A 115,343-nucleotide genomic window follows, 5' to 3' on the forward strand; every position below is an offset into this window, starting at 1 on the left:
GACCAGTGTGCGTAACCGTATTTTATCGTTTTTAGATTTAGCCCACTGCAGCTACCGACTTCAGGGCAATAAAGTGCTGCTTCAAAACGCTGAACTGACCTTTGCAACAGACCATCTGACCATCAACCGGCAGGGGAAACCTGAACGGATGATGCCTTATCAAAAACTGAACCTGGATAAGATGCTGTTTTTGCTGACGGCCCAGGCGGAGCGGCGTCCCTGATCTCATGGTTTACACACCAGTGCAGCAACAACTGCGCTGCGTCTTCAGGGTGTTGCTGCAATAAGAAGTGACTGCAGTGAAAACGGCACAGCTGCAATTGCGGTAACAACGCCTGTAACGACACAGCACAATGCGGGAACACCAGTTTATCCTGTTGTGCCTGCAGGTAAAGTACCGGCATCGCCAGAGCAAGGGCTGATTCTGGCCGCTGCAGTGCCAGCACCTGCTCCACCCTGTGAACAAAACTGGCCTGAGGCAGCTGACTCAGGGCCTGCTCCAGTTCCGATCTAAGCCCAGGGCTGTCATGACCCCAGAGTAGATAACGCAGCAAGATATTGCGTCTGGCCGCACTGAATTCCAGCCTGCGTAACCACTGCCACAGCATGGGTGCCCACGGCATTGGGTTTTCAATAAAGGTGCAACACAGCACCAGCCCCAACACCTGTCCGGCACGGCGCCGGGCCAGTTCAACGGCCAAAGGGCCACCAAAAGATTCGCCAAGCAGTAAAAAAGGTGATGCAGGCAATTGCGGTTCCAGAACATCCGCCAGCTGTGAATAACTCAGTAAGTCAGTCGGGTAACTGAAACAGTGCACTTGCCAATGAGACGGCAAGGCTGCACAAAACTTGCGGTACAGCAAACCTGAACCATCGAGCCCCGGCAGAATCACGAGTCGCATAAACACCTCCTTTCCTCAGCAAGATTACTGCCAACACATGACAACCTTTTGACAATATAATGCTGCGGTCAGCAGTACTACTGAACCATGCCAACTTGTTATACTCAGAGGAACACCGGATGCCTCTGATCCGGCCCAACAAAGGAAAGTTGTATTTTGTGGTCCAAGTTCGTCTTTGTCTTACTTATCGGCTACAGCACTCTGCTGCCGGCTCATCCCCAACTCCAGCTTCAAGGCGTGTCAGGCCCCTTGGCGGAAAATATCCAGTTGTACCTGGACCGCTTGCCCGACGCCAGCAATCTGGGCTCCCGTCGCTTTCAGAACCAATTGATCCGGGATGTGAAAACAGCAGCCCGGGCCATGGGGTATTACCGGGTCGATGTCAGCACTGAACTGAACGAGAGCGGCAAAAAGCCACGTTTACTGATTAAGGTGGAACCCGGCGATGCAGCCCGCTTTAAGGAAGTGCAGGTCACACTGCTTGGCGAAGCCAAAAACGATGCCGATTTTGCCGCCTTAATTAAGCAACATGCCCCTAAAGTGAATCACAGGGTGCATCATGGCCGTTACGAAAACCTGAAAAAGCAGTTAACCTCGCTGGCCATCCGCAAAGGCTATTTTCAGGCGAAACTGACACAACAGGAGCTGGCCGTGGCCCCCGCGCTGGGCCAGGGCTTTTTGCGGCTGACCTTCAATTCAGGCCGGCGCTTCAGTTTTGGTGAAGTAACCTTTAGTGGCAGCCAGATCCGCCATGAACGTCTGCAATCATTAATGCCTTTTCAGGCTGGCGATCCCTATCTGGCCAGCCATTTAGGTGAACTGCAGCAGAAACTCGCAGAAAGTGGCTGGTTTGCCAGCATTGAAGTAGAAGTGGATGACCCCCAGGATCCAGACCAGCCGCTGCAGGTCCGGGTCACCTTAAGCCCGCAGATCCGTAACACAGTGGAGACTGGTGTCGGCTACTCCACCGACCTGGGCCCCCGGCTTAAACTGAACTGGAACAAACCCTGGCTGAATGACAAAGGCCACAGCCTGAGCAGCAAAATGTCATTATCAGGCCCTGAACAAAGCCTGGAAGCTGGCTATAAATTACCTCAGCAAAATGTCAGCGACGATTTTTATCTGGTCAATGCAGGTATCAAAACAACCAATCTGGAAGACACCAACAGTGCTGAATACAATATGGCGCTGGAACGTCATTGGTTATTGGGCAATGGCTGGTACAGGGTGGCGTCGGTGCGCTGGCTGTATGAAGACTATACCCAGGGCACGGACTCGGGCAGCGCCAACCTGATCATGCCAGGTCTTGGCTTTAACCGCGCAGGCGACAGCGGCGGTAGCATGCCGGAACAGGCGTACCGTTATCTGGTTAACGCCGAAGTGTCGGATCCAGCCTGGGGGTCGGACGAACGTTTTGTCCGGCTGCGGGCCCGCACTGGCTGGATTGGCTCTTTTTCGGTCGACCAGCGCTGGCTGATCAAATTGGATGCTGGTGCCGTACTGATGAAGTCGGTGTTGGCGTTGCCCCCCTCGCTGCGTTTTTTTGCCGGTGGTGATAACAGCATCCGGGGTTACTCCTTTGAAAGTATTTCTCCGGTTGCCGAGGACGGCACCTTAACAGGCGCCCGTTACCTGGCAACAGCCGCGTTGGAGTATCAGCACCGGCTGTCCGGCAACTGGTGGCTTGCCAGTTTCTTTGATGCTGGCAGCGCCTGGAACGACAAGCGTGACCTTTACCGTGGCGCCGGTTTTGGTGTGCGTTGGGCCTCGCCGGTTGGCCCGGTCCGGCTGGATTTTGCCTGGGGACTGGATTTGCCAACGGGCCGTGAATTTCAACTGCATTTTGCGCTAGGGCCAGAGTTATGAGCCGTCTCTCTTTGAAAAAAGCCTTATTACTGCTGGTGTTAGTACTGCTGCTTTGCTTGCTGAGCCTGTCCTACAGCACTGTGCTGTTGCGCTTTATGGTCTCTGTCGTGCTGCCTGACGATCAGAGTATTCAAATTGGTGAACTGCAGGGGTCTCTGGCTGAAGGGATCCAACTTCAGAGGGTGCAGGTACAACGGCCTGAAGCCCAGGTCCTGATTGACCACCTGAACAGCAGGATCGACTGGCGTTGTTTGGGGCATTTTGAGCTTTGTGTGTCCGAATTGCGCATTGACGGGCTGTCCGTGATCCTGCCTGAGCGCAGCAGCACCGCAGAACAGGCGGACTCCCCGCCCCCTCTGCAGCTGCCTGCCGTGCGACTGGATGCGCTGAGCCTGAATGGATTTGTGCTGCGCCAGGGTGAGATGGAAATCCGGCTGCACCAGTTGCAAAGTGCTGTCACATTGCGCGGTGCTAAGATTCGGGTGCAGCCGACTCAACTGCAGCAGTTGCAGATAAAACTGCCCAAAAGCGCCCCCCAATCCCACACCAGCACAGCTCCCTGGTGGCAATATCAGCCACTCCAGCTGAGCCCCCTGCCACTGCCACTTCAGCTTGAGCTTGGTCTGCTCGATCTGGATCGGCTGCAGCTGAGCGGCGACACCGAACTTGAACTGAAGGCGTTGAAGCTGCAACTGGATGCAGGATCAGCAGCACTCAGGCTGCATCAGTTGTCTTTTCAGTACCAGCAGTGGCAACTGCAAGGCGAGATGCAGCTGCAAAACAGCGCCCCTTTTGCATTGCAGGGTCAGTTCAGTCTGCAAAGCCCTGAACAACAGCTTCAAGGCCAGGTGACAGGCTCGTTGCAACAACTGGAACTCCAGGCCAGCGCCAGCGGCGTGCAACAGGCCGAGCTGACCGCCAGGCTTGGGTTGTTGCAGAGTGAACTGCCACTGTCAGTCCAGTTGCAGGCCAGGGCCTTGCAATGGCCATTACGGGGCCAAGCCGACTGGCAGCTGCGCGACTCCCGCCTCAGTGCCGAAGGCACTTTGGCCAAATTCGCACTGGAGCTGCACAGCCAGGGCCACAGCCTTCAAACAGGTCAAAGCAAGTTATCATTGCAGGCCGCTTTCCAGGCCCCCCTGTTGAGCTGGTCTTCGTTGCAATTCAGCTCCGAGCAAGGGGCGGTGCAAAGCGAGGGGCAGCTCAATCTGCAGGAGCAGAGTCTGAGCACGTCACTTGCTGCGCAAGACATCCGGCTGGAGCCCTGGTGGCCCGATTACCCGGGCAGCCTGAATACCAGACTGCAGTTGCAAGGGTCCTATCAGGCCAAAGGCTGGCAATTGGAACTGACTCAGTTGGAGGCATCCGGTCGGATCCGCCAACAGCCTTTGCAGTTACAGGGCGCTCTGAGCCTGGCTGGTACAACAGACTCCATTGACAAGTTCAACACCCCGGGCCTGGAACTGCGCCATGGTGGCAATACATTGACGGCATCCGGCCAGCTGACCGACCAATGGCAGGTTCTGCTGCACCTGAACGCGCCGGATTTGGCCCAAAGCCTGGCTGGCAGCAAAGGCCAGCTGACGGGTTCAGTCACAGTGACAGGACCACAGCAGCACCCGGCTTTGCAACTCGACCTGACTGGCGAACAATTACGTTACCAGCGAGATTACCGGCTGGACCAGCTGCGGCTGACCGGTTCACTGGACAGTCAGGACTGGCAACACCAGCTCGAACTTCAGTCAGGCTCAGGGCGTCTATTCGGGGAGAAACTCAATTCTGCCCAGCTCCTGCTGCAAGGCAACCAAAAACAAAGTGGGGCGATACTGCAACTGGACACTGACGCGGTGCAGGCCCAGCTGCAGTTGCAGGCCAAAGCCCAAAAACCTGATATGTGGCAAGTGCAACTGAATCAGGCACAACTGATCACCCCGGTTGGCCCCTGGACTCTGGTCGACTCAGCCACAGCGGAGCTGGACCTGTCGGCTGAACAACTGCGGTTCTCCGGCCAATGCTGGCAGTCCAGCCCGGCCGAACTCTGCCTGCAGCCAAGTCCCTGGTTATCCAGAGCCCAGGGAGCCCTGCAACTGCAGCTGCAGAAGTTTGAACTGGCGCAGTTACAGAGCTGGTTAACCGACGAACAACAACTCAGCGGGACCTCGGCCTTGACTGCAGGTGCAGAGTGGAAACCAGGCCAGCCATTGCAGGCCAGCCTTGAGCTGACAGGCAGTGACGGGCGCTGGCAACAACGTCAGGTCAGCCCCATCACCTTAGCCTGGCAAGGCTGGAAGCTTCAGGCCAGCCTCCGACACAACAAGCTTAGCGGCACCGCAGACATTCGTTTTACCGACCAGGCTTATGTAACAGCCCGGCTGCAACTGCCCGATATCACAGAACAGGACAAAAGGCTGGATGCCGGGTTCAGCCTGCATCAAGTGGATTTAAGCACGCTCAAAAGCCTGCTGCCGGATCAGACTGAGTTTGCGGCTTTGCTCAATGGTGAAGTCCAGCTTTCTGGTGTGGCCAGCCACCCCAGACTCGCCGGCCAGATCCGCCTGACGGATATCCGCATGCATGGGGTGCATGCCCCAATGGATATCGATCAGGCACAGCTGCAGTTAGACCTGCGTCAACATAACGCTCAGTTGTCCGGCCAGTTGCAGAGTGGGTCGGGCCAGGCACAACTGTCCGGTTACGCTGATTGGTTTGATTTCACCAACTACCAGGCCCGGCTGGCACTGACAGGCCAGCAGTTACCGCTCAACCTGCCACAAGGCCAGGTCACGGTCAGTCCGGAGTTGACAGTGCTGGCACAAAACAGCAGCCTGGCGCTGCAAGGTACAGTGCAGGTACCGCAAGCCCACCTGGCGATTGACGATTTACCTGCCTCTGCAGTGCAGGTCTCAGACGATGAGCTGATCCTGAATAAGGATCTGGAAATCCGCCGTGCGGCTGAACAGTCCAGCCTGACACTGAGCAGCGAGATCCGGCTGGTATTAGGGGAGCATGTCAAGTTGCAGGCTTTTGGTTTAAAGAGCAGGCTCAAAGGTCAGTTGCTGTTTTCTCAACGTGGCGCCAACCAGGCACTGAAAGGAGAAGTGAATCTGCTGGACGGCACTTTCCGCTCTTATGGCCAGGATTTGCAGATCCGCAAAGGCAAACTGATGTTTAATGGCCCCGTTGATCAACCTTACCTGACCATTGAAGCCATCCGCAATCCGGACAATACCGAAGACAACGTGATAGCCGGCATTCGGGTCACGGGCCCGGCGGATGCCGCCAGTGCCACTATCTTTTCACAGCCAGGTAAACCTCAGGCCAATGCGTTGGCTTATCTGCTGACCGGCCGCGATTTAAATACTGACTCGGCCGGTGGCAACCCCTTAACCACCAGTCTGATTGGCATAGGCATTGCCAACAGCGACGGCCTGGTCAGTTCAGTCGGTGAAGCCCTGGGTTTTGAGCAAGTGACGCTCGATACCAAAGGCGCAGGAGACAATTCCCAGGTTACGGTCAGCGGTTATTTGTCGCCCAAGCTGCAACTAAAGTACGGGGTCGGCATTTTTAACTCCCTGGGCGAATTTACTTTGCGCTACGAGCTGATGAAAAGCCTGTACCTCGAAGCGGTGCGAGGTTTGGACAATGCCGTCGACCTGCTTTATAAATTTGAATTTGATTAAGGGCTGAGCTTCTGGCAACACCAGCAATTGTTTAAATTTTAACCCCATGTTACATTGAAATCTGGTTGACTTTTAAACAAAAGCTGGTAAGGGCATGAGCAAAGAAAGAGGCCTCAGCAGTGACGAGTCCGATTATTTCGCCGAAATTTTCAGTCACGACGAAAAAATAGAAGTGTCGGGGCCACGTGATATCAGTCACATGCTGTCTGTCACGTCGGAAGTGCCGCAACTGATCAGCACCCTGCTGGGCAAAGCCAGCTTTACCTTGCTGGCAGAAGTGGGCCCCTACAAGCTCTGGTTTCCGCTGGATATCAGCCTGAATGAGGCTGGCGAACCCTTGCCTGTTCTCGGTATTCCGGAAGTGGAAGATCATTCAGGACAACAGCGCAGCTGGCGGTTGATGCACCCGAAAGATTTACAACTTAATAATGGCAGTCTGGCCGGTAAGGTCCGCATTCAGTCCGTTTCAAGTACAGGACTGGCATTAGAGTGCGACAGGCAAAGTACCGCCAGTCTGCTGATGCAGCAAAAACAATTGCATCTGAGTTTACCTGACGGGCAAGACATCCATCTCAACATTGAGTTTGTGCGACAGGAACACCACCTGCTGGCCACCCGGATCCATGCCAACAAAACCAACAGGGAACGCTTAAGGCAATACCTGTTTCAGAACCATCGCCAGTACTACCAGGAGCTGTATCGCAGCACCGAAACTCTGGATCAATAGATAAAAAAATGCCCGGCTGTTCAGCCGGGCGAGGAACGTGGTCTTTGGATGGGCAAAGACTTTGTTGGCAGCAGCACCAGAACCTTGCAGCTGCCCAGGGTCACAACATGTAATACGCTGACGGACTGCATCAGCTGTTGAGTTAGCCAACCGGATGGGTCAAATCCGTTTGGAGAAGTAGTGCAGACCTCCCACCAACCCATCAAATGATAACCGTTCGCATTACGAGAATCATCATATCAGTTTTTTGCACTGGCGCAACACACAAATGAGAATTTTTCTCATTTATTTTTTAACCACAAGCTTCGTATCCCTGCAGCAGCGTCTTCAGACCGCTTTGAGTAATAAATGCTGATAACGCCCCAAGGAAGCATAAGGTTCCTGACGGTTAAACATGAGCTCCACTTGCAATAACTGCTCATATTCGGTCTCTTGTTCGGAGCGATCACGCAAATAGTCGTGAAAACAACGCACGCCTGTTTTCTGTTCAATGATAAAACCCGCCTGCTGACACCACAAAGCGACCAACTCCGGCTGCAGCGGGTTTTGCGGACTGAGCCTGACTTTCTTTTTAAAGGTCAGGTCCCGCAGCACATAGTTAAAATTGCCGTAAATGATATTGCTCAGCCGTTTGGCATCCTTGTTATAGAACATCAAAGAAACCAAACCGCCCGGAGCCACCAACTGACGCAATTGCGCTATGGCTTCGGCCGGTTGCTCCAGCCATTCCAGCACTGCATGGCACAACACCACAGGAAAAGCCGGCCAGCCCTGAGCCGTCAGCTGCTGCAGCGGTAACTGGTGGCATTCGATCTGCAGTTGCTGTGCATCGGCGCGTTGCTGTGCCAGTTGCAACATCTCAGCAGACAAATCCGTCAGGGTCAGCTGATGACCACGGCTGGCCAGCTCCAGCGCAAGCTGGCCCTGCCCGGCTCCCACATCCAGAATGCGGCAGGGCCGGGATAACTCAGGCCGTTCCAACAAATCCCGCAACAACACCGCCTGACGTAATTTACCTTTGCTGGTGTCGTAGATATTTTTGGCAAATTTGCCAGCAATACCATCAAAACTCTGATCCTGCATTTTTTTCGCCACAGACACCTCAGGCCGGATTATCAATATCGACAAAATGACAACGAACCCCGGTCTGAGCTTCGATAAATGCGGCCAAAGCGGCAATACCATAACGTTCAGTGGCATGATGGCCGGCCGCCATAAAATCAATGCCAAGCTCACGGGAGCTGTGAATCGTCTGCTCTGACACTTCGCCGCTGACAAAGAGCTCAGCCCCCGCCTGATAAGCCGCATCAATATAGGACTGACCTCCGCCAGTGCACCAGGCCAGCGTCCGTACTGGCTTGTTCAGCACCGAATTATGCAACACGGCGCGGCCTAACTCCTGTTCCAGACGACGGGCAATGACCTCGGCCGGCACGGCTTGCTCCAACTGCCCCTGCATCAACACCCCCACAGGGCTGACGCCGGGCACCGCCGAAAACTGACGTAGCCCGAGCTTTTGTGCCAGTTGCGCGTTATTGCCCAAAACAGGATGCACATCCAGTGGCAAATGGTATGCCAGCAGGTTGATGTCATGACGCAGCAGCGTTTGCAGACGGCGCTTTTTAATACCGGTAATTTGTGGCTCTTCGTTTTTCCAGAAGTAGCCATGGTGCACCAGCACAGCATCGGCACCCAGTTCGACCGCTTTATCCAGCAAGGCCTGAGACGCAGTCACCCCTGCGACAATGCAGCGGATCTCCGCTTTGCCTTCGACCTGCAACCCATTGGGGCAATAGTCACGGATTTGACTGCTTTGCAGTTGCTGTTCTATCAGGGCCAGCAGTGCTGAGCGCTCAATAAGACTCATGATGAAATCTCCTGTTTAAGCGCAGCCAGAGCGGTTTTGGCTTCAATCCACTGCGCCATGTATTGGGTGCTGCGCTGATGATGCAAATTCAGCATAGCCCCGGTAAAGTTGTTCAGCCTGTGTGCCGGTAAGTGCTGCAGCAACTGTGTCAGACGTTGCCAGAACAGCTCCGCCTGCCCTGCCCCAAAACGGTGTTGCACCAGCGCATACCCTTGTAGCTGTTTGTGCTGCCACAACTCCTTCTGCTGGTACAAAGCCACCACAGCGCTGATCAGGCTGTCCTCGTCTTCAGCCACAGCACCAGGCCAGTCAGCGCTGTCAGCAATACCTTCAGCGCCCACCCTGGTGGTGACACTGGGGGTTCCAGTGCGCATGGCTTCCACCAATTTGCCTTTGAGCCCGGCCCCAAAGGGCAATGGTGCCAGCAACAGCCGGGCTTGTTGCAACACCAGCTGCGCATCCTGTGCCCAGCCTTTGATAAAAAAGCCTTGTTTTGGTGCATGCAACTGCGTGGCTTTGGGTGGTGGGTAAGCCCCATAAATATGCAGCTCTACTCCGGGTAAACGCTGACGCAGCGCAGGCCAGAGTTTTTTCAGCCACAACACAGCCTGCCAATTGGGTTCATGACGGAAATTACCGATAAACACCAGATTGCGCCGCTCGTCAAAAGCCGGCGCAGCGGCTGGCGGCTGATCAAACCAAAATGGGCAATAGTGCAGCAGGCTCTGTGGCACCGCAAACTGCTGCTGTAGCAGCTGCAGTTCAACCTCTGAAATAATCAGGCTCAGATCCGAACGGTAGATAGCCGCCACTTCACGCTGGGCGGTTTCACCGGACAAATCCGCTTGAGTAACAGGCCGCTGCGCTTTATAGGCCTGCTGCCTGGCCTGCCGTAAAAAATGCAGGTCTTCGGTATCAAGCAGCCGCAGTGCGTCCGGGCAGACGTTGGCCACCCGCCAACCAAACTGTTCTTCCAGCATAAAACGGTCAAACATTACCACCTGGGGCTGCCAGCACTGCAGTTGGTGATCAAAACTGCTGTCATTGAGCTGGACCTGTTGCTCTTCAATCCCCAGTTCAGGCAAGTTGACCCGATGCAGCCCCTGCTCTGCCGGGCTGGCAAAAATGACCCGCCAGCCTTTTTGCCGGAACAGCTTCAGCAACGCCAGCATACGCCATCCAGCCGCCGATGAATTTGGCTCAGGCCAGACATAACCCAACACCAGAAGAGTATCCATCTGTCACCACTGTAAAAAAGCCGACAGTTTACCTTGTCCTGGCCAAAAGCACGACAGCCGTCTGCGATGAAAAGCTCTGGCTGGCATGACCAGTCCGGTGTTAGGATCCGGTACGCTTTTTTTAAGGACGTCCGATGCAAGTCTCCAGTTACAGCAAAGTGGAAGAAATCAGCCACAGTGTCAGTCATGGCCTGGGCTTTGCCGCCAGTGTGGCGGGTTTGGTCCTGTTACTGCAGGCAAGCGGCAGCGACGGCTGGCGTCTGGCCAGCGCCCTGGTCTTTGGTTTGAGTTTGTGCCTGCTGTATGCCAGCTCGACCTGTTACCACGCCTGTCAGGCGGCTGCATGGAAACGCCGGCTGCGCAAGCTGGACCACTGCGCCATTTTTATTCTGATTGCTGGTACCTATACCCCTTTTACCCTGATCAGCCTGCGCGAATACGGTGGCTGGTGGCTGTTTGGGGTGGTCTGGACTTTAGCGCTGCTTGGTGTGGTCCTGAAGCTGTTTACCACAGGCAAACTGCAAAAGTTGTCTGTGGCTATGTATCTACTGATGGGCTGGCTGATCCTGGTCAAGCTGGACACCATGCTGGCCCAGGTCAGCAGTGACGGTTTATGGTGGCTGCTGGCGGGGGGGTTGTGTTATTCGCTGGGCGTGGCTTTTTATGTCCGCAAATCGATGTTTATGCACCATCTGATCTGGCATTTGTTTGTGCTGGCAGGCAGCGCCTGTCACTTTTTGGCCATTTACCTCTATGTCATTTAACCCGATCAGTCCGTTGAGTCCGCCAACCGCAACTCAAACCAAAAGGTACTGCCCTGGCCGGTCTGGCTGTAAAAGCCAATTTGCCCCTGGTGCGCTTCAATAATACTTTTGCAAATGGTCAGGCCAAGCCCTGTCCCCTCCGTTTTTCGGCTGCTGGAACTGTCCGCCTGCGAGAACTTTTCAAAGACCCGGCTGCGAAATTCATCGCTGATGCCACAGCCCTGATCCTGCACCTCCAAACGGGCTTTTTGATCTTTGGTAAAAAGCGTCAACTGAACGGACTGGCCTGATTCTGAAAACTTAATGGCATTGGACAACAGGTTATCCAGCACCTGGCGTAACCGGCCTGCATCCGCAAGCACCACGCAGGGTTGCAGCTTCATATGCACTGCCACCTGATACTCTTGTGCATAAGGATTGAAGGCATGCACAGCCTCTGTCACCAGCTGTGCCAAATCCAGCTGGATCGGGTGCAACTGAAAGTGGCCTGATTCAAACTTCTGGACATCAAGCAAATCATTGATCAGGGTAGACAACCGCTCCGCATTCCCGAGGGCTGTCTGCAGCAGTTGCTGATAATGCTCTGACGTGGGTGCAACAGCGCCAGAGGCCACCAGACCTACAGCCCCCCGAATGGAGGTCAGTGGAGTGCGCAGTTCATGGCTGACGGTCGAGATAAACTCATCCTTGAGTCGGTTCAGTCGGGTCAGTTCATGGTTATTTTCCGCCAGTCTGGCCAGGCTCTGCTCCAGTTGACGTGACCGCAATGATAAAGTCACGGAACTATCCTCTAACTCTTTGGTGCGCTGCGTCACCATAGTTTCCAGTGCCATCTGCGTATGAGCGCGATCCTGCACAGACTGCTGTAATAATTTGTTGATTTGACGGATATGTCGCAGCCGGTAGCCATGTGCTGCGACCACCAGCAACAGCAACAGCAACGCCGCCATGGCCATCACTTCAGTGCGTTGCCACCAATGTGGCAATACCCGGATCCTCAGTTGCCTGGGCTCCGGATGGAAGAAGCCGTGCTGATTCGACCCATTGAAAACAAACCGGTAGTGACCGGCGGGCAACTGGTGATAGAGCACCCGGGTTCGCCCCTGGCTGTATTGCCATTCCGAATCAATACCTTCCAGCAGATACCTGAATTGATTGCGTTGTGGCTCATGAAAATCGAGGCTGGCCAGGCTCAGTTCCACGTCCTGACCTGGCTCCAGCTGAAGTTCAGGCCAGTCGTGCTGCAGAATAGCTGGTTTTAACGGGGTAGAACCAATACGCACCGCACTGACCCGTACCTGAGGCGGCTGTCGATTCAGCCAGAGTGCTGCCGGCCTTACCAGAACCAGGCCGCCAGCCGTGCCCAGATACAACTCCCCCTCGGCAGAGGCTGACCAGACGTTAAACAACATCTCATCATTAAGCAGGCCGTCCGACTGACCGAATCCCACCCAAAGGGGTTGCTGATAAGGTTTGAATTTCAGGCCTTTGGCCGTCATCAGCCAGATATTTTGCTGCGCGTCGGTATAAGCCCCCAATAAAGGCAGCCTGGGCCCGTCTCTCTGTATGGTCAGTTCAGTGATCTGCCGCTGTTTGAGGTCCACCTGCAGCAGCCGCTCTGAACTACAGAGCAGGACGGTCTGATCAGGGCCCCTGGCGATACACTGGATATCGGCTCTTTGCTGCTCAGTACTCTGCAACAGAGTTGCCAGGTTATGCAGCTGCCCGGTTTTCAGGTCCAGCACAAAGGTGCCTGAGTAGCGGGTGCCAATCCAGAGCTGTTGCTCTATCAGTGCCATACTCTGCACCGCATCCCCCAGTCGTTGTTGCAGCTCGTTTTCCAGATAATACTGCCACTGCCCGTCAGGCTTTAGTTGTAACACCCCCCGCTGCCACAACCCCAGCCACAGACTGCCGTCCTGCGAACTCAGTACATCCCGGACATTCAGCAAGCCTGAAGCCTGCAAAGCTGTGCTGCCTTGCCAGGGGAGTAGTTGAGCGGTGGATTCGTTATAACGCCAGAGTCCAACGTCCGTCCCCACCCACAGCTGCCCGGCCTGATCGCGCCGGATGGCATTCACCCGGCTTTGCACCGAAAAAGCCTGCACCAGCGTCGGTTGCCGGCTGATACGATACACAGCATCCGAAGTCCCCAGCCACACCACCTTGTCCTCCGCCAACACAGAGGTTGGCGTCAGTTGAGCGACCTTGGACAGTTGTGGACCCCAACTGTCCAAACTGCGAAAAGCAGAACCGCTGTAACGGCCGTAAAACAGCCCTTTTTCCCGGCTGCCCGCCCATAACAGCCCCGTCTTATCAATCATCAGACTGCGGACATTGACGCCGGGCAACAACAGGTCCGACTGGTCAAAGCCGATCAGACGGGCGCGTTTTGGATCGAAACGGTAAATGCCATCAAAGGTGGCCAGCAGCAATTGACCGTCCGGCTCAGCTAACACTGCATTGATCAATGGGAATTGATCTGGCAGCGGCATGTCAGCAGCCTGCATCGACAGGGTGTTCAGTGCCACCAGGCGGTTTCTGGCCACCACCCACAGAATGCCATCCTGCAGATGCAGAGCCCGCACTTCAACCTGATTGAGCTGTGGCACCATCACAGCAGCACTCAGCCCCGCCGTGTCACTGTACCAATGCAAGCCCTGACTGGTGGCAATCCAGATACGGCCATCCAGGCTCTGACGGACAGCCCATACCCGCTGCGATACCAGACTTTGCGGCTGGTCCGGGCGGCCTATCGAATGCAGGCTGCCATCTGGATCCAGCCGCTGCAAACCGTCTCTGCAGCCAATCCACAGACGTTTGGATGCATCCAGAAACAGGGATTGAATAAAATTACTGTGAAGCGCCAACGCGGAGTCTGCCGCCGTAGAATAATGCGACAACACGCCAGTGGAAACATCCAGCCGACTGAGCCCCATGCCCCAGGTGCCAAGCCAAAGCTGACCATCAGCAAGCAACATAGCGTCAATATCAGGCACAGTGCTGGTTTTCCCCTCTTGTGTCGCATGCAACTCAAAAGTTTCAAAACTGTAGCCGTCATAACGTAACAGACCTGTATTGGTCGAACCCAGCCAAATGTACCCTGCATCATCCTGCAAAATTTGGTAAATGCTGGCATTGGGCAAACCGTCATCCACTCGCAGACGAGTCATTGCACTGACGTTTAACGCCGGGCCCAGCATCAGTGCCGTGACCCAACATAGAACCCGCAGTACCCTACTGCTTAAAGAGGCTATCATCCGCACCTCAGTTCCTATAAGTGACAAGTGGAACTCGTAAAGAAACAATACCATAGCAGCACAGATTTCCCAGTCTTGGGGGATAAATTGCAAACTGTGGCTTTATCTGCCTGTTGCAATCCCCTAGAATCGGCCCCATAGAACAGGCAGACAAATGAATTGCGGAGTAAAGCATGTCAGAGATTAAACACAGCCGTTTATTAATTTTGGGTTCTGGCCCTGCGGGCTACACAGCGGCCGTGTACGCCGCCCGCGCCAATCTGCAACCTGTGCTGCTGACCGGTATGCAGGCGGGTGGACAACTGACCACCACCACCGAAGTGGAGAACTGGCCTGGCGACCCACATGGTTTAACGGGTCCTGCCCTGATGGAGCGGATGAAAGCTCACGCAGAAACCTTTAACACCGAAATTGTTTTCGACCACATTCATACGGTCAATCTGCTGCAACGCCCTTTCCTGTTGACCGGTGACAATGGTCAGTACAGCTGTGATGCGCTGATCATCGCCACAGGCGCTTCAGCCAAATACCTGGGGCTGCCTTCTGAGCAGGCCTATAGTGGTCGCGGGGTGTCTGCCTGTGCCACCTGCGATGGTTTTTTCTACCGGAATCAAAAAGTGGCCGTCATTGGTGGTGGTAATACCGCCGTCGAGGAAGCCTTGTATCTGTCCAATATTGCCGCCGAAGTGCATCTGGTGCACCGCCGTGACAGCTTTAAAGCAGAGAAAATTCTGATTGACCGTCTGATGGCCAAAGTGGAATCCGGCACTATCAAGTTGCACCTGCACCGTGAACTGGAAGAAGTGTTAGGTGATGAGATGGGCGTGACCGGTATGCGGTTAAAATCCACCAATGGTCAGCCAACTGACGAGGTGGCTGTCGCAGGCGTATTTATTGCCATTGGTCACAAGCCCAATACCGACATTTTTGCTGGCCAGTTGGAGATGAACAATGGTTACCTGACAGTGCAAAGCGGCACTGAAGGCAATGCCACCCAAACCAGCATCGCAGGTGTGTTTGCTGCAGGTGATGTCGCTGACCATATTTACCGGCAGGCTATTACGTCGGCTGGCAGTGGTTGTATGGCGGCACTGGATGCAGAACGTTACCTGGACGCATTAAGCAAATAAGGATGCGGCGGACGTGGTGATTTATCTTCCTGAATTGTCCGCCGACCCCAGTCAATTTCCATCGCCTGAGCAGGCCATGACTGAACCGGACGGCCTGCTTGCCATGGGTGGCGATTTATCTGTTACCCGCTTACAACAGGCTTATCGACAAGGTATATTTCCCTGGTTCAGTGAAGGCGACCCCTTGTTATGGTGGAGCCCTTCGTGCCGTGCCACCTTTGAACCCGGCAGCCTGAGCCCCAACCGGACCTTACGCAAGCAGTTGGGTAAACATCGTTACCGTATCCTGCTCAACCAACATTTTACCAAAGTGATCCAAGGCTGCAGCGACCCCAGACCAACCCAGCAGGGCACCTGGATTTTACCTGAAATGCAACAGGCCTATCTGGCTATGCACCAGGCCGGTCTGGCACATTGTGTCGAAGTCTGGCGTGATGACGAGCTGGTGGGGGGCTGCTATGGTGTACAGACAGGGTTGCTGTTTTGTGGTGAATCCATGTTTAACCGTGAAGCCAATGCCGCCAAAATTGCTGTCTGCGCGCTGCAGTACCAACTGCAACGTTATGGTGGCGGCTGGATAGACTGCCAGTTAATGAATCCGTTTTTACAGCAGCTGGGCGCCACTTCGATCAGCAGGACTGCGTATTTGCAGCGTTTGTCTGAACTCGGTCAGCTGCAATTGCAACCGGGCTGCTGGGCAAGCACAGAATTGCCGGAGCTGTGGTGGCATGAGTGATTTAAAGCTGGGGGTCAGCTATCCGCAGCGCTGCCACTACCTTGAAGGGCAAGAAGAGCGTTTGCTGTTTACCCTGCCCGACCAGCCGATCAGCATGGCACTGTATCAGCAACTGATCGGCTACAACTTCCGCCGTAGCGGCGATCAGCTGTACACCACCTATTGCGACAACTGCCGGGCCTGTCAGTCCGTGCGGCTGGATCTGCAGGAGTTCAGTCCCAGCCGCTCGCAGCGCCGCTTATGGCAACGTGCCAAAGCAGCAGGCTGGAGTTACCGCTTAAGTGCAGTCGCCGATGAAGAGCGCTATTACCCGTTGTATCAGCGGTATATTGAATCGAAACACCGTGACGGCAGCATGTATCCGCCCAGCCCGGAGCAAATGCGCTACCTGTGGCAAAGCCAGTGGCAGCAGGTCATGTTTCTGGAGCAATACCAGCACCAAACCCTGGTGGGAGTGACAGTGGTGGATATGTTGAGTGAGCAGTGTTCTGCGGTCTATAGCTTTTACTGTTGGCCACATAAACTCAGCCTGGGTCAACTGGCCATTCTGGCGCTGGCCGATCACAGCCTGTCGCATGGCATCCGTTATCTCTATTTGGGCTATTACGTCGCCGACTGTGCAAAAATGAATTACAAAGACAAGTTTCGCCCGCAACAACGTTTTATTGCCGGAAAATGGCACCACTTTGGCTAAATCTGTCTCTGTTGCTTTACTTATGCGGTGGTTTTCGGCAAAATCTGCGGCAGTTTTTTGACCTGACGAATTTTAAATAAGAGGCTGGCGCGCTTAGATGGCGAAAGAAGACGTAATTGAAATGCAAGGGACCATTCTGGATACCCTGCCAAACACTATGTTCAAAGTAGAGCTGGAAAACGGTCACGTGGTGATCGCCCATATTTCCGGCAAAATGCGCAAGAACTATATTCGTATTCTGACCGGTGACAAAGTCACTGTGGAACTGACCCCGTACGATCTGACCAAAGGCCGTATCGTTTTCCGTCAGCGCTAACAGCGTATAACGAAAAAAACCGGCTTTTAAGCCGGTTTTTTTCGTGCCATTTCCTGGCTGTCAGGCTTTTGCCTCCAGCAAATGACTCTCGACCAGGTAGTCAAACTCCAGGTTGTCACCTTTCAGGTCAACCCGGACATCGCCCCCCTGCGACAAACGGCCAAACAAAATTTCATTGGCCAGCGGCTTTTTCAGTTGCTCCTGAATCACCCGGGCCATTGGCCTTGCCCCCATCGCCTGATCATAGCCTTTGTCAGCCAACCATTGGCGGGCGGCCCCGCTAAGCTCCAGCGACACCTGTTTTTTATCCAGTTGCACCTGCAACTCGCAGATAAATTTATCGACAATTTGCAGAATAATGTCTTTGGATAAATGCTGGAACCAGATAATGCCGTCCAAGCGGTTACGGAACTCCGGGCTAAAGGTACGGTTAATTTCAGCTAAAGCATCATGGCTGTGATCCTGCTGTTTAAAACCTATGGTTTTGCGCACAGTTTCCTGTACACCGGCATTGGTGGTCATCACCAGCACCACATTGCGGAAATCCACTTTACGGCCGCTGTTATTGGTTAAGGTGCCATGGTCCATCACCTGCAACAAAATGTTGTAAATATCGCTGTGAGCTTTTTCAATTTCATCCAGCAACACCACGGAGTATGGGTGTTTGGATACCGCATCGGTCAGCAAACCGCCCTGGTCAAAACCTACATAGCCAGGCGGCGCGCCAATCAGGCGACTGACTGCGTGGCGCTCCATATACTCGGACATATCAAACCGCAGTAGTTCCACCCCCATGATTTTCGCCAGTTGTTTGGTCACTTCCGTTTTGCCAACACCGGTAGGCCCGGCGAACAGGAAGTTGCCTATAGGTTTCTCCTCGCTACCAAGGCCTGAGCGGGACAGACGAATCGCCGCCGTCAGCACATCGATGGGGGCATCCTGTCCAAACACCACCAGTTTCAGGTTACGGTCCAGGTTCGCCAATACATCCCGGTCAGAGGCTGACACCGACTTTTCAGGAATACGCGCCATTTTGGCAATAATGTGCTCAATTTCAGGCACATTAATCACTTTTTTGCGTTTGGACTCTGGTAACAAACGTTGACTGGCGCCAGCTTCATCAATCACATCAATGGCTTTATCGGGTAAATGCCGTTCATTGATGTATTTAGCCGACAACTCAGCCGCCGCCCGCAGTGCTTTTTGGGTGTAACGCACGTTATGGTGGGCTTCGTAACGCTCTTTTAAGCCCAGTAAAATTTTGGTGGTGTCTTCGACGCTGGGTTCCGCCACATCAATTTTCTGAAAACGCCGCACCAAAGCAGTGTCTTTCTCAAAAATGTTCTTAAATTCCTGGTAAGTGGTTGAGCCAATGCAACGTAAACGGCCGCTGGAAAGCAAAGGTTTAATCAGGTTCGACGCATCCATCACGCCGCCGGAAGCAGCTCCGGCACCAATTACTGTATGAATTTCATCAATAAACAGCACTGCATCTTTTTCCCGCTCAATTTCTTTGAGCAAGGATTTCAGGCGTTTTTCAAAGTCACCGCGGTATTTGGTGCCAGCCAGTAAAGCCCCCATATCCAGCGAATAAATGGTGGCATTGGCAATCACCTCTGGCACCTGTTGATTCACAATACGGTATGCCAGGCCTTCGGCAATAGCCGTTTTACCAACTCCGGCTTCGCCCACCAGTAAGGGGTTATTCTTTTTGCGACGGCACAACACCTGAATGGCCCGTTCCAGTTCCATATCACGCCCCACCAGCGGGTCAATCTGACCATTTTTCGCCTGAATATTTAAGTTGGCTGTGAAGTTTTCCAGGTAACTGCGTTCATCCATCCCGGCATCACTGCTGTCTTCCTGCTGCTCATCCTGCTGTTCAATTTTTTCGGCTTTAATCACACCGTGCGAGATGTAATTGACTATATCCAGCCGGCTAATGTCCGTTTTCTTCAGCAGGTAAACCGCCTGTGATTCCTGCTCACTGAAAATGGCCACCAGCACATTGGCACCATTCACTTCCGACTTGCCAGAGGATTGCACATGGAAAACCGCGCGTTGCAACACGCGCTGAAAGCCAAGAGTGGGTTGAGTGTCCCTGTCCAAATCACCTTCAGGTAACACAGGAGTCGTGGAATCAATAAAATGCGCCAAATCCTGGCGCAGCCTGTCGATATTGGCACCACAGGAGCGCAACGCTTCACCGGCCGCAGGATTATCCAGCAGAGCCAACAGCAAGTGCTCTACCGTCATAAATTCATGACGACGCTCGCGGGCAAACCGAAACGCCAGATTTAAAGTTAACTCAAGATCTTTATTTAACATACATCACCCCCAAATCCACCTGAGTTACGACCGCTTTAAGGCGTCAGGCCCGCTCCATTGTGCATAACAATGGATGCTCATGCTCTTTTGCATAATCTGACACTTGCTGCACTTTGGTTTCTGCAACCTCCGCAGTAAAAACACCACATACCGCCAGCCCTTCGTAATGCACTTTCAGCATAATTTCACTGGCTTTTTCATACTGCATATTAAAAAAACGTGTCAGTACGTCGATGACAAAGTCCATCGGCGTGTAGTCATCATTATGCAGTATGACTTTGTACATCGAGGGTGGTTGCAGCTGCTGCCGCGTTTTTTCCACCACTCCGTAGTCTGTAACGTTGTTTTCTTTAGAACCACTCATAAAACTATAGCTATGCCTGTATCAAGCTTCCAAGGGAAGATGCAGAAATACTGCATGGTTGTTAATGGCGACAAATGCCTGCTTTCTCAAGCATAAACACCGTCAAAAGCGACGCAAGCCTTTCTTTGGCTTTTGGCAAAAAACTTGACTAGATGAACAAATTATCTACAGTATTTGATGGAGTCCAGCGCGGCTCCTTCGCACGCACCGCCAAGAATACAGAATTGAGCTAACTTAGAGAAGGAAGTAGTATGGCTACCGGTAAAGTGAAGTGGTTTAATAATGCCAAAGGATTTGGGTTTATTCGTGAAGATGGCCGTGATGAGGACATCTTTGCTCATTATTCGACCATAAACATGGATGGCTACCGTACGCTGAAAGCTGGTCAGGATGTCGTTTTTGATCTGTCGGAAGGACCTAAAGGTCTGCATGCAGTCAATATTGTACTGCCCGAACAAAAATCCTGATGCACCAGCCTGAGGCCATGCAGCCAAACTAAAAAGCCGGGTTTCCCCGGCTTTTTACTGTCTGTGACTACCGCTTAGAGCGCAGCCAGCGCTTGGTTAAAGGTCTGGCTTGGACGCATCGCAGCGGATGCTTTGGTGTCATCCGGTTTGTAATACCCGCCAATATCCACCGCTTTACCCTGCACTGAATTCAGTTCAGTGACGATAGTGGCTTCATTGTCAGTCAACGCTGCGGCCAGCGGCGCAAATTTGGCGGCCAAAGCGCTGTCCTTGTTTTGTGCTGCCAACGCCTGAGCCCAATACTGTGCCAGGAAGAAATGGCTGCCGCGGTTATCCAGTTGACCCAGTTTACGGGTTGGTGACTTGTCATTGTCGAGGAATTTGGCGGTGGCCTGATCCAGCGTATCGGCCAGCACCTGAGCTTTGGCATTTCCAGTCACCTGGCTTAAATGTTCCAGTGAAGCCGCCAGCGCCAGGAATTCGCCCAAAGAATCCCAACGCAGGTGGTTTTCTTCCACAAACTGCTCGACGTGTTTAGGTGCAGAGCCGCCAGCGCCAGTTTCAAACAAACCGCCGCCGTTCATCAGAGGCACAATGGACAACATCTTGGCGCTGGTACCCAGCTCCAGGATTGGGAACAAGTCGGTCAGGTAATCACGCAACACGTTGCCAGTGACTGAAATAGTGTCCAGACCTGCTTTCATCCGCACCAGGCTGTGACGGGTGGCGTCTTCCGGTGACAGGATCTGAATATCCAGACCATTGGTGTCGTGTTGTTTTAAGTACTGCTCCACTTTGGCAATCAGCTGGGCATCATGGGCACGGTTTTTATCCAACCAGAACACCGCAGGAGTGCCACTCAGACGTGAGCGGTTCACCGCTAATTTCACCCAATCCTGGATTGGGGCATCTTTCACCTGACACATACGCCAGATATCGCCCTGTTCCACTGCATGTTCCAGCAGTACCGCGCCTTTTTGATCAATCACACGGACGGTGCCGTCTGCAGGGATCAGGAAGGTTTTGTCGTGTGAGCCGTATTCTTCCGCTTTTTGCGCCATCAGGCCCACGTTTGGCACTGAGCCCATGGTGCGTGGGTCGAAAGCACCGTGCTCTTTACAGAAGTTGATGGTTTCCTGGTAGACACCGGCGTAGCAGCGGTCCGGGATCACAAACTTGGTGTCCTGCAACTTACCAGCCGTATTCCACATCTGGCCTGAAGTACGGATAGCCGCTGGCATCGAGGCGTCGATGATCACATCGCTTGGTACGTGCAGGTTGGTAATGCCTTTGTCGCTGTTGACCATGGCCAAAGCGGGCGCTGTGGCATACACCGCCTGAATGTCGGCTTCAATTTCAGCTTTTTTATCGGCAGGTAAGGCCGCAATTTTGCTGTAGACATCCCCCAGACCGTTGTTGGCGTCAATGCCCAGCTCTGCAAAGGTTGAGGCATGTTTGGCGAACACATCAGCAAAAAAAGTGGTCACCACATGACCGAACAAAATAGGGTCCGACACTTTCATCATGGTGGCTTTTAAGTGCACAGAGAACAACACGCCTTTGACTTTGGCATCAGCCACTTGTTCGGCTAAAAAAGTCCGTAATGCGTTTTTGCTCATCGTTGCCGCATCAATAATTTCACCGGCTTGCAGGCTGACTTTTTCTTTCAGCACAGTCACCTCGCCAGACGCTGTGGTCAGCTCGATGCGTGCTGCACCGGCTTCTGCCACTGTGACAGACTTTTCGCTGCCATAAAAATCGCCATGGCTCATATGGGACACATGAGATTTGGAGTCTTTGCTCCAGGCGCCCATCGAATGAGGGTTTTTACGGGCATAGGCTTTGACTGAAGCGGGCGCTCGGCGGTCAGAGTTGCCTTCACGCAGCACCGGGTTCACCGCACTGCCTTTCACCCGGTCATAACGGGCACGGGCGTCTTTTTCTGCGTCAGTTTTGGCTTCTTCCGGGTAATCCGGTAAGTCGAAGCCCTTGGCTTGTAATTCTTTAATCGCCGCTTTTAATTGCGGAATGGACGCACTGATATTGGGCAGCTTGATAATATTGGCCTCTGGCTGGGTTGCCAGAATACCTAATTCAGTTAATGCGTCATTCTGACGCTGCGCATCGGTTAAACGCTCAGGGAACTGTGCCAGAATACGACCAGCCAGCGAAATATCCTGAGTTTCAATGGCAATGTCAGCCGCTTTGGCAAAAGCCTGAACTATTGGCAACAGGGAATAAGTCGCAAGCGCCGGTGCTTCGTCCGTAATGGTATAAATGATTTTTGAAGTGGTCATAGTGCTTCCTGGTGTTACAGCGATATTTTTGTAGCAAGAACCCTGAGATCTGTGCTGTTTTAAACGCGTTAAAGACGTGCGGTGACCGAGTATAACAGCGCAACCCCAGTGCGCCTAGTCGTGCCAGCCCAGCTTCGACTGAAGTCGAAGCTCCTGATGCTGTTAGGTAAGTCCAGCACAGAAAAAAACCAAGTGCTGACCGTTATTTTTTCACTTTGGAGAGCCCATGGACAGATCCGCATTGCATTTAACAGTGGCCGCTGTGCTGTATTACCAAGGCCGTTTTTTGCTGGTGGAAGAACGCGACAAGCGCACAGGTCAGCGGGTGTTGAACCAACCTGCGGGCCATGTAGAACCTGGCGAAGACGTCATTACAGCGGTTACACGCGAGCTCTATGAAGAGACGGGACTTCAGCTGGCCCCCTGTGCCTGGCTGGGTCTTTCTCAGCTAGACGCGGCCAACGGACACCATTATGTTCGTATCAACTTTGTGTTTATGCCCACTGCACTGCCAGCCCACTACCAGCCGCTGGACAACGACATTCTGGCGCTGCACTGGCTTTGCCTGGAGCAACTGAAGGCCTCTGCACTGCCGCTTCGCAGCCCCCTGGTGCTGCATGCCGCCGAACAATTTCAACAACAAAGCTGGTTGCCGCTGTCGGTAATTCAGCTGCCGGTGGCGGTATTATAGGGCTGTGGTTAGCCAGATTTGATGTTATAATCCGCGCCCGTTTTATCCCGGTGCAGAAAAGAGAGCCATGTCGGAAAACAGCAGTAAAAAAGTCATTGTCGGTATGTCAGGAGGCGTGGATTCGTCCGTCTCGGCTTATTTGTTGTTACAACAAGGCTATCAGGTCGAAGGCCTGTTTATGAAAAACTGGGAAGAAGATGACGACTCTGAGTACTGCGCTGCGGCCGAAGACTTAAAAGACGCCCAGGCCGTCTGTGACAAACTGGGTATCAAGCTGCATAAAGTGAATTTTGCCGCTGAATACTGGGACAATGTGTTTGAGTATTTCCTGGCGGAATACAAAGCCGGCCGCACACCAAACCCGGACATTATGTGCAACAAGGAAATCAAGTTTAAGGCATTTCTGGAGTTTGCCGCCGAAGCTTTGGGGGCCGACTATATAGCCACAGGGCACTATGTACAACGCCGGGAGCTGGACGGTCACTGGCAGTTATTGCGAGGTCTGGACAGCAACAAAGACCAGAGTTATTTCCTGTACACCATTGGCGAAGAGCATGTGGCGCAGACGTTGTTCCCGGTCGGTCACCTGGAAAAGCCTGAGGTGCGTGCTATTGCCGAACAGCAGGGCCTGATCACCCACGACAAAAAAGACAGCACCGGCATTTGTTTTATCGGTGAGCGTAAATTCAAGGATTTTCTGCAGCGCTATCTGCCGGCCCAGCCGGGCGATATTTACACCGTCGATGGTCAGAAGATTGGCCGCCATGAAGGCCTGATGTACCACACCTTGGGCCAGCGCAAAGGCTTGCTGATCGGTGGTCAGAAAGATGGCAGCGACGAGCCCTGGTACGTGGTGGCGAAAGATTTGATCAATAACAGGCTGATTGTCGCGCAGGGCCATGACCACCCTGCACTGCAGTCCAAAGGCTTAGTCGCCAATCAGCTGCACTGGGTGGACCGGACTGGTCCGGCGGCGCCTCTGCGCTGTACCGTCAAAACCCGCTACCGCCAGACCGACATTTCCTGCAGCCTGACCCCTATGCCGGACGGCACTGTGGTGGTGGTGTTTGACGAACCGCAAAAGGCCGTCACACCAGGTCAGTCCGCCGTATTTTATGCCGATGAGATTTGTCTTGGCGGCGGTATTATTCATTCAGCTATTCAATAAACTATGCAGCAGACTATTCAAAATCAAACATTGGCGCTGGCAGGTATTTGTCAGGCCCTGCGCTTACTGCAAAAAGTCACCCGCACCGCGGAGCTTTCCAGCAGCGATTTACATCACTGCCTCAATACAGTGGCCAACCTGAACCCGCAGGATGCGTTGGATGTCTATGGCGGCAGCACGGCGCATCTGAAAGAGGGTTATCAGGCGCTGGTCTCACAGCTTGGCGACAACAGCAAAAAAGATGTGGAGCTGACCCGTTATGTGGTGTCAGTGATCGCATTGGAACGCAAGTTAAACAAAACACCGGCCAATCTGGAACAACTGGGTAAAAAGCTCAGCCGGCTGGAGCAGCAGCTGCAGCATTTCTCTATTACCGATGAGTCGGTGATTGGTTCGCTGGCGGACACTTACGTGGAATGCATCAGCTCGCTGGGCACCCGCATTCAGGTCGCAGGCCAGCCTGAGCTGTTAAAACAGAATCTGGTGCAGCACAAAGTGCGCGCTTTATTGCTGGCAGCTATCCGCTCTGCGGTGTTATGGCGTCAGGCAGGCGGCAGCCGGTTACATTTTATTTTTAAACGCAAAGCCATTTTGGCCGAAGCCAAAGCAGTCTTACAACAACTCTCGACGATGCACTGATAGGAGCCCCCATGGAATTAACTGCACTGACCGCCATCTCCCCGGTTGATGGCCGCTACGGCGCCAAAGCTGCTGAATTACGCGAGTATTTCTCTGAATTCGGCCTGATTAAATTCCGCGTGCTGGTAGAAGTGCGTTGGCTGCAAAAGCTGGCGGCCACAGCAGCTATTGCCGAAGTGCCGGCCTTGTCAGAAAACGCCAATGCAGTGCTGAACCAGATTGTCGACAATTTTTCGCTGGCGGATGCTCAACGTGTGAAAGACATCGAGCGTACCACCAACCACGATGTGAAGGCTGTGGAATACCTGCTGAAAGAAAAAGTGGCGGATCATCCGGAACTGGCAGCAGTCAGCGAGTTTATCCACTTCGCCTGTACCTCAGAAGACATCAACAACCTGTCACACGGCCTGATGCTGACCGAAGCACGCGACAAAGTCTTACTGCCACTTTGCGATCAGTTACTGAACGAAATCAAACAATTAGCCTTGAAGTATAAAGCCATTCCTATGATGGCCCGTACCCACGGCCAGCCAGCGTCGCCCACCACTCTGGGCAAAGAGATGGCCAACGTCTATATGCGCCTGAAGCGTCAGCGCGACCAGATTGCTGGCGTTGAAGTGCTGGGTAAAATCAATGGCGCTGTAGGTAACTACAACGCTCATTTATCCGCCTACCCTGACCTGAACTGGCATCAGCTGTCTGAACAGTTTGTGACCAGCCTGGGCTTAAGCTGGAACCCGTTCACCACTCAGATTGAACCACACGATTACATTGCCGAACTGTTTGACGCCATTGCCCGTTTTAACACCATTTTGCTGGACTTCGACCGTGACGTTTGGGGTTATATTGCGCTGGGCCACTTTAAGCAGCGCACCATTGCCGGCGAAATCGGCTCGTCGACCATGCCTCACAAAGTCAACCCCATTGACTTTGAAAACTCAGAAGGCAACCTGGGCCTGGCCAACGCAATTTTCCAGCATCTGGCCGCCAAACTGCCGGTCTCCCGCTGGCAACGTGACCTGACCGACTCCACAGTGCTGCGCAACCTGGGTGTCGGTTTTGCCTACACTGTGATTGCTTACCATGCCAGCTTAAAAGGCATCAGCAAACTGGAAGTCAACGAAGCCAACCTGCTGTCGGAACTGGATGGCAACTGGGAATTACTGGCCGAACCTATCCAGACCGTGATGCGTAAATACGGCATTGAAAAACCGTACGAGAAACTGAAAGAGCTGACACGCGGTAAGCGGGTGTCTCCTGCCGATCTGGCCGTCTTTATCGACAAACTGGAGATGCCCGATACGGTCAAAGCTGAGCTGAAACAACTGCGGCCAGACAACTACATCGGTGCCGCCATCGCACTGGTCGACAGCCTGAACTGACAGGCACAGCAGCAACCACCACAGGGCGATTGATTCGCCCTGTGTTACTTTGGACAGAACCTATGTTTGAACTGAACCTCAATGACATTACGCCAGCCCGGTTTCTGGCCGAGTACTGGCAAAAAAAGCCGTTACTGATTAAAGGTGGCTTTAAAAATTTTCAGGATCCGATCAGTCCGGATGAACTGGCCGGTCTGGCTGGTGAAGAGGAAATTGAATCCCGTATTGTCAGCCAGCAGAATGGCGTATGGGATTTGGAAACCGGTCCTTTTGAAGAGTTTGACCAGTTTGGCGATCGCGGCTGGACCTTGCTGGTGCAGGCGGTGGACCACTGGCACCCGGATTGTGCCGCATTGATCGAACCTTTTCGTTTTATTCCCAACTGGCGCATTGACGATTTGATGGTCAGCTTCTCCACCGAAGATGGCGGTGTAGGCCCACATTTGGATCAATACGATGTGTTTATTATTCAGGGCTTAGGTCGCCGTCACTGGCGGGTGGGTATGCCAGACGCGTCTTTGCAACAGCACTGCCCTCACCCCCGCTTGCTGCAGGTGACCCCCTTTAAAGACTGCATTGATGTGATCACCGAACCTGGTGACATTCTGTATATTCCACCAGGCTGCCCACATGACGGTATTTCACTGGAGCCTTCACTGAACTACTCGGTCGGTTTTCGTGCGCCGGCGCAAAAAGATCTTATTACGGGTCTTGCCGATCACTTGATTGACCATGAGCTAACCGGTGAACGTTTTACCGATGCTGGCCGCACGCTGCCGGACTCCATCGGTGCTATCAGCGAGCAGGATTTGGCTCAGGTTCAACAGATGCTGCGTGCGATGATTGATGATAAAGACTTCACCAGCCAGTGGTTTGGTACTTATATCAGTCATGCCAAACACGAGCTGGATAGCACCGAACCCGACCCGCATTATCAGCTTGATGAAATTGCAGAATACCTGGATGAAGGTTCAGTACTGGCCAAACTGGGCGGTTTACGGACCTTGTATTACCAGAGCCGCAGTGACAGTGATATTCAGCTGTTTATTAATGGGGAGCGTTACCTGCTGCCCGCCGCAGAAAAAGCCACAGTGCTGAAGCTGACCGAACAAATCAGCCTGTCTGTTGAGGATGGCAAGTTTTTTGCGAAGGACGAAGGCCGGTTGGCGTTGCTGACCAGTCTGATTAACAAAGGTTATTGGTACTTTACTGAATAGCTTTCAACACACAAAAAAAGAGGCCTTTGGCCTCTTTTTTCAGTGTAAATTTAGCTTTACCCGGCAACCTTGTTCCACAGGTCTTCACGCTCAAACAGCTCGTACAGGGCTTCCGCCCTGTGCACCAGCAAGTTGGCAAAATCGACTTTGGTTTTATCCAGACCACCAGCATCCATGATTTGTTGCGCTTTCAACTGCCAGTGCAGGGAAAAAGCCCGCACTGCTTCACGCGCGTCTTTGGCGGCCGACAAGGCCATATGGTCGGTTGGCAAATCACCGCTGATCACCCAGTATTGCTTGCGGTCCTGCGCGGTCATTTTCCAGACCGCCATTAATGGTGGCAAGTAACGGGATTCAGAGACAGCCACTGTGTCGGGCAAAATGCCTTTTTCGGCAAGGTGCTGATTGGCTTTTTGAAATTGTTGGCGCACCCAGGCGCTGTTTTGCTCATCACGCTGAGCGTCAGACTGATTTGACATGATTTACTTCCTATACTCAAGTGCCGTTACTCTATGCGAGCCGAATCCAGCAATCAAGCCCTGTGACAGATTGTCGACAATCACCTGGTCTTACCAGATTTTGTTTTCGCGAAAACATGGCGTTGCCGCGGCTGAAATGGTACATTCCGCCGCGCAAAACCGGACGCTGTAACGACAGAAAAGCGGCGCCAGACAACCAACGGAGATCCCCACGTGGCAGTATTTAACCATCCTGAATTCGATAACCATGAACAAGTGGTGTTCTGTAGTGATGAAAGCACTGGCTTAAAGGCCATCATCGCCATTCACAACACAGCCTTAGGCCCGGCAACAGGTGGCTGCCGTATGTGGGACTATGCGGCTGACGAAGAAGCGCTGGTCGATGTATTGCGTTTATCCCGCGGCATGACCTACAAAAACGCAATGGCCGGTTTAGCCCTGGGTGGCGGCAAGTCAGTCATTATCGGTGATGCGAAAAAGATCAAATCCGAAGCGCTGTTCCGTAAATTCGGCCAGTTTGTGCACTCGGTCAGTGGCCGCTATATCAGCGCTGAAGATGTGAACATCACCACGGCTGACATTATGATGATCAGCAAAGAAACCCCTTATGTAGCCGGTAAAGAAGGCGCCAGCGGTAACCCGTCACCTTTTACTGCGCTGGGCACTTACAAAGGCATTAAAGCGGCCGTCAAACACAAGCTGGGCCTGGACTCTGTTGAAGGTCTGACAGTCGCGGTTCAGGGTCTGGGCAGTGTGGGTTTCTATTTATGTGAATACCTGCACACTGAAGGTGCCAAACTGATTGTCACTGACATCAACCCGGACTCCGTCGCCCGTGCTGTCGCCCAGTTTGGCGCCACCGCTGTGGGTCTGGATGAAATCTACAGCCAGCAGGCCGATATTTATGCCCCTTGCGCCTTAGGTGCCACCATCAACGACCAGACTATTCCTCAGCTGAAGTGCAAAATTATTGCAGGTTGCGCCAATAACCAGCTGAAAGAAAGCCGTCATGGTGACATCCTACGTCAGATGGGCATTCTGTATGCGCCAGATTACGTGATTAACGCCGGTGGCATTATCAACGTGTCACTGGAAATCCGCCCTGAAGGCTACAACGCTGACGAGTCCACCGCCAAGGTTAACCAGATTTACCATACGCTGCTGAATCTGTTTGAACGCGCTGAGCGCGAACAAAAGCCAACCAACGAAGTGGCTGACTTAATTGCCCAGGAAATTATCCGAAGCGCCCGCGGTTAATTCTGTGTCACGCTGGGGTCAGAGTCTGACTCTGACCCCAAGTTCACCGGCACCGCCTGATACCAGTCGGTCCAGTCTTTAGTCAACTGATACACCAGCATGCTGACGCCTTCAGCGGTCAGTTTGGACCAAAGATCAAAGTTGGATAAATTCACAGTCAGCAGGCAATTCAGCCCGCAGTTCACTGGCCGGAAGGTACTGCTGGAAGCGGCAAACACCTGCGCCTTCAACCCCTGCTCTTTCGCCAGCGCCGCCACCCGCAACGCATGGTAGTCGCTGCTAATCATCAGGTAATGCTGCGCCGAATCCAGCCGCTGCGCCAAGGTGGCCATTTCGTTGTAAGTGGTAGGCCCGGCGTCAAAACAGCTGGCCCTGGCATAAGTACTCTGCTGCTGCAGTAATTTCAGGTAAGGGCCACAGTGCAAAGTCGTCATATAGACATTGGCCGGGCGCTGTTGAGTGTTCAGCATCTGGGCCAGCTGCAAAATGCGGTTGCGGGCGCAGTCTGGCAGGCTGTGTTCATTGCCACCACAGCCCAGCAGTACGTAATCGCCGCTGAATCCTGCGGGCAGACTGCTTTGGATCTGGCTTTGATACCAGTCGCGCAGCTGGTTGGCCACCAGCGTATTCCCTGACAGATAAAACCAGAAAAACAGCAGCCAGAGGCCTTTACGCCGGTAACAGACACAAGCCAGCAGTAAGCCCCCTAAAAACAGGTTATGCGGATACAAAAAAGGTTCCAGTATGTCCTTCACGACAGATCTCCCGAATTGTGCAGCCGCCATCATACCTGCTCAGGCGCCATTCAGCTAAGTTTGTTATTTTGCTGAAAAATTTTTATCGTGCGGCCTGCCCGGCCCGATTCGGCCCCGGCAGCGCTGTGCTAAGATGACGCTAACTTTTCGGTTATATAGCAAGTCAACGGAGAACGCTATGTTTCAAACGGTATCAGTGATTGGTTTGGGTTATATCGGCTTACCTACAGCCGCTATGCTGGCCTCACGCAAATTGCGCGTTATAGGTATTGATGTGAACCAACACGCTGTCGATACCATCAATCAGGGCAAAATCCATATTGTGGAACCTGAACTGGATATGCTGGTGCACGCGGCCGTCACCGGCGGCTATTTGTCAGCGCAGACCACCCCTGTGCCAGCCGACGCTTTTATGATTGCCGTCCCTACCCCATTTTTTGATGATCTGTCACCGGATTTAACCTACGTTGAAGCGGCGGTGAAATCCATAGCTCCGGTGCTGCAAAAAGGCAATTTAGTGGTATTGGAGTCAACCAGCCCTGTGGGTACTACGGAGAAAATCTGCCAGTGGATCCGTGAAGCCCGGCCTGATTTAACAGTACCGACAGATTCGGCACAGCCCGATATTCATGTGGCCTATTGCCCGGAGCGGGTGTTGCCAGGCCGGGTGGTCTATGAGCTGATCGCCAATGACCGTATTGTCGGTGGTTTAACGCCGGCTTGTTCAGAAAAAGCCAAAGCCCTGTACCAGACCTTTGTCACCGGTGAGTGCCTGGTCAGCGACGCCCGTACCGCCGAGATGTCCAAGCTGACCGAAAACGCCTTCCGCGACGTGAATATTGCCTTTGCCAATGAGCTGTCGTTGATTTGTGACAAGCTGGAGATCAACGTCTGGGAACTGATCAAAATGGCCAACCGCCATCCACGGGTCAACATTCTGACCCCAGGCGCTGGTGTGGGCGGCCACTGCATTGCGGTCGATCCCTGGTTTATCGTGCACTCAGCGCCAGAGCAGGCCAAACTCATCCGTACTGCGCGTGAAGTGAACGACTTTAAACCAGAGTGGGTGCTGCAAAAGATTCTGTCAACTGTGGCCAACCACAGCCTGCACAAGCCGTCAATCGCCTGCTTTGGTCTGGCCTTTAAACCGGATATCGACGATTTACGTGAAAGCCCGGCTTTGCATATCGTCAACGATCTGGCGACCCAATACCAAGGCAAGATTTATGCGGTGGAGCCCAATGTGGAGCACAGCAACAAATTGGCCGCCAATGTGGAGCTGGTGTCGGTCGAACAGGGCTTAAAAGCCGATATCATTGTGATCCTGGTGAATCACAAAGGCTTTGGTGATCTGGATTTCAGTAAAAATACGCTGATTAACGTGGTGGGTCCGCTGCGCAGCGCGCATTGATGTACCAAAGCGAATTGCCAGACGGGCGGGTTAAACACCGCCCGTTTTTTTTCGGCGTATTTCAAACCAGCAGGCAAGCGCCAGCATCAGCGTTACTGTCATATTCCCCGCTAAGAATAACCAGGACGTGATTGCCACTGTAAGCGCGCTGTTAAACCACAAATAGCCTGATGATGTCAGCACAACGGCCAGAGTCACCAGGGATGCTTTGCGTTTATTGGCCCCCAGCGACGTCAGCAAGACTTCAAAATAGGTTTTTACCAGAGTCAGCCACAAAGTCGTCAGCACCAAATGCAGCATCAGCACCGCATCCGCCGACAGGACTTCGTGAAAACACAGCTCATACAACCACTCGGCCAATGGCCACATCACAACATAAGGCACAGAGAGCACCGGCAGGCTCAGCAACAGCATTTTGCGGAAAAACTGCAGTTTGGCGCCGAGCTCCGTTAGCCGGCTTAAACGGGATAAAAACACCTGAGAAAAAATCACCGGCAGCAAAGTGACAGGCATAAACAAAATAAATAACTTACGGAACTGCCCAAGCTCCAGCAGGCTGCTGAACAGTGCCAAAAAAATAAAGGGGATATTGGTCATCACAATGGCGAACAAATCAGCCCAGGCAAAAGGCAACCGCTCGACAAAGGAATGCCAGCCCAACTGACGGCCAAATGCCTGTCGATAAGCTTGCCAGTGCTGACACAGCTCAGGCCAGACGACAGCCAACCCCATCCACACAGGCACCAGGCCACAGATCAAAATAGCCCACAGCACCTCCTCCACCGAGTTCAGCACATCCAGCATCAGCAGCAGCAAGACCACACCAAGGCAAAGCGCACTGATAAAGTTGGTTTTCACCTCAACAAAAAACTGCTGACGACCTTTGAGGTAAGAAAACAACGCCTGAGCCAAGGCCCACAGCAGGCCTATCCCCAGACTCAAGGCATAGAGCTCAAACGCCACTTCACTCTGACCACTGGCCACCCACAAGGCAGCGCCGCCCAGCAACAGCAAGAAAACACCGGCCGACAATAACAGTGAGTTAAACAATAAGGCGGGCTCCTGCCGCTGGGCACTGTGGTGGATCAGGTAAAAACTAACCCCAAAAGCGATGGCCGGGAAAAACAGATTGGCCAGCATATAGACATAACTGAACAAACCAAAATCGGCGTCCAGCATATACCGCGCCAACAACAGGTTTAGCAGCCAGCGTGAACCAAAGTTCAGGCCATGGGCCAGGCTGTTATTAAAGAGTTTGCGGATAAAGTCATGACGCAGCATCGGCAGCCTCATCAGCAGGTAGCAACAACCAGGCGTTGGCTAAAGCCCATACAGGCCAGAGCATGCCAGAGCTCAACACATGACCGGCCACCACAGCAATGCCCAACAACAGGCTGTTCAGCAACAGCACTGAGGCACTCAGCACCGATGGCCTGTTCAGATGGCAACTCAGACTGTGCAGCCAAAAACCGCAAAAGACCCAGCAGGTCCAGAGCAACCCCGGCACCCCATAAAAAATAAATAAATCAAACAGATCCGATTCGGCCCAAAACTTCCAGCTGTGGCTGCTGACTCCGGCCATGCCAATGCCAAAGAGGCGGTGCCATTCGCTGTAATAGTCGGTGCTGATTTGCCAGATCGCCAGTGCATACTGATCACGTGAGGACAACAGCACGCCCGCCAGGCCCTGGTTCTGGTACACATACTGCAGTTTTTGCCACAGCCCCAACTGCTGCAACAGGTCTGGCAGCTTCAGACCCGCCAGCACCACACAGAGCAGTATTAAAGCAACCAACAGCCCTTTCCACTTTGAACTCAGGCTGGCCCAGCAACCCCAGAGCGGCACCGCCAGTATCAGCAAAACCACACCGGCCAGGCCGGTTTTGGTCAGCAGCAGACTGGCACAGCCAATCCATGCCGCAGCCAGCAGCAAAAAACCGGCTTTGTGCCGTTGCCAGCACAACGGCAGGCTTAAGGCCGCCAGCGCCAACAGCACCACAGACACCTCATTGGCGGCATTAAAAAAGCCCTTTGAGCCTAAATCCAACTGGGGCAAATGCGGTTGAGGTAAATAAGAACTGTAGCCAAAACCGACAGCGCCCAATGCAAAATTCAGCAGCACAGTGGCCAGGTTCAGCCCCAGCATCCAGGCCGCTCCCTGTCTGAATAGCCCCGGTTCCGCGCGGCACAAGGCGGCGAAATAGGCAAAACAGAGCACTGGGGAGAGCAGCTTCAGAACCAGGCTGATGTCGTCGGCCGGGCTCAGGCCATAACGCAACTGGCTGTACAAAGGGCCCAGCATCAGCACAGTACCGGCCAGCATCAATGCACACAGCAGATGGGGCGCCAGCAGGCTCAGGCGCCAGGCAGTCAGCAGTAATAAACTGAGTTTATAAAGCGCAGAAAGACCAAAAGAGCGGCCCCACTCATTGAGTAAAAAACCATTGAGGGCATCCACCAGCAAATAGGCTGAAAACAGCCACAACAACAGGCGATCCGCATAATACCAGCGGGTTACTGAGAGCATTTTTGCAACCGTCTGAATAACAGCAACTGAAACATCAGTAAAAAGCCAGTCACGGCGGCAAAAACGGCCCACCAAAACCAGGGACGGGACAAGGCTTTGTCACCGCCTGAAGGCGGCTGCAGCCACTGCAGCGCAAAAGGATGCAAGGCTTCAGCCTGTTGCAGTTCAGCAGCAAGCAGTGGATCCGGTGCCTGCTGCATCAGGTGTTGACGTTCTGTGATAAAACGCTGCTGCAGGCGCTGATCCCAGCGTTGAACCAAATCGGTCAATTGCTGGCTGGCCTGGCCCGGCTGCTGACTGGTCCAGCGCAGCGCCACCAGATTGCCGCGACGTTTATGCTCCAGGCTCAGCTGCGATGGCTGCGCATTGAGTTCTGTCCAAAACGCCGGGGCTTTAAGCATCACCAGAGCCCGGCTCATTTCATCGGCAGCAGCGCCGCCCACATTGGCTGGGTTCTTATCCAACGCAGGGTCGCGTCTGCTCAGGCGCTCGGCCTGCCAGTCGGTCAGCGTCAGTACGGCTGTGCTGCGGTACAGTGGTGGCTGCCACAACGCAAAGGCTGTGGCAGCCACAGCACAAAGCAATGCGGCAACGAATAATAGCAACGCACGTTCACGCAGCAGCCGCAGGCTCTGGCTGATAAAATCGCTGGAGTTGTTCATTTGCCGGAAAATAACCCTTTGATGCCTTTGGTCAATAACTGCTGACGCAGCTTGATCAGCCAGTGTAGCTTTTGTTTCAGGTAATAGCGGATCTTGGTGCCCCAAAGCCCGTAGCGGCAGAAAAACACTAACCGAGGGAAACTCAGCTTCTGTTGCTCCATCACCAGCCGGTAAAACAGCTGATTCTGCTTATTGCGTTCATTCATCAAAGGCAGATGCTTTTCCATAAAGTAACTTTGTGCCGCCAGCCGTTTTGGCGAGGTGGTAATACGGCCCAGTTCATGGCCGACATGCACCACATAAGTGGCTTCACTCAAACGCAGTGCTTTGCCATAGGCAGCCACCAGCCGGATCCACATATCGTAGTCCTGAAAAGCGGCCAGTTGCACATCAAAGCCGCCCTGCGCCAGCATGCGGGCCCGTTTTACCAGCACCTGATTGGACAACACATGCACATCCAGCAGTTCAGCCAGGCCGATTTGTGCCTGCTCCGGATACAGTTGTTTGCGATGGCTGCCGTAATCCCAGAAATAACTGGAACAGACAAAAGCAAACTGGTCGTCATAGGCCTGATACAAGGAACTTAACCTGTTGGGCAAAAACTCATCGTCATCGTCAATGCCGGTGACAAACTCCCCTTTGGCTTCGGCAATGGCGAGATTCCGGGCAGCACAGGCGCCCTGGCCCGTTGGCTGCCGGAATAGCCGGACCCGTGGATTGTCAGCATAACGCTGGTTCAGCACCGCCCAGGTGTCGTCTTTGGACGCATCATCCACCACCAGTAACTCGAGATTCGGATAATCCTGCGCCAGCACCGACTCAATAGCCCGCTGTGACATTTGTGCCCTGTTGTAGGTGGGCATATAAACACTGATTAAAGGCAGCTCTGTTGTATTCACTGCATCACCCTGTTGTAGTTTTATCCCCTTCGCACTTGACGCTGCCGCTTTGCTGACGGCAACGTCAAGTGATTTGCCTGTGTGCTTCAGACCTTGTGAGTCAGGTAACGCCAGACAAAAGTCACCAGATTCATCTGTCGGCCAATACGGGACGGCTGCGATAACAAGCGGTAGGCCCATTCCAGATGCAGTTTGCACCAAAGCGCTGGCGCCCGTTTCACATGGCCGGTGAAGACATCATAAGTACCACCCACGCCCATGTAATAGGCATCCGGCAACTGCTGTTGGCAGTTGCCGATAAACAGCTCCTGACGCGGTGAGCCCATCGCCACAGTGACCATTTTGGCGCCACTTTGGGCAATACGCTGAATAAGCGCCTCTTCGTCTTTAAAATAACCGTCCTGAGCATCCACTACCTGAACGCCCATCGCCTGCAGTTTCGCCACCGTCTCCTGCAGGACTTCAGGTTTAGCGCCAACTAAAAACACCGGCGTTTTGGTGACGGCCGCTTTGGCCATCAGCGCCTGCCACAACTCACAACCCGGTATACGCTGCACTTTGCGTTTCAGTTTACGCCGCATCACTTTCACCACACCCATGCCGTCGGCGTAGCGGATGTCCGCCTGATTCAGCAATTGCATCAGCTGAGGGTTTTTCCCGGCGGCTATCACTTTTTCCGGGTTCATCGCAATGGCGGAACCGGCAAACACTGTGCCATCATCATGTACTATGTAATTCACCAACTCTGGCATATCACGAAATGCCATCACACCAATACCACCCACCTGTACGACTTCGGGTTGCTGCACCATATAAATCCTCCGGCACATGGCCGTATTTACGGGTTATTCGTTTTTCCCCAGCACCTGCTGGTAAATGCGCTGCACCTGCAGCGCCACTTCAGACACAATACAGGCTTGCGCCTGCTCTCGTCCGACCTGTTGCAATGCCTGGTAGTCTGAGTCCGGTAAACTTAATAGCTGCTGAATTTTTTCCGGGAACAACGCGTCCAGCTCAGCTTCGGTCTGCTGTGGAATAAGCCATTCTGGCCGGTCCGCCAGCTGCTGCATTGAACCGTCGGTCTCTGTTGCAATCACCGGGGTATAGCAGGCCATGGCTTCGGTCATCACCAGGCCAAAAGATTCATTGCGTGACAAACTTAAAAAACAACGCGCCCGCTGGTACAGGACTTTTAATTCATTGCTGGATTTAGGCCCCAGCAACTGCACATTGGGGTAAAGTTGTATCGCCTGCTCGATCCGGGTCTGATAAGGCCCTTTACCGACCAATGCCACTTTGTAATCAGCCAGAGCGGGCAACAGACGGATCAATCTGTCCATGCCTTTATTCTGGTCCAGCGCACCGACATACAGCAGATCGATGTCTTTTTGTTCGCGGCTTAAAAACTCCGTCTGCGCAAAAGTGGCGTCAATCCCGGCCGAAATCACCGGTGCGTCATCTGGTGCCTGCCAGGCGCGCTGCTTTAACTTCTCACTGCTGTACAGCCATTGGTCAACCCAGCCACAGCTCCAGCGGTACAAGGTCGAAAAAGGTTCGTAATAATAAATATCACTGCCGTGGCAGGTCACCATAATTTTCACCCTGGGGTTGCGCACCAGTTTATAGAAAATCGCGAGGAAAATTGTGGGATAGAAAAAATGCACATGCAGCAGGTCCAGTTTGTGGCGGCTCAGCACATAACGCCAGACAAACTGCAAAAACAACACGGGGTATTTCAACAGCCGATTGAGGCGGGAATCACTGTGCCAGCTCATGTAAAAATACAGCACCGGCATCAGCTCTGACAGCGCCTGCATTTGGGTGCGAACAAACTGCCCCTGAAACGGAGCGGACGCCTTGGGTCCCATATTGGTCAGGATCAAAATACGTGGGTTCACCTGAACGAACACTCCTTCTGTACTTTGCTATAGGCTTTAGCCGCTAAGGGGTTGATCAATAGTATAAAATTCAGCCAAAACCAGGCATTGAGCAGCCAGTCCCTGCGAAAAACCGCATTAGAGCATTTTTTTAAAGCAAAGTCGTTATACCGCATAACTTTCTCCGCTGACGCCAATAGTCAGCCCGGGAAAACTCCCCTATAATCAGGCCAGTTTCGGCTGAATCAGCTGCCCTCCGGACTTTGTATGACCGAGCATTTACAGTTATTTATCACCACTTTTGTGATCACCCTGCTGGCCATTTTTTTAATGATCCCCCTTGCCAACAAAATAGGCCTGGTTGATAAGCCGGCCGGCCGCAAGCAACATGTCGGGGCCGTGCCTTTAATTGGCGGCATTTGTGTCTTCACCGGCGTCGCCCTGACCTTAAGCTGGTTTGGCCTGCCGGATAATGTGCATTATTACTACCTGCTGTGCGGTGGCATTATTGTGGTATTGGGCGTGTTTGACGACTTTTATGACCTGAGTGTCAAACTGCGTCTGGTGGTGCAATTGTTAGTGGGCGCCACTATGGTGTATGGCCTCGAGCTTTATGTCAGCAACCTTGGCAATTTGTTTGCGCTGGGGGATGTCAACCTGAGTTATATCGGCATTCCTTTTACCCTGATCGCCGTGATCGCTGCGATTAACGCCTTTAATATGATCGACGGCATCGATGGTCTGGCCGGTATGATGGCCGGAGTCAGTTTTGTTTCTGTCACCCTGATGATGTCGGTCGGCGGCCAGCTGGACCACGCCGTGCTGCCGATGATCCTGGTGTTTGCGCTGATCCCTTACCTGCTGTTTAACCTGGATGTGGTCGGCAAAGGCAAAGGTAAAATCTTTATGGGCGACGCCGGCTCCATGCTGATAGGCCTGACTGTCATTTGGCTGCTGATTATCGGCACCCAAAGTGACAGCGCCAGTTTCCGCCCTGTCACAGCGCTATGGGTCATTGCGGTACCGCTGATGGATATGGTGGCTATTATGCTGCGCCGCATCCGCAAAGGGCAGTCGCCTTTTAAAGCTGACCGGGAACACCTGCACCATATCTTTTTGCGTCTGGGTTTAAGTTCGCGCCAGGCCCTGGTGGTGATCACCAGCTTCTCCTGCATGCTGGCCACCGCCGGTGTGATTGGTGAATACCTGATGGTGCCGGACTTGATTATGCTGCTCTTGTTCCTGCTGGTGTTCAGTGCTTATTCATACGGTCTGCAACATATTTGGCGCATTATCCGTCTGCTCAGACGTTACCAAGCCAAAGGCCGTGGTTGACTAAAACGTGGTGAACTTACTGAAAAAGCTGGCACAGGCCAGAGCCGTTGCACTGGTTGGCGAGCGGTTAATCCGCCTGGGCGCCGCCGCTGTGATTACGGTGATTGTCGCTCAGATGCTGGGGCCTGCCGCCACCGGCTATTACGCCATTGTGATGACCTGGAGTGCTTTTCTGGCCCCACTGGCCAACCTGGGGATGAACAATCTGGTGCAAAAGCAGGTGCAGTCGGCACCAACACCGGCTGACGGTTCCTCCATTCTGTTTACTGCGGTCTGGCTGCGGCTGGCTGCTGGCGTGTTGTTTGGTACCTTGATGTGGCTGGGCTTTGCCTGGTATTTGCCCGCCGAATTCGATGCCTACCTGCCAAGCGCAGCGGCTTTGTTTGTCGGTCAGATCTTTATCGCCTTTATCCTGTTTGAATACCATGAAAATTACCAGGGCCATTTCCGTACTCTGGCTTATGGTCGTCTTGGCATTGCCATGCTCTGCCTGCTGGCCAAACTCTGGGTGCTGTACGCTGGCTATGGCATTGACGCGCTATTTTGGGTGATGGGCGTCGAGTTTGCCGCCACCGGCTTTTACCAGTACCTGCTGTTTTGCCGCCATAACCCGCATTTTGGCCGTTTCCGCCAGGTGAAGGCCCGGCTGACCTGGGCCAAAGAGCTGGTGCGCCGTTCGTCCTGGCTCTGGATGTCCGGCATTTTATCGGTGGTGTACCTGCGTATTGACGTGGTGATGATTGAACGCCTGCTGGGCATAGAACAAACCGGGGTGTATTCCGCGGTCAGCCGCTTGTCTGAGCTCTGGTACCTGATCCCTGCCACTTTAGCAGTACGGTATTACCCGGATTTGCTGAAACAGCATCAACACAGCTGGAGCTGTTATTTACTGCTGTTACGTAAATACTGTGGTTATTTTCTGGCCATGGCGCTGGTGATTGCAATTCTGATGTTTGTGCTGGCCCCGCCTTTGGTACCGCTGGTGTTTGGCGACGCCTTTGCCGCTGGTGTGCCAGTGCTGCAAATTCATATCTGGGCCGGTATGTTTATTTTTGTGCGTTACCTGATCAGTCAGCATTTGGTGATCACGGGTCAGGAGCCTTTATCGCTGGCCAGCCATGGTGTGGGCGCTGTCCTGAATGTGCTGCTGAATTTCTGGCTGATCCCCTTGTATGGTCTGCAAGGGGCGGCCTGGGCCACGTTAATTTCTTATGCTTATGCGTCGTTCTTTTTTCTGTTTTTTTCGCGTCGCTGCCGCTCACACTTCTGGCAGCTGTGCAAAGCCCGGCTGGGCCAGCCCGATATCAAGAGTGAACCTGTATGAAAAAACATTTACAACAACTGCGACAAAAACTGGACAGGACGCTGTTGCCTTTGGCGGCCAAAAGCCGGCTGGCCGCCAATCTCTATTATGCGTTTTTTAACCCGCATTTTCGCCGTGAGCAGCACGCCACAGCCGCAGGCCGCCAGCATTACCATCAGCATGAAGAAAGCAGCACCATTGCCAGTGTGATCCTGCGCCGCAATATTCACCGGCTGGAAAAAGGCCTGAGCATGGTGCCGCGCAAGCCGTTGTTTGCGCTCGATTATATAGATGAAACCCTGACGGCTTTGCAAAACCTGCTGCATGATCACCAGGCGCTGGATTTGGTGCTGCTGAAATACTGCCATGACGTGCTGGACAGCTACTTCAGTGTTACCCAATGGCCGGCCCATGCGACTCAGCCTGGCCTGTTTGCCGCCTTACAGGCGCAGATAGCGCCTCGCCTGCAGCAAGGCCGGCTGGCCGCCCCAGCTCCGTATGCACAGCGGCCCCGAGCCCCTATCAGCTACGACGATTTTTACACCTTGTGCCAGCAGCGCTGCTCGGTGCGCACCTTTTTAAGTCAGCCAGTGCCCCGTGCTGAACTGGAAAAAGCCGTCAGTGCCGCCGCCCAGGCCCCCAGTGCCTGTAACCGCCAGCCCTTTCGGTATATCGCAGCGACCGAAGGCGAGATGTTGACGAAACTGGCCAATCTACCCATGGGCACAGTAGGTTATGCCAATGGCATTCCGGCGCTGCTTGCCGTGGTCGGTGATTTAAGTGCTTACCCTTTTGAGCGTGACCGCCATGTGATTTATATCGACGCCAGCCTGGCCAATATGCAGCTGATGCTGGCCCTGGAAACCCAGGGTCTGGCCTCCTGCTCTATTAACTGGCCGGATATTGAAAACTATGAAAAGAAAATCGCCCGGCTGCTGAAATTACAGCCGTTTGAACGGGTGGTGATGCTGATTGCCGTCGGCTATCCGGACCCGGCAGCGTTGATCCCCCACTCTGAAAAGAAAACTGCCACGGAGCTTTTGTCCTATGTCTGAATTAGAGCCAACCCACGCCGCCCCAGCGCAGCGCCCTCTGCTGGTGGAAATCAAAGGGGTGCAATTTCGCAATAAAGGCGCTTACCTGATGCTGCTGGCCTGTTTGCAGGGCCTGAAAACCCTGAACAACACCGAACTGGTGCTCTCGCCCGGCCCAAACCTGCCCTACAAAGAACGGGCCTTATTAGGCGCCTGGCAAAAGCTGTCGTTTCGCAGGAAGGGCCTGGATTTAACCGGTACTTTGGGCAAACTGCCGGGCGCGCTGCGCCGCGTCCTGCGCCGTTATGGCATAGTGACAGAGCGGGATGTGGATGTGATTCTGGAAGCCAGCGGTTTTGCCTATGGCGACCAGTGGCCACTGCAGTTCCTGCAGAATACAGCACGTGAAGTCAAACGCTTTCACCAGGCCGGTAAGCCCTTTATTTTTATGCCCCAGGCCTTTGGTCCTTTTAGCAGCAGTGAAAGCAAAGCGGCAATGCGCGACATTGTTGAGCATGCGGCTCTGGTTTATGTGCGCGACCCGGTGTCGTTAGAGCATGTCAAAGGTTGTGTCGACAGCCTGCCTGATACTGTGCGGCTCACCCCCGACTTTACCATTGGCCTCAAAGGCCACAGCAGCAGCGCTTTTCCGCTGATTGACGGCCCTTTTGCTGCGCTTATTCCCAACAGCAAAGTGGTGTCAAAATTTAACCATGCCAATGCTGAAGCACAGCGCACCAACTATGTCGAAGCTTTTGCCGCTGCCGCCAATCAGCTGGTGGAACTGGGTTATGCGGTGTTGTTGGTCAATCACGAAGGGGAAGAGGATCAGCGGTTATGTGAAGAAATAGCCCGGCTGGCCCCCTGCGAGATTATCCGGATTGAAGATCCGCTGGCGGTAAAAGCCTTTATCGGCAGCGCCAGCCTGGTGGTCAGTTCACGTTTTCACGGCGCTATTAACGCGCTGAGTCAGGGCGTGCCTTGTATCGCCACCAGCTGGAGCCATAAGTATCACGCCATGATGGCCGATTTTGGCATGGCCGGTTATTGCCTGGAAACCCTGTCGGCCGTCAGCCTGACCCAAAAAATCAGCCAACTGATGGGCGAGCGCGACCAGTTAAGCCCGCTGCTGGCCAGCAACGCGGCCACGCTGAAGCAAAAAAACCAGACCATGTGGCAAGGCCTGTATAAAACCCTGGATAGATACCTGGGTCGGTAAATCGCTGTTTCAGCAATAAAAAAACCGGCAGCGCCGGTTTTTTTATTGCTTTTGTTCTTACCAGCTGACCCAGCCAAAGTACCAGGTGGCTAAAATCACCCCACCAAAGGCAATACGGTACCAGGCGAACACTTCATAGCTATGGTTGGAGACAAAACGGACAAAGGTCCGCACCGCCACCAGCGCCGCTAAAAAGGCAGTGACAAAACCAACGGCAAAGATCGGCAGATCGGCGGCTGACAATAAATCGCGGTGTTTGAAAATGTCATAAAAGGTAGCGGCAAACATAGTGGGCACGGCCAGGAAAAATGAAAACTCCGCAGCCACCTTGCGGTCAAAACCAAAAAACAGCCCACCGATAATAGTGGCGCCGGAGCGGGAGGTGCCGGGGATCATTGAGATCACCTGAGCACAACCGACTTTTAACGCATCTTTCCAGCTGATGTCGTCCACATCATGAATGCGCACCTGATGCTGACGACGCTCGGCATACAAAATCACCAGACCACCGAGCACCAACATGGTGGCGACCGTAATGGGGTTAAACAGGTACTCTTTGATTTTGCTGATAAATAACAAACCAATCACAGCGGCCGGCAAAAAGGCGACAAAGAGGTTTAACACAAAATTTTGCGCTTTACGGTCATGGGTCAGACCGGTCAGCACAGAGGTAAAACGCTGCCGGTATTCAAACACCACGGCCAGAATAGCGCCTAACTGGATGGCGATTTCAAAGACCCGTCCATCGTTATGAAAACCAATTAAATCACCAACGACAATTAAATGCCCGGTGCTGGACACCGGCAGAAACTCCGTCAGTCCTTCGACAAGGCCCAAAATAAAGGCCTTAATTAACAACCAGATATCCATTCAATAACCCTTTTTATTTATGGTTTATACGCCCCAGCCAGCTATTATCCGGTGGCCGGGGGCTTTTGCAAGCACAAAGGCTGTGCTGTGGCATTAAAGTTCCAGCCTCAGCGAGCCTGCCCTGCTGGTTTTTGCACTGACCGCCTGCAGCAACAGCTGAGGCTCAGGACACACCAGGCTAAACTGTTTTGCTGCACGGGTAATAGCGGTGTACACCAGCTCACGGGTCAACAGGGCCGAAGGTTCAGCGGGCAACAACAACACCGCATGGTCAAACTCCGAGCCCTGCGATTTATGCACTGTGATGGCATAGGCCGTTTCATGGGCTGGTAACCGACCCGGTAACACCCAGCGGATGGCTTCACCCGGTTCCGTCGAGGCAAAGGCCACCGCCAAAACCGACTTGCCCTGCCAGTCCCGGCGCAGGCAAATCCCGACATCCCCGTTCATCAGGCCCAGTCCATAATCGTTCTGACTAATCAGCACAGGCCGGCCTGAGTACCACTGGGTGCGGGCATCGACCAGCCCGTTGGCTTGTAACCAGAGCTCGACCTGCTGGTTGATCTGTTGCACCCCAAACTCCCCCTGACGCACGGCACAGAGCAGCTGAAAACGGCCAAAGGCGGACAAGACGGCCTGTGCCCATTGGTCCTGATTGGCCCCATGCAGCGGCCCTTCTGCACCTTGCTGCACCAGCCGCAAATAGTCACTAAAGCCAGACTGGCCCTGCCCGTCGGCCTGCCCGCTGAGCACCAGCTGGCGCAGATGGAGCTGCGACGGTTTAAACAGCACCTGTAAATCGGCTTTTTGTTGTTGGCACAGCGCCTGCACCTGAGCCAGGTCGCCCTGATTCACCGCCTGTGCCAGCGCCGAAATGCCACTGTCGGCAGAGAAACGGTAGCTTTTACGCAGCATAGCGATTTGTTGGTCCAGCGCATGCGGCGACGCTGTTTCCAGCTCAGCAGCTAATGGGGCATCACTTAATGCCGTCAGCCACTGCAGGGTGGCGCTGCTGTAACGCCCTTCAGCGGCGAACTCACACAAAGATCCCAACAAAGCCCCGGCTTCCACCGAAGCCAGCTGATCTTTATCACCCAACAGCACCAGCCTGGCGTTCAGCGGTAAAGCGCGCAATAAGGCGCTGAACAGCTCTACATCCAACATGGAGGCCTCATCCAGTACCAGCAAATCCAGCGCCAATGGCTGTTGCTCATTGTGATAAAAATTTTTGCTGTGTGGGCGGGCACCAAGCAGTTTATGCACAGTCGAGACTTCGGTGGGCACTGCGGCCTGAATGGCCGGTTCAAGGGCAAGAGACAGCAGCGCTTTTTGAATGGAACTGCGCAACCTGACTGCCGCTTTGCCTGTTGGCGCGGCCAGTACCAGCCGCAGTGGCGGCAATTGGTGCTGATGCTGCCATTGCTGCAGCAACGCCAGCAATTTCACCACAGTGGTGGTTTTACCAGTGCCAGGCCCGCCCGTGATCACACTGAACTGGCTGCTGGCACTTAAAGCACAGGCCAGACGCTGCCAGTCCGGTTCGGCTTTGGCGGCAAACAGCCCATCCAATAAGGTCCGTAACACCGGCAACTCCATCTGACTGCGCAACCTCTGGCTCTGGCCAGAGGTGCGTTGCAGATAGGCCTGGATCTGCTGCTGACAGGCATAAAAACGGCGAAAATACCAGGCGTCATTGGCATAGACCAGGGGCCGCTCGTCCAGCATGGCCACTGAAATGAACAGGTTCGCCTCCTGGATGCGGGACGCCCAGTCGGGGATCGGAAGTCCGGCACTCTGCAAATAGGCTTCAGCCTCCTGCAGATCCAGACATAAGTGCCCTTGTGAACTGGCTTTGCTGGTTTCACCAGCGACGAGAAGCCACAGCGCTGACAACTCTGGGCAGTGCTGCTGAAAAAACCGCACCAGCGCTTTGTCTATGGCACGCCAGTGATTGCCCGCCAGCTCCCGAATCAGCTGCGTTGCATAGGCCTGCTCCATAGTCTGATTCCTGTTTGGGTCCATAATCCGGTCCAATTGAGACTCCATCAGTGCCCCCCACTGCGTCCGCCAGACAGCAACGCATCCAGCTCAAACAGTAAATCCAGTGGAATATCCACCGCCAAAAGCCCGGCACCGGCTTGCTGTGCACCGCGGATAAACCAATAGAGCGCAGGCCCCAGCTGAACCGCCGGCTGATAGCCCGGCAAGCGGCTTTTTAGTAAACGGTGCAAAGCCAGCTGATACAGACAGGCCTGCACATCGTATCTGTGCTGCAAAAATTGCTGGGCTAACTGGTTGGTGTCGTACTGACCACTGGCATCAAAATTCGATTTATAGTCCAGCACCTGATAGCGGTCATTCTGCACAAAAGTCAGGTCAATAAAGCCTTTCAGCATGCCGCCCAGTTGCAGCTCGCTGAGCGCAGGCCTTGGCTGCTGCGGAAAAATAGCCGCGCTGATCAACTGATCCAGTGCTTTGACCGCCACCGGCTGCACCGGCAGATAAAATTCCAGCTCAGCCTGGTACTGCCCAGGCAAAAGCGCAGTCAAAGCCTGTCCTTGCAGTGCAGGTACGCGCAGCAAATCCAACAACCAGTCCAGCACAGGGGAAAGCAGTGACTGCAGGTCCGTGGGTTCCTTCTGCCAGTCGGCCTGCCACAGCCCATCCGGCAGCTGCTGCGCCAACTGGTAACGCTGGGCCAGTTGCAGCAAGGGCTCCAGCCACAGGTCCGGGCACGCCAGCGCCTGGGCGAAACCTTGCTGCGCCGCCCATTCCAGTGCGTCATGTAAAAAACTGCCTGCTTGACTGCCTTTATTAAACCGCTGGGAAAAACTGGCTGGCAGCGGGTCGGAAGCCGGCTCTGGCAGGTCTGCCGGTTGCTGTTCGACCACCAGTTCAGCATAGAGCTCTGCGGCTTTGCTTTGCTCGTCATGCTTCGTCAGCAACGCACTGTAGCTTGCCATCCACCATAGCTCGCGAACCGGCCGCTGCTTCTGACGATAACAGCGGCTTTCAGACTGAGGTTTTTGCCACTGCACCTGACTGAGTTGCCCGGCGGCAAATTCGGCCTGCACTATGGCCGGGTGCTGCAACCAGGGACTGAACTGTGCCTGCAGCGATTGTGGGCTTAAGCGCGCATCATCCGACAGCAGATAGCCGATGGCACTTGCGTCTTTCTGCGCCGCCAGGCCAAGCCAGCAATAATGCCGGGCCCGGGTCAGCGCCACATAAAGCTTGCGCATTTCTTCCGCCAACCGCTCCCGTTCCGCCAGCGCCAGCTCCTCTTCGGACGCATCCAGCCGCACCACCAGTTCAGCCGCACTGGGGTGGTAACTGATCGGGCCTTTGCTGGTATCCAGCGTACGACTGGCGGCAATAAAAGGCAGAAATACCAGCGGGTATTCCAGGCCTTTGGATTTGTGGATAGTGACAATACGAATAAGCTGCTCATCGCTTTCCAGCCGCAGCTTTTGCTCCTCAGCGCCACTTTGACCTGTGCCCGCCAGATGTTCGGCCAGATAACGCACCAGACCGGCCATGCCTTCCTGCTCAGCCGATTTCTGCTGCAGCAGTTCAGCCAGGTGCAGCAGATCGGTCAGCAACCGCTCACCGTCCGGCAATTGCTGCAAAAACTCAGCCACCAAAAAGTCCTGGATCAACTGCCATAACATGACTAATACGCCCTGCTCTGCCCAGCGCTGATGGTACAGCTCAAACTGGAGCCGCAGTTGCTCCCAGCCCAGTTCATCGTCCAGCAGCGCCGCCTGTTCAGTGTAAGAACGTTGCAGACTCCAGCTGCCCACTGCACTTCTGAGCAACGACTCGCGCTCTGGCTCAGCGCAGGCGCGCAGCCAGAGCAGCACATCCTGTGCCAGCGGGCTGTCAAACACTGTGCCCTTGTCTGACAGGTACACAGCCGGCAAGCCGCGCTGGCGCAGTGCCTGCTTGATCTGCCGGGCTTCCTGTTGATTATTGACCAGCACCGCAATGTCATTAGTTTGCAGCGCGGTAAACTGCGCGACGCCCGCAGGATCCGGCTGCCAGAAACCACAACCTTGCTGCTGCGCCTGGTTCAGGCAAAGCGCAATTTGCTCAGCACAGGCCTGCGCCATCTGCGCCAGATAGTCTGCTTTGGTCAGGGGTTTGTCCTGCGCGGCTGGATGCAGGCAAAGCGCCAGCGCTGCAGCGGGCTCACCATTCAGATAAAACTGTTCTTTGCGCCCTGCCGCCGACACCTTCTGGTAATTCAACAACTCTTTTTCAGCCAGCACAAAGGTACCCAGCGGTCGTTGCTCTGCACTGGTAAACACAAAATTCAGTGCGTCAATGAGCGCAGCTGTCGAGCGGTAATTCACCATCAACTGGTAATGACGCCCGCGGGTGGCCTGCTTGGCCTGCAAGTAACTGTAAATATCGGCGCCACGAAAGGCATAAATGGCTTGTTTGGGGTCACCAATTAACACCACAGCACAGTCCTGCCGGTTGTCCTCCAACCGGTAAATGGCATCGAACAGCTGGTACTGAACCGGATCTGTGTCCTGGAATTCGTCAATCAGCGCCACTGGGTAACGCTGGCGCAGCCGCTGTGCCAGCGAGGTTTCAGTGCCGCTTTTGTTTCCATCATTCAAGGCCTGATGCAAGCGGGTCAGCAGGGCATCAAAACCCAGTTCAGAGCGTTGCTGCAGCTGCGCCGAGAATCGCGAAGCGAACCACCAGGCCGCATGCAGCAATAATGCCCGGCGTGGCTGTGGCAAGGCCGCCAGCTGCGCCGGTAACTGCCGCATGGCTTCAAACGCCGGATGCACAGGGACCGGCCCCTTAAACACCTCCGCAAGTCCTTCGGGCGTCAGGCGGGTAAAACCGGTTTGCAACTCCAGTTGCTCCGCCGCTGGTTCCTGCGCCCAGGCGCGTAATTTATCCAGCCAGCCACGCAGGTAGTTTTCCCGGAGTTTTCGCCCATCCACCGCTTTGGCGGCAATGGCCTGCATCAGCAGCTGTTCAATCTCATCCGCCCAAGTCAGCCAGGGTGCTTTCAGCGCCGTTAACAGTTGCTGCTTCTGCTGCTGCACCACCCGTAACGATTCGGCTGGCGGCGGCGGTTGTTCAAAATGCGTCAGATGTGGCCAGACTGGCCTGACGGCCGACAGCAGCTGTTCAGGCTGTTGCCACAGTTGCAGTACCTGCGCTAATTGCGACTCCGGCAAGGGGTAATACCAGCAGCGCCAGTAATCCCGCATCACCTGCTGCTGCAGGGGGGCCGTGTCGGTGACCAGCTGCAACTGCTGCACCTGGCCTGTTGGCAGAGCAAACTCTGCCAGTACCCGGTTACACCAGCCATGAATGGTGGAAATGGCCGCTTCATCCAGATACTGCACGGCAAGCTCCAGACGGTACGCACAAAGCGGCCATTGCGCTTCCGGGTAGCTGGCACGCAGCCCGGCCAGGACCGGGTCGGCCTGCGGACTCAGTTGCCGGAAGTAGCGCGCGGCGTCCGCCAGACGCTGTGCTATGCGCTCGGTCAGCTCACGGGTGGCTGCATCGGTAAAAGTCACCACCAGAATATCTGGTGGTAACAATGGTTCGTCACGGCCATGCCCCAGCACCAGACGCAGGTACAAGGCGGCAATGGTAAAGGTTTTGCCAGTGCCGGCGCTGGCTTCAATCAGTTGGCTGCCACGCAGTGGGAATTCAGCAATGTTCAGCGGCAGCATCAGGCAGCGTCTCCTTGACCCAAACACAGCAAAGGACGATACAAAGATTCGGCCAGTGTTACCAACTGGCCCTGCTGCCAGAGCTCATTAAAGTCGGGCCAGGCCCGCTGTAAATAGCGGTCATACTGCAACACCCCGGCATTAAAGCCATCACCATGGTACAGATTGCTTAGCTTTTGCAGCGCAGCCTCCGTCAGAGGCGCTGCTTTATCCAGCTGTTTCAGTGCTTCCAGTGCCGTTTTCAGTTCCAGTGCCAAAGGCGTGCTCAGGCCTTGCCGCAACCAATGCAGCACCGCTCTCAATTGCTGCTCAGCCCGTTGCGGCGGATAGGGAGGCAGGCATAACTCGCCCTGCCGCGATAACAAATACAGACTGCACTGCACGCCACAGGCGGAACAAAGCAGCTGCAACAGATAGCCCGGAATAGCCGCCCGCACATTCAGCTCAGCTTTGGCATAGAGCCCAACAGGCACCAGTTGCACCAGGGCCAGCCCTGTCGCGCCACGGCGCAGGCCAGACAACAGATGCCGGACACTGCCATCCGGGCTTTGAAACTCCAGTTCGCTCAGGTCTTGCAGCTCCGGGTACAGGCGGCAAAGCTCCATCAGACGAATGGCCAGCTCCGGCAGGCCCTGGCTTAAATCCTGCTGCGCCAACGAGGCAGCTGCACCAACCCCCAGCAGGCCCTGACGGCTGAACTTGTCCAGACATTGACGGCAAGCTTGCTGCCAGTCCTGCTGTTGTTCGATACTGATGCGCAGTTCCGTCAACAGTTGTTGCTGGAGCTGGTAACGCTGCAACGGCTGCAACACAAAGTCTTCATCATCCAGGCTGGCCAGATGCTCACTGTCCAAATCCAGCTTCAGGCGCTGACGGAAAAAGAACTTCACCGGAGCACGTAAAAAATCGCTCAGCTGCGGTAGTCCCCATTGGGCAGCTTCTGACAAGGGCAAAGGGGCTGCGGGTAGCGACTGCAGAGGGGCGGCCTGATGCAAACTCTGCCATTCATGACGGTAACTGAACAGCCCGCCTTCCTCCGCCAAATAGCGGCTGCTGTAACTATGCAGCGGATGCTCAAAGGTGATGTGCTGCAGCAGAGGCTGTTCAGCCGGATCTTCCACGCCGGCCAGCTGCCAGCCGTTTTGCAGATGGTCGCGCAGCTGCATCACCAGGACCGAAGGCGGTTTGCTGGCATTATCCAGCACATTCTGGCCAACCCAGCTGATATACAGCTGGCTGCGGGCCGACAACAGGGCTTCGAGCAGTAAATAGCGATCATCATCCCGTCTGGAGCGGTCGCCTGCCCGGTAATCCCGCGCCAATAAATCAAAGTCCGCACGCGGCTGCCGCCTTGGATAATCGCCATCGTTCATGCCCAACAGAGCAATGATTTCAAACGGAATAGCCCGCATGGGCAACAAGGTGGCAAAATTGACCCGCCCGGTAATAAAACGTTGCTGCAACCCCGGCCCCTGCAGTTCGTCCAGCCAGGCCTGCCGGGCGACCTGCAGCGGCAGCGCCACCTCACATTGTGCCAGCTCCGCGTTGTGTTGCCACTGCATCAGCGCCTGTTGCAATTGCTGCAGTTCCTGCTCTGTGTCGAGGTCGGTCGGACTGAAGAACTGCTGCAATAACGAGCTAAACAACTGCACCCATTGAGCCACAGTGCGTTGCTGCCGCAATTGCTGCCAGCACAGTTCAAGTGCGTCAAAGAGTTCACACAGAGGCCCAAGCTCTGCAGCCTCCAGACCCGCACTGTCAGTAAAGGGCATAATGCCCTGCCAGCTGTCGCCGTTACTGACGTATCCAAGCAACATCCGCTTCAGGCCATACCACCAGCTGTGTTCCGTAAAGGCCGGGGTCAACCCCAGCTCTGCTCTGTGGGCTTCATTCAGGCCCCAGCGCACACCGGCCTGCTCCAACCAGACCTTTAAGGTCGGCAGGCTGGTGGCTGCCAGACCAAAGCGTTGCTGCACCGTGGATAAATCCAGCAGATCAAAAACAGAACTGGCGCTGAGCCGCTGCTGCTCCGGATAGAGTAACAGCTGCAACGCCTGACGCAGTGGTTGTTGGGCTGCACCTGCCTGATCCGAAATACTGAAGGGGATGTAGCGATTATCCGACGCTGGCACCCGGCCAAAAACGGCCTGAATAAAAGGGGCGTACACCTGAATATCCGGCACCATCACCATTACATCACGGGGTTTCAGTGTTGGATGTTCGGCAAAACGCTGCAATAACTGGTCATGCAGGATCTCCACTTCCCGAAGCGCACTGTGCGCCGAATGGAACTCGATGGTCCTGGCCTGAGCCAGTGTTAAGGCGGGCCATTGCGTCTTGGTTTCCTGCGGCGAGCGTAAATTCAGAATGTCACTTTGCAACTGACCAAGTAAATGACTGACATCAGGTTCAACAAACAGATCCACCCGCTGCTGGTTAAATAAATGCTGGTGTGCGGCGGTCTCGTCAAACTGGTCCAGCAGCCGGATATAATCCCGGCCCTGCTTGCCCCAGCTGGCCAGCAAAGGCTGGGTTTGCATGGCCGCCAGTTCAGCCGGTAAAGCAGCGAAGTCCAGTTTCTGCTGCTGACGATGCCGCGTCACCCGCACCCGATCTTTTTCGGCGATGGCGTCGGCCCAATACAACTGACAAGGGTTGAGTACAGCCAGCAGCACCTGGCAAAAAGGTGCAATAGCCGACAGCAGTTCCAGGCTTTGTTGTGGTAAAGAGGAAATACCAAAGACGATCACCCGACGCGGCAAAAAAGCCGGCCTTTGGGTCCATTGCCGGGCCCGTTGCAGAAACTGCTGATGCAGCACAGCACGGCTGTGCTGCTGCTCTTGGGCCGGCAAGCTGTGCATCAGTGCCTGCCACAGCCTGGCCTGCCACAGCTGGTTGTCTGGCATGGGGTTGACCGTGCCATCACTCTGGCGCAGCACTGCATGGCCCGCTGCCCAGTCGTTCAGCCAGTCCGCTCTGTACACCTGGTACTGGTCAAATAAGTCGGCCAGCGTATGACTTAAGCCAGCCAGCACTTCAGGGTCCTGCCAGTTAAGCTGATTCAGCTCTCCCAGCGGCTGCTCTGCCAGTAACAGGGGGAGCAGCTGGTACAGGCGCCAGCGCAAAGCGCCTTTGTCAAACACCGATTGTTGACTCAGCGCCAATTCAGGCAACGCCTGCTGGTACATGTGCCAGACAAATCGACCTGGCAGTTGCATCTGGACAGCGGCAGCAATACCGAGGCCGCCGCCCAGCGCATCGGAATCAGGGTCAGCCGCCAGCGCCAGTTTCAGCCACTGGGCGATGCCATTGCTTTGCACCAGCACGTGTTCCAGTTCAAGCGGCTGCAGCGGGTACGCTTTGCAAAACTGCACCACCAGAGCGCGCAGCTGCTCCAGCTGATTGGAATGCACCACCAGAAAACCAGGCTCAATAGAAGGGCGCGACATTGTCATCAGTACAACCAACTGTCCTTGTAATACGGTTATTCTGCCACACAGACCTGATTGCGGCCATTGGCTTTGGCCTGATAAAGCGCTTTATCGGCTCTGCTGATCAGGCTGGTCAGGTTCTCGCCGGGCAGCAACATTGCCAGACCCAGGCTGACCCGTACCTGCAACTCAGCGTCTATCATGCCAAACTGCAGCGCCTGAACCGCCAGCCGCAGCCGGTCAGCGGCAGCGACCGCATCAGCCAATTCAGTCTCAGGAAACAACAGTAAAAACTCTTCACCGCCAGTACGACCCAACCCATCGTCCTTGCGCAGCAACTGCTGACAACTTTGTGCCACCTGCTGCAGAACCCAGTCGCCGCTGTCGTGACCGTAGCGGTCATTGACCTGCTTAAAGTGATCAATATCCAGCAGGCAAACCGCCAGAGCAGTGTGATTGTGTTCAGCCTGCAACCTCAGGCTTTCAGCACGCTGCAGGATCCGCCGACGGTTGGCCACCTGAGTCAGCTCATCCGTCATTGCCAGATGATGCAAACGTCGGTTGCGTTTAGACTGATTGATCAGCAACCAGACCAGCAGGCCAAAGCACAACACCAGGGTGCCAAGCGCCGCATATTGCCAACGCTGAGCCTGTTGCAACGCTTCCACCTGCTGCTGGCTGAGGTTACGCTCGCGTTTTAATTGCTCGCTCTGAACCTGCTGGCGCTCAGAATCAAACTGATACCGCAGCAAATCGGCTTGCTGCTGCTGAGCTGCCTGGGTCAACCCTGTCCGCAGATGCAACACCTGCTGCACATCTTCCAGCGCCTGCTGGTACAGACCCAGTTGCTGGTAGACGGCCGCTCTGGCCTGATGCAACAGCACCAGATGCCGGGCACTGTGGTCCAGTTTCATCAGTGCTTCGGAGTCGGCAAAACTTTTTAGCGCCGTCTCCGGCTGCCCCAGTGCATGCTGGGTCTGCCCCAGATACAGTTTCAGCAACGCGCGGTAAATAGTGGTATTGACGGCACTGCCTTCAGACGCGGCCTGCAGCTGTTTGTCGGTTTGCAGCCCTAAGGCCAACGCCTGCTGGTAGTGCCCTGTTTCATACAGCATCCAGGTCAGATTCACGTTGGTGTACTGCACCCAGAGTGGTTCTTTCAGTTGCTGATAGATCACCCTGGACGCTTCGAACAGCGCCCTGGCTTGCGCAAAACGTTTCAGCTCGGCCAGCGAATAGGCTTTTTCATGCATCAGAAAGGCAATACGGAATTGGTCAGCGCTGGGAACATAGTCACGTTCGGCCTGCTCCAGATACGCAATAGCCTGCTGGTAGTCTCCCATCCGGCGATAGGTCGTCGCGATGTATTCAATGCAATAGCCTTGCCAGTAGCGATACCCCAAGGCAGAAAACAGCGCACTGGCTTCAAACAACTGCTGCAGTGACAGAGCATATTCCCCACGAAAGGAATGCAAATCTGCCGTCATCAACAACGCCTGCGCCAACACATAAGGATCCTTGCCCTTCCGTGCCACCTTCAGCGCCGCCAGCGCGGATTCATCTGCTTTACCGGCTTCCCCAAGCAGGTGGTAGAGTTCGGTCTGGCACTGCAGATACTGACTTTGCTGATCGGGCTGTTCGCTGGCTGCAACCCAGGCCTGCACCACGGTCAGACCTTGTGCCGCGTCGTCCTGCCAACGGCTGGCACAGCTGAGCCGTTGATACTCCTCTTGCCGGACCGGGTCATTGGCTGGCAACAAGGCATGCAGTTCAGCGAATAAGGCGCGTTGCTCCGACAAGTGCAGAGCGTAACGTTTGCCAGAACGGATTTGCCCGGCCAGTTCGTCAAATGCCTGCGGAGTGGCAAAAACAGGCCCTGCAACAACGTAACTGACTGCACAGCAGAGTACCGACCAAAACCGCATACACCGGCCACTTCTATCAGAATGGAATGGATCTGTTATAGCAAATATCTGAAAAAATTAAAAAACTTTTGGCCTCCATCGAGGCCATAGCCGACAGGGCCCCAAAGTCAGGGCAGCACTTTTTTAAAGGGTTTGACGGTTGAGCGCTGATAAACACCAGCCGCCAGGTAAGGATCCGACGCAGCCCAGGCCTGAGCCTGCTGCAGACTGTCAAACTGAGCCACGACCAGAGAGCCAGTAAAGCCAGCCTCACCGGGCTCTTCACTATCGACGGCAGGCAAAGGCCCGGCCAGCAATAACAAGCCGTGAGCACTTAATTCACGCAACCTTGCCAAATGCTGTTCACGCACGGCTTTTCGCTTCTCCAGGCTGTCCGGCACATCCTCCGAACAAATCATATACCACATAGCTGCTCTCCTTTGACTGAAGGGCGCAGTCTAGCCGAAAACTGCTGTTTGCGGCCATTATAAAAGTCCACCATCTGCTGCATCACCTGGTGATCATAAGGTTGCAGGTTGCTTAAAATCATCCGTTTTTCGCCACGGCCCACACGCTCGCCTGCCGTGTTCAACTCAAAGCCGAGAATGGCCAGTCCACGTTTACCTTCCACCTGCAACTGGCAATCGGCCAGCTGCAGTGTCGGCGCTTCAGAACCAAAATGGTCAAACTGCAACGACATTCTTTCATAGATCACCAAAGGGCGCTGCGGATTAATCATCACCTGATGTTGTTGCATTAAAGGCTGCAGAATATGTGGAAAGTTCTGGCCGGAAAAACGCACATAGTCTTGCACCAGGGCTTCGATATAAGCAGCCTCATGAAACAACGCGCCTTGCTGGCGCAGGATCAGATAATTTTTATCGGCGTTGTCTTTCAGTAACCACTGGTCGTCCTGAGCCACTGAACGCAACGCAACATCGGCGCTGACCATACCGGCAAAGCTGCATTCCAGCTGAGCCGCCAAGCCATGCTGAGCCACCATATGGGCAAAGAGTAAATCGCCCGGAACACAGAATCTTTTGCTGTCGGCATCATGAATGGGATTAAAATCTGTTGCCACTTCTTTGGCAAAACGGCAGGCCTGTTCTCGGCTGAACTGCACCGTTTCGCCCTGACGGTTGATAAACTGCTGTAAAAACATCGGGCTCTTCTCACTGATCATAACGGCTGCAGTGTACTCCAGTCTCGCCGCTGAATTGGTCCAGCCAGTGGTTGATCTTGTGACTCAGCTTGGGTCTAATAGCGCCGGATTTTTCAGCGGAGCTTGTCATGCCACACAGTCACCTTCCTCATTCAGCCCGGTTTCAGTCTTTGGATGAGCTGACATTGCATGAACTGCAACAAAAGTTGGAGCAGATGCAACAATTTTTGCAACAGCTTTCAACACAACCTGAGCTGGTCATGGCCGCCAGGCAAGGCGATGTGGAGCAGTCGCATAGGGCCGACCCTTTGGTGCTAAAGGCAAAACAAGGCGATGCAGCAGCGCAGTACCAGTTAGCTTTGTCCTACTTAAAAGGCCAGGAACGGCCTCTGTCGCTTTGCCATGCCACCTGCTGGTTTCAGCTGGCAGCGTTGCAGCGGCATCCGGATGCGCAGCGAGCTTTGGCAGCGCTGCAGGCCAGGCTGAACCCACTGCAATGGCAACAGGCGCAATATCTGGCGGCTGAACGGCTGGAGCAGCAAACAAAATAACTGAAAAAAGAGCTTGCTTTTTAAACAATGCAAAACTACTGTATATACATACACTGTATAAATGAACAGCTTTAGGGTTGCTACTATGTTGAATTCAGGTTCCGCTCATTCCTTCACCCCAGCTTTTGTCCGTCGTAGCAAAAGCCCGTTGTATTATCGCAAGTTACAGCTGGATGCTGACCAGTCTGCGTTGGCTGAGCTGGTATTTATTCTGCGCCAGCATCAGCACCAGAGTGGGTGGGTATTGTTGGTGGCCCCCAACCAATTGCCTGATAAAAGCCGGTTAGCAGCCTGTGGTGTCGACTTGTCCCGCTTGTTATTGATCCAGCAAAAGCAAATCAGCAATACCGACACAGTGCTGACACATGCCTTAGCCAGCAGCACTTGTGCCGCTGTAGTCGTATGGCAGGATCAGTTCAGCGAACAATCGCTGCATCGCTATCAGGACCTGGCAGAGTTGCACCAAACCTGTTTTTACCAGTTAAGCAGCCTGGATGATGCGACCGAGCTGCAGTCAAGGACACATTAATCGGCGGCTCTGAGACAGGCCGCTGGTGGGAATGCAGTTGTTGTTTTACACTCTGCGTTTTTTTGGAGCCAGCCTATGACAAGCCTCCCATCAGTTCAAACAGAAGGGCCTGTGCCCTGCCCCTGTGGTTCAGGTCAGCTATATGCGTCATGTTGCGAACCGCTGATCCTGAACCAGACAACGGCATCCAGTGCAGAACAACTGATGCGCTCGCGCTACAGCGCCTATTGCACAAAACACTACCTTTATATACAGCAAAGCTACGTGCCAGATTTGCAAGCCAGCCATCCGGTTCAGGCTTTGGCTGAGTTTGGTGATGCGGTTTGTTTTATTGGTCTTGAGATCAAAGCCAGTTCCGCGACCCAGGTGCATTTTATTGCCCGTTATATTCAGCAGGACAGACTGGAGCAGCTGGAAGAGCGATCGTCATTTGAGCAGATTGAAGGACGCTGGTACTACAGAGATGGTCAGTTAACCTCCCACCCGGCCCGAAAAATTGGCCGTAATGATACCTGTCCCTGTGGCAGTGGCTTAAAGTTTAAGAAATGTGAGCATCAGGCTGCCAGCTCCTGAGCATGCAACTGCTGCAGTATGTCATAGAGCCCTGTAGCATCCGCTTCAGGTTTAGCCCTCCCTGCGTGTTGCTGCAAATGGTGCAGGCAATGAAATGGCAGGTTGTGTTTCACCTCGTCGGCCAGTTTTTTTGCATCATGCTGCAGCACCCATGGCAGGGGTTGCAACAATTGCTGTAACTGACAACTGACCTGCCCCCCCTGATGCAATGCATCGGCCGTAAGGTCAAGACGCTGCTCATCGCCGTCAAGCCAGCCATAGTCCCGGCTTTGCTGTAAACCAAACTGCTGATACAAATCAGCCTGTACAGGCGCGTCACCTGATTCCGGAATGTAGAACTGGCCAAAGTCGCGAACATCCGGTGAGTGCATAGCCAGTACCAGCGCAAAATCAGACAAACGCTGATGCAGCACAGCTTTGTTCAGGCTTTGTCCTGTTTGCCACTCATTAATGATCATGGAGAATCGTGTCTTTGTTGCTCTGTTGTTTGCTTTATCGGCAGTCAGTAAAAAAAGTGAAGTAAAATTCTTTACATCAAAGCTCGTTTTGGTAAGATGCGTCGCACTCGTGGAGGGGTTCCCGAGTGGCCAAAGGGATCAGACTGTAAATCTGCCGGCACTGCCTTCGAAGGTTCGAATCCTTCCCCCTCCACCATCTTCCTTCTGTGTTTTTTTTTGTTGTATCCTCTTGTTTAAAAACTGACTCTTTACGCAGTGTTTCTGAATTATTGCTTGCCAAAAGCTTACATATTATCAACACTTGCCATAGTTATTTGTCTGGGTTTTGCTGAATGCCGTATAAAACTCTGGAAAATCTTCGGGTTCTGATTGTTGATGACCAACGCCCTTTCCAGCTGTTGCTCAAAGGTATTTTGTATTCGATGGGGGCTACCAATATTGCCTTTGTTCAGACCGGCGAACAGGCGTTGAGCAAATGCAGCCATATTCCTTTTGATGTGCTTTTTGTCGATTACAATCTGGGCTCCGGAAAAAACGGCCGGCAGTTACTGGAAGATTTGCGGGAAAAAAAGTTACTGCACCCTGCCGCCATTTACATGATTGTCACAGGCGAAAATCATGTGCCTATGGTGATAGGTGCTGTTGAAATTGAACCTGATGATTACATCATTAAACCCTTTTCTCAAAGCGTGTTGCGCACCCGTTTGCAGAAAATCCAGAACCGTAAAGCTCAGCTGGCCCCTATTTATCAGGCTATGCATGACGAACAACCCGAACTGGTCATTGAAGCCTGTAAACAGGAACGGGCAGCTGGCAGCCGTTATCAGAGCCTGTGCACCCGCATTCAGGCGGAAACGCATCTGAAACTGCAGCAATACGCTGACGCGGAAGCCCTGTTATCCGAAGTGCTGACCTTTAACCGGCTGAACTGGGCCTTGTTATTACAAGCCCGCCTCTGTTTTGAACAGAAACGCTATGAAGAAAGCCTGGAGTTCTGTAACGAAGCCATAGACACCAACCGGTTTTTCGCCGAAGCCATGGATTTAAAAGCCCGTAACCTGATTGCTCAGGGCCAGTTGGAAGAAGCCATGGCCATCGTGACTCATGCCGTCACTATTTCCCCTTTTTCCGTCAGCCGGCAGAACCTGTTGATGGATGTCGCCCGTGAACTCAGCGATCTGCCCAGCCTGGTGATGGCGAGCAAGCAGATTTACGAAATCACCCGGCGGGCCGCCCGGCAGGAAGTGATCCACCTGCTGAACTATATCCGCACCGTCATAGACGCTGCCACCCGCAGTGAAGAAACGACCCAACGGAATAAGTACCAGCAAGAAGCTTTATTGGCCCTGCACAGAGCAAAACGCGAAGACACCGTGATCCGGGATTTTGATTTTGAGCTGTTTGAGAGCTTGTGCCAGGCGCGGCTGGAGTCGTTAAGTGGTCAGCAGTACCTGGCCAAAAAAACCTACGCAGAAGTTGCAGACCGGGTTGAAGCTCAGTTAACAGCTGAAGCCGACCCTGAGCAACCAGACGAGTTGCCCCCGCCACCACACAGCACGGCTGACGCCATTTTGTTGTTAAACCAGATAGGTGAATACGAACAGGCACTGGCTCTGACTGAACGCCTGCAAAGTTTCAGTGGCGTGGTCGACCCTGTGCTGCAGAAACTCTTTGATGAACAGCAACAACGGGTGGAGCAACGCCGCGTTCAGTTCCAGGAACTGAACAAACGAGGTATTCAAAGTTACAAGGAAGGCAACTACAGTCTGGCACTGCAGCTGTTTGAACAGGCACTGGATGTGGCCCCGATGAACACGGGCAGTGCCTTGAATCTGATCCAGACCGGCATTCAGATGATGGCCGATCCAAAGCTGAAGAAACCCATTGATTTAGTAGAGAAATGCCGGAAAACTTTCAGGATAGTCGACAACATGCCGCTGCCGGAACATCATAAAGAACGCTACACCGAGTTACTGAATCAGTTTAATAAGCTCAAAGAAGAAAAACGCAGCTTCCGTTGAAGAAGCTGCCTTGGTTCCCTCAATAGTCCAGCGCCTGCTGAATATCCTGCAGCAAAGCGCTGGCTCCTATGCGCATAGTGGCTGCAGTCGCCAGCTGACCGGTCAGCTCTTCGTACAGGCCCAGCAGCCGCTCAGCAAATTCAATGGTGCGCACACCGCCGGACGCTTTAAAACCCACGACACGGTCAGCCGCCGCTATGGCTGTTAACATAATACGGGCGGCATCTTCGGTCACACCGACTGGTACTTTACCAGTGGAAGATTTCACAAAATCAGCGCCACTGTCGATCACCAGTTCAGTGGCTTTGCACACCTGCTGTGCCGTCGCCAGCTCACCACTTTCAATAATAATTTTCAGCAGCACATCACCACACTCTGCACGGACCTGCTGCAAAAATCCACGCACATCCTCCAACTGACCTTTCAGCAATTGCCGGTACGGCAACACACAATCGATTTCATCCGCACCTGCGGCAATGGCGGCTCGGATCTCTTGTCGCACCTGTTCAACCGGCTGGTCGCCTGATGGAAAATTGACCACTGTGGCGACAGCACAACCGGCACCGTATTGCTGTAACAACTGACGCACCACGCCAATATAAGCAGGGTACACACAAACCGCGGCGGGCTGCACTGCCCCTTGTGCCGCCAACTGCGCCTCTAACCATTGCATCACCGCAGTTTCATTGTCTTGCTCATTTAAACGGGTTAAGTCCACCAGCTTGGCCAGCTGCTGCAGACGTAATGGATGTGTCATACCTTGGTCCACTGTTGATAAAGGGCGCTGCGCGCCTCTGGTTTGTATTCAAAACGCCGGATTAAAGCAGAAAAGCCCGGTGCCGAAAAGATGATCACAAGGGGTAGCCTGATCAAATGCAACTATTTGTTGGCAGCGGCGGAATTTTTTCGATACAGCAGAGTCAGAGCCAGTATCTGGATTTCATTTCTCCCTAAGCAGTATTTTTAGCCGGCATAATGCCGGCTCTCTTTTTTTTCGGGCTTTATATCAGCTGCATCCAATGCTGGTTCTGCCTGAGCCACAACCTGGCTTTTTTGGCATCCGCGTTATGGGCTGCCACCAGTTGCCAGAAATCCGGGCTGTGGTTCATATGCTGCAGGTGGGCCAGTTCGTGCACCAGCAAGTAAGTGCAAATCCATGGTGGGGCCATCATCAGCCGCCAGTTAAACTGCAGCTCGCCTTTGCTGTTGCAACTGCCCCATTTGCGTTTAAAGTCGCCGCTTTGTATGGCCTGATAACGCAACCCCATCGCCGCCGCCAGTCCAGGCGCCTGGGTATTAAACCAGAGCTCAGTTTCAGATGCATAAAACTGCTGCACCAGTTGTTGCATCCAGCGTCGCTGGTTAACGGCTTTATTGCGGCTACTCAGCTGCAGCCACAGGGTATCCCCTTCCAGGGTCCAGGCATTCAGGACGTCTATCACCACTTTAAGCTGCAACCGGCGCCCCAGATAAGGCAATTCCCCCAGACCAAGCCAATCAGGAACTTGCGGCAAAGGCGCTGATAAATGCTGCTCCACCCAGGCTGACTTTTGCTGAATAAAAGCTTCGATCTGACGCACAGACAGGCCAACAGGTGCAGCCACCCACAGCTGGCCTGCTTTAATCTGCAATTGCAAAGTGCGACGTCTGGCAGAATAACGTAACTGGTAAGCGGGTACGGCCACCTAACTTTCACCCTTAAATTCGACCGGCAGAGCTTAAAAGCTCAGCGGCGTGAGTGCAACTGCAGTTTTCGCGGCCGCCGACAAAATGCTAGTATGGCCTGACGCGTCCCTTAGTCCTTATTGGGTTGATCTGTCTATGAAAATAATCTCGTTTAACATTAACGGCCTGCGCGCCCGCCCCCATCAGCTCGAAGCCCTGCTGGCCAAACATCAGCCTGATTTTGTTGGTTTGCAGGAAATCAAAGTGCACGACGATGAATTTCCGCTGGAGGAGATGCTGAAATTTGGCTACCAGCTGTATTATTTTGGTCAAAAGGGCCATTACGGCGTGGCAGTGCTGAGCAAGCTGCCTGCCGAATCCATGTTGTATGGCTTCCCAACTGACGCCCCGGATGCGCAGCGCCGGATGCTGATTGGCAAATTTAAGCTGGCTAATGGCAAAACCCTGACCTTACTAAACGGCTATTTTCCACAGGGCGAAAACCGCAGCCATGAAACCAAGTTTCCGGCCAAACAAAAATTTTACGCCGACCTGATGCAGTACCTGGAAAATCATCATAGCCCCGACGAGTGGATAGCGGTGATTGGGGATATCAACATCTCCCCGCTGGATCTGGACATTGGTATTGGTGAGAGCAACGCCAAACGCTGGTTAAAAGAGGGCAAATGCTCCTTTTTGCCGGAAGAGCGCGAAATGCTGGGCAAACTGAAAGCCTGGGGTCTGGTGGATACCTTCCGGGCTTTGCATCCGGACGCTACCGCACGTTACAGCTGGTTTGATTACCGATCCAAAGGTTTTGATGACAACAGAGGCCTGCGCATTGATGTGGTGATGGCCACACCGCCTTTGGCGGCCTTGTGTGTCGAATCGGATATCGATTATGAAATTCGTGGTTCAGACCGGCCTTCCGACCACGCGCCCGTCTGGTCCAGCTTTAAGCTGGATTAATGCTACTGTTCACCGCCCTGACTTTGCTGGCCGGAGTCTTACTCTGGCTGGACAAGGCATTCTGGCGAGAGCTCAGACAAACTCATCCGCCCTGGCCACTTTATGGCGCCTGTTGCTGTGTTCTGGCGTTGTTATGGCAGACGGACGCAGCAGTGTTGCAGCCACTGTCGGTGCATTTTCTTGGCCTGACAACAGCCTTACTGCTGTTTGGCCTGAGACTCGCCAGCCTGCTGGCGACTCTGGTCTGTGGTTTGGGGTACCTGCAGTTGGGGTGGAGCCCGGAGCACAGCCTCTGGGTGCTGTGCTGCGCCTTTTGGACCTTGTGGCTAAACGCCTTGCTGGTCTGGTGGGTCTATCAGTCCCTGCCCAGGCATTTATTTGTCTATTTATTTGTGGCCGCCTTTTTAAACAGCGCTCTGGCGCTTTCCGTATTTTTACTGCTTAAAGCCTTGCCATTCTGGCAGCAGTACAGCTCAGCGCAACTGACTGAAAGTTACCTTCTGTTTATTCCTCTGGCGGCCTTACCTGAGGCGTTGCTCAATGGCATGGCGATGACACTCTTTGTGATTTACAAACCAGAATGGGTGAAAACCTTCTCGCAGCGCCAGTACCTGGACCCGAAGTAAGGTTATAACCACTGCCGGATAAAGGTACTGTCCAGCTGAGCAAAGGCCTGTTTCAATAAACGCGCCAGGTCAAAGTAGCTGGGCTGTCCCTGCTGGGTTTTGGGTTCAAGCCCGGATTCCTGCATTTTTTGCCGGACCTGATGATACCAATGAGATAACGATGGCGGAAGCCGGGTTTGTGCACGTTTGCCAAGCCAATAGAAGCCTTGCAGAGGCATAGAAAGAATGGCCAGCATCAGGGTCAGGATCATCGGCAGCTGGGCAGCGCCCAACTGGCTGTATTGCACCCAGGCCCCGCAGACTGCCACGACCGGGCAGACTTTTTGAGCAAATAAGGTCAGTTTAATCACCTTATTTTCAACAAAAATTGCATTGAGCTCAGCGCTCAGTGGCCATTCTTTGCTGTACAGGTAACCATTTTTGCAGGTCATTAACCAGAACGACATGGCAAGTTCTCCGCTTAAGGCTGGGAATGAAGACGGCTGAGCAGCTCAGACCGGCACCGTTCAGGATGTATACCTTATCTATATCGGTGAAAACTCACCAAAACTCAATGCTTTTGCGCTGATTTTTTTACTTTTCCCTGCCGCAAGCCGGTTTCTAACATAAATGAAACATTCATTAGCGCCCTCTGGAAGCGATTTCATTTCAGTTCTGGGCAAAAAAGATGCTTTTCTTCGACCTTTCATTTAATTTACTTACAAATGTCATTAAACAAAATTTGTGCCATCGATTAAATTATTTAAAATTCATTAAGTTAACAAAGATAAACAGAATAACACACAAAGTTATCCACAGATTCTGTGGACAACCCAAATACAGTAATCCCTTAGCTCCGCTGAATTTCCCACTAAAATTAACATCTATTTTCACCTTCTTTATTCCAAATAACCAACGAACCCTAGATTTTAATCAATCTTCATCAAGTGACTCTTTTGCCGCAGGTGTATTTCACCCGGTGTTATTTTTCGCTACTATCTGAAACCATGTTTAGTCGTGTGGGTAAGACCAGCCTTTGTTCAGTCGGATCCAATGGGTTTCAGCGTTAGACAGCTCTTTATCTCTGCGTCTGAAAAGCCCGGTGCATGGGCATGCCGGACCATGCACCGCAGAAACACCATCGCTCTTTGCCAGCGGGCTGGCCGGTGATGGTTTATGGCTGGAACTCAGGGATAACCAGATCCTGGCGCCTTTTTCTGCCCGGTTCAGCCGCTGCAACGCAACAGGCCAACAGTTATGCTGGCGTCATAGCAGCGGCCTGGTGATGCAACTTGATTTTCCTCATCACACCGCACAGCAGCTGGGCCAGGGATTCGTCTGGGCGGTGCCGGAGCAGACATCGGTCAGCGCAGGCCAGCTGATTGCTCAATTTGACCTTGGTTTTCTGGCGCAAGGCAACACACCTCTGGGGGTGATGCTGAAGTTGCATCCTCACCCTAAAATCAACCGGATTTATTGCCGCGCCGGCTATCATCGGGCTTTTTCTGATGATTTGCTGGCGCTGGAGCTGAGTTCTTAAAAGGATACAACTGCATGATTCTGCTGTATGGCATCAAAAACTGTGACACCATCAAAAAAGCCCGCGCCAGCCTGGAAAAAAACCAGCGGCCTTATCAGTTTTGGGATTACCGTGCGCAAGGCCTGACCGCAGAGTTGCTCGACAGCTTTTGTCAGCAGCTGGGCTGGCAGGCACTGCTAAATACCAGGGGCACCACCTACAGAGCACTGCCCGACAGCGACAAAGCCGATATGACAGAGCAGAAAGCCAAACAACTGATGCTGGCTCAGCCTGCGCTGATTAAACGACCTGTGCTGCTGCATCAGGGCCGTTATTTACTCGGCTTCTCTGAAGCCTCGTATCAGGACTTTTTCACTGCTGTTGCGGCGAACTAGGAGGCTGTATGCACAATGAAGTTTTAGCCTTAACTGAAGAACTGATCCGCCGCCCTTCCGTCACACCTGAAGATGCAGGCTGCCAGCAACTGATGGCCGACCGGTTAAAAGCCGTAGGTTTTTCCATTGAATCGATGTTCTTTGAAGACACGCTGAACCTCTGGGCCCGGCGAGGCACCGGCAAACCACTGTTCTGTTTTGCCGGTCACACCGATGTGGTGCCCACAGGGCCTCTGGAGCAATGGAGCAGCCCGCCTTTTGCACCGCAAATCCGCGATGGTTACCTCTATGGCCGAGGTGCCGCCGATATGAAAGGCAGTCTGGCCGCTATGGTGGTGGCCACTGAGCGTTTTTTAAGTAAACATCAGGAGCTGAAAGCCGATATCGCCTTTTTGATCACCAGCGACGAAGAAGGCCCTTTTATCAACGGCACCAAGCGGGTGGTTGAAGTGCTGGAAGCGCGTCAGGAAAAAATAACCTGGTGCCTGGTGGGTGAACCCTCCAGCAGTCACACTCTGGGCGATGTGATTAAAAACGGCCGCCGTGGCTCTCTGACCGGGTACCTGACCGTCAAAGGAATTCAGGGCCATGTGGCCTATCCGCATCTGGTGGACAACCCTATCCACAAAGCCGCACCGGCTTTGTCCGAACTGGCCATAACAGAATGGGATCAGGGCAATGCGTTTTTTCCGGCCACCAGTTTCCAAATTTCCAATATGCACGCTGGCACCGGTGCGACCAATGTGGTGCCAGGCGAAGTCAGCCTGACTTTTAATTTCCGTTACAGCACCGAAGTGACTGCAGAGCAGCTGCAGCAACGGGTACTGGCTATTCTGGACAAACACCAGCTGAAGTACGAGCTGAACTGGGTGCTGAACGGTCTGCCCTTTTTAACCGACAGTGGTGCGCTGGTTGCCGCCGCCGTCAAGGCCGTGGAGCACGTACAGGGCATAGCCACCTCACTGGAAACCACGGGGGGCACTTCGGATGGCCGCTTTATTGCACCAACCGGCGCTCAGGTGCTGGAGCTGGGCCCCTGCAACGGCACCATTCATAAAATTGATGAGTGCGTGCGGGTGGACGACCTGGAGTTACTGGCGCAGATGTACGAGCTGATCCTGGAACAACTGGTGGCAGCCTGATGAACCAGACTTCCGGCAGTTTTCAGTGGGATACCCAGACAGTGCTGGCGCTGCAGCTGACCGGTCGCGATGAACGCCACCTGCAGAGCCTGGACGAACGGCACAGGTTAACAGCAGCCACAGCTCAGGCTTTTCTGGAAATGCGGCAGGCCGCAGCGGCGGACGGCATTGAACTGGCGCTGCTGTCCTCGTACCGCTCTTTTGCTCAGCAGCAACGGATTTGGCAGGCAAAATACCAGGGCCACCGCCCTGTGTTTGACAAACAGCAGCAACAGCTCGATGTGGCCAGGCTGGATGCTGAAGCGAAAATCCGCGCCATTCTGTTGTATTCTGCCCTGCCTGGCGCCAGCCGCCATCATTGGGGCACCGACTTTGATCTGTATGATAAAGCCGCTGTACCGGCCGATTATCAGGTGCAGCTGCTGGATGCGGAATACAACAGTGGCGGCCCTTTTTACCCACTGCATCTATGGCTGGAACAGCATGCGGCTGACTTTGGTTTTTTCCGCCCTTACCGGCACGACACCGGAGGCGTGGCGCAGGAACTCTGGCATCTGAGTTATGCGCCTGAAGCTGTTCCTTTGCTGAATGCTTTTGAACTCTGGATGCTGCAGCAAGCGATAGAACAAAGCGAATTGGCGGATCAGCCACTGCTGCTTGCATTATTGCCCGAACTGATGCAGCGTTATGTCAAACGCATTTGTCAGGAGTCGTGATGACCCTAACCTTCTGGTGGGTATTGGTGCTGGTGCTGGGAATAGTCATAGGCAACCTTTGGCTATTACGAACCAACAAAGCTCAGGATGAAAAGTGGCGGCAGCACCAGGCGCAACGGGACAAAAACCAGGACGGCGCCACCACAGGTACAGCGCTAACCAGCGCAGTCACGCCTGTCGCCAGCCAGAAAAAAACGGACGCGAGCCCAACCGAGACAGACTCAGCGGGCTCCGATCAGGGCGGCTCGGGCACCGATTAACCGCAGCTTTGCATTACCCCACCAGCGGCAGAGGCAAACCAGCCATGCCAGGCAGATGCCGTAACCAGCTGTGATAAATCTGGTTGGCACTGTGATGCAACTGAGCAACTTTTTGTTCCAACTGGTGCTGGATTTGACTGACAGACTGCACCGACGGTAAATGCTGATACCGCTGCAAAACCGCTTCATCCTGAAGGCACCACTGCCGGATACTGTCCGCTGTCACTTCCAGATGGGACTGCAACCCCAGATGCGGGCCGCAGACAAAGCCTTTGTTCAGGCAATACTGACCAAATAACAGCCGTCTGGCCCCTGCGGGAATTTGAAAGGTTTCAAAGTGCCAATGAAACATCAGCACGTCCTGTTCAGCCCTGAGCAGGCATTTTGCCTGAGCATAGGCAGTCACTCTAACTTTATCCCACCCTATTTGAGGCACCGCATTGGGCCGTACTGACGCGCCCAGCGCCTTCGCCAGTAACTGCCCGCCGAAACAATGCCCAAGCACCGGCTTTTGGCGCTCCAGAGCGTCTTTTACCAGCTGCAGCTCTTTTCGGATCCAGGGCTGGTTATCATTGACACTGCGATCGGAGCCCAATACCACCAAGGCACTGAAATCCTTGCAGCTTTGTGGCGGCATCTCCCCTTGGTCAACCCTGAACAACTGATAAGGGCAATCACACCATTCCAGATACTGCTGCAAATACGCTGGCCCTTGAGCACTGTGGTGCTGACACACAGCAATGGGTTTGATTCGTCTGAACATCATGTCTTATCCGTTATGAACACGGCTGAAATGATAAAAAAGTTGCCTGCAAAAAGACTGTCAAACCCACAGCCCCTGCAGTAAAAAGATCGTAAATTTACGTCGGGAAACCAACCCCAATCAGGGAAAACCGGCACTATGAGCGCGCAGCAGCAAGAATTAAAGCTCCTGATGTGGCCTCACAGAGGACGACCCCAGGCAAACCAACAGAAAGACAGTACTGAAACAGAGCCGTCAGTTTCAAGTGCAGGCCCTGGCAAAGACGGAGCAAATCAAGTGGAAGTCAAGAGCCGCACTGTTGCAGCAGTTTGAATTTGAAAAAGCGGAACATCAGCTGGCTGATTGACTTCAATCTGGCAGCTCATACTGCCGGATTGAAGTGCCTTGCCAGTCAGCAGCTTTCAGGTTTCATCGGTTTGACGATCAAAGCTGGAAAAACCTTTTAAAAAACGCTGCAGCTGATCTTTCAGGTTGGGTGGCACCCCCTGAATAATCAGCAGGTCACGGTCCATATCGTATTTCACCCGCTCCCCCAGATGTTTTTGCTCAAAACTGATGCTGACACCTCCACCGCTGCCTGCGAACTTCACCAGGGTTTTCAGCTCTTTTACATCCACAGGGAACTGTTCAGGCACGGCAATATTCTGTTCAGCGCAATAATGGCTGAATGCACGGGCATCATTGCTGTCGATGGTGCTGGACAGCTCATCCAGATGCACATCCAGACCTGCTTTGGCCTGCTCTTCGCAGTACTGGTACACCTGCTTGCGCACATCGGTTTTTTCGCTGGCATCGTAATCGCTGGCGGCCAGGTACTCTTCCACCGACGCCAGTACCATTTTGCTTTGATCTTTGGCGACTATGCCTTCTTCACAGCCTAAAAAGTCGAGGAAGAAATCGGCCACTTTGCGTCCGGCCCGGCCGCGGATAAAGGAAATGTATTTCTGCTGCTCCGGGCTGCTTTGGTATTCAGTCAGGTCCAGCCGTGCCGCCAGCTGCATACGGGCAATATCCAGGTGGCGGTCGGTCGACAGCTGCAAATCGGCGGTGACACTGAAATGGTCCTTGCTGCCCAGCAAGGTGACCAGCAGGTATTCACTGGCCAGGTAGCGGTAATGGCAGAATACAAAATAACCCGACTCTGGGATCTGATGCTGTACCAGCTGCAGTACCAGCTCCTGCGTGGCATGTTCGGCCAGTTGCAGATAAGACAACTCCTGCTGCTGCCAGCGTTCCAGCGGCTCCGCCAGACGGCTTTGCTGCTCAGGGTGGAAGCTTGCATAGCCTTTGGCTGGCTTACCATTGTAGGCCAGATGCAACTGCTCGATTAAATGCGCTACTTCGGCCGAAACCGGCACCAGCGCCTGACGAAAATGCGCCTTAAGCTGGTCATTTTCCTGACTCTGAATAAAATTGATAGCCAAATGAAGGACATCGACGGACATAAGTTTTCCTGTTCAGCGGTAATTCTGCTAGTATTCCCGGCTGTTAACCGGTGTTTTAAGCAAGAGATAAACATGCCGATTGTATCAAAGTATTCCACAGACCAGATTGAAAAAATCGTCAACGCCTTATTGGATGAATTACGCCAGCAGCAGGCCACCACAGAGCTGAGTCTGATGTGTCTGGGTAACAGCATCAGCCATATCATCAATACCCATGTTCCTGCCGCGCAACGCTCTGACGTCGCCCGTCAGTTTGGTCAGGCGCTGCTCGACGCTGTGTCAGGCCCGAAGTCGTCTTAATATGGTGCTGGAACAAAACCTGTCGCTGGTCAGTAAAGTCAACCGCTTACTGAACTGGGGCCATTGGTTCACCTTCTTTAATACCCTGCTGGCGCTTGGGGTCACCAGTGCCTTCTGGCTGGCGGAACCGCTGCCGCTCACTGCAGCGGGCTGGCTGTATCTGGTCAGCAACTGGTTGGGACACACTGCTTTTTTGTGTTTTTTATTTTTTATCCTGAGCATCTTTCCTATCAGCCTGGTGTTTCCGTACCAGCGCCATGTGCGTGGTATCGCCGCCGTGCTGGCCACAGCGGGCCTGGTGCTGCTGATTTTTGATGCCTATGTGTATCAAAGCCTGGGATACCATGTTGGCAGTGCCTCCAGTGAACAAACCATTGAGCTGCTGCGCCAACAAGTCGTGACCAATTCCCGTAACTTTGTGCTGATCACCGCCGCCGTGGCAGCACTGCTGCTGGCAATTGAACTGACGCTGTCCAATTTTTGCTGGAAAAAAGTACAACGCCTGCAGCACTCGGGTTTTGGCCGCCCTTTGCTCGCCCTGTTTTTAGGCAGTTTTGTCTTCAGCCACAGCCTGCATATCTGGGCCGACGCCCAGCTGAAATTTGATGTGACCAAACAGGACAATGTGCTGCCGCTGACTTACCCGGCCACCGCCAATACCTTTTTAGCCCGTTATGATTTGCTGGACCTGCAGCAACTGAAACAGGATAAAGCCGATCAGCTGCAGACGCAAAGCAGCTGGCAATCCCTGCAGCCGTTAAGCTGCCAACTCAGTGCCCCTGCGGCTTTCCGGATTTATGTGGTGCCCACGCTCGACAAGGAGCTGCAACTGGCTTTACAACACCAGGGCTTTGCGAGCAGCGACCAGCATTTTGCGCCGGTAGACCCACAGCTTGCACTGTTAAACCTGGTGTATGGCCAACTGGAACTGGCCGACAATCTGAGCCTGCTGCAGCAGGCCCCTGCCTGGCTGACACAACAACAGGAAATCCAGATAGGAAAAACCGGCCACTGGCCAGCCGAATTGGGCTGGTTAACAGGCTCCTCAGCGGCAGAACAGTCAGAACTGCTGTTTGTCGAACAGCCAGAGCAATTGCAACAGTTACTGCACAGCGACGAAGCGGCGCTGGTGCTGGCACTGACCGCCAGCCATCAGCAACTGGTGCTTGCCCCTGCGCCATTACTGGTACGCTGGCCGGGTTGGCCTGACAAAAAACAACAGGCCGTGACTCAACATCTGGATTTGTTGCCAAGCCTGTTATTGAGTGTGGGCTGTCGCAGTAACTGGCCAGGTGATGCGCTGCAGGAACCGTCAAGCTTGCCAAAACTGAACCTGACCAAGCATCAGTTGATCAGCTTTAAAAAAGACAAAATGACTGTAGTACGGGATGATGGCAGTTATGGCGTCTGGTCTGCCGGTACCCTGGTGCCACTGAATGAAAAAATGGATTTACCTATGCTGACCGACGCCCTGAAGCGGATTAAAGCGCCCTGATCAACAGGGCATTTTTTTAGTTGATACTGCGGGGTGCCTGCAGCAAGGGGCTGCGCCGGCCCTGAAGTTCCAGTTCGGCTAAATGGAATAAATTGGTGTAAGCCAGCGCCGGTGCCGCTTTGCCAAAGGTCTCAACAAACGCCAGCCGGGCCTCGTGCATTAAACGCCCGGCCAGTTGATCGTAGGCCGAATAGCCGTCATAACTCAGCGGTTCATCCAGTGACGCCAGGCCAGACTCACGCTGGCGCCGGATAAAATAGTTCAGCAGAAACTCGTATTCTTTAACATCCAGCCAATCGCGGCAATCCAATCCCATCGCTTTCACCTGTTCTGACGTGCGGTTACCATCCGGAATTTATGCCATTAAAGCACAGCTTTCACCACAACAGCTGAATTGTGCCGGTAAAGCAGGTACACTAACGGCCATTTTTTCCGGCAAGCAATCATTTATGGCGCTCAAGGCGACAGTACACAAAGCACAATTACAGGTGTCGGATTTAAGCCGGCACCATTATCAGGATTACCAGCTGACTCTGGCCCGTCATCCGTCCGAAACCGAAGAGCGGCTGATGTTGCGCCTGCTGGCGTTTGCCCTCTGTGCCGACGAACAGCTGCAGTTTGGCAAAGGCATCTCAGACGACGATGAAGCAGCGCTGGCGATAACAGGCCTGGACGGCCAGTGCCAGCTGTGGATTGAACTGGGGCTGCCGGAAGAGCGGCGTTTGCGTAAAGCCAGCCACAAAGCCAATCAGGTATTATTGCTGGCGTATGGCGGCACTGCGGTCAGTAAATGGTACCAAAGCGAACAGAAAGCGCTGCAGGCTTTGGACAACCTGAGCATTTTTGCCATCAGCCCGGAACATCTGGCGCTGCTGCAGAGTTTTTGTGACCGCACCATGCAGCTGCAATGCACTATTAACGAAGGCCAGATCTGGTTCGGTACCAGCGTTCGCACCGAACAACTGGCCCTCAGCCGGGTGAAAGCCGCCCGTAACGAACTTTTTATTTGGGAGGCCGAATGTTAGCCCTGGGTACTTTAAACCGCTTAACGGTAAAAAAGCTGGTCGATTTTGGTCTCTATCTGGATGGCCTGAGCTGGGGCGATATTTTATTGCCCAAGCGCTATGTGCCAACAGGCGCCGCTGTGGGTGATGAGCTGGAAGTATTTTTATACCTGGATTCGGAAGACCAGCTGATTGCCACCACAGAAACGCCCTTGATAAGGGTCGGACAGGTGGCGCAGCTGAAAGTGGTCGCCAGCACCAAAGTCGGGGCCTTTTTAAACTGGGGCCTGAAAAAAGATTTATTGGTGCCGTTCAGTGAACAAAACCTGCCACTGCAAACCGATAAATGGGCCCTGGTGTACTGCTATGTTGACCGCAGTAATCGTATTGTCGCCTCCACCAAACTGGATAAATTTATCGGTAAAGAACCTGCCCGGTACCAGGCAGGCCAAGCCGTCAGTTTTATCGTGGCCGCCCGCACCGACCTGGGGTACAAAGTGGTGATCGATCATCAGCACTGGGGTCTTCTGTACAACAACCAGGTGTTTAAACCGCTGCGTATAGGGTACAAAGGCACAGCTTATGTACAGAAATTGCGTGACGACGGCAAAATTGATTTGTTACTGGATAAGCCGGGTTATGAAAAAACCCAGCAACTGACCGATGTAATTCTGGCGAAGCTGCAGAAGGCCGGTGGCACATTGCCACTGTCCGATAAAAGCAGCCCGGAGCAAATTGCCGCCGAGTTTGGGGTCAGTAAAAAAGTGTTTAAGCAGGCCATTGGCGCTTTGTACAAGGCAGGCGCCATCCGCATTGAAGCCGATCAGATCGCCTTAACTTAACCAGCGTATCGCCTCGGCAGCAGGCACAGGGCGCGAAAACCAATAGCCCTGGCCTGCATCGCAACCCAGCAGTTTCAACAGTTCACACTGGTTTTGGCTTTCAATGCCTTCGGCCACCACCTGTAAATCCAGGGTTTTGGCCAGAGCGATGACGGTATTAATTACCGGATTGTCCTGGATCTTTGGTTTAATACTGGCAATAAAAGACCGGTCAATTTTCAGCACATCCAGCTTAAATTCGTTCAGGTAACTCAGGCTGGAGTAACCGGTGCCAAAGTCATCCAGCAGCACCTTCACGCCAGCCGCACGCAGCTCTTTGAGTGAGGTACGGGCCTGACCGATATTTTCAATCAGCGCCCGCTCGGTAATTTCTATCGCCAGCCAGCACGGATCCACCTGGGCACAGGCAATCAGCTCCAACAGCTCTGCTGCAAAATTCGGTTCAGAAAAGGCCGAGCCCGACACATTGACACTGATATAACAATGGGCAGGCCAGTCCACCTGCCAGGCCCGTAACTGCGCCACGGCCTTTTGCAGCACATAGCGGTCTATGCGGCTAATCAGCCCCTGTTGTTCGGCAAAAGGAATAAACTGGTCTGGTGCTACCCACCCCTTTTGCGGGTGCGGCCAACGGATCAAAGCTTCAAATCCCTGCAATGTCAGATTGTCCAGTGCAAAAATCGGCTGATAATGCAGTTCAAACTGCTGCTGCGCTAAGGCTGTTTTAATGTCCTGGTCCAGCTGGAATTCTTCACTGTCCTGCCGCCCCATATGGTCCTGATACAGCCGGAATACCCCCCGGCCATCCTGCTTCGCCTGGTACATCGCAATATCGGCACGGCGGATCAGTTCCCCTGCCCCGGTTAAACCTTCCCTGGCGTTGGTCAGCGCGATGCCAATACTGCAGGAGCTTTGCAATAAATGCCCGGCCACCAGGATAGGCTGCTGCAAACTGTCGCAGATACGCTGAGCCACTTCGGTGACATCCTGCACCGAACCGACATCTTCCAGCACTACGGCAAATTCGTCGCCTCCCAGCCTGGCCAGCGTGTCGGACTGACGCATACAGTTCTTCAGCAGCCGGCCCACTTCGATTAAAAAGGCATCGCCCACCGGGTGGCCCAGACTGTCATTGACAGCTTTAAATCTGTCTAAATCCAGATACATCACCGCCAGTTGATTGACCGGGAACCTCTGCATCCGCTTAAAGGCCTGTTCAATCCTGTCCAGCAATAAACTGCGGTTTGGTAAGCCTGTTAAGGCGTCGTGCAACGCCTGATGCTGCAGCCTTTTTTCTGAGAAAACCCGTTCCAGTGCATTGGAAATATGTTGGGAGACAAAAGTCAGCAGCTCCAGATCCCGCTCTGAATAATGGATATGTGGCATATAACTTTGCACCACCACCACCCCACGGATGGTGTCACTGCCGACAAAAGGCACCCCCAGCCAGCACTCTGGTACTGAGCCATAAATACGGATCTGATGCGCGCGGTCAAACGCCAGCATTTGTGCTTTATCGATCAAAAGCGCCTGGTTGGTTCTGAACACATAACCGGTCAGACTGTGCTCAAGCACGTCTTTACCAAAGGCCTGGTTGGGGTCAATTTCGTCGTCTTCAGTGTCCGCAAAATAAGGGAAATGCAGCAACTCAGTCGCATCGTCATACAAGGCAATGTAAAAGTTCGGCGCATAGATCAACGAGTTGACAATCTGGTGCAGACGCTGATAAAAACCGGAAAACTCGTCGGCAAAACTGGAAAATGCCGCAATCTGATACAGTGCTTTTTGCAGACGTTCAGCATATTCCAGCTGACTGACCGACTGCTCCAGCCGCTGCAGCATTTGTGCCTTGCGTAATTTGCTGGCGAGAATGGACGCCACTTTTTCCAGCACCAGCTGATGTGCGCTCTGGAAAAAACCCAGCTGCGAATGTTCGCAATCGATCACACCAAGCAGTTCGCCCTGGTCCAGAATTGGCACCACCAGCTCAGACAAACTGGGGAAATAATCCGGCACATAATAGGGATCCTGCCGGGTGTCATTCACCAGTACGGATTGTTTCTGCCGGGCGGCATAACCGACCAGGCCTTGGTCCAGACTGAGCTCTGCCACGCCAAGATGTAATGGCAAATCCCGGGTGCCACTGCCCGCTTTGCGTTTTAACAGCTGTGTTTTCGCATCAAAAATGAAAATAGCACAGTCGACAAAACCCAGACCAGCCACCACTTGCTTGGCAGCATAATCCAGCACTTCATCCGGATTGGATAAATCATGCAGTTCAATCGCAAACTGATTAATCAGCCGCAAATGGTGGTTTTCCTGCTGCAGCCGCACCAACTCGGCGGTGAGCGGATCAGGGGTTTGGATCTCAGGCTTCTGGCTGGCCACGGTCGTCATGGACTCTTCTACTACTCAGACAGCTCTGTTATAGACGAGGCGAAAACTGAACGCAATCAAAAAATTTTACACTGTGATGACAGCCTGCCGCCTTAATCTGGCCCAGTAGAAACCGTCAAAACCTGTGGCTGCCGGGCTGATAGTCTGTTCCTGTTCCAGCACAAAGTCCGGTCTTTGCTGTAAAAACCACTGCACCTGGTGCTGATTCTCTGACGGGAAAATGGAACAGGTGGCATAAAGCAACTCACCTCCTATGGCCAGCATTTTGCTGTAGCGGCTTAAAATATCCCGTTGCAACGCCTTGAGTTCAGCCAGACGCATCGGTGCCTGCCATTTGGCATCCGGATTACGCCGCAACACGCCACTGCCACTGCACGGCACATCCAACAACAAAAAGTCGGCTTTGTCGGCTAAACGTTTAATGGTTTTGCTGGAGCTGATCAGCCGGGTTTCGATAGTGCCCGCCCCAGCCCTCCGCGCCCGTTGCTGCAGAGTGGCCAGTTTCCACTCCTCGACATCCATTGCCAGCAAGCGGCCTTTGCCTGCCATACGAGCCGCCAGCGCCAGACTTTTGCCGCCAGCACCAGCACAGGCATCGATGACCCGACTGCCCGGTTTGACCTGCAAAGCGTCCGCCACCCACTGCGAACCTGCGTCTTGCTGTTCAAACCAGCCTTGCTTAAAAGCGCGGCTTTGAAACAAGGCGCAGTCGGACAGAATTTCCAATGCTGTTGGCACCCCAGCCACGACGCGACTTTCAATGCCTTCGGCCAGCAATGCCTGTTGCAGCTCAGAGGTGCTGATTTTCAGCCAGTTGGCGCGGATATAACGCGGCGCCCGTGCCCACAAGGCTTCACGCTCAAGGGCCCAGCTATCCCCCAGTTCCTGTTGGCCCAGCTGTTCCAGCCAGTCCGGGCAGCCCTGCAGAATGTGGGCTGGCAAGGCCGCAGCCCTCCCCTGTAATTCCGTCAGATCAGGCAACAGTTGGCCATACACTGAATAGCCGTGCCAGCTGGCCAATGCAGCCCAGACCTTGGCTGGCTGCTCAACAAAACGACAGTCAGCCAGTGCTTCATACAGACTTAAGCCACGCATCAGTTGCTGCGCCAGCTGAACTTGATTTGCCTGCTCTTTGACTGAGTATTTTTCTGTGGCAAAGAGCGCAGCCAGTGCTTTGTCCAATGGCTGCTGCTGACTCAGCACAGGCACTAAAACCTGACTCAGGCGTTCTGTCATTAAGGCGTGCATCTCAAGTTTCATGGCGGCTCCCGGCAAACTGGAGCGCGATCTTAGGTGGCAGCTCAGTCTTCAGCAAGTAAAAACTTTATCCGAAGCGTCAATCAAGGCTGCTTGACCGCCTTAAACAGCTCCAATGTCCTCAGCCTGGCTTGGCTATGGTCCACCACGGGTGCGACATAGTCAGACCAGATCGGCAGTGGATGAGGCCAGTGAATTTGCGTTGTGGCTACATCGGCCAGTTCTGGCACCATACGACGGATAAATTCACCTTTTGGGTCAAAGCGCTCACTTTGAGTCACAGGGTTAAAAATGCGGAAGTAAGGTGCAGCATCGGTGCCGGTCGACGCGGCCCACTGCCAGCCGCCATTATTGGCGGCAAAGTCACCGTCAATCAATTTGGACATAAAATACCGCTCGCCCCACCGCCAGTCGATATGCAGGTCTTTTACCAGGAAACTGGCCACTATCATGCGCAGTCTGTTGTGCATCCAGCCCGTCTGGTTCAGCTGGCGCATCGCTGCATCGACAATGGGGTAGCCGGTTTTGCCGTCACACCAGGCCTGAAACAGCTGTGGCTCATTGGGCCAGACAATCTGATCGGTCTCAGCCTGAAAGGCTTTGTGCTTAATCAGCTGCGGAAACGCCACCAGAATATGTATATAAAAATCACGCCAAATCAGCTCGGACAACCAGACAGCCGGGCCGGAATCACTTTGGCTCAGTGTCTGGCCATGTTCCAGCTGCAGCCTGGCCACCGCCTGATGCACCGAGATCACCCCAATGGCCAGATAAGCCGATAAGCCAGAAGTGGCATCCAGCGCCGGAAAATCACGCTTTTGCTGGTAGTCCTGCACCTGCGCCTGGCAATAACGGCGCATCCGCTCCAGCACCTGCTGCTCAGTCACTGGGTACGCCAGAGAACTGCCATCGCCCGGTCGCATCCCCGGCATATCTATACGCACCTGCGGCGCTACCAGCTGAGGCGCAGGCCGCTTAGCCACCTGCACGCCAAGCCCCGCCAGCTGCTGCAGCCAGGCTTTTTTAAAGGGGGTAAACACCTGGTACATTTCACCGCTTTTATTCAGTACAGAGCCCGGCGGCATAAAGGCCCGCCTGTTACTCCAGTGAACGGCTTTCCCGTTCTGATGAAACAACGCTTCCACTTTGCGGTCGCGCTGCTGCTCACGCAGTTCATAATCCATATCGGCAAAAAGTGCCTGAACTCCAGAGCGCAGTAAACGTTCAAAAACAGGCAGGCAGCTCGGATAATCATCCGCCTCCAACGCCAACAACGGAATATTTAGTTCGGACAACTCCTGTTCCAGCGCCCGTACCCGTCTGCGGATTAAATCCTGTTTGACAGGCGCCATATGGTGCTGCCGCCAGCTGCCCGGTGTCGCAATAAAGAGCGCCAGCACCGGCAAACCGGATTGGCAGGCCGCAACTAAGGATGGATGGTCATAAGTGCGCAAATCGTTGCGGTACCAGACCAGTACAAATTCAGCAGTATTCATCAGGCGCGTAACCCCAATTCGTCAGGAAAAGGCTGAAAGTACACCTGCGCTTGCAGATACGCATGAGGCTGCTGGTTCAAATGGTGCTTGAGCAAGGTCAACGGAGCCAGCAATGGCAAGTGCCCAAGGCGGTAATGCTCAATCAGGTGCAGTAACTCCTGTTTGGCAGAAGCCGCCAGACGGTGTTTAAAAAAGCCAAGTAAGTGCTGCAATACGTTGGCCTGCTGCTTGCGGCTGGCCGTCTGTTTCAGTGCCTGCATCAGGTCGGTCAAATAGCGAAGCGCCAGCTCGTCAGGCGAAAATAACTTCGCCTGCGCCACCAGGCGACCAAGCTCGCGGTACGCGACCGGGCTGTGCGCCATTACCAAAAACTTATAACGGCTATGAAACGCCACCAGCTTGCCGACACTGAATCCCGATTGCAGCAATTGTTGGTACTGATGACAGGCCCAGACCCGGGTCACAAAGTTTTCCCGTAAATTGGCGTCATGCAGCCGGCCATCTTCTTCCACTGGTAACCAGGGGTACTGCTGCATCAGCTGTTGCGTGAAAAGCCCGACACCAAGTTTACCAACGGGAAAGCCATGCGAGTCTGTCACCTTCACCCGCTCCATACCACAGCTTGGTGATTTGGCGCAGACAATATAACCCGACAGCGCTGCCATAGCAGGCAACGCCTTGGCCGCGCTGCTGCGCATCGCTTCTGTGTGATCGATGGCGGCGTTGGTACTGCTCACCAGACGGATTTGCTGATGAGTATCCAGTTGCAGACGAATGGTTTCCCTTGGTGTCCCCATCCCCATCGCAACCTCAGGACAATAAGGCACAAAATCAACAAAACGACTTAATTGATCCGTAGCAAAAGGCAGCGCTTTATGGCCGCCATTAAACCTGACTTTTTGGCCCAATACACAGGCACTGATCCCAACCTGGATGCGCATAAACGACCTCGCACTGTTTTAAGCGACTACGGTCAAAACCAAGCAATGGATCACCGCTGGCGGCAGGAAAACTGAAAGCAGGATGAAATCGCGGGTAAAAAAAAGCAGGCTTTCGCCTGCTTTTCTTATTTGGATTGGTGCGCCTTTTTGGCGGTCCCCACTTCAACCCGGCTTTTCAGTTTCTGGCCTGGTCTGAAGGTCACCACACAACGGGCGGAGATAGGAATGTCTTCGCCTGTTTTCGGGTTGCGGCCTGGTCGTTGGTTTTTCACCCGCAAGTCGAAGTTACCAAAACCGGACAGTTTTACCTGGTCGCCGGACTCGAGTGCGAGCCGGATCTCTTCAAAAAATGATTCGACGATCAATTTGGAATCGCGCTTGCTGATGCCAAATTTGGTAAATAAACGCTCTGCTAAATCGGCTTTGGTAAGCGCCATTCTTAATCCCTCAACGTTGCGTTGAACTCTGTTTTTAACACGTCAACTACAGCTGTGATCACCTGTTGAATGTCTTTATCTTCCAGGGTGCGGGTTTTGTCCTGCAGCGTCAAAGCCACCGCCAGTGACTTGTGGCCTTCCGCCACGCCCTGCCCTGTGTAGACGTCAAACAATCTTAGGTCAACTAATTGATTTCCGCTAACTTTTCTAATAGTAGCAAGGATATCTGAAAAACGCACATCGGATTTTACAACTATCGCCAAATCGCGGCGGTTAGCCGGATATTTTGATAATTCTTCAGCTAAAACAATATGTTTATCACCAAAAGCTGTCAATTCCAACTCAAACAGGTAGGCTTTGCCTTTCACACCCAATTTGTTCTGTGCTTCAGGGTGTAAAGCCCCGATAAAACCAACTGGCTGACCGTTACGGCTGACCAGAGCGGTCTGGCCCGGATGCAAGGCACTATGTTCCCCTTTGCTGAAACTGAATTCGCCTGGCGCTGAGGTTAAGCTCAGTAAGGCTTCGACATCGCCTTTGGCATCAAAGAAATCCACTGCCCGTTCTGTGATAGCCCAATGTTCGTTGCCATAGCTGCCAACCACCAGACCGCCAATGACTTCCACCTGACGCACGCCATTCTCTGCGGCCGCGTCTGGAATAAACTTCAGGCCGTATTCAAATAAACGGATACGGTTCTGCTGACGGTTCTGGTTATACAGAGCCGCCTGCAGCAAACCAGGCCACAGATTCAACCGCATTGCCGACATATCGGCAGAAATTGGGTTTGGCAACACCAGCGCCTGCTGGGCCGGGAACAGCACCTGCTGCACTTTCGGATCCACAAAGCTGTACGTAATGGCTTCCTGATAACCACGGCCGACCAATACATCACGCAGACTGTGCACATCGATGCGGGCTTCACGGTGCTGGCTCATCGCCAGCGCCGCCTGAGGCGCCACATTAGGAATGTTGTTGTAACCATAGACCCGCGCCACTTCTTCCACTAAGTCTTCAGCAATCTGCATATCGAAGCGGTAACCCGGTGCAACAGCCTGCCAGCCGTCTGCAGTTGGTGTCACCTTCAGGCCCAGACGCTGGAAAATATCCAGCACAGTGGCGTCGGCAATATGAATACCGATCAGTTTGTCCAGCTTGGCGCGCGTCAGGGTAATTTCCGCCGCTTTTGGCAAGTGGCTTTCTGACACAGCTTCCACCACAGGACCGGCTTCACCACCAACAATTTGCAGTAACAAGGCGGTGGCACGTTCCATCGCGGTACGCTGCAGCTCTGGGTCCACACCCCGCTCATAACGGTGTGACGCATCAGTGTGCAAACCGTATTGACGGGCTTTACCGGCCATTTTCACCGGGCTGAAAAAGGCACTTTCCAGGAAAATGTGCTGAGTATCCACAGTGACACCGCTATGCAGGCCACCAAAGACACCGGCCATCGCCAGCGCTTTTTGGCTGTCCGCAATCAGCAGGGTGTCTGGCTTCAGCGCCACCTCGTTGCCATCCAGCAGGGTCAGCGTTTCACCTACTCTCGCCAGACGCACGTCAATGTCGCCTTCGATTTTATCCAAATCAAAGGCATGCATTGGGTGGCCTAATTCCAGTAACACAAAGTTGGTGACGTCGACCACTGGGTCGATAGCGCGGATGCCACTGCGACGCAGCTTTTCCACCATCCACAGCGGAGTGACCGCACCCGGGTTGATATTGCGGATCACCCGGCCTAAATAACGTGGGCAATGCTCAGGCGCCGACAGCACAATGGCTTTTTGTTCGCTGATAGTGGCGGCAACGGCTTCAATCACCGGCGCTGTGACGTCCAGCTGATTCAACACCCCCACTTCGCGGGCCAGGCCTAACAGGCCTAAACAGTCGGCACGGTTGGGCGTCAGGTCGACTTCGATGCTGACATCATCCAGCTTCAGATAGTCGCGGATAGTGCTGCCCAGCGGTGCGTCGGCCGGTAACTCGATAATGCCGTCCGAGCTGTCGGCCATGCCCAGTTCCTGCAGCGAGCACAACATGCCGTTGGATGGCTGGCCACGTAATTTGGCGGCTTTGATTTTAAAATCACCCGGCAGTACAGCGCCTACAGTGGCCACCGCCACTTTCAGGCCCTGACGGCAATTGGCTGCGCCACAGACGATGTCCAGCAGCTCGCCGGTGCCCACATCTACTTTGGTGACTTGTAATTTATCGGCTTCCGGGTGACGGCCACATTCGACCACATGCCCGACAACGACGCCAGTGAACTGGCCAGCAACGGCGTCAATGCCGTCCACTTCCAGACCGGCCATGGAAATTTGTTCCGCCAGTTCATGGGTGGATAACGCTGGGTTTACCCACTCTCTTAACCAGGATTCGCTGAATTTCATTGGTATTGCTCCTGCTTATCTGAACTGCTTTAAGAAGCGCAAATCGTTTTCAAAGAAAGACCGTAAATCGGTCACGCCATAACGCAGCATGGTCAGACGCTCGACGCCCATACCAAACGCGAAGCCGCTGTATACTTCCGGGTCAATGCCAACAGAGCGCAACACGTTCGGGTGCACCATACCGCAGCCCAGCACCTCCAGCCATTTGCCGTTTTTGCCCATTACATCCACTTCAGCTGAGGGTTCAGTGAACGGGAAAAATGACGGACGGAAACGGATCTGCAAATCTTCTTCAAAAAAGTTATGCAGGAAGTCGTGCAAAATGCCTTTGAGTTCGGTAAAGCTGACATGCTTGTCCACCATCAGACCTTCGACCTGGTGGAACATTGGCGTGTGCGTCATGTCGTAATCGTTACGGTAAACCCGGCCTGGCGAAATAATGCGCAGCGGCGGCTGTTCAGTTTCCATGGTGCGAATTTGTACGCCTGAGGTCTGGGTACGCAGCATCAGTTTCGGATTGAAATAGAAAGTGTCGTGGTCAGCACGGGCCGGATGGTGCTCCGGAATATTCAGCGCGTCAAAGTTATGGAAATCATCTTCGATTTCCGGACCTTTTTTCACTTCAAAGCCCAGCTCACCAAAAAAGCTTTCAATACGGCGGATGGTGCGGGTGACCGGGTGCAAACCACCGGTTTCCAGGCTGCGCCCTGGCAGGGTCACATCAATTTGCTCTTTGGCCAGTTTTTCCGCCAGTTCGGCCGACTGCATAGCGTCACGCTTTTGGTTCAGCGCGTCTTGCACCTGCTGTTTTAATTCATTGATCTGCTGACCTGCAGCTTTACGCTGCTCGGCATCCATCGCACCTAAAGATTTCAGCAGCTCGGTAATGGAGCCTTTTTTGCCCATAAATGCAACACGCACGTCGTCCAGCGCGTTGATATCCTGAGCGGCAGCGACAGCCTGAAGGGCTTCTGCCAAGATGGCGTTTAAGTTCATGGTAATCCTCGGATCTGAGGTGAATCATTGCTGTAAAAAAGGCGCTTATAATACACCAGATTTTCTGGCGCTTCTAAGCCAAAACTGTGATTTTTTAAGCATTTGCCGCTATGGGCAAGGGGTCGGTCAGAATTTCTTTGACAAAAGGAATGGTCAGGCGGCGCTGATGCACAATGGAGGCTTTGTCCAGCAAGTCCAGGATACGCACCAGATCGCGGATATCCCGTTGCTGGCGGTTCAGTAAATAACGCGCGACTTCATCCGGCAGTTCCATGCCGCGCAAATGGGCTTTTTGCTGCAGCAACTTTTGTTTGTCATCGTCCATCAGCAAACGCAGCTGAAAACTGGTGCAGGCCTGCAGCCTGGAGACCAGATCAGGCAGCTTCAACCCCAATTCAGTCGGCGCCGCATCGGCCACAATGATCAACACTTTGCCTTGTTCCAGCATGCGGTTATACAAATCAAACACCGCCACCTGCCAGGTTAAATCGGTATCAATGGCCTGAATATTGTCCAGACAGACCAGATCTAACTCTTCCAGACCGTCCAGAATTCGGGGGCTCCAGGCTTTGTAGTCATCCAATGACAATAACTGGCTGGTCAGGCCCAGCTCCTGCGCTTTGACACAAGAAGCGTACAGCAAATGTGACTTACCACTGCCGCTGGCACCAAAAAGGTAAAGCGGATGACGTGGCGCTTTTCCTGCCAGTACGGCCTTGATAGCCGCCACCGCGGGGCTTTGTTCAGCCCCGTAGAAGCTGTCGAGAGTTTCATCCTCTGGCAAAGTGACCGCCAGAGTGTACTGCACCGGTATCATCACTGCGGCACAAACCGGAAACGTAAGGGTCCGCTGGCCATGACGGCGGGGATGGCAGCAGACTGCTGTTGCTCTGCGGCCATTTCAGCCTCCAGTTCAGCAAACAACTGGTCGGCGCTGTCTGCACTGACCTGCGAGTCTGCCGGGGTGGATGGCACAGCATCCAAGCCTTCGTCCTGCAGCGGCTGGAAGCGCTTATCCAGTAACAGCGCATTTAAAAAGGTCTGCGCATCGGACGCCAGCTGCAGCTTTAATGACAAGACATCTGCCTGACGTTCCTGCACCTGCACCCGCTGCACCGACAACATGCCACTCAAGAGTTTTTGCACCTGCACCATCTGCACAAAGTTGGTCACTCCCTGCACCTGCAGTTCCACTTCTGTCGCCGTTGCCCCTAAACGCACCGCATACTGCGCTGCCAGACTGCTGACAAGCTGTTCTATAAACTGACGGGTTGCCTGCACCGGATCGGCGGCAAGGATCTGCTGGCTGACCTGTTGTCCCTGTTCAAAACCCTGCCAGGTCAACCGTACTTGCCCTGCCAGCTCCGCCGGGCGGTCAAACAATAAAATCATGGTCTGGTCAGCCTGAAAATTCAGACTGGCCTGCTCTATCTGCAACCAGTTACCTGCCCAAACATCGTCCTGACTTAATGGCGCAGAAAACTCAGCAGCGGCAGAAGGCAGCAACCAGGGCAAAGCCCGTTCTGTCGCCTGTTGCTGTAATAATTGCAGCACCGGATGTTCAGCCCCCTGAATAAACTGACGGCTGTCATCTCCCTGTTCAACCAACCAGAACAAAATGGCCGGCCGACGACTGCCCCACACCGGCAGTTGCAGTGTGGTTAAAAACTGCTGAACTTTTTGTTCGTCCAGAGTCACCTTTAACAAAGGCTCAGGGCCAGCCACAGGTTCAAATTTTTTCAGGTAATTGGCAGCATTGCTGAGTTCGGCTTTGACGGCCTCCTGCTCCAGCACCGCCGGATTGGCGCTGACTTTTACCAGCACTTGCTGCAGCGCCAACTGTTGCCACTGGTTCTGGCTGACAGTGGCAGGAACCTGAGCTTCGTACAGTCCGGTGACTTCTTTGGCCTGCAATGCAAAAGTCAGAATACCGGTCAACAGAATGGTCAAAATCGAACGCATGCTTGTCCTCAATCCGTTTGCTGCATGGAAAAACAAAACCACCCGCAGGTGGTTTTGTCGCCTTAAACCAGTTTAATCCAGTTTCACACCGAGGCGATTCGCCACTTCTTCGTAAGCTTCCACCACCCCCCCGAGGCCTTGGCGGAAACGGTCCTTATCCAGCTTGTTGCGGGTCGCTTTATCCCACAGACGGCAGCCGTCCGGTGAGAATTCGTCGCCCAGTACAATTTCACCGTTAAAGACGCCAAATTCCAGTTTGAAGTCCACCAGGATCATACCGGCGTCATCAAACAATTTGCTCAGTACCGCATTGACCTGAAAGGTCAGCTCTTTCATCCGGGCCAGCTGTTCTTCAGTGGCCCAACCAAAAGAACGCACATGGTATTCATTGACCATAGGGTCATGCAGTGCATCATTCTTCAGGAACATTTCGAAAGTCGGCGGGTTCAGCTCCAGACCATCCTGTACACCTAAACGGCGTACCAGCGAACCACTGGCCACATTACGGACCACGCATTCCACCGGGATCATGGTCAGGCGTTTCACCAGTACTTCAGTGTCCGACAACAGCTCAACCGCCTGAGTCGGAATGCCGGCTTCTTCCAGTTTTTGCATGATAAAGAAGTTGAACTTGTTATTGACCATGCCTTTGCGGTCTAACTGCTCAATACGCTGACCATCGAAAGCTGATGTATCGTTGCGAAAATGCAGAACCAATAAATCAGGGTTGCTGGTGGCATACACAGTTTTGGCTTTACCACGGTACAACTCAGTTGTCTTCTCGACCATTTTAAACTCCGGCGGCAGGGCTAAAAAAAACAGGCGCAAGTATAATAACCTTTCGCCTGTTCGCAAATCACTTTTTCTGCAGGGCCTGTGGCTTTTTACAGCTCCAGTCCGGCTTTTTGGATCATCGGCAATAAGGCCTGATGCAAGCTATTCACCAACTCGGCGCTCAGCACCTTGCCTTCGCTGTCACGCCAGCTGAGCGATGTACCCAGTTCATGCTTTTTCAGCACCAGTTGATAATCCCCTTCTGACAGCGGCAGTTGCGTGGCCTCTTCTGCACCCCACAAGCTGTCCCAGAACCCTGTTTCTGGCTGTTTGTAGCTCAGGTAGTAGGTGTAACTGGTACGGTTCAGGTCTGTAACGGTAAAGCCATTCTGTTCAAACAGCACTTCCAGCTGTAACCAGGTCTGATCCAAATTCTGCGAGGTCAGCATTACGGCGTTCCCCTCAGCGTCAAAGCCTGTGGTCAGATTCACTTTGACCAGTTGGGCTTTTTTCCGTTTGATCTGTTCCAGTTCAATGGTGGCTACCTGGTCAATGTAACGGTTCAGGAAATAGACTTCTTCGCGTTTTTGCGCAATGGGGGTCAACTGGCGGGACTCGTCATTCAGGTAACGGTGTTCCAGCAACTGGCTGCGCACTCCAATACTGCGGCCATGGCTTTTCGGATCGAGGATTAACAGGAAACGGCTTTGCTCCTTGTCCACCATCTGCTTCCACCACCACCAGCCTTCTTCTTCAGTGCGGGTGACCCAGCCAGTTTCAAACACCAGCCCCTGGTCATCTTTTTGTGTGATTTCGATGTTCTTTTCAGCACCAAAAGTGCGAATGCTCTGCTGCAGGTAAGGCAACAATTCACCGGTAAATTCGGAACGTTCAAACCAGACCCTGGCTTCTTTTTCTTCTTCTTCCACCCGGCTGTTGGTGGCCAGCGCCAGCACCTGCATAGGTGATTTCAGTTCAGCTTCAGACACTGGTGCATTCGGCGCGGGCGGAATGTCGTACTGCGACGGCTTTTTCGCTGGACTTAAGCCATCTGGTACTTTTAAATCGCTGACGGCCTGAGCCTGAGAGGCTGTTGTGTTTTGTGCTGACCAGTCCGGCATCAGCGAACAGCCTGTCAACAGCAATGAGGCAAGCAGACTTGCCGGGATCCCATACTGCACTCTTATTACTCCTGGATTGTGATCTGTGCTTGTTTCAGCGCTTGTTCGATTACGCTGTGGTAAATTGGTTCCAACCGGGTTAAGGGTAATCTGGCCATATCGTCGGCAATCAGGCCCATTTTCAATAAGGCCCATTTGGCCGGAATAGGGTTGGATTCAATAAATAAATCGCGGTGCAGCGCCTGCAGTTTCTGATCGGTCGTATGCGCAGCTTCCGCCTCACCAGCCAGCGCCTGCGCGCACATTTGTGCCATCAGTGCTGGAGCAATGTTAGACGTGACCGAAATAACCCCTTTGCCGCCTTGCAGCATAAAATCGCAGCAGGTCGCGTCGTCGCCAGACAACAACACAAAATCTGCCGGGCACAAGGCTTTCAGTTGTGCAAGCCTTTCAAAGGAGCCTGTCGCTTCTTTAATACCGACAATGTTGGGCACCTGGGCTAATTCAGCCACAGTTTCTGGCTGCAAATCAACACCGGTGCGGCCCGGTACATTGTACAGCCACACCGCTTTGTCTGTGGCGCCAGCCACAGCCCTGAAGTGCGCCAGCATGCCTTTTTGGGTGGGTTTGTTGTAATAAGGCGTCACCGTCAGAAAACCGGCAACAGGCAGTTCAGACAGTTTTTTGGTTTTGGCCACCGCCTCTGCCGTTGAGTTGGAGCCATTGCCGGCAATGACCGGAATACGGCCAGCCACCTGCTCCAATACAGCGGTCAGAACCTGCCACTGCTCCTCAAAACTCAGCGTGACCGACTCCGCCGTGGTGCCCATAATGACCAAACCGGAAGTTTGATTGGCCAGATGAAACTCCACCAGGCGTTTGAGGCTGGCAAAATCGACCGAACCATCAGAGTGCATGGGAGTGATCAGGGCAACAATACTTCCGCTTAACATAAAAAGGCTCCAAAATTTTCAGGCTGCCTATGGTAATGACGACGTCACACAAGCACAAGCCGAAAGCAGTGAAAAATAGCCGCACTGTGCTACACTTGCGCCATTTTTTGACCTGGAAAGAATACCTTATGCCTCAACATTTGGTCGTGACCGCCATAGGCGCGGACCGCACTGGAATTGTCAGCAAACTGGCCCGACTGGTCACTGACTGCAATTGCAACATAGTCGACAGCCGCATGGCTATTCTGGGCAATGAATTCACTTTTATTATGCTGCTGTCCGGCGATTTAATCGCCATCAGCCGGATTGAACATTTATTACCCGGCCTGGGTCTGGAACTTGATCTGCTGACCATGACCAAACGTACTTCAGGTCACAGAATGCAACCCGTGTCCGCCCACTATGTGCTCGAATACAAGGGGCCGGACAAAGTCGGTACTTTGGGTGCTATCTCCAGTCTGTTGGCGCATCATCAGGTGTATATTGGCGCGCTGCGTACTCAGACAGACACCTCAACGGACCAGGCCCTGCATCTGTGTGAAATGACGGTCGAGCTGCCGGAGGGCGCCGAACCTGAATTACTACGCCAGCAATTAATGACTTTGCTGGATCAGTTACAACTGACAGGCCGTTTTGAGGCCCTTATTTAGGGAGAATGATATGCCTTTATCCGTTAACCAAGCGGCGCCGGATTTTTCCTTACCGGACGCGCAGGGACAACTTCGTTCGTTGCATACTTTACTGACTCAGAGCCGGGTGTTGCTGTATTTCTACCCCAAGGCCATGACACCTGGTTGCACTGTGCAAGCCTGTGGACTGCGTGACAGCCAGGCCGAGCTGTCAGCTTTAGGGGTGCAAGTGGTTGGTGTCAGTATTGACGCACCGGCTCGGCTGGCTAAATTTGCCGAAAAAGAACAGTTGAACTTCCTGTTGCTGGGCGATGAAGACCATCAGGTAGCGCAAGCTTTTGGTGTCTGGGGCCCGAAGAAATTTATGGGCAAAGTGTATGATGGCCTGCACCGCATCAGTTTTTTAATTGAGCAGGACGGCCGAATCAGCCATGTCTTTGAGCAGTTTAAAACCAGCAATCATCACCAGGTGGTACTGGACCATCTGCGACAGCGTTAACTGTCCCAGGCGGGCCGCTGTTAATCGCATCAGGGACTACAGGGCCCGCTGTCGTTATTATGCTGGTGAAATGATCCGTTAAAGGAAGCGTCCGATGAAATCCACCTTAAATTCTATTGCATTGAGTCTGTTCGTTTTGAGCGGCGCCGCACAAGCAGCCCCATTGGTGACAGAAAAAGCCACACTGGAACTGACTGAACTCAGTCAGGGTTTTGATCATCCCTGGTCTTTGGCTTTTTTGCCGGATGGCCGCATGCTGGTCTCAGAACGCTCCGGCACCTTACGTATCGTCACAGGCACAGGTGAAAAATCTGCGCCTCTGGCCGGAGTGCCTGCCGTCAAAGCGGCTGGCCAGGGCGGCTTATTGGGGCTGGCGCTGGACCCGGATTTTGCCAAAAACCAGCTGATTTATTTCAGCTTCAGCGAGCCGGTGGAGGCGGACAACAGCCGCACCTCAGTGGCAAAAGCCAGGTTAAGTGGCACGTCGCTGACCGAGGTGCAGGTGATCTTTCGCCAGGCTGAAGCCATCAACAGCCAGTACCATTACGGGGGCCGCCTGGTGTTCAGCCCCCAGGGTGAACTCTTTATTACCACAGGTGATCGTGGCTCCCGCCGCGAAGACGCGCAAAAACTGGACGGCCACTTTGGCAAAGTGATTCGGGTTAACACCGACGGGTCGGCGCCCAAAGACAATCCTTTTGTCGGCCGAGCCGATGCCAAAGCGGAGATCTGGTCTTACGGTCACCGCAATTTACAGGGCGCAGCGGTTCATCCGCAAACGGGCGCCATCTGGACTCATGAACACGGGCCTCAGGGCGGTGACGAAATTAACATAGCGCAGGCGGGCAAAAATTATGGCTGGCCGCTGATTACGTACGGTGAAGAATACGGCGGTGGTGTCATTGGTCAAAAACGCAAAAGCGGCCTTGAACAGCCATTGCATTATTGGGTGCCGTCTATTGCGCCAAGCGGCATGAGTTTCTACAGCCAAAGCGCGATTGCCGGCTGGCAGAATAACCTGCTGGTGGGCTCCCTGAAGTTTGGCCAGTTGGTCCGGCTGGAACTGACTGCGGACAAAGTCAGCCATGAAGAACGTATCCGTATTGGTTCACGTGTTCGCGATGTGCAGGTCGGCCCTGACGGGGCCGTGTATCTGCTGACCGACGAAGACAATGGCAAAATCCTGAAGTTAAGCCCTGCCAACTGATGCGTACACTCTACCTGGCCTGCGCCCTGCAGGCCTTGTCTGCGCCTCAGGGAGTAGCGCAGGATCTGGCGGTTGAACGTATTCGCGTCACCAGCCAGAGCCAGCCGCTACTCTGGTTATCCGATCCATCCAATGCCCAGCAGCTGCAACCCGAGCCGACCCGGGCCTGGTATGACGCTGCCAGTCTGTTCAGTGGGGTTGCTGGCTTTCAGGCCGACAGCCGAGCCAATTATGCGCAGGACTCCCGCCTGTCGAGCCGGGGCTTTGGCAGCCGCAGTGCCTTTGGTATCCGCGGTTTACGACTGATGCAGGATGGTATCCCGCTGTCGGCGCCGGACGGCCAGGGCCAGTTAAGTTCAGTGCTGCTGGATCAGATAGACCAAGTCGAAGTGCTCACAGGCCCGATGGCAGCACTGTACGGCAATGCTGCCGGCGCTGTGGTGTCCTTGTATAGCCGCAAACCTGCCGGGCAGAATGCATCAGTACACTTTGCTCAAGGCCGTTTTCTCAGTCAGCAGATGCTGTCTGTCGAACATCAGTCGGCAGAGCACAGCAGCAGACTCAGCCTGAAGCAAGCGCGGCTGCACAGCCAGCGGCCACAGAGTGAGGCCGAAAAACAACAAGGCCAGTGGCTCTGGTTCAGTCAGCTGGCGTTTGCCGACCTGATGCTGCGTTATGACTGGTCTCGCGACCCCCTGCTACAGGATCCCTTGGGGTTGACGGAAGCGGAATGGCGGGCGGACCCCAACCAGACCAGTGCCAATGCGCAGCGCTTTGATACCAAAAAAAGCAGCCGCCAGCGGCAGCTCAGCCTGACCCTAAGCCAGCAACAGGCGGAACAAAACTGGCAGTTAGGGCTCTGGACCGGCCATCGTCAGGTCAGTCAGCATCTGGGGTTTGATGGGAGCAGCCCGACCTCTGCTGGCGGGGTTGTTGACCTGAACCGCCCTTTCTGGGGTGTGAATGCACTGCAGCAATGGCAATTCAATGCCCTGAGTCTGAGCCTTGGCACCTCTTACGAACACAGCACAGACGAGCGCCGTGGTTATGTAAATCAGCAGGGTCAAGCCACGGATTTACGACGTGACGAACAAGGCCAATTCAGCAGCCTCGACTGGTTCAGCCGGTTCAGTTACCAGCTACAGCCGGATTGGTTACTCAGTGGCGGTATCAGGCACAGCCAAAGCCGGGTCCGGGTCCATGATTTTTACATCACAGACTCAAACCCTGATGACAGCGGTCGTACCCAGTTCAACGAACAAAGTGCGGCTTTCAGTCTGAGCCATCACTACGCTGCGGCCCGCAGCTGGTTTATCGGCACTGGTTTGGGGTTTGAAACGCCAACCCTGACCGAAATGGCCTATCAGAACGAAGGATCAGGCCTGAATCTGGCCTTGAAACCAAGCCAGTCCAGGTCGCTGGAGCTGGGACATAAATGGCAGTATCAACACTGGCGCAGCAGTCTGGTGCTGTTTCGCACCGACACAGACGATGAACTGCTGACAGATCAGTCCAGCGGCGGGCGTACGACTTACAAAAATGCGGGCCGCACAGCACGTGAAGGCCTGGAATGGCTCTGGTTCTGGCAAGCCTCTGGGCACTGGCAACAGCAGCTCAGCCTGACGCTGTTAAATGCCCGTTTTGCTGGCGGGGAACTGGATGGAAAGCAGCTTCCAGGGGTCGCCCGGCAACAGCTGTATTGGGCCTTGAGTTATCTGCCTGGGCAACACCCGACGCAAAAGCTGACACTGAGCACCACCTTACGCAGCAAGGTGGCGACCACAGACCAAAACCAAAGTTTCGCCCCGGGTTTTGGCCGGCTGGATTTGCGCTGGCAATCGGAACTCAAGGTCAACGGGCAGCAACTGAGTTATGAACTGGCGGCGGAAAACCTGACCAATCATCAGTATGTTGGTGCCGTGGTGGTCAATCAGGCCAATGGCCGCGCTTTCGAACCGGCACTGCCACGCCAGTTCAGTGCGACGCTACGTCTGGAGTTCTGAGCCGTGACAACACAGCAAAAAAATGAAAAAAACTCTGCATGGCGCGTCGAACAACGCTTTGCGCCCGCCATTTGTTCGTTATAATTCGATAAAACCAGCACCTTAGAGCCGCCACTATGTCGATATCACATTCCAGAGCCCATCTACCCGACAATCCGACATTAAAAGAGATTAACTGGTACAAAAAACAAATTAACTGGGGCGAACTGCCACCTTTTTACCATATGGTGGCCCAATCGCTCGGCGAATCGGAAGGCGTGCTGACCCACGGTTTTGATAACGCCATCAAACGGATCAGCGATAAGCGCAACTGGAACCTGCAGGCCTTGGGCGGCTATATCGACAACAGCAACATTATTCACTGTGAAAATAAACCCCGTATTGCCCTGCATCAGGTATTTACTGATCGGGGTTTTGAACTTCAGGCCTGTTGTTATGCCAAAGACACACAAATCGATCAGTATGTGAAAGGTAACAAGCTGCTGGATTTTTATATCTGGGACCCACATACCATGAAAATGGTATTGCGGATCAATCAGATGCATAAGTTTGTTGATTATTACTTTGAGTATGGTGACGATGCAGACCGGGCTTTAATTATCCATGCCCATAAGACAGTGATGGATCTGATCCAGCATTTAAAAACTGTAGTGAATGTAGTGAAAGTGGATGGCACCTCCATTGCTCAGTACTACGAAATCCAGCAGCGTAAATTAGGCAGCGCGGATCCGGACGAGTTGAAATTGGCAGCCATCAAAGCAGGAATGACAGAGTTCAGGAAATAAATGATTCAATTGGCAGTATCTTCGTTGAAAACGCCGGCGTTTTGGGCCGGTCTTGCATTTAGCGTATTCAGTTCAGTGGCAGCGCAGGCCAGCACCACCCTGCCGGATATTGGCGGCAATGCTTTTTCCACCCTGACCCCGGACACCGAAAAACAACTGGGCGACGTGATGATGCGTCAGACCAAAAGCCAGTTGCCTATGGTGTATGACCCATTGCTCGACGAATACCTCAATGCCATGGGTAACCAGATGGTCGCCAAAGCCCAGGACGTGAAATTCCCATTCCGCTTTTATTGGGTGAATGACAAAAACATCAACGCCTTTGCCACTTTGGGAGGCAATATCGTCTCCCACACCGGTACTCTGGCCGTGTCAGATACCGAAAGTGAGTTTGCGTCGGTCATCGCGCACGAAATTTCACACGTCACCCAACGTCATATTGCCCGTTCGGTCGAGGCCCGTTCCCAAAATGCGCCGCTGACGCTGGCTGGTTTATTGGGTTCCATTATTCTGGCCACAGTGAATCCGGAAGCCGGTATGGCCGGTATTATGGCGACCCAGGGGGCCGCCCAACAAAGTGCCATTAATTTCACCCGTTCCAATGAACAGGAAGCGGATCGTATTGGTATTCAACTGATGGCCGATAGCGGCTATGACCCTTACGCTGTCCCCGAGTTCTTTAACAAACTGGCAGAGCGGTCCCGTTTTGCCAATGCACAGCTGGCGTTTTTGTACACTCACCCCCTGTCACAAGCCCGGGTGGCCGACTCCCGCCTGAGAGCCGAACAATTCCAGAAACGTTTTGTCGCGGACAGCCCGGATTATGCGCTGACCAAGGCCAGGGTACTGGCGCGTTATTACTACGACCCAAAAGATGTGGAAACCAATTTCTTAAAACGTTTATCCAGCCCGGGTGGCAATACCAAAGCCAACCAGTATGGACTGGCACTGGCGTATTTTGATGGCAAAAAGGTCAAAGAGGCCGAACAGATCATTCTGAAACTACGCCAGCAGGAACCCGACAATCTGTATTACATCGACCTGTACACCGACATTTTGCTGGCAAAAGGCCAACACGATGAGGCCATGACGATGCTGGAACAGCAATACCAACTCAAACCCAATAATCAGGTGGTGACTCTGAATTACGCCAACGCCGCCATTCAGGGCAAGTCCTACCGGCTGGCGCTGCATTTGTTACGGAATCTGCTGTATTACCGCAGTGATATTTTCCCGGCCTATGAAATGATTGCCGATACTTACAAAGCCATGGAAGATTATGCCCGTTATTACGAAGCCCGCGCTGATATGTATTACCAGCTCGCCATTTACCCCAAAGCCATCGATGATTTAAACGAAGCACTGAATCATCTGGCACCGGACAATCAGCTGGAAAACCGCCGGCTGGAAGCGAAAAAGAAACAATGGCAAACCGAATTGAACCGGTTAAAACGCCTGTAAGGAAGAGTTATGTATAGGCTGTACCACAACAATCGCTGCTCGAAAAGCCGCGAGGCACTGGCGCTACTGGAGCAAAAGCAACTGCAGTTTCAGGTTCGGTATTATCTGGACGATCCCTTAACCGCCAGCGAGCTTGTCGCCTTGCTTAAAGCTCTTGCTATGCCTGCCCGGCAGTTGCTGCGCAGCAAAGAGGCCGAATACAAAGCCCTTGGGCTGGACAATCCGGATCTCAGCGAACAACAACTGATTGAGGTGATGGTCAGTACACCCAAACTGATCGAACGACCGATACTGCAGTGTGATGACAAAGCCGTCATTGGCCGACCGGTTGAAAATCTGCTTGTGCTGTTGCCATGACCAAAATTCTGGTTCTGTACTACTCCCGTCACGGCTCTGTTGCTCAACTGGCCGAACAGATAGCTTTAGGTGTGGCTCAGGCCGGCGCCGAAGCCTTACTGCGCGCTTTGCCTGCAACAGACGGCAGTCAGTCCACAGTGCATCCATTATTCCAACCCGATGAATTGCTGCAGGCCGATGGTTTTGCCTTTGGCAGCCCGGTCCGTTTTGGCCTGATGGCCGCGCCGTTAAAACAGTTTTGGGATAGCACAGGCAGTGAATGGATCAAAGGCAGCCTGATCAATAAACCTGCCGCGGTGTTCAGCTCGTCCGGCAGTTTACATGGCGGCAATGAAGCCACCTTGCTGGGTATGATGCTGCCCTTATTACACCACGGCATGTTCCCTGTTGGCTTACCCTATTCAGAACCTGCTCTGCACCAGACGCAGGCAGGTGGCAGCCCCTACGGTGCCAGCCAGGTAACGGGTTTAAGCGGTGACAGGGCGCTTGGCAAAGAAGCCAACCAATTGGCAGTTGCATTGGGGAAACGCCTGGCTACAATGGCGCAGATTTTAAAACAAGCCGGAACCCAGTTGCCATGAGCATTATGATGTCTGCCCTCACCCGCCGTTACCTTTGGTTAGGCCGTATCGGCTTTTTTGGCCTTTTTCTGTTGATGCCAGTGTGGGTCTTGTATCTGGTTCCGCCAGAAATGGGCAGCAGCGCAACCCTGCTACTGCTGTTATGGGGCCCGCTGTTTCTACCACTTTGGGGCATAATGCAAGGCAAGGCCTATACCTTTGCCTGGGCCAACTTTATTGTAATGTGGTACTTCATTCACAGCCTGACCCATCTATGGATTAGTTCGGGTCTGGTGTTCTGGCTGGCGATGATGGAGTTGCTGCTGTGTTGCCTGATGTTTGTCGGCTGCACCTACTACGCCCGGTACCGGGGCAAAGAATTGGGGCTAAAGATCCCCAAACTGAAAGACGACCCTATCGGGCCTGCCCGCTGAAGAAAAAAAGCCGCAGTGCGGCTTTTTTTCTTAGTGTGACCCATCCGTCAGCTGATGCCCAGGTATTTATGCACCTGTACACTCAAGCGCCAGTTGCGTGCAGTGCAGGTCGCGATGGCCAGTTCAGTGGCCCGGCGGCCCTGACTGATGGGCTGCAAATACACCAACTTGCCAGACAGGTCCAAACCCTGCAATAAAACATCCAGCTCTTCAATATGCTTTTCCATCGCCACCGGATGTTTAATTTCATTGGCCCGCACCAAGGCACTTTGCAGCACCTCATAGCCGCCTTTCATATTCACCTTGGGTGACACTGTGACCCAACTGGCAGGCGGCACCTGCACCTCAAAAGTCCCACTGGTTTCAATTTGCGTCTGATAACCCTGTTGATGCAATAACTCGCATAAGGGGTTTAAATCATAGATACAGGGTTCGCCACCGGTGATCACCACATGTTTGGCCTGATACCCCTGCTCCCTAAACAACAGCAGCAACTGCTCCGGGCTCAGACTGCACCAGTGCTCGGACTCGTCGGTTTTCTGCACAATCTGCGCCGGACTCTGCTCTAAATCAGCCGGAATAGCCCAGGTATGTTTGGTGTCACACCAGGCACATCCCACCGGACACCCCTGTAACCGGACAAAAATAGAGGGTGTGCCGGTAAAGCTGCCTTCACCCTGAATTGTCTGAAAGATTTCGTTGACTTTATACACCTGCGGGAGTTTTCCTTTAGCTTGGCGGCAGATTCAAGTACAATGCGCGCCCGAAAAAAGTTGATTATTATAGCTGGAGCCCTGTTCTGATGCCGCAAAAAGTTGTTGTGATCTATTCCGGCGGTATGGATTCGTTTACCGTGTTGCACAAAGCCATAGCGGACGGTCATGAAGTCCATGCCTTGTCATTTAACTATGGACAACGTCATGTCAAGGAACTGGATTGCGCACGGCAGGTGTGTCAGGAACTGGGCCTGTCCCATAAAGTGGTGGATATTTCCGCCATTAATCAGCTGCTGGCAGGGTCCAGCCTGACCGATAACATCGATGTACCTGAAGGCCATTATGCGGCGGACAACATGAAATCCACTGTGGTGCCGAACCGCAATATGATCTTGTTGTCGCTGGCGGTCGGGTATGCAGTGTCGCTGAATGCCCGGGCTGTCTATTACGGCGCCCATTCAGGTGACCATTTTATCTACCCGGATTGCCGGCCTGAATTTGTGCTGAAAATGCATGAGGTCTGCCAAATCGCCAACTACGAGCCAGTGGATATTGTCAGCCCCTATCTGAACGGCAATAAAATCGATATTCTGCGGGATGGTCTGGCCATGGGGCTGGATTACAGCAAAACCTGGACCTGCTATAACGGCCGGGCCAAAGCCTGTGGCAAATGTGGTTCCTGTCAGGAACGACTGGAAGCCTTCGCATTGAACCACGTCCAAGACCCCTTGGTTTACGAAGCCTGAATCTTGTTGGCCTCCCAGAAAAGGCGGCCGCCTTTTCTGGGCTCACCCAAACTATTTCACCGGCAACTCAAAGCGGGAAAACATCCGGTCAATCTCTTCCTGACTGCGCATCATATTGGCCCGCTCTACCACTTCACGGGTTAAATGCGGGGCAAAACGCTCAATAAAATCGTACATATAAGTACGCAGGAATGAGCCTTTACGGAAACCTATTTTGGTGGTGGATGCGGCAAATAAATGACTGGCATCAATAGCAACCAGATCTTTATCCAGGTCTTTATCCATCGCCATCGAGGCTATCACCCCAACCCCCAGCCCTAACCGGACATAGGTTTTAATCACATCGGCGTCCGTCGCGGTAAACACAATTTTCGGATCCAGGCCTTTTTCGCCAAAAGCGCGGTCAAGCTCAGAGCGGCCAGTGAACCCAAACACATAAGTGACTATAGGATGCTCCGCCACATCTTCTACCGTCAGCTTGCGGTTAATCGCCGCTAAAGGGTGGTCATGACGCACGATCACGGAGCGGTTCCAGTGATAACAAGGCAGCATAATCAGGTCGTTAAACAAATGCATGGCTTCGGTAGCGATGGCAAAATCCGCATCACCGCGGGAGGCAGCTTCGGCAATTTGTGACGGGGTACCCTGATGCATATGCAACGAAACTTTCGGGAATTTCCTCATAAACCCACTGATCACCGGAGGCAAAGCATAACGGGCCTGCGTATGGGTAGTGGCTATATTCAGCTTGCCCTGATCCGGTAAGGTATGTTCTTTGGCAACCGCCTTAATGCTTTCAACCTTGGCCAGAATTTGTTGGGCTATATCGATGACGTCCCGCCCTGCTGGTGTGACATGGGTTAAATGCTTGCCCGAGCGGCCAAACACCTGAATACCCAATTCGTCTTCCAGCATACGAACTTGCTTACTGATCCCCGGCTGGGATGTATACAGACTTTCGGCAGTCGCAGACACGTTCAGGTTGTGGTTAAGTACCTCAACAATATAACGAAGTTGTTGTAATTTCATGTGTCAGCTATCCATTCTTGGCATATGATATGAACACTATACGCTATCGTTTAGATATTCCAACTTATTTCGTTTTCATGTTGGACTATAACGAATAGTAACTAAAATCTGCTTTTAGACGAAGGTGAATTGGGTATGACAGGCGGTACTCCTGATATAGATTTTGCGACTGTACTGGCCAGTGCCGCACACGATATGAAAAACTCGTTGTGCCTGCTGATCCAATCGCTGGATACACTGCGCCAGGAAGAAAGCCAGTTAAAGCCTGCGGCCCGCGAAGAATTGTCACGTATTCATTATGAGGCGAACCGGCTTAATATCAACCTGCTGCAGTTGTTGTCCTTGTACCGGCTGGAGAAAGAGCAGTTGCCGCTGCAGATAGACCAGCACCCTGTCGCGGATTTGTTTGAAGAAATTCAGCTGAACAATGAACTTTACAGTGCGCAGTTACAAATCCAGGTAGAGGTGGAGGCCGACCCTGAACTGATGGGGTATTACGATCAGGATCTGGTCGGCAATTTACTCAACGATATCTTTATCAACGCCTTGCGTTACACCAAAAGCAAATTACTGCTCAAAGCCGTACGAGACGCCAAAGGTTTGCTGATAGAAATTCACGATGATGGCCCGGGTTACCCCGATTTTATGCTCGAACAAGCCGATACATTGATGAAAGAACTGAATCTGAGCTCTGGCCGCACAGGATTAGGCCTGTTTTTTGCAGGGTTAATTGCCAAAGCACACCGGAATCATGGACGCACTGGCGCTATCCGCCTGAAAAATGGCGGTCAGTTTGGTGGCGCTGTGTTCAGTCTGTCGTTGCCCTGACGGGGTCATAGCATTTTGGATAGCTTGGGTTTAACATTGAGCAGATAACAATTGAGCCCTGAAGTATTCAGGACACAATGGAGTTGGGATATTGTTTGCCATTATTATTGTTTTAGTCATTACGCTGGTGGTCATTGCGGTGATCGTCAGTGCTATTCAGCAGCATAAAGAGCGCCTGGCTGCACTCAAACGTGCTGAGTTTTCCAAGCTGCGTAATGCGCTGGAAGACACTGAAGATATTCTGCTGAACGCGGCCAATGTGCCGTTAACCCGAGGCATAGTCAGCATGCTGCTCAAACGTATTCTGTTGACGTTAAGGGCTATGCTGGAACTGGAACCTACCTCGAAAGATCTGAAACAACGCATCAGCGAAACCGAAAAACGTCTGACCGACGGCAACGATACCATGGGTGGCGAAAGCCTGACCATGCCGGATAACGATAAACAAATTATCAGCATGATCCAGGGTATTAAAAAGCTGCGCACCATACTGAGGGCTGAACACGCCCGTGGCAATATTGATACTCAGAGTGTGGTGCAGGAAGACAGACGTCTGGAGATGCTGCAGCTGCGCATCAATGTCGAAAGCCAGATCAAACGCGGTAATCAGGCACGTGCCAGTGCTATGTTAGGCTCAGCCCGTCAATGTTACGAAAAAGCGCTGGCCACCCTGAGTAATTGTGCCCATGCCGACGATTATGTCACCAACCGCAAATCCGAAGTCACGATGATTCTGGAAGACATCGCGACCGAACTGAAAGAAGGTAATTTGCGTGACAGGCAAAAACGTGCTGAACAGGAGAGCAATGATTTGGATGTATTGTTTGCTCCCAAGCGTAAATGGTAGTTTTTAACCATAAAAAAGGCGGGTAAACCGCCTTTTTTTATCGCGCTGTCAGCCGCTATTTTTCCTTACTGACCACCCAGCGCCCGTCCTGGTACCAGGCCGACCAGCCAGTGGCTTTGCCATCTTTTTCCGTCATGACATACTGCTGTTTCGTCTTACGCGACCAGCGCAGTATCGCCGGATTCCCGGCACTGTCCTGGGCCGGGGCATCGGTCAGGTAATGGAACTTCGGCATCAGCCTGTCTTTGAAACGCACCAGTTCAGCAATCAGAGGTGCCCGGGTTTCTCTTGATTTAGGGAAAGTCGCTGCCGCGAGGAACAAACCTGCCGCACCATCCCGCAATACGAAATAGGTATCCGACTTTTCACACTTCAGTTCGGGTAAATGCACCGGATCTTCTTTTGGCGGCGCCGCTTCCCCATTTTTCAGCAGCTTACGGGTATTCTTACAGGCATCGTTGGTACAACCAAAGTACTTGCCAAACCGGCCCGATTTCAGCTGCATCTGACTGCCGCATTTTTCGCATTCAATGCTCGGACCATCATACCCTTTCAGTTTAAAAGCCCCGGTTTCCACCAGATACCCATCACAACCCGGATTATTACCGCAGACATACAGCTTGCGCTGCTCATCAATCAGGTAGTGATCCATCGCTGTACCGCACTTGCTGCAACGCTTTTTATGGCGCAACACTTCGGTTTCCAGCTCGTCGTCATCGGCCACCTGCACCACCTCATCGCCTGGCGTCAGGTTCATGGTGGTGGTACAACGCTCTTTCGGTGGCAGGTTGTAGCCAGAGCAGCCCAAAAACACCCCTGTGCTTGCCGTACGGATCCCCATCTTACGGCCACAACTGGGGCAGTCGATATCGGTCAACACAAACTGATTGGTCCGCATGCCGCCTTGTTCAGGATCGGCTTCTGCCTGTTTCAGCTTGCCGGAAAAATCACCGTAGAACTGATCGAGCACATCACGCCATTTCAGCCCGCCTTCAGCAATATCATCCAGCCGGACTTCCATATTGGCAGTGAAGTCGTAATTCATCAGATCACTGAAATTCTCCACTAAACGGTCTGTGACAATTTCACCCATTTTTTCGGCATAGAAACGGCGGTTTTCTACTTTGACGTAACCGCGTTCCTGAATGGTTGAAATAATGGCGGCATAAGTCGAAGGACGGCCAATACCACGTTTTTCCAGCTCTTTCACCAGACTGGCTTCGCTAAACCGTGCCGGTGGCTTGGTAAAATGCTGAACGGGGTAAAGTTGCAGCAAGCTCAGGCTCTGGCCAGGTTTGACATCCGGCAGCTCCAGCTCTTCTTCATCTTTGCGCTTTTGTGCTGGCTGCACCCGGGTCCAGCCATCAAATTTCAGCACCCGGCCCTTGGCTTTTAATTCAAAGTCACCCGCCTGCACTGTAATGGTCGTCACGTCATACAAGGCCGCAGGCATCTGACAAGCGACAAACTGACGCCAAATCAGCTCATACAACTTGCGCGCGTCCGCCTCCATATCGCCCAGGCTGGAGGCCAGCACATTCACTTCAGAAGGACGAATGGCTTCGTGCGCTTCCTGGGCATTGGCTTTGCTGCCATACGACAGCGGTTGGTCCGGCAGGTACTTTTTGCCAAAATTCTGTTCGATATAAGCGCGGCAGGCGGCTACGGCGTCCTGACTTAAATTGGTGGAATCAGTACGCATATAAGTGATGTGGCCCGCTTCGTACAAGCGCTGCGCCAGCATCATGGTTTTTTTCACGCCATAGCCCAGACGGGTACTGGCGGCCTGCTGCAAGGTGGAAGTGATAAAAGGCGCCGAGGCTTTGCTGCTGGACGCTTTGTCCTCACGTTCAAGTACGGTAAAGCTGGCTTGACTCAGCGCTGCTACGGCGAGGTCCGCCTGAGCCTGATTCAGTGGCCGAAACGCTTTGCCAGCCTCTTTCGTCACTTCCAGTCGTAACGCTTGCTTTAATGCGGTTTGGGTGTCGGCGTCGACAGTCCAGTATTCTTCCGGCACAAAAGCTTTGATTTCACGTTCGCGTTCCACCACCAGACGCACAGCCACCGACTGAACCCGACCTGCCGACAGACCACGGGCCACCTTTTTCCACAACAGTGGCGACACCATAAACCCCACCACACGGTCGAGGAAACGCCGGGCCTGCTGTGCATTCACTCTGTCGGTATTGACCTGCCCTGGTTCTTTAAACGCATTTTGAATGGCATTTTTGGTAATTTCGTTAAATACCACCCGCTTAAATTTTTCGGGTTCACCACCAATAATTTCCTGCAAGTGCCAGGCAATGGCTTCCCCTTCGCGGTCCAAGTCCGTTGCCAGATAAACAGTGTCTGCTTTTTCTGCCAGAGCTTTCAGCTCTTTCACTACTTTCTCTTTGCCAGGGAGAATTTCGTAGCGGGCCTGCCAGTTTTTCGGGTCAACCCCCATCCGGTCCACCAAAGCCTGGTATTCTTTTTGCTCTTTACTCAGCTTAGACGCCTTGTCTTTGCCTTTCTCTTTACTGCTGCTGGTGGGCAGGTCGCGAATATGGCCAACACTGGACTTCACGACGTAGTCGTTACCCAGGTATTTGTTAATCGTTTTGGCTTTTGCAGGTGATTCGACTATGACTAGAGATTTCGCCATTTTGTGATTTAGATCCCGACCCTGAGAGCGTGTTAGAAGACAGTTCTTTTTTAACGTATATCCGTAAACTCAAGTTGTGACAAGAGTATAAGTTCATTATTATGCCCAAAGGCCGTGAATTTACGGCCTTTCGCTGAATAAAACAGCGACCTCCAATGAAGCAAACTTAAAGTGGCCGCGCAAAAAATAACAACAGAGCCACATCATCTTTTCGAAGGAATAAAGCAAAAATGAAGTTTTTTGAAGCTAACTTTGACGGGCTGGTCGGCCCGACGCATAACTATGCCGGCTTGTCCGTCGGCAATGTGGCCTCGCTGAATAATGCCAAATCCTTATCCAGCCCAAAACAGGCCGCTAAACAAGGGCTGCAGAAAATGCAGGCCTTGTCGGCCCTGGGTCTGGTGCAAGGGGTACTGGCCCCCCAAGAGCGGCCTGATGTGTACACCCTGCGCCGTTTGGGGTTCAGTGGTACCGATGCGCAGGTGATTCAACAGGCAGCGAAACAAGCCCCCGAAGTGCTGCGAGCAGTCTGTTCAGCCTCCAGCATGTGGACGGCTAACGCCGCCACTATCTCGCCAAGCGCCGACACCGCCGACGGTAAGGTGCATTTTACCCCGGCTAACCTGACCAATAAGTTCCACCGCTCCTTAGAGCCACAAACCACTGGCCGTATTTTAAAGGCGATGTTCAGTGATGACCGGCATTTTTCCCATCACAGCCATCTGCCGGACAACGATCATTTTGGTGATGAAGGGGCTGCCAACCATACCCGTTTATGCCGGAGTTATGGTGACAAAGGTGTCGAGCTGTTTGTGTATGGCCGCAGCGCTTTTGATCGCCAGCAACCGGCGCCGAAAAAATACCCGGCCCGTCATACCAAAGAAGCCTGCGAAGCTGTTGGTCGCCTGCATGGATTGGCCGATGAGACCCTGGTATTAATCCAACAAAATCCGGATGTAATTGACCAAGGCGTATTTCATAACGACGTGATAGCGGTAGGTAACCAGAATGTGCTGTTTTATCATCAGCAGGCCTTTTTGCACACCGAACAAAAGCTGGCGGAAATTCAGCAAAAATTCGGTGAGCATCCGCTGCACTTTATCGAAGTGAAAACCAGTGAAGTCAGTGTTGAAGAAGCAGTGAAAACCTACCTGTTTAACACCCAGCTGGTCACGCTCAGCTCTGGGGATATGGCTATCATAGCGCCGACCGAATGCCGTGACAGCGCGACGGTCTCCGCTTATCTGGAGCAGTTAACCGGCCGCGGCACCCCGGTGCGCCAGGTGCACTATATGGACGTGAAACAAAGCATGCAAAATGGTGGCGGCCCGGCATGTCTTCGCTTGCGGGTCGCGTTAAGCGAGCAGGAATTAGCGGCAGTGAACCCGGCCGTGTTGATGAACGATGCGCTGTTTGCCCGCTTAAATCAGTGGGTGGACCGCCATTACCGTGACGAGCTGACCGAAGCCGACCTGGTCGACCCGCAACTGCTGATTGAAAGCCGTCAGGCGCTGGATGAGCTGACGCAAATTCTGCAGCTGGGTTCGGTGTATCAGTTCCAGCGTTAAGCATCAAGGCCTGGGTTCACCAGGCCTTGTTATTTCAGCTATAGGGTATCGGCACAGCTGAGGCCCTGGCCATACGGATTGCTGGCGGGTTCTGCTGTCTGCTCCGCAACATAGTCACCAGACACATTCAGCCTGAAACTACGTCTGCTGATATTTTCAGTGCCTGCGGCAGTGCCAGACACCCGCAACTCCACCACAGTCCAGGGGGCATGATCCACAGGGTAAGACAACTCAAAAGTAGCCACTCCATTGGCATCGGCCTGAACTGTGCGAGGCACAGAGGCGACATTTCCAGGTGTTAACTGGCCGTCATTGTTGCGGTCTTCCCCGGCGTCCAGAATACCATTGAAATTTACATCTTCTGACGGACATGCCGATGCAGTGATTACAGGCGCCCACACTTTAAAGTTAGTTTCATCAGGCGATTCCACCCAATAGCCTTTGTCATAAGACATGGACAGGACAGCCACATTCAGCGCTTGCCCGGCCACTGGATTGCCTGAGGAGTCGGTCACAAAAATCGAAAACTGCTGACGAAAAGCAGATTCACTGGGCACCTGAATGCTGTTGCCTGTACCAAAGCGGAAAAACAGGGTACGCCCGCCTACGGCCAGTGCCACAGTTGAACTGACCGCCGGACTGGTATCCAGCACCACACCGGATACATTCAGGTTATGGCCTGTGGCCGCACCGGTCAGACTGTCGGCAGTAAACACTGTGGTCGCCAGACCTTGCGAGTCGGTGACCGCTGTCGCCGGGTCCAGCTGGCCCCCTGGCGCGCCATTGAGGTTAAAGGCCACAGTGCGGTTTTTGACCGGGTTGTTATTGGCATCACGCACCACAGCCCGAATCACCGACTGTTCACCAGACCCAACCTGAGTGGGCACGGCCTGCAGTTCAACCCAGCCTGGATGGGTTGCAACAAACTCGACACTGGCCCGGGTCGACAGCAAGTCGGTGGCACCGGAACGGATCTCGGTTGCGGCGATATTGGCAATACCAGCGAAATCTGAACGCACCAACACCTGAGCCTGCCCCTGAGCATTGGTCTGGCTGTCGACAGAGACGCTATTCAGGGCTCCGCTGGCCAGGCCAAGACGTCCCCGGGTGGTGCTGAAATTCACCGCTTTGCCCGCATTGGCTGCCCCATTGATTAACCAGTTCAGTGTCAGCGCATGTTCAGTACCCAGCGGCACTTCGGCCACTGTGGGCTCGGTTGGCACAAAACTGAAACTGTCGGTCTGAATAGCGACCTCCTGCACAGCGACAGCGCCCAAACCTGTAATACGCAGTGAATCCTGCCCTCCGCTTTGAGCTTTGTAACTGAAACTGATACGGCCACTGTTACCGGACGTGACAAAAGTCGCCGCACTGATCGGGTTCCCTAAGGACGAACTGACCGTGAGGATTTCCCCCTGAATGCCATTGCCCACCGAGTCCGTTAAATCGGCGGTCATGGTGACCGTATCTCCCAGCACCACGGAGCGGGGGGCCGACAACAGAATGCGGGTGCCGACCACCTCAACCTTCACTACCGATGTTTTGGTGCCGACAGCGGCTGTGACATCAATAGTGCGCAAACTCTTATCGGAACTGCTGCTGAGCCTGGCTTTCGCGACGCCATCGGCTTCGGTCAGGGCTGAGACAATTTCCAGTTCCCCTGAGCTTGCACTGAATTGCACTGTGATACCGGGTTGCAGCACATTTTTGCTGTCCAGCACCAAAGCGGATAAGTCAATTTTTTCACTGGCGCCTGAACCCAGCTGCAGATTCTGCGCCACCAACCGCACCGAACCAACCGGAGAGATCGGGGCCTCGTCATCCGCATCACCGGCTGACTCAAAACTGATTTGTGCGCTGACACTGTCCGACAAACGGGCGGTAATGGTCCCTGCCCCGCTTTTACTGCCAGCCAGGACACCTATGCTTGCTGTTCCTGTGCTGTTGGTCTGAGCTGTGCCCGCATCATTGCCGAATTTTGCCAGCAGAGGGTCCGACAGCGTAAAGGTCAGGACCTGACCGGCCATAGAGCGGCCGGTGGAAGAACTGAGTTGAGCCTGCAGAGTCAATGGTTGTGCCAGGCTCAGGGCTGAACTGCTTTGCCCGGTCGCCGTGTTCAGACTCAGGCTGATACTGATCACTTCCTGCTGTCCCGGGGAGTCACTGCCGATGGTACCACCACCGCCACCACAGCCCTGAAGACTCAGCAATAACAGCAGCAGGTAGTCACGAGCAATCTTCATCATCCCATCTCCCTGAACGACTAACTTATTGTATTGCTTCAAGCTTAGCCCTGAATTTCAACCCAGGTTAGCTTTATTCCGGCATTTGCTGTTTTTCTTTTACTGGCCAAACTGCTAGGCTAGGCGGCATTTTTTGGACTGTACTGGACTCTACACTTGATGAATCACACAAAAAAACTCAGTCTGACGGCCCGTATTCTGATTGCGATGGCTTTGGGCGTTCTGGTTGGCGCAGCATTTAAAGGCCTGTTGGCTGGCGCAGAGGAAAAAGTGTTTTCTCTGCTGGGGCTGGATATTGCCCTGAAAGCATTTTTCGTCGATGGTATTTTCCACATTGGTGGACAGATTTTTATGGCCAGCCTGAAAATGCTGGTCGTGCCGCTGGTGTTTGTTTCTCTGGTTTGCGGCACCAGCTCGTTGAGCGACGGGGGCACTTTAGGCCGACTGGGCGGCAAAGCACTGGGTTTGTACACTCTGACCACCGCCATAGCTATTGGACTGGCGATATTTTTTGCCGTGCTGGTGTCCCCTGGGGCGGGCGTAGAAATGACATCCGATGCCAGCTTCAGCGTTGCGCAGGCACCTTCTCTGGTCGAAGTGATCCTGAATATATTTCCGAGCAACCCGGTCGAAGCCATGGCCAAAGGCGAAATGCTGCAAATCATTGTGTTTGCAGTACTGATGGGCCTGGCCATTGCGTTAAGTGGCGAGGCTGGCGCCCGGGTTCGGGACTTTTTTAATGACCTGAATGACGTCGTGATGAAGCTGGTTGGTTTTATGATGGAGCTGGCCCCTTATGGGGTATTTTTCCTGATGGCCAAGTTGTTTACCACGCTGGATTTGTCCGATTTAAGCAGTCTGGCCTGGTACTTTGGCACTGTTCTCTTTGTGCTGCTGTTCCACGGTTTTGTGGTGTATGGTGCATTTCTGCAGCTGGCAGGCCGTTTAAATCCGCTGATGTTTTTCCGCAAAATGAAAGACGTGGCCTTATTTGCTTTCAGTATGTCCAGCAGCAACGCCACTATTCCGGTCAATCTGGAAACGACCACCAAAAAACTGGGGGTCAGCAATAACATCGCTTCTTTCACTATCCCACTGGGGGCCACCATCAATATGGATGGCACCGCCATTATGCAGGGGGTGGCCACCGTCTTTATTGCGCAGGTCTTTCAGGTGGAGTTGACCTTTACGGACTATTTAATGGTGATCCTGACGGCAACCCTGGCCTCTATTGGTACAGCCGGTGTGCCTGGTGTTGGTTTGATTATGCTGGCAATGGTGCTGCAACAGGTCGGTTTGCCTGTGGAAGGCATTGCGCTGATTATCGGGGTTGACCGTCTGCTGGATATGACACGCACTGCAGTCAATATCAGCGGCGATGCCATGGTGTCCTGCCTGATAGGCAAAAGTGAACATCAGTTTGATCAGCAGGTTTACGACAACCCGGATGCGGGCAAGTCAGCCTGAAGTTGTCCTGTGACTAGTCCTAAAAAGTGTCAACACTATTTAGGACGGGTCACTGTCTGATAAAAAGCCGGAGTGTGCTCCGGCTTTTTTTACCAACGGATCAGATAAGCCCGCTCCTTCAACTGGCTGACATTGAATTGCCGCTGAGCAAAAGGCCGTCCAGTCAGATCCCTCACCGCCAGCAGCGCTATCTCAGATGCAAAGCCAAATAAGCCCCTGACTTCTGCATCAGTCACCGAAAAAGGCGGTCCTTGCATGTCGGTGTGCGGATACTCCAGCGTCAGCAACAGTAACGAAGCTGTCGGGCACAACAACCTCAGTTGCTGTACGTAGGCCAACCGCATGGATGGAGGCAATGCAATCAGCGCTGCTCTGTCATAAATCAGTTCGATCTGGTCCAACTGCTCTGCCTGCAATGCAAAAAAATCGCCCTGCCAGAGCCGGAACTGTTCAGCGCTGAACACTTGATGTGTGCCATCTGCATCTATCTGCGCCAGCCAGCCTTGTTCCTGAAAAAACTGCTGACAGGCCAGCTCAGACAATTCAGCCCCAACCACAGGACCAAACCGGCGCCACCACAACATATCCAGACTTTTGCCACACAAAGGTACAAAGGTCTGCACTGGTGCGACTAAACGCAATTGCGGCGTCAGAACCGGTAACAGCGGATGCAGCTCAGTCTGATGAAAGCCGATGCGTTGCTGTTGCCAGCATTGATGCCAGAATTCGGCCTGCATCAGTGCCAGCCCGTCTGCTGTGCCAGCTTCAGCCAGGCTTTATGGAGTGCAGATGCTGCCGCCAGACCTAAACGCTCCGCCAGTTTGGCTTTCAGCTGATAGCTGACCTGCACCACCAGTTTGTGTTGGTAACTGTCCAGCAGGTAATCATCACTGGTCTGTAGTTTGTCAACTAACTGCAACTCTTTAGCCTGATAACCAAACCAGTGCTCACCTGTCGCCACTTTATCTATATCCAGCACAGGCCGGTGTCTGGCAACAAAGTCTTTAAACAACAGATGGGTTTGCTCCAGCTCCTGCTGAAACTTCTGCCGGCCTTTGTCGGTATTTTCGGCAAACACAGTCACTGTACGTTTAAATTCACCCGCAGTGAACTGTTCAACATCAATATGGTTCTTTTTCAATAACTTATGGAAGTTTGGCAGCTGAGCCACAACACCAATAGAACCGACTATGGCAAAAGGGGCCGCAATAATACTATTGGCAATACAGGCCATCATATAGCCACCGCTGGCCGCCACTTTATCGACTGCGACCGTCAGTGGGATCTCACGCTGGCGCAGCCGCTCCAGCTGGGACGCGGCTAAACCATAACCGTGCACCACGCCGCCTGGGCTTTCCAGCCGAACCAGCACTTCATCTGCAGGCGTGGCAACCGCCAATACAGCCGTCACTTCTTCGCGCAGCGCTTCCACTTCGTGCGCATCCATACTGCCATTGAAATTAATCACAAAAAGCCGCGGTTTTGCCGTGGCGCCCTCTTTGTCAGCAGGCTGGTTCTTTTTCCATTGCTTAAAGGCCTTTTTATCCAGCAACTGCTGCTGGATTTCAAGCTGCTGCTCTTTGTATTCAGCCGACAAGTCGGTGAATTCCAGGCCCGCTTTCTGACCTTTTTGCCGGCTGCTGATCAGCAGGATAAGAATAAAGGCGATACAGAGCACCAGAGTGACGGCTTTGGCCAGAAACAGGCCATAGTGATACAAAAATTCCACGGGTTTTCCTCAAGGCAAAAAAGGGCATTCTAGCCTGCGGCTGATCCATTCGGCAAAACAAAAGGCCCGGCGAAAGCCGGGCCTTGACTGCACGAACTTGTGTTAGTTGGCAGGAGCCATCACAGCACCATTGGCCACGCTCAGGCCTGCACCGCGGCTTAAGAAGAAACTCACAGTCTGAGTTTGCATCTCTGTCGTGACTGCAGGCACTGTAGGACGCAGCAATGAACCGTGCTCGCCGGCAATAAAGCGGCTCAGCGAGGTTCCAACCACAGGGTAAGTTCCGGCCACATTGTTGACGGCTGAGGCCCCCAACAGACGCGCCAGAGGTTCAGTCCCTGCCAGAGGCATGCCAGCCGCCTGATTTGGGATCACCTGATCCGGCAGACTGTCAGCACCATTGCCCACTACTTCGTTGATATAAGCAGGTGTGGCAGACGCGACGAAGGTTGAGGCGAAGTTGTTTGGATCGCCGGAGTCCGTCACGGTTTGCGCCGCAAACGCAAACTGGGTAAAGGCAGCATTCATCGCCGCCACAGCCGCCGTATTGCCAGTGCTGGTCAGATACTGCACGAAAGGATTAAAACAGGCCGCGAAGGGGGCCTTTAACGCGGCGCCACAACCGCCCTGAGCGGTAGCGAAGTCCGTAAAGCCCTGAGCCGTTGAACCACCGGCACCTAACAGCACGCTGGCTTTAATGGTGGGACCAAAAGCGGCCGATTCCAGCAGGAAATTGGCTACAGCACCGCCAGGTACTGATAAAGCGGCTGAACGCATCTTATACAACGCATCCAGCTGAGCATTGCCAGTGCTGCTATTGGCCATAGCCACTGCAGAAACACCGCTGATAGAACCCAATGAAATACCCAGGAATTGCACATCCTGGGTATTCAGCAGACCAGGCTGGTTATTAAAGTTCATGCCAAGACGTAAACCTAAGATATCGGCGATGCTCTGACGCAGGTTATCGCGGGTCACCAGCAGATTCGACAGGTTCATATAGACTGTCGCGTCCACAGTGGTGGCGTTCATCTGACCAAAACCACGGGCGCCGTGCAGCGGATGGTCGATCGCAATAGTCGCAAAACCGCGGGCAGACAATGCACCGGTAATGGCCAGCATATCTTCTTTACGTGAGGTAATACCGTGCTGCAAAATCACCACAGGCCAACCTGCCGCAGGTTTGGTCACACCAAGGCCTGCCACCAGGGTTTCATCCGGCACCGTCACCTGTACTGGCACGTTTTGCACTGAATTTACTTTAGGAATGACGTTAAACTTGCTCAGATGACGGAATGTATCCAGACCAAAATCACGTAAAGCCCCATTGGATGCCGCGTTACAGAATGCATCATTGGCTGCTTGTGCTGGATCCGTGATTTTTGCTGCAGCATCGGCCTTCTGTGCATCGGACATCATCCCGATAATGGCACCTGAATCACAACGTGCTACCCAGCGTGTATTCAGCGGCGCTGTTGGGTTGGCGTCAGTAGGTGTGCCCAGGTAATAAGGCAAATTCACTGTACCGGTATACAATCTGGCCATCTGGAATAATGGGCTGGCTGCGGCAAGCTGAGGTGATGCCTGGGCGACTGTCAGGCCAGTGTTTGTCAGATTCAAAACCGGCGAAGCCGCAGTGCCAACTGTCTGTCCCATCAAACCTTTGATGGTATTAAACACAGGTTGCACCGATTGGGTCGTGATAGCGGCGGTGTAAATAATGCTGTCTTTATTGATGCTTTGCGTCGAAACCACATTTTCGAAGCTATTGATCACGCCTTGCAGTGCCAGCTGTGCGGCTGAACCCAGTGGCTTGGTTGCGATATCCTGGCGCACCAGCTCGTATGTAGTCGAGCCTGCGACAGCACGGCCTTCAGAATCTTTCAGCTGGTCAGTCAGGACCAGCAGATAGGTGGTATTGGACTTCAGTGGTTTTAACGGGATCACAGCCACACTGTTACCGCTGGCTTTGCTGATGTAATCCACCCCAAAGGTCAGGCTTTTCACCGCCTTGCAGGCCACACCTCGGGGTACAGCACGGCAGTCCGCGTCGCTTGACATCGGGTCGCCCATCACGGCTTCAACCAGCATCACCGAACCCGGCATTCCGGCTGTGGCAGCATCCAGTGAAACCCCACTGGCAAAACTTAAACTGATGGAAAATGGGTTTTGGGTTGACCAGCCGTCCAGAGCCCCTAAAGCCGTTGAAGGATCTGCATAATTCGGCGCTGCCAGCGCTGCGCCTGTTACCGGGCTTTTTTCACCCGGCATATATAAGGTGCCGTCATTGGTGCCCTGCAACAACAAATCATTGGGTACAGACAAAGTTCCGGCTGAAGGGTCAAATACGACGCGGGATAAAGGTTTCAGTACCTCCCCGCCGGTTTGTGTGTCTTCTTTAATATCATCCAGTGATTCACCGCCACCACAACCAGTCAGGCCTAAAGCACTGGCAACGGCAAAGCTAAGCAACAGCTTTTTCATATCATCTCCCCGTGTCCTGTATATCTTTTGTTTTCGCACCGCTCTGGTGCGTTTTTTGTTTTTGTGATCCGAGCCTTAACAGCTACGACCAGTTAAACTTAACCCAAACCAAAAAAATTCGCTAGCGCAAAATAGGTGAGGTCAAAGAAAGGTGCAAAAATCTGTCGGAGCAGGTATGCTGCCGCCATTTTTTAAGGTCTGAGAGAGAATTATGTTTGTGTATCAAGCCGCAGCAAATGCCCTGACAGGTAAAGTGATTCTGGTCACAGGAGCTGGTGATGGGATAGGCAAAGCCGCCGCCAAAACCTATGCCGCCTTTGGCGCTACTGTGATTCTGCTTGGTAAAACGACAAAGAAACTCGAAGCCACCTACGATGAAATCGTCGCCGCTGGCCACCCGGAGCCTGCTATTGTGCCGCTCGATTTAAAAGGTGCCACAGTCAAGCACTACAAAGATATGGCGGCCACCATTGAGGCTGAATTTGGCAAGCTGGACGGCCTGTTACATAACGCAGGCATTCTGGGTGTGTTAAGTCCGTTTGAACACATTGATTTAGCCAGCTGGAATGACATTCTGCAGGTGAATCTGACCTCCGCCATGTTACTCAGCCAGGCGCTGATGCCGGTTCTGAAAAAATCCCCTCATGCCTCTGTTGTCTTTACCTCCTCTGGTGTTGGCCGCAAAGGCCGGGCCTATTGGGGACCTTATGCAGTCTCCAAGTTCGCTACAGAAGGCTTAATGCAGCTGATGGCCGATGAATATGAAGGCTCAAACATCCGGGTCAATGCAATCAATCCGGGCGCAACCCGCACCAAAATGCGTAACAGAGCATACCCTGGCGAAGATCAATTGAGTTTACCGACCGCAGAAAGCATTATGCCGGTTTATCTTTATCTGATGAGTGATGACAGCCAAAGCGTGAATGGTCAATCATTGGATGCACAACAGCAATAACGCGGTTCCGTTCAAAAATAACAAGGCCCCTGAACAGGGGCCTTGTTATTTCCAGATATGAAGGCTGTGATCATTTCTTTTGCAACAGCTCGTCACCATTGGCCTGAGCCCATTGGTTCCATACATCCACTTTGGCGTTGTAATTCTCAACAGCCTGAACCACTGCGTCTGCTAACAGTGCTTCCACATCTTTTTCATACTTGGTTTCGACTTTATGAAACGGCACCACTTTGATACCGCGGTCTAATAAACCCTGTTTCATCGTATGGGTTTTTAACAGATTCAATTTGCCTGCATCAACATAAAAGAACTGGCTTTCCTTATTGATGGTTTTGAATTTTGGCTTGACCGGGCGTTTCCCTACTGGCTCCGACGGAACTGCTGCTGATACAGCGGCCTCAGCATCCAGCTTGTAGCCCAGTTGCTCCAGGGTGAACCCCTGAGCTTTTGCCAAAGCGCGGATCTGATCGAGCACTTCCGTTTCTTTTTGCCGTTCAGCCAAAACTGAATTTAAGGTATCAATTACTTCCTGTAATTTGATGGTCGTGATTTCTTTAGCAGCTTTTTTAAGCTCTTTTTTATCCAATAACAAAGACATTTAAACCTCCGACTAAATAACTTGCTGCAGAATACTACGAAAAATATTTCTGCAGCTAATATATTTTGCTTTTCAGACAAAGATATTCAGAAAAATGGCGATCAATTTTCTGATACTGATTAAAAAGCTAGATGACTTTTATATGTTGTCCAGTGTTCAGGGCCAGAATCTACCACGGGTTTTGTTTCAGAAAAGTGGCAAACTCGTCTTTTAAAATGGGGTCTTGCAAGGCATATTCAACAATGGCTTTCAAGTACCCAATTTTACTACCACAATCATGGGATTTTCCCTGAATATGGTAAGCCTCAATCGCTTCCAGGGCTAACAATGAATGCAAAGCATCGGTCAGCTGAATTTCGCCACCTGCCCCGGGAGCGGTCCGGCGTAATAAATCCCATATATTCGCGGACAACACATAACGGCCGGTAATAGCCAGATTGGAAGGTGCTTCATCCAGATCCGGTTTTTCCACCATATCTTTAATTTGAATCGACTGTCCGGCGTCGAGCTCGCAACCATTTAAATCAACAATGCCATATTTATTGGTTTCAGTCTGCGGCACAGGTTCAACCATAATCTGACTGGCGCCCGTTTGCTCAAAGCGTTCTATCATGGCTTTTAAATTGTGCTTGCGTGGATCTGCCTGATATTTATCAATCAGTACATCCGGCAGTATGACCGCAAAAGGTTCATTGCCAACCACAGGCGCAGCACACAGCACTGCATGCCCCAACCCCAAAGCCACAGGCTGGCGCACTGAGATGACAGTCACATGTTTGGGGTTAATAGAACGGACTTCGTCCAACAAAGAACGTTTGACCCGTTTTTCCAACTGAGTTTCCAGTTCAAAGCTGGTATCAAAATGGTTTTCTATCGAATTTTTACTGGAATGAGTCACCAGTACAATTTCTGTAATACCGGCAGCTGCCGCTTCTTCCACCACATATTGAATTAATGGTTTGTCGACCACAGGTAACATTTCTTTTGGAATGGCTTTGGTCGCAGGTAACATTCGGGTGCCCAATCCTGCGACAGGAATCACCGCTTTTTTTAATTTCATCATCGCAACAATCCTTGCTTACAACCAAGTACAAGAGTTTTCTCTTCCTATGATACATGCAGGGGCTATAATGCGACCAGCTTTCTGTATCCTGCCTGAATCCAAAGCTGGTCGGGGTTCTTCCCTTGGAGGGATCAGGTATCGTAGCGCAGTTTTTTTTGTAAGGTGAGCCTATGTCAGATATCAAACAATTATTCGCCAACAATAAAGAATGGGCGGATCGAATTGAGCAAGAAGTTCCGGGCTTTTTTAAACAGCTGTCGGAACAACAGGCTCCGGAATATTTATGGATTGGTTGTTCAGACAGCAGGGTTCCAGCCAATGAAATAGTGGGTCTGTTGCCGGGTGAGTTGTTTGTTCACCGCAATGTGGCCAACCTGGTGGTGCATTCCGATATTAACTGCCTGTCCGTGTTGCAGTTCGCCATTGATGTACTGAAAGTCAAACACATTATGGTCGTCGGGCACTACGGCTGTGGGGGTATTGCCGCAGCCATGAATAAACAACGGATAGGTTTTGTCGACAACTGGCTGCGTAATATCAAAGATGTTTATGCGCTGCACCGCGAAGAACTGGATGGCATCGACAATGAAGCCACCCGACTGAATCGTCTTTGTGAGTTAAATGTGGTCGAACAGGCCCGGAACGTCTGTCACACCAGTTTTGTGCAGGATGCCTGGGAGCGGGGTCAGGAACTGACTGTGCATGGCTGGGTCTACAGCCTGCGTAACGGACGGGTAAAAGATTTAAAGGTCAGTTACTCCGCGCCGTCCCAGATCGACAACATTTACCAGTTGGAACCGATGGAAGAATCGCTCAGCGAAAAATAATCTCGGAGGGTTCAGTGCGCTGATACTGTGCGCTGTGCCCTTTCATCCACTCGCCATTTTTCTGATACTCCGACTCCACGGTCAGCTTGTCACCTTGAAGCACAGAACGGGAACGCACC

General features: G+C 53.3%; 103 protein-coding genes and 1 tRNA gene (1 of these 104 running past the window's edge). 52 read left to right on the forward strand and 52 right to left on the reverse strand.

Features of this window, described 5'->3' with window-relative positions; genetic code table 11:
- Nucleotides 1-122: 122 nt before the first annotated feature.
- Nucleotides 123-902 carry an alpha/beta hydrolase gene (locus tag WKJ03_RS00750; protein WP_337840239.1) on the reverse strand — a complete coding sequence of 260 codons (780 nt, stop codon included), beginning with the start codon at nt 900-902 and terminating at the stop codon, nt 123-125.
- Between the two features lie 156 nt (nt 903-1,058).
- On the opposite strand from WKJ03_RS00750, the gene WKJ03_RS00755 reads away from it, so the two are divergent.
- From WKJ03_RS00755 to WKJ03_RS00765, 3 genes are all read left to right on the forward strand, one after another.
- Nucleotides 1,059-2,768: an autotransporter assembly complex family protein gene (locus WKJ03_RS00755; protein ID WP_337840240.1), complete on the forward strand. Its 1,710-nt coding sequence runs from the start codon at nt 1,059-1,061 to the stop codon at nt 2,766-2,768.
- Complete coding sequence (locus WKJ03_RS00760; RefSeq protein ID WP_337840241.1) at nt 2,765-6,448, forward strand: translocation/assembly module TamB domain-containing protein; 3,684 nt, start codon at nt 2,765-2,767, stop codon at nt 6,446-6,448. Before WKJ03_RS00755 ends, WKJ03_RS00760 begins: the two co-directional genes overlap by 4 nt.
- Before the next feature lie 94 nt (nt 6,449-6,542).
- Complete coding sequence (locus tag WKJ03_RS00765; RefSeq protein ID WP_337840242.1) at nt 6,543-7,175, forward strand: hypothetical protein; 633 nt, start codon at nt 6,543-6,545, stop codon at nt 7,173-7,175.
- A 327-nt stretch (nt 7,176-7,502) separates the two neighbouring features.
- Here WKJ03_RS00765 and WKJ03_RS00770 read toward each other — a convergent pair whose 3' ends face one another.
- Genes WKJ03_RS00770 through WKJ03_RS00780 form a run of 3 tightly spaced genes read right to left on the reverse strand, consistent with a single transcriptional unit; the run spans nt 7,503 to nt 10,280 of the window.
- On the reverse strand, nt 7,503-8,303 hold the full coding sequence (locus WKJ03_RS00770) for a methyltransferase (RefSeq protein WP_337840243.1): 801 nt from the start codon (nt 8,301-8,303) through the stop codon (nt 7,503-7,505).
- Nucleotides 8,278-9,033 (reverse strand): Nif3-like dinuclear metal center hexameric protein, encoded by a 756-nt coding sequence (locus WKJ03_RS00775; protein WP_337840891.1) that lies wholly within the window; start codon nt 9,031-9,033, stop codon nt 8,278-8,280. The genes WKJ03_RS00770 and WKJ03_RS00775 overlap by 26 nt, the downstream gene beginning before the upstream one ends.
- Before the next feature lie 5 nt (nt 9,034-9,038).
- Nucleotides 9,039-10,280, reverse strand: a complete 1,242-nt coding sequence (locus tag WKJ03_RS00780) for a glycosyltransferase (RefSeq protein ID WP_337840244.1) — start codon at nt 10,278-10,280, stop codon at nt 9,039-9,041.
- Nucleotides 10,281-10,414: 134 nt separating this feature from the next.
- On the opposite strand from WKJ03_RS00780, the gene WKJ03_RS00785 reads away from it, so the two are divergent.
- Nucleotides 10,415-11,044 carry a hemolysin III family protein gene (locus WKJ03_RS00785; RefSeq protein WP_337840245.1) on the forward strand — a complete coding sequence of 210 codons (630 nt, stop codon included), beginning with the start codon at nt 10,415-10,417 and terminating at the stop codon, nt 11,042-11,044.
- A gap of 5 nt (nt 11,045-11,049) precedes the next feature.
- Here the strand turns inward: WKJ03_RS00785 and WKJ03_RS00790 are convergent, their stop codons facing one another.
- A complete protein-coding gene (locus WKJ03_RS00790) occupies nt 11,050-14,304 on the reverse strand; it encodes an ATP-binding protein (protein ID WP_337840246.1) in 3,255 nt (1,084 codons plus the stop codon).
- 173 nt (nt 14,305-14,477) lie between these two features.
- Between WKJ03_RS00790 and trxB the strand changes: the two genes are divergently transcribed.
- The 4 genes from trxB to infA all read left to right on the forward strand — a co-directional run bounded on the left by trxB (nt 14,478) and on the right by infA (nt 17,180).
- Nucleotides 14,478-15,434: a thioredoxin-disulfide reductase gene (gene trxB, locus WKJ03_RS00795; protein WP_337840247.1), complete on the forward strand. Its 957-nt coding sequence runs from the start codon at nt 14,478-14,480 to the stop codon at nt 15,432-15,434.
- A 13-nt stretch (nt 15,435-15,447) separates the two neighbouring features.
- Nucleotides 15,448-16,170 (forward strand): leucyl/phenylalanyl-tRNA--protein transferase, encoded by a 723-nt coding sequence (aat, locus tag WKJ03_RS00800; protein WP_337840248.1) that lies wholly within the window; start codon nt 15,448-15,450, stop codon nt 16,168-16,170.
- The gene (locus WKJ03_RS00805) at nt 16,163-16,864 is read left to right on the forward strand and encodes an arginyltransferase (RefSeq protein WP_337840249.1); all 702 of its coding nucleotides are present in this window, start codon (nt 16,163-16,165) and stop codon (nt 16,862-16,864) included. Before aat ends, WKJ03_RS00805 begins: the two co-directional genes overlap by 8 nt.
- 97 nt (nt 16,865-16,961) lie before the next feature.
- On the forward strand, nt 16,962-17,180 hold the full coding sequence (infA, locus tag WKJ03_RS00810) for a translation initiation factor IF-1 (protein ID WP_008610216.1): 219 nt from the start codon (nt 16,962-16,964) through the stop codon (nt 17,178-17,180).
- A gap of 60 nt (nt 17,181-17,240) precedes the next feature.
- On the opposite strand, the gene clpA is transcribed toward infA, so the two are convergent.
- Both clpA and clpS read right to left on the reverse strand, forming a co-directional pair.
- Entirely contained in the window at nt 17,241-19,508 is a 2,268-nt protein-coding gene (clpA, locus tag WKJ03_RS00815; RefSeq protein WP_337840251.1) for an ATP-dependent Clp protease ATP-binding subunit ClpA, read from the reverse strand.
- A 43-nt stretch (nt 19,509-19,551) separates the two neighbouring features.
- The gene (gene clpS, locus WKJ03_RS00820; RefSeq protein WP_337840252.1) at nt 19,552-19,872 is read right to left on the reverse strand and encodes an ATP-dependent Clp protease adapter ClpS; all 321 of its coding nucleotides are present in this window, start codon (nt 19,870-19,872) and stop codon (nt 19,552-19,554) included.
- Between the two features lie 251 nt (nt 19,873-20,123).
- Here clpS and cspD point away from each other — a divergent pair, with 251 nt between their 5' ends.
- On the forward strand, nt 20,124-20,339 hold the full coding sequence (gene cspD, locus WKJ03_RS00825) for a cold shock domain-containing protein CspD (protein ID WP_337840253.1): 216 nt from the start codon (nt 20,124-20,126) through the stop codon (nt 20,337-20,339).
- Nucleotides 20,340-20,413: 74 nt separating this feature from the next.
- On the opposite strand, the gene WKJ03_RS00830 is transcribed toward cspD, so the two are convergent.
- Nucleotides 20,414-22,636 carry an NADP-dependent isocitrate dehydrogenase gene (locus WKJ03_RS00830; protein WP_337840254.1) on the reverse strand — a complete coding sequence of 741 codons (2,223 nt, stop codon included), beginning with the start codon at nt 22,634-22,636 and terminating at the stop codon, nt 20,414-20,416.
- A gap of 226 nt (nt 22,637-22,862) precedes the next feature.
- Between WKJ03_RS00830 and WKJ03_RS00835 the strand changes: the two genes are divergently transcribed.
- From WKJ03_RS00835 to WKJ03_RS00855, 5 genes are all read left to right on the forward strand, one after another.
- The gene (locus WKJ03_RS00835) at nt 22,863-23,327 is read left to right on the forward strand and encodes an NUDIX domain-containing protein (RefSeq protein ID WP_337840255.1); all 465 of its coding nucleotides are present in this window, start codon (nt 22,863-22,865) and stop codon (nt 23,325-23,327) included.
- A 67-nt stretch (nt 23,328-23,394) separates the two neighbouring features.
- Nucleotides 23,395-24,495: a tRNA 2-thiouridine(34) synthase MnmA gene (gene mnmA / locus WKJ03_RS00840; protein WP_337840256.1), complete on the forward strand. Its 1,101-nt coding sequence runs from the start codon at nt 23,395-23,397 to the stop codon at nt 24,493-24,495.
- A gap of 3 nt (nt 24,496-24,498) precedes the next feature.
- On the forward strand, nt 24,499-25,134 hold the full coding sequence (gene hflD, locus WKJ03_RS00845; RefSeq protein WP_337840257.1) for a high frequency lysogenization protein HflD: 636 nt from the start codon (nt 24,499-24,501) through the stop codon (nt 25,132-25,134).
- An 11-nt stretch (nt 25,135-25,145) separates the two neighbouring features.
- Nucleotides 25,146-26,516 (forward strand): adenylosuccinate lyase, encoded by a 1,371-nt coding sequence (purB, locus tag WKJ03_RS00850; protein WP_337840259.1) that lies wholly within the window; start codon nt 25,146-25,148, stop codon nt 26,514-26,516.
- Between the two features lie 62 nt (nt 26,517-26,578).
- Nucleotides 26,579-27,733, forward strand: coding sequence for a cupin domain-containing protein (locus tag WKJ03_RS00855; RefSeq protein WP_337840260.1), 1,155 nt, complete (start codon nt 26,579-26,581; stop codon nt 27,731-27,733).
- A gap of 56 nt (nt 27,734-27,789) precedes the next feature.
- On the opposite strand, the gene WKJ03_RS00860 is transcribed toward WKJ03_RS00855, so the two are convergent.
- On the reverse strand, nt 27,790-28,212 hold the full coding sequence (locus WKJ03_RS00860; RefSeq protein WP_337840261.1) for a DUF4826 family protein: 423 nt from the start codon (nt 28,210-28,212) through the stop codon (nt 27,790-27,792).
- Nucleotides 28,213-28,425: 213 nt separating this feature from the next.
- Here WKJ03_RS00860 and WKJ03_RS00865 point away from each other — a divergent pair, with 213 nt between their 5' ends.
- Nucleotides 28,426-29,469 carry an amino acid dehydrogenase gene (locus tag WKJ03_RS00865; protein WP_337840262.1) on the forward strand — a complete coding sequence of 348 codons (1,044 nt, stop codon included), beginning with the start codon at nt 28,426-28,428 and terminating at the stop codon, nt 29,467-29,469.
- On the opposite strand, the gene WKJ03_RS00870 is transcribed toward WKJ03_RS00865, so the two are convergent.
- Nucleotides 29,466-30,224 (reverse strand): hypothetical protein, encoded by a 759-nt coding sequence (locus WKJ03_RS00870; RefSeq protein WP_337840263.1) that lies wholly within the window; start codon nt 30,222-30,224, stop codon nt 29,466-29,468. The genes WKJ03_RS00865 and WKJ03_RS00870 overlap by 4 nt on opposite strands.
- A 178-nt stretch (nt 30,225-30,402) precedes the next feature.
- On the opposite strand from WKJ03_RS00870, the gene wecC reads away from it, so the two are divergent.
- Nucleotides 30,403-31,635 carry a UDP-N-acetyl-D-mannosamine dehydrogenase gene (gene wecC, locus WKJ03_RS00875; RefSeq protein WP_337840264.1) on the forward strand — a complete coding sequence of 411 codons (1,233 nt, stop codon included), beginning with the start codon at nt 30,403-30,405 and terminating at the stop codon, nt 31,633-31,635.
- Nucleotides 31,636-31,665: 30 nt separating this feature from the next.
- Here wecC and WKJ03_RS00880 read toward each other — a convergent pair whose 3' ends face one another.
- From WKJ03_RS00880 to WKJ03_RS00905, 6 genes are all read right to left on the reverse strand, one after another.
- Nucleotides 31,666-32,916 carry a hypothetical protein gene (locus WKJ03_RS00880; protein ID WP_337840265.1) on the reverse strand — a complete coding sequence of 417 codons (1,251 nt, stop codon included), beginning with the start codon at nt 32,914-32,916 and terminating at the stop codon, nt 31,666-31,668.
- Nucleotides 32,903-34,162 carry an O-antigen ligase family protein gene (locus WKJ03_RS00885; RefSeq protein ID WP_337840266.1) on the reverse strand — a complete coding sequence of 420 codons (1,260 nt, stop codon included), beginning with the start codon at nt 34,160-34,162 and terminating at the stop codon, nt 32,903-32,905. The genes WKJ03_RS00880 and WKJ03_RS00885 overlap by 14 nt, the downstream gene beginning before the upstream one ends.
- Nucleotides 34,150-34,824, reverse strand: a complete 675-nt coding sequence (locus WKJ03_RS00890) for a hypothetical protein (protein WP_337840267.1) — start codon at nt 34,822-34,824, stop codon at nt 34,150-34,152. The genes WKJ03_RS00885 and WKJ03_RS00890 overlap by 13 nt, the downstream gene beginning before the upstream one ends.
- Nucleotides 34,821-35,723 (reverse strand): glycosyltransferase, encoded by a 903-nt coding sequence (locus tag WKJ03_RS00895; protein WP_337840268.1) that lies wholly within the window; start codon nt 35,721-35,723, stop codon nt 34,821-34,823. The genes WKJ03_RS00890 and WKJ03_RS00895 overlap by 4 nt, the downstream gene beginning before the upstream one ends.
- 86 nt (nt 35,724-35,809) lie before the next feature.
- Complete coding sequence (locus tag WKJ03_RS00900; RefSeq protein WP_337840269.1) at nt 35,810-36,535, reverse strand: WecB/TagA/CpsF family glycosyltransferase; 726 nt, start codon at nt 36,533-36,535, stop codon at nt 35,810-35,812.
- Between the two features lie 33 nt (nt 36,536-36,568).
- Nucleotides 36,569-37,621 carry a glycosyltransferase family 4 protein gene (locus tag WKJ03_RS00905; protein ID WP_337840270.1) on the reverse strand — a complete coding sequence of 351 codons (1,053 nt, stop codon included), beginning with the start codon at nt 37,619-37,621 and terminating at the stop codon, nt 36,569-36,571.
- Between the two features lie 246 nt (nt 37,622-37,867).
- Between WKJ03_RS00905 and wecA the strand changes: the two genes are divergently transcribed.
- From wecA to WKJ03_RS00925, 4 genes are read left to right on the forward strand one after another with little or no spacing between them, the layout of a single operon-like run.
- Complete coding sequence (gene wecA / locus WKJ03_RS00910) at nt 37,868-38,935, forward strand: UDP-N-acetylglucosamine--undecaprenyl-phosphate N-acetylglucosaminephosphotransferase (protein WP_337840271.1); 1,068 nt, start codon at nt 37,868-37,870, stop codon at nt 38,933-38,935.
- A gap of 7 nt (nt 38,936-38,942) precedes the next feature.
- Nucleotides 38,943-40,259 (forward strand): flippase, encoded by a 1,317-nt coding sequence (locus tag WKJ03_RS00915; protein ID WP_337840272.1) that lies wholly within the window; start codon nt 38,943-38,945, stop codon nt 40,257-40,259.
- Entirely contained in the window at nt 40,256-41,293 is a 1,038-nt protein-coding gene (locus WKJ03_RS00920) for a nitroreductase family protein (protein WP_337840273.1), read from the forward strand. Before WKJ03_RS00915 ends, WKJ03_RS00920 begins: the two co-directional genes overlap by 4 nt.
- Nucleotides 41,286-42,491 carry a polysaccharide pyruvyl transferase family protein gene (locus tag WKJ03_RS00925; protein WP_337840274.1) on the forward strand — a complete coding sequence of 402 codons (1,206 nt, stop codon included), beginning with the start codon at nt 41,286-41,288 and terminating at the stop codon, nt 42,489-42,491. The genes WKJ03_RS00920 and WKJ03_RS00925 overlap by 8 nt, the downstream gene beginning before the upstream one ends.
- Nucleotides 42,492-42,548: 57 nt before the next feature.
- Here the strand turns inward: WKJ03_RS00925 and WKJ03_RS00930 are convergent, their stop codons facing one another.
- From WKJ03_RS00930 to WKJ03_RS00960, 7 genes are all read right to left on the reverse strand, one after another.
- Nucleotides 42,549-43,361, reverse strand: a complete 813-nt coding sequence (locus tag WKJ03_RS00930; protein ID WP_337840275.1) for an undecaprenyl-diphosphate phosphatase — start codon at nt 43,359-43,361, stop codon at nt 42,549-42,551.
- 93 nt (nt 43,362-43,454) lie between these two features.
- Nucleotides 43,455-45,407, reverse strand: coding sequence for an exodeoxyribonuclease V subunit alpha (recD, locus tag WKJ03_RS00935; protein ID WP_337840276.1), 1,953 nt, complete (start codon nt 45,405-45,407; stop codon nt 43,455-43,457).
- Nucleotides 45,407-49,072 (reverse strand): exodeoxyribonuclease V subunit beta, encoded by a 3,666-nt coding sequence (recB, locus tag WKJ03_RS00940; protein WP_337840277.1) that lies wholly within the window; start codon nt 49,070-49,072, stop codon nt 45,407-45,409. The genes recD and recB overlap by 1 nt, the downstream gene beginning before the upstream one ends.
- The gene (gene recC / locus WKJ03_RS00945) at nt 49,072-52,527 is read right to left on the reverse strand and encodes an exodeoxyribonuclease V subunit gamma (protein WP_337840278.1); all 3,456 of its coding nucleotides are present in this window, start codon (nt 52,525-52,527) and stop codon (nt 49,072-49,074) included. The genes recB and recC overlap by 1 nt, the downstream gene beginning before the upstream one ends.
- Before the next feature lie 29 nt (nt 52,528-52,556).
- Nucleotides 52,557-54,428 carry a GGDEF domain-containing protein gene (locus WKJ03_RS00950; protein ID WP_337840279.1) on the reverse strand — a complete coding sequence of 624 codons (1,872 nt, stop codon included), beginning with the start codon at nt 54,426-54,428 and terminating at the stop codon, nt 52,557-52,559.
- A gap of 107 nt (nt 54,429-54,535) precedes the next feature.
- Nucleotides 54,536-54,835, reverse strand: a complete 300-nt coding sequence (locus tag WKJ03_RS00955) for a YciI family protein (RefSeq protein ID WP_337840280.1) — start codon at nt 54,833-54,835, stop codon at nt 54,536-54,538.
- Entirely contained in the window at nt 54,823-55,590 is a 768-nt protein-coding gene (locus tag WKJ03_RS00960; protein ID WP_337840281.1) for a DUF3581 family protein, read from the reverse strand. Before WKJ03_RS00960 ends, WKJ03_RS00955 begins: the two co-directional genes overlap by 13 nt.
- A 107-nt stretch (nt 55,591-55,697) precedes the next feature.
- Between WKJ03_RS00960 and WKJ03_RS00965 the strand changes: the two genes are divergently transcribed.
- From WKJ03_RS00965 to WKJ03_RS00975, 3 genes are all read left to right on the forward strand, one after another.
- On the forward strand, nt 55,698-56,120 hold the full coding sequence (locus WKJ03_RS00965; RefSeq protein WP_337840282.1) for a hypothetical protein: 423 nt from the start codon (nt 55,698-55,700) through the stop codon (nt 56,118-56,120).
- Between the two features lie 85 nt (nt 56,121-56,205).
- Nucleotides 56,206-56,649, forward strand: coding sequence for a SulA-like leucine-rich domain-containing protein (locus WKJ03_RS00970; RefSeq protein ID WP_337840283.1), 444 nt, complete (start codon nt 56,206-56,208; stop codon nt 56,647-56,649).
- A gap of 75 nt (nt 56,650-56,724) precedes the next feature.
- Complete coding sequence (locus tag WKJ03_RS00975) at nt 56,725-57,222, forward strand: YchJ family protein (RefSeq protein WP_337840284.1); 498 nt, start codon at nt 56,725-56,727, stop codon at nt 57,220-57,222.
- Here WKJ03_RS00975 and WKJ03_RS00980 read toward each other — a convergent pair.
- The gene (locus WKJ03_RS00980; RefSeq protein ID WP_337840285.1) at nt 57,204-57,680 is read right to left on the reverse strand and encodes a VC2046/SO_2500 family protein; all 477 of its coding nucleotides are present in this window, start codon (nt 57,678-57,680) and stop codon (nt 57,204-57,206) included. The two genes, WKJ03_RS00975 and WKJ03_RS00980, sit on opposite strands and share 19 nt — an antisense overlap.
- 111 nt (nt 57,681-57,791) lie before the next feature.
- Between WKJ03_RS00980 and WKJ03_RS00985 the strand changes: the two genes are divergently transcribed.
- Nucleotides 57,792-57,876: transfer RNA gene (locus tag WKJ03_RS00985), tRNA-Tyr, on the forward strand.
- 136 nt (nt 57,877-58,012) lie between these two features.
- Nucleotides 58,013-59,701 (forward strand): response regulator, encoded by a 1,689-nt coding sequence (locus tag WKJ03_RS00990; protein ID WP_337840286.1) that lies wholly within the window; start codon nt 58,013-58,015, stop codon nt 59,699-59,701.
- A gap of 19 nt (nt 59,702-59,720) precedes the next feature.
- Here the strand turns inward: WKJ03_RS00990 and deoC are convergent, their stop codons facing one another.
- Entirely contained in the window at nt 59,721-60,458 is a 738-nt protein-coding gene (deoC, locus tag WKJ03_RS00995; RefSeq protein WP_337840287.1) for a deoxyribose-phosphate aldolase, read from the reverse strand.
- Between the two features lie 244 nt (nt 60,459-60,702).
- Complete coding sequence (locus WKJ03_RS01000) at nt 60,703-61,386, reverse strand: SprT family zinc-dependent metalloprotease (protein WP_337840288.1); 684 nt, start codon at nt 61,384-61,386, stop codon at nt 60,703-60,705.
- Nucleotides 61,387-61,522: 136 nt separating this feature from the next.
- Here WKJ03_RS01000 and xthA point away from each other — a divergent pair, with 136 nt between their 5' ends.
- Together xthA and WKJ03_RS01010 are read left to right on the forward strand one after the other, a co-directional pair.
- Nucleotides 61,523-62,335 (forward strand): exodeoxyribonuclease III, encoded by an 813-nt coding sequence (gene xthA / locus WKJ03_RS01005; RefSeq protein WP_337840289.1) that lies wholly within the window; start codon nt 61,523-61,525, stop codon nt 62,333-62,335.
- Nucleotides 62,335-62,961 (forward strand): energy-coupling factor ABC transporter permease, encoded by a 627-nt coding sequence (locus WKJ03_RS01010; protein WP_337840290.1) that lies wholly within the window; start codon nt 62,335-62,337, stop codon nt 62,959-62,961. Before xthA ends, WKJ03_RS01010 begins: the two co-directional genes overlap by 1 nt.
- A 2-nt stretch (nt 62,962-62,963) precedes the next feature.
- Here WKJ03_RS01010 and yfbV read toward each other — a convergent pair whose 3' ends face one another.
- Nucleotides 62,964-63,407, reverse strand: a complete 444-nt coding sequence (gene yfbV, locus WKJ03_RS01015) for a terminus macrodomain insulation protein YfbV (RefSeq protein WP_337840291.1) — start codon at nt 63,405-63,407, stop codon at nt 62,964-62,966.
- Between the two features lie 569 nt (nt 63,408-63,976).
- On the opposite strand from yfbV, the gene WKJ03_RS01020 reads away from it, so the two are divergent.
- From WKJ03_RS01020 to WKJ03_RS01040, 5 genes are read left to right on the forward strand one after another with little or no spacing between them, the layout of a single operon-like run.
- Nucleotides 63,977-64,480, forward strand: a complete 504-nt coding sequence (locus tag WKJ03_RS01020) for a PTS glucose transporter subunit IIA (protein ID WP_337840292.1) — start codon at nt 63,977-63,979, stop codon at nt 64,478-64,480.
- Nucleotides 64,481-64,494: 14 nt separating this feature from the next.
- Nucleotides 64,495-64,854 carry an ArsC family reductase gene (locus WKJ03_RS01025; protein WP_337840293.1) on the forward strand — a complete coding sequence of 120 codons (360 nt, stop codon included), beginning with the start codon at nt 64,495-64,497 and terminating at the stop codon, nt 64,852-64,854.
- A gap of 8 nt (nt 64,855-64,862) precedes the next feature.
- Nucleotides 64,863-65,996: a succinyl-diaminopimelate desuccinylase gene (dapE, locus tag WKJ03_RS01030; RefSeq protein WP_337840294.1), complete on the forward strand. Its 1,134-nt coding sequence runs from the start codon at nt 64,863-64,865 to the stop codon at nt 65,994-65,996.
- Nucleotides 65,996-66,712, forward strand: a complete 717-nt coding sequence (locus tag WKJ03_RS01035; RefSeq protein WP_337840295.1) for a M15 family metallopeptidase — start codon at nt 65,996-65,998, stop codon at nt 66,710-66,712. The genes dapE and WKJ03_RS01035 overlap by 1 nt, the downstream gene beginning before the upstream one ends.
- On the forward strand, nt 66,712-66,972 hold the full coding sequence (locus WKJ03_RS01040) for a DUF2897 family protein (protein WP_337840296.1): 261 nt from the start codon (nt 66,712-66,714) through the stop codon (nt 66,970-66,972). Before WKJ03_RS01035 ends, WKJ03_RS01040 begins: the two co-directional genes overlap by 1 nt.
- Before the next feature lie 13 nt (nt 66,973-66,985).
- On the opposite strand, the gene WKJ03_RS01045 is transcribed toward WKJ03_RS01040, so the two are convergent.
- Complete coding sequence (locus WKJ03_RS01045; protein WP_337840297.1) at nt 66,986-67,738, reverse strand: type 1 glutamine amidotransferase; 753 nt, start codon at nt 67,736-67,738, stop codon at nt 66,986-66,988.
- Between the two features lie 398 nt (nt 67,739-68,136).
- The gene (gene yejK, locus WKJ03_RS01050) at nt 68,137-69,180 is read right to left on the reverse strand and encodes a nucleoid-associated protein YejK (RefSeq protein ID WP_337840298.1); all 1,044 of its coding nucleotides are present in this window, start codon (nt 69,178-69,180) and stop codon (nt 68,137-68,139) included.
- Nucleotides 69,181-69,252: 72 nt separating this feature from the next.
- Between yejK and WKJ03_RS01055 the strand changes: the two genes are divergently transcribed.
- Entirely contained in the window at nt 69,253-69,480 is a 228-nt protein-coding gene (locus WKJ03_RS01055; RefSeq protein WP_337840299.1) for a DUF1414 domain-containing protein, read from the forward strand.
- Nucleotide 69,481: 1 nt separating this feature from the next.
- A complete protein-coding gene (locus tag WKJ03_RS01060) occupies nt 69,482-70,975 on the forward strand; it encodes a DUF3413 domain-containing protein (protein WP_337840300.1) in 1,494 nt (497 codons plus the stop codon).
- Between the two features lie 16 nt (nt 70,976-70,991).
- Here WKJ03_RS01060 and WKJ03_RS01065 read toward each other — a convergent pair whose 3' ends face one another.
- Nucleotides 70,992-71,291 carry a hypothetical protein gene (locus WKJ03_RS01065; RefSeq protein ID WP_337840301.1) on the reverse strand — a complete coding sequence of 100 codons (300 nt, stop codon included), beginning with the start codon at nt 71,289-71,291 and terminating at the stop codon, nt 70,992-70,994.
- A gap of 19 nt (nt 71,292-71,310) precedes the next feature.
- Between WKJ03_RS01065 and WKJ03_RS01070 the strand changes: the two genes are divergently transcribed.
- Both WKJ03_RS01070 and WKJ03_RS01075 read left to right on the forward strand, forming a co-directional pair.
- Nucleotides 71,311-72,000 carry a YaeQ family protein gene (locus WKJ03_RS01070; protein WP_337840302.1) on the forward strand — a complete coding sequence of 230 codons (690 nt, stop codon included), beginning with the start codon at nt 71,311-71,313 and terminating at the stop codon, nt 71,998-72,000.
- Nucleotides 71,994-72,821 carry a S1-like domain-containing RNA-binding protein gene (locus WKJ03_RS01075; RefSeq protein WP_337840303.1) on the forward strand — a complete coding sequence of 276 codons (828 nt, stop codon included), beginning with the start codon at nt 71,994-71,996 and terminating at the stop codon, nt 72,819-72,821. The genes WKJ03_RS01070 and WKJ03_RS01075 overlap by 7 nt, the downstream gene beginning before the upstream one ends.
- On the opposite strand, the gene WKJ03_RS01080 is transcribed toward WKJ03_RS01075, so the two are convergent.
- From WKJ03_RS01080 to dapA, 12 genes are all read right to left on the reverse strand, one after another.
- Complete coding sequence (locus WKJ03_RS01080; protein WP_337840304.1) at nt 72,813-75,218, reverse strand: EAL domain-containing protein; 2,406 nt, start codon at nt 75,216-75,218, stop codon at nt 72,813-72,815. The genes WKJ03_RS01075 and WKJ03_RS01080 overlap by 9 nt on opposite strands.
- A 66-nt stretch (nt 75,219-75,284) precedes the next feature.
- Nucleotides 75,285-76,478 carry an RsmB/NOP family class I SAM-dependent RNA methyltransferase gene (locus WKJ03_RS01085; RefSeq protein WP_337840305.1) on the reverse strand — a complete coding sequence of 398 codons (1,194 nt, stop codon included), beginning with the start codon at nt 76,476-76,478 and terminating at the stop codon, nt 75,285-75,287.
- A gap of 80 nt (nt 76,479-76,558) precedes the next feature.
- Nucleotides 76,559-77,971 (reverse strand): deoxyribodipyrimidine photo-lyase, encoded by a 1,413-nt coding sequence (phrB, locus tag WKJ03_RS01090; protein WP_337840306.1) that lies wholly within the window; start codon nt 77,969-77,971, stop codon nt 76,559-76,561.
- Nucleotides 77,971-78,912: a DUF523 and DUF1722 domain-containing protein gene (locus tag WKJ03_RS01095; protein WP_337840307.1), complete on the reverse strand. Its 942-nt coding sequence runs from the start codon at nt 78,910-78,912 to the stop codon at nt 77,971-77,973. Before WKJ03_RS01095 ends, phrB begins: the two co-directional genes overlap by 1 nt.
- A gap of 125 nt (nt 78,913-79,037) precedes the next feature.
- Nucleotides 79,038-79,349: an integration host factor subunit alpha gene (locus tag WKJ03_RS01100; RefSeq protein WP_337840308.1), complete on the reverse strand. Its 312-nt coding sequence runs from the start codon at nt 79,347-79,349 to the stop codon at nt 79,038-79,040.
- A gap of 2 nt (nt 79,350-79,351) precedes the next feature.
- Complete coding sequence (gene pheT / locus WKJ03_RS01105; protein WP_337840309.1) at nt 79,352-81,739, reverse strand: phenylalanine--tRNA ligase subunit beta; 2,388 nt, start codon at nt 81,737-81,739, stop codon at nt 79,352-79,354.
- Nucleotides 81,740-81,754: 15 nt separating this feature from the next.
- Nucleotides 81,755-82,735 carry a phenylalanine--tRNA ligase subunit alpha gene (gene pheS, locus WKJ03_RS01110; RefSeq protein ID WP_337840310.1) on the reverse strand — a complete coding sequence of 327 codons (981 nt, stop codon included), beginning with the start codon at nt 82,733-82,735 and terminating at the stop codon, nt 81,755-81,757.
- Between the two features lie 94 nt (nt 82,736-82,829).
- On the reverse strand, nt 82,830-83,552 hold the full coding sequence (hda, locus tag WKJ03_RS01115; RefSeq protein WP_337840892.1) for a DnaA regulatory inactivator Hda: 723 nt from the start codon (nt 83,550-83,552) through the stop codon (nt 82,830-82,832).
- Nucleotides 83,552-84,697 (reverse strand): DUF2066 domain-containing protein, encoded by a 1,146-nt coding sequence (locus WKJ03_RS01120; RefSeq protein ID WP_337840311.1) that lies wholly within the window; start codon nt 84,695-84,697, stop codon nt 83,552-83,554. Before WKJ03_RS01120 ends, hda begins: the two co-directional genes overlap by 1 nt.
- A gap of 72 nt (nt 84,698-84,769) precedes the next feature.
- Complete coding sequence (gene purC / locus WKJ03_RS01125; RefSeq protein WP_337840312.1) at nt 84,770-85,486, reverse strand: phosphoribosylaminoimidazolesuccinocarboxamide synthase; 717 nt, start codon at nt 85,484-85,486, stop codon at nt 84,770-84,772.
- Nucleotides 85,487-85,581: 95 nt separating this feature from the next.
- Entirely contained in the window at nt 85,582-86,652 is a 1,071-nt protein-coding gene (gene bamC, locus WKJ03_RS01130) for an outer membrane protein assembly factor BamC (protein WP_337840313.1), read from the reverse strand.
- A gap of 5 nt (nt 86,653-86,657) precedes the next feature.
- Nucleotides 86,658-87,545: a 4-hydroxy-tetrahydrodipicolinate synthase gene (gene dapA, locus WKJ03_RS01135; protein WP_337840314.1), complete on the reverse strand. Its 888-nt coding sequence runs from the start codon at nt 87,543-87,545 to the stop codon at nt 86,658-86,660.
- Between the two features lie 128 nt (nt 87,546-87,673).
- Here dapA and WKJ03_RS01140 point away from each other — a divergent pair, with 128 nt between their 5' ends.
- The 9 genes from WKJ03_RS01140 to WKJ03_RS01180 all read left to right on the forward strand — a co-directional run bounded on the left by WKJ03_RS01140 (nt 87,674) and on the right by WKJ03_RS01180 (nt 95,480).
- Nucleotides 87,674-88,195 carry an ACT domain-containing protein gene (locus WKJ03_RS01140; protein WP_337840315.1) on the forward strand — a complete coding sequence of 174 codons (522 nt, stop codon included), beginning with the start codon at nt 87,674-87,676 and terminating at the stop codon, nt 88,193-88,195.
- 10 nt (nt 88,196-88,205) lie between these two features.
- Nucleotides 88,206-88,673, forward strand: coding sequence for a thioredoxin-dependent thiol peroxidase (gene bcp, locus WKJ03_RS01145; RefSeq protein ID WP_337840316.1), 468 nt, complete (start codon nt 88,206-88,208; stop codon nt 88,671-88,673).
- Between the two features lie 94 nt (nt 88,674-88,767).
- Nucleotides 88,768-89,880 (forward strand): PQQ-dependent sugar dehydrogenase, encoded by a 1,113-nt coding sequence (locus tag WKJ03_RS01150; RefSeq protein WP_337840317.1) that lies wholly within the window; start codon nt 88,768-88,770, stop codon nt 89,878-89,880.
- Nucleotides 89,880-91,883, forward strand: a complete 2,004-nt coding sequence (locus tag WKJ03_RS01155) for a TonB-dependent receptor (protein ID WP_337840318.1) — start codon at nt 89,880-89,882, stop codon at nt 91,881-91,883. Before WKJ03_RS01150 ends, WKJ03_RS01155 begins: the two co-directional genes overlap by 1 nt.
- Nucleotides 91,884-91,999: 116 nt before the next feature.
- Nucleotides 92,000-92,668 (forward strand): hypothetical protein, encoded by a 669-nt coding sequence (locus WKJ03_RS01160; RefSeq protein WP_337840319.1) that lies wholly within the window; start codon nt 92,000-92,002, stop codon nt 92,666-92,668.
- Complete coding sequence (locus WKJ03_RS01165) at nt 92,669-94,129, forward strand: M48 family metalloprotease (protein WP_337840320.1); 1,461 nt, start codon at nt 92,669-92,671, stop codon at nt 94,127-94,129.
- Nucleotides 94,130-94,138: 9 nt separating this feature from the next.
- Nucleotides 94,139-94,486 (forward strand): arsenate reductase (glutaredoxin), encoded by a 348-nt coding sequence (gene arsC / locus WKJ03_RS01170; protein WP_337840321.1) that lies wholly within the window; start codon nt 94,139-94,141, stop codon nt 94,484-94,486.
- The gene (gene wrbA, locus WKJ03_RS01175; RefSeq protein ID WP_337840322.1) at nt 94,483-95,067 is read left to right on the forward strand and encodes an NAD(P)H:quinone oxidoreductase; all 585 of its coding nucleotides are present in this window, start codon (nt 94,483-94,485) and stop codon (nt 95,065-95,067) included. Before arsC ends, wrbA begins: the two co-directional genes overlap by 4 nt.
- 8 nt (nt 95,068-95,075) lie before the next feature.
- On the forward strand, nt 95,076-95,480 hold the full coding sequence (locus WKJ03_RS01180; protein WP_337840323.1) for a DUF2069 domain-containing protein: 405 nt from the start codon (nt 95,076-95,078) through the stop codon (nt 95,478-95,480).
- A gap of 47 nt (nt 95,481-95,527) precedes the next feature.
- Here the strand turns inward: WKJ03_RS01180 and queE are convergent, their stop codons facing one another.
- A complete protein-coding gene (gene queE / locus WKJ03_RS01185; protein WP_337840324.1) occupies nt 95,528-96,193 on the reverse strand; it encodes a 7-carboxy-7-deazaguanine synthase QueE in 666 nt (221 codons plus the stop codon).
- Between the two features lie 89 nt (nt 96,194-96,282).
- On the opposite strand from queE, the gene queC reads away from it, so the two are divergent.
- Nucleotides 96,283-96,942: a 7-cyano-7-deazaguanine synthase QueC gene (gene queC / locus WKJ03_RS01190; RefSeq protein WP_337840325.1), complete on the forward strand. Its 660-nt coding sequence runs from the start codon at nt 96,283-96,285 to the stop codon at nt 96,940-96,942.
- 51 nt (nt 96,943-96,993) lie between these two features.
- On the opposite strand, the gene cysB is transcribed toward queC, so the two are convergent.
- Nucleotides 96,994-97,971, reverse strand: a complete 978-nt coding sequence (gene cysB, locus WKJ03_RS01195) for an HTH-type transcriptional regulator CysB (RefSeq protein ID WP_337840326.1) — start codon at nt 97,969-97,971, stop codon at nt 96,994-96,996.
- A 135-nt stretch (nt 97,972-98,106) separates the two neighbouring features.
- Here cysB and WKJ03_RS01200 point away from each other — a divergent pair, with 135 nt between their 5' ends.
- Together WKJ03_RS01200 and WKJ03_RS01205 are read left to right on the forward strand one after the other, a co-directional pair.
- Nucleotides 98,107-98,799 carry a HAMP domain-containing sensor histidine kinase gene (locus tag WKJ03_RS01200; protein ID WP_337840327.1) on the forward strand — a complete coding sequence of 231 codons (693 nt, stop codon included), beginning with the start codon at nt 98,107-98,109 and terminating at the stop codon, nt 98,797-98,799.
- A 91-nt stretch (nt 98,800-98,890) separates the two neighbouring features.
- Complete coding sequence (locus WKJ03_RS01205; protein WP_337840328.1) at nt 98,891-99,646, forward strand: hypothetical protein; 756 nt, start codon at nt 98,891-98,893, stop codon at nt 99,644-99,646.
- Between the two features lie 55 nt (nt 99,647-99,701).
- On the opposite strand, the gene topA is transcribed toward WKJ03_RS01205, so the two are convergent.
- Nucleotides 99,702-102,290, reverse strand: a complete 2,589-nt coding sequence (gene topA, locus WKJ03_RS01210) for a type I DNA topoisomerase (protein WP_337840329.1) — start codon at nt 102,288-102,290, stop codon at nt 99,702-99,704.
- A gap of 230 nt (nt 102,291-102,520) precedes the next feature.
- Between topA and astB the strand changes: the two genes are divergently transcribed.
- Nucleotides 102,521-103,858: an N-succinylarginine dihydrolase gene (astB, locus tag WKJ03_RS01215; protein WP_337840330.1), complete on the forward strand. Its 1,338-nt coding sequence runs from the start codon at nt 102,521-102,523 to the stop codon at nt 103,856-103,858.
- Nucleotides 103,859-103,896: 38 nt separating this feature from the next.
- On the opposite strand, the gene WKJ03_RS01220 is transcribed toward astB, so the two are convergent.
- Nucleotides 103,897-106,104: an Ig-like domain-containing protein gene (locus tag WKJ03_RS01220; protein ID WP_337840331.1), complete on the reverse strand. Its 2,208-nt coding sequence runs from the start codon at nt 106,102-106,104 to the stop codon at nt 103,897-103,899.
- 156 nt (nt 106,105-106,260) lie between these two features.
- On the opposite strand from WKJ03_RS01220, the gene WKJ03_RS01225 reads away from it, so the two are divergent.
- Nucleotides 106,261-107,568, forward strand: a complete 1,308-nt coding sequence (locus WKJ03_RS01225) for a dicarboxylate/amino acid:cation symporter (RefSeq protein WP_337840332.1) — start codon at nt 106,261-106,263, stop codon at nt 107,566-107,568.
- An 89-nt stretch (nt 107,569-107,657) separates the two neighbouring features.
- Here the strand turns inward: WKJ03_RS01225 and WKJ03_RS01230 are convergent, their stop codons facing one another.
- The 3 genes from WKJ03_RS01230 to WKJ03_RS01240 all read right to left on the reverse strand — a co-directional run bounded on the left by WKJ03_RS01230 (nt 107,658) and on the right by WKJ03_RS01240 (nt 111,781).
- Nucleotides 107,658-108,305 carry a thiopurine S-methyltransferase gene (locus WKJ03_RS01230; protein ID WP_337840333.1) on the reverse strand — a complete coding sequence of 216 codons (648 nt, stop codon included), beginning with the start codon at nt 108,303-108,305 and terminating at the stop codon, nt 107,658-107,660.
- Complete coding sequence (sohB, locus tag WKJ03_RS01235) at nt 108,305-109,297, reverse strand: protease SohB (protein ID WP_337840334.1); 993 nt, start codon at nt 109,295-109,297, stop codon at nt 108,305-108,307. Before sohB ends, WKJ03_RS01230 begins: the two co-directional genes overlap by 1 nt.
- A 102-nt stretch (nt 109,298-109,399) precedes the next feature.
- Nucleotides 109,400-111,781, reverse strand: coding sequence for a VolA/Pla-1 family phospholipase (locus WKJ03_RS01240; RefSeq protein WP_337840335.1), 2,382 nt, complete (start codon nt 111,779-111,781; stop codon nt 109,400-109,402).
- Between the two features lie 211 nt (nt 111,782-111,992).
- On the opposite strand from WKJ03_RS01240, the gene WKJ03_RS01245 reads away from it, so the two are divergent.
- Entirely contained in the window at nt 111,993-112,736 is a 744-nt protein-coding gene (locus tag WKJ03_RS01245; protein ID WP_337840336.1) for a YciK family oxidoreductase, read from the forward strand.
- A 70-nt stretch (nt 112,737-112,806) separates the two neighbouring features.
- Here WKJ03_RS01245 and WKJ03_RS01250 read toward each other — a convergent pair whose 3' ends face one another.
- Nucleotides 112,807-113,334, reverse strand: a complete 528-nt coding sequence (locus tag WKJ03_RS01250; protein WP_337840337.1) for an H-NS histone family protein — start codon at nt 113,332-113,334, stop codon at nt 112,807-112,809.
- A 169-nt stretch (nt 113,335-113,503) separates the two neighbouring features.
- The gene (gene galU, locus WKJ03_RS01255) at nt 113,504-114,397 is read right to left on the reverse strand and encodes a UTP--glucose-1-phosphate uridylyltransferase GalU (RefSeq protein ID WP_337840338.1); all 894 of its coding nucleotides are present in this window, start codon (nt 114,395-114,397) and stop codon (nt 113,504-113,506) included.
- A 170-nt stretch (nt 114,398-114,567) separates the two neighbouring features.
- On the opposite strand from galU, the gene can reads away from it, so the two are divergent.
- On the forward strand, nt 114,568-115,224 hold the full coding sequence (gene can / locus WKJ03_RS01260) for a carbonate dehydratase (protein ID WP_337840339.1): 657 nt from the start codon (nt 114,568-114,570) through the stop codon (nt 115,222-115,224).
- Here the strand turns inward: can and WKJ03_RS01265 are convergent.
- Nucleotides 115,211-115,343: the 3' portion of a hypothetical protein gene (locus tag WKJ03_RS01265; RefSeq protein ID WP_337840340.1), read on the reverse strand. The gene runs 392 nt beyond the window's last position; the window shows 133 of its 525 coding nt (coding positions 393-525); its start codon lies beyond the right edge, outside the window — the gene reads right to left on this strand; its stop codon occupies nt 115,211-115,213. The genes can and WKJ03_RS01265 overlap by 14 nt on opposite strands.

It is taken from the genome of Rheinheimera sp. (assembly GCF_037442525.1).
Classification (GTDB): domain Bacteria; phylum Pseudomonadota; class Gammaproteobacteria; order Enterobacterales; family Alteromonadaceae; genus Pararheinheimera.

What these genes read in the sequence shown, in the direction of transcription:
- WKJ03_RS00750 (WP_337840239.1), bottom strand. Translation starts at nt 902, where the DNA reads ATGCGACTCGTGATTCTGCCGGGGCTCGATGGTTCAGGTTTGCTGTAC.
- WKJ03_RS00760 (WP_337840241.1), top strand. Translation starts at nt 2,765, where the DNA reads ATGAGCCGTCTCTCTTTGAAAAAAGCCTTATTACTGCTGGTGTTAGTA.
- WKJ03_RS00765 (WP_337840242.1), top strand. Translation starts at nt 6,543, where the DNA reads ATGAGCAAAGAAAGAGGCCTCAGCAGTGACGAGTCCGATTATTTCGCC.
- WKJ03_RS00780 (WP_337840244.1), bottom strand. Translation starts at nt 10,280, where the DNA reads ATGGATACTCTTCTGGTGTTGGGTTATGTCTGGCCTGAGCCAAATTCA.
- WKJ03_RS00785 (WP_337840245.1), top strand. Translation starts at nt 10,415, where the DNA reads ATGCAAGTCTCCAGTTACAGCAAAGTGGAAGAAATCAGCCACAGTGTC.
- WKJ03_RS00790 (WP_337840246.1), bottom strand. Translation starts at nt 14,304, where the DNA reads ATGATAGCCTCTTTAAGCAGTAGGGTACTGCGGGTTCTATGTTGGGTC.
- trxB (WP_337840247.1), top strand. Translation starts at nt 14,478, where the DNA reads ATGTCAGAGATTAAACACAGCCGTTTATTAATTTTGGGTTCTGGCCCT.
- WKJ03_RS00805 (WP_337840249.1), top strand. Translation starts at nt 16,163, where the DNA reads ATGAGTGATTTAAAGCTGGGGGTCAGCTATCCGCAGCGCTGCCACTAC.
- infA (WP_008610216.1), top strand. Translation starts at nt 16,962, where the DNA reads ATGGCGAAAGAAGACGTAATTGAAATGCAAGGGACCATTCTGGATACC.
- clpA (WP_337840251.1), bottom strand. Translation starts at nt 19,508, where the DNA reads ATGTTAAATAAAGATCTTGAGTTAACTTTAAATCTGGCGTTTCGGTTT.
- clpS (WP_337840252.1), bottom strand. Translation starts at nt 19,872, where the DNA reads ATGAGTGGTTCTAAAGAAAACAACGTTACAGACTACGGAGTGGTGGAA.
- cspD (WP_337840253.1), top strand. Translation starts at nt 20,124, where the DNA reads ATGGCTACCGGTAAAGTGAAGTGGTTTAATAATGCCAAAGGATTTGGG.
- WKJ03_RS00830 (WP_337840254.1), bottom strand. Translation starts at nt 22,636, where the DNA reads ATGACCACTTCAAAAATCATTTATACCATTACGGACGAAGCACCGGCG.
- WKJ03_RS00835 (WP_337840255.1), top strand. Translation starts at nt 22,863, where the DNA reads ATGGACAGATCCGCATTGCATTTAACAGTGGCCGCTGTGCTGTATTAC.
- mnmA (WP_337840256.1), top strand. Translation starts at nt 23,395, where the DNA reads ATGTCGGAAAACAGCAGTAAAAAAGTCATTGTCGGTATGTCAGGAGGC.
- hflD (WP_337840257.1), top strand. Translation starts at nt 24,499, where the DNA reads ATGCAGCAGACTATTCAAAATCAAACATTGGCGCTGGCAGGTATTTGT.
- purB (WP_337840259.1), top strand. Translation starts at nt 25,146, where the DNA reads ATGGAATTAACTGCACTGACCGCCATCTCCCCGGTTGATGGCCGCTAC.
- WKJ03_RS00855 (WP_337840260.1), top strand. Translation starts at nt 26,579, where the DNA reads ATGTTTGAACTGAACCTCAATGACATTACGCCAGCCCGGTTTCTGGCC.
- WKJ03_RS00860 (WP_337840261.1), bottom strand. Translation starts at nt 28,212, where the DNA reads ATGTCAAATCAGTCTGACGCTCAGCGTGATGAGCAAAACAGCGCCTGG.
- wecC (WP_337840264.1), top strand. Translation starts at nt 30,403, where the DNA reads ATGTTTCAAACGGTATCAGTGATTGGTTTGGGTTATATCGGCTTACCT.
- WKJ03_RS00880 (WP_337840265.1), bottom strand. Translation starts at nt 32,916, where the DNA reads ATGCTGCGTCATGACTTTATCCGCAAACTCTTTAATAACAGCCTGGCC.
- WKJ03_RS00885 (WP_337840266.1), bottom strand. Translation starts at nt 34,162, where the DNA reads ATGCTCTCAGTAACCCGCTGGTATTATGCGGATCGCCTGTTGTTGTGG.
- WKJ03_RS00890 (WP_337840267.1), bottom strand. Translation starts at nt 34,824, where the DNA reads ATGAACAACTCCAGCGATTTTATCAGCCAGAGCCTGCGGCTGCTGCGT.
- WKJ03_RS00900 (WP_337840269.1), bottom strand. Translation starts at nt 36,535, where the DNA reads ATGGTGCAGCAACCCGAAGTCGTACAGGTGGGTGGTATTGGTGTGATG.
- wecA (WP_337840271.1), top strand. Translation starts at nt 37,868, where the DNA reads ATGACCGAGCATTTACAGTTATTTATCACCACTTTTGTGATCACCCTG.
- WKJ03_RS00920 (WP_337840273.1), top strand. Translation starts at nt 40,256, where the DNA reads ATGAAAAAACATTTACAACAACTGCGACAAAAACTGGACAGGACGCTG.
- WKJ03_RS00925 (WP_337840274.1), top strand. Translation starts at nt 41,286, where the DNA reads ATGTCTGAATTAGAGCCAACCCACGCCGCCCCAGCGCAGCGCCCTCTG.
- WKJ03_RS00930 (WP_337840275.1), bottom strand. Translation starts at nt 43,361, where the DNA reads ATGGATATCTGGTTGTTAATTAAGGCCTTTATTTTGGGCCTTGTCGAA.
- recD (WP_337840276.1), bottom strand. Translation starts at nt 45,407, where the DNA reads ATGGAGTCTCAATTGGACCGGATTATGGACCCAAACAGGAATCAGACT.
- recB (WP_337840277.1), bottom strand. Translation starts at nt 49,072, where the DNA reads ATGCTGCCGCTGAACATTGCTGAATTCCCACTGCGTGGCAGCCAACTG.
- recC (WP_337840278.1), bottom strand. Translation starts at nt 52,527, where the DNA reads ATGACAATGTCGCGCCCTTCTATTGAGCCTGGTTTTCTGGTGGTGCAT.
- WKJ03_RS00950 (WP_337840279.1), bottom strand. Translation starts at nt 54,428, where the DNA reads ATGCGGTTTTGGTCGGTACTCTGCTGTGCAGTCAGTTACGTTGTTGCA.
- WKJ03_RS00955 (WP_337840280.1), bottom strand. Translation starts at nt 54,835, where the DNA reads ATGTGGTATATGATTTGTTCGGAGGATGTGCCGGACAGCCTGGAGAAG.
- WKJ03_RS00960 (WP_337840281.1), bottom strand. Translation starts at nt 55,590, where the DNA reads ATGATCAGTGAGAAGAGCCCGATGTTTTTACAGCAGTTTATCAACCGT.
- WKJ03_RS00965 (WP_337840282.1), top strand. Translation starts at nt 55,698, where the DNA reads ATGCCACACAGTCACCTTCCTCATTCAGCCCGGTTTCAGTCTTTGGAT.
- WKJ03_RS00970 (WP_337840283.1), top strand. Translation starts at nt 56,206, where the DNA reads ATGTTGAATTCAGGTTCCGCTCATTCCTTCACCCCAGCTTTTGTCCGT.
- WKJ03_RS00975 (WP_337840284.1), top strand. Translation starts at nt 56,725, where the DNA reads ATGACAAGCCTCCCATCAGTTCAAACAGAAGGGCCTGTGCCCTGCCCC.
- WKJ03_RS00980 (WP_337840285.1), bottom strand. Translation starts at nt 57,680, where the DNA reads ATGATCATTAATGAGTGGCAAACAGGACAAAGCCTGAACAAAGCTGTG.
- WKJ03_RS00990 (WP_337840286.1), top strand. Translation starts at nt 58,013, where the DNA reads ATGCCGTATAAAACTCTGGAAAATCTTCGGGTTCTGATTGTTGATGAC.
- deoC (WP_337840287.1), bottom strand. Translation starts at nt 60,458, where the DNA reads ATGACACATCCATTACGTCTGCAGCAGCTGGCCAAGCTGGTGGACTTA.
- xthA (WP_337840289.1), top strand. Translation starts at nt 61,523, where the DNA reads ATGAAAATAATCTCGTTTAACATTAACGGCCTGCGCGCCCGCCCCCAT.
- WKJ03_RS01010 (WP_337840290.1), top strand. Translation starts at nt 62,335, where the DNA reads ATGCTACTGTTCACCGCCCTGACTTTGCTGGCCGGAGTCTTACTCTGG.
- yfbV (WP_337840291.1), bottom strand. Translation starts at nt 63,407, where the DNA reads ATGTCGTTCTGGTTAATGACCTGCAAAAATGGTTACCTGTACAGCAAA.
- WKJ03_RS01025 (WP_337840293.1), top strand. Translation starts at nt 64,495, where the DNA reads ATGATTCTGCTGTATGGCATCAAAAACTGTGACACCATCAAAAAAGCC.
- dapE (WP_337840294.1), top strand. Translation starts at nt 64,863, where the DNA reads ATGCACAATGAAGTTTTAGCCTTAACTGAAGAACTGATCCGCCGCCCT.
- WKJ03_RS01035 (WP_337840295.1), top strand. Translation starts at nt 65,996, where the DNA reads ATGAACCAGACTTCCGGCAGTTTTCAGTGGGATACCCAGACAGTGCTG.
- WKJ03_RS01040 (WP_337840296.1), top strand. Translation starts at nt 66,712, where the DNA reads ATGACCCTAACCTTCTGGTGGGTATTGGTGCTGGTGCTGGGAATAGTC.
- WKJ03_RS01045 (WP_337840297.1), bottom strand. Translation starts at nt 67,738, where the DNA reads ATGATGTTCAGACGAATCAAACCCATTGCTGTGTGTCAGCACCACAGT.
- yejK (WP_337840298.1), bottom strand. Translation starts at nt 69,180, where the DNA reads ATGTCCGTCGATGTCCTTCATTTGGCTATCAATTTTATTCAGAGTCAG.
- WKJ03_RS01055 (WP_337840299.1), top strand. Translation starts at nt 69,253, where the DNA reads ATGCCGATTGTATCAAAGTATTCCACAGACCAGATTGAAAAAATCGTC.
- WKJ03_RS01060 (WP_337840300.1), top strand. Translation starts at nt 69,482, where the DNA reads ATGGTGCTGGAACAAAACCTGTCGCTGGTCAGTAAAGTCAACCGCTTA.
- WKJ03_RS01065 (WP_337840301.1), bottom strand. Translation starts at nt 71,291, where the DNA reads ATGGGATTGGATTGCCGCGATTGGCTGGATGTTAAAGAATACGAGTTT.
- WKJ03_RS01075 (WP_337840303.1), top strand. Translation starts at nt 71,994, where the DNA reads ATGTTAGCCCTGGGTACTTTAAACCGCTTAACGGTAAAAAAGCTGGTC.
- WKJ03_RS01080 (WP_337840304.1), bottom strand. Translation starts at nt 75,218, where the DNA reads ATGACGACCGTGGCCAGCCAGAAGCCTGAGATCCAAACCCCTGATCCG.
- WKJ03_RS01085 (WP_337840305.1), bottom strand. Translation starts at nt 76,478, where the DNA reads ATGAAACTTGAGATGCACGCCTTAATGACAGAACGCCTGAGTCAGGTT.
- phrB (WP_337840306.1), bottom strand. Translation starts at nt 77,971, where the DNA reads ATGAATACTGCTGAATTTGTACTGGTCTGGTACCGCAACGATTTGCGC.
- WKJ03_RS01095 (WP_337840307.1), bottom strand. Translation starts at nt 78,912, where the DNA reads ATGCGCATCCAGGTTGGGATCAGTGCCTGTGTATTGGGCCAAAAAGTC.
- WKJ03_RS01100 (WP_337840308.1), bottom strand. Translation starts at nt 79,349, where the DNA reads ATGGCGCTTACCAAAGCCGATTTAGCAGAGCGTTTATTTACCAAATTT.
- pheT (WP_337840309.1), bottom strand. Translation starts at nt 81,739, where the DNA reads ATGAAATTCAGCGAATCCTGGTTAAGAGAGTGGGTAAACCCAGCGTTA.
- pheS (WP_337840310.1), bottom strand. Translation starts at nt 82,735, where the DNA reads ATGAACTTAAACGCCATCTTGGCAGAAGCCCTTCAGGCTGTCGCTGCC.
- hda (WP_337840892.1), bottom strand. Translation starts at nt 83,552, where the DNA reads ATGATACCGGTGCAGTACACTCTGGCGGTCACTTTGCCAGAGGATGAA.
- WKJ03_RS01120 (WP_337840311.1), bottom strand. Translation starts at nt 84,697, where the DNA reads ATGCGTTCGATTTTGACCATTCTGTTGACCGGTATTCTGACTTTTGCA.
- purC (WP_337840312.1), bottom strand. Translation starts at nt 85,486, where the DNA reads ATGGTCGAGAAGACAACTGAGTTGTACCGTGGTAAAGCCAAAACTGTG.
- dapA (WP_337840314.1), bottom strand. Translation starts at nt 87,545, where the DNA reads ATGTTAAGCGGAAGTATTGTTGCCCTGATCACTCCCATGCACTCTGAT.
- WKJ03_RS01140 (WP_337840315.1), top strand. Translation starts at nt 87,674, where the DNA reads ATGCCTCAACATTTGGTCGTGACCGCCATAGGCGCGGACCGCACTGGA.
- bcp (WP_337840316.1), top strand. Translation starts at nt 88,206, where the DNA reads ATGCCTTTATCCGTTAACCAAGCGGCGCCGGATTTTTCCTTACCGGAC.
- WKJ03_RS01150 (WP_337840317.1), top strand. Translation starts at nt 88,768, where the DNA reads ATGAAATCCACCTTAAATTCTATTGCATTGAGTCTGTTCGTTTTGAGC.
- WKJ03_RS01155 (WP_337840318.1), top strand. Translation starts at nt 89,880, where the DNA reads ATGCGTACACTCTACCTGGCCTGCGCCCTGCAGGCCTTGTCTGCGCCT.
- WKJ03_RS01160 (WP_337840319.1), top strand. Translation starts at nt 92,000, where the DNA reads ATGTCGATATCACATTCCAGAGCCCATCTACCCGACAATCCGACATTA.
- WKJ03_RS01165 (WP_337840320.1), top strand. Translation starts at nt 92,669, where the DNA reads ATGATTCAATTGGCAGTATCTTCGTTGAAAACGCCGGCGTTTTGGGCC.
- arsC (WP_337840321.1), top strand. Translation starts at nt 94,139, where the DNA reads ATGTATAGGCTGTACCACAACAATCGCTGCTCGAAAAGCCGCGAGGCA.
- wrbA (WP_337840322.1), top strand. Translation starts at nt 94,483, where the DNA reads ATGACCAAAATTCTGGTTCTGTACTACTCCCGTCACGGCTCTGTTGCT.
- WKJ03_RS01180 (WP_337840323.1), top strand. Translation starts at nt 95,076, where the DNA reads ATGTCTGCCCTCACCCGCCGTTACCTTTGGTTAGGCCGTATCGGCTTT.
- queC (WP_337840325.1), top strand. Translation starts at nt 96,283, where the DNA reads ATGCCGCAAAAAGTTGTTGTGATCTATTCCGGCGGTATGGATTCGTTT.
- cysB (WP_337840326.1), bottom strand. Translation starts at nt 97,971, where the DNA reads ATGAAATTACAACAACTTCGTTATATTGTTGAGGTACTTAACCACAAC.
- WKJ03_RS01200 (WP_337840327.1), top strand. Translation starts at nt 98,107, where the DNA reads ATGACAGGCGGTACTCCTGATATAGATTTTGCGACTGTACTGGCCAGT.
- topA (WP_337840329.1), bottom strand. Translation starts at nt 102,290, where the DNA reads ATGGCGAAATCTCTAGTCATAGTCGAATCACCTGCAAAAGCCAAAACG.
- astB (WP_337840330.1), top strand. Translation starts at nt 102,521, where the DNA reads ATGAAGTTTTTTGAAGCTAACTTTGACGGGCTGGTCGGCCCGACGCAT.
- WKJ03_RS01220 (WP_337840331.1), bottom strand. Translation starts at nt 106,104, where the DNA reads ATGATGAAGATTGCTCGTGACTACCTGCTGCTGTTATTGCTGAGTCTT.
- WKJ03_RS01225 (WP_337840332.1), top strand. Translation starts at nt 106,261, where the DNA reads ATGAATCACACAAAAAAACTCAGTCTGACGGCCCGTATTCTGATTGCG.
- WKJ03_RS01230 (WP_337840333.1), bottom strand. Translation starts at nt 108,305, where the DNA reads ATGCAGGCCGAATTCTGGCATCAATGCTGGCAACAGCAACGCATCGGC.
- WKJ03_RS01240 (WP_337840335.1), bottom strand. Translation starts at nt 111,781, where the DNA reads ATGAAAAAGCTGTTGCTTAGCTTTGCCGTTGCCAGTGCTTTAGGCCTG.
- WKJ03_RS01245 (WP_337840336.1), top strand. Translation starts at nt 111,993, where the DNA reads ATGTTTGTGTATCAAGCCGCAGCAAATGCCCTGACAGGTAAAGTGATT.
- WKJ03_RS01250 (WP_337840337.1), bottom strand. Translation starts at nt 113,334, where the DNA reads ATGTCTTTGTTATTGGATAAAAAAGAGCTTAAAAAAGCTGCTAAAGAA.
- galU (WP_337840338.1), bottom strand. Translation starts at nt 114,397, where the DNA reads ATGATGAAATTAAAAAAAGCGGTGATTCCTGTCGCAGGATTGGGCACC.
- can (WP_337840339.1), top strand. Translation starts at nt 114,568, where the DNA reads ATGTCAGATATCAAACAATTATTCGCCAACAATAAAGAATGGGCGGAT.